We start from the raw sequence: 115343 nt of genomic DNA, 5'->3' as shown, positions 1-115343 counted from the left end.
GGACGGCGGGCGCGCGAGTTGTTCAGGTCCACTTTTCGGGAATCCAATGATCTTGTAGTCCAGATCGGGTGGGCGGCTGTGCGGGTGACTGCGGACGGTCCCGGCTATCGCGCGGCAGGTCGCTGTGCAGTTGCGCTACAACGGCGGGCTGCTGCTCAACGAGATCTGGATGGCGGTGCGGATCTTGCACGGACCCGGGCTACCCGGGCGGTAGCGGCTCCAGCCCGTTGGGCGCGCGAAGCACATCCGCGGCGACGAATGCCCGGGGTTCGTGCGGCCAAGCCTGCTCACAGGCTGCCCGCACGGCGACTCGGAGCCAAGCGTAACGGCCGGGCTAGGGGGAACACGCCGACATGCGTGAGGAGCGTCGGCACCGGGTCGCCACGCCCACCCGCCCCGAGCCGGAACTCGAGGAGGCCTTCGGCCGGATCGTCGAGGAAGGCACCGTCCGCCTGGCCCGGCCATGGCCGTCCCTGATAGTCACGGCCCTGCTCGGCGGCGTCGACGTCGGCACCGGGGTGCTGGCGTACCTGCTCGTTGACCAGGTCACCGGTGAGCCGCTGCTGGCCGGTGCGGCCTTCGGCATTGGCTTCGCCGCGCTGCTGCTGGCCCGCAGCGAACTGTTCACCGAGAATTTCCTGGTACCGGTGACCGCAGTGGCCGCCCGGCACGGCCGTTTCCGGGCCCTGGTCCGGCTCTGGTCCGTCGCGCTCGCCGGCAACCTGCTCGGCGGCTGGCTGGTCGCCTGGCTGATCACCAGCGGCTACCCGGAACTGCGGGACACCGCGATCAGCACCGGCGCCCACTACGCGCAGCTCGGGGTCAATCTGCGCTCATTCGCCCTGGCCGTACTCGCCGGCATGGTGATCACTCTGATGACCCGGATGCAGCACGCCACGGAGAACCTCGGCATCCGGCTGGTCGCCGCGCTGCTGTTCGGTGCCCTGCTCGCCGGGGGACAGCTCTTCCACAGCGTGCTGGATTCGACCTTCATGTTCGCCGCGCTCACCGCCGGTGACGCGCCCTTCGGCTACCGGGACTGGCTCGGCGCGCTGGTCTGGTCGGCGTTCGGCAACATCCTGGGCGGGGTGGGTCTCGTCGCGTTCCTGCGGATGCCACGGGTATGGCACCCGTTGGCACAGGAACGGGCCCGCCACCGGTGAACCCCGGCCGGGCGGTGCGCGCGGATACGGCTGCCTGGCTTGGCGGTCTGCGGCCCCCCGGCGGTGAGCTTCACCCTGATCGGACACCTTCCCCCGCCCGCGATCGGCGCTCAATCGAGCGACGAAACGCGTCTGCCTTTGAGATGCGAAGACAGGACCACCGCGGAGGAGACCGCCAGCTCACGGTCGAATACCTCACCTCGGGGTACGAACACCATGGCTTGTCCCTCGCCAAGGACCACGTCCTGCTGCCGCGCCCTCGTGGTGCCACCGAACGCGTGCACCGTCACCGTGTGCGGGAAGCCGGGCTCATACGGACGCAGACCACTCCACAGCGGCTCCAGCTCATCCGCCGTCAAGCCCGTCTCTTCCAGCAGTTCGCGACGGGCTGCGTCCTCAGGCGACTCGCCGGGCTCGATGTGGCCGCCTGGCAGGCTCCACTGGTTCGGCGAGGCGGCGGCGTCCTCATCGCGATGCTGCAGAAGCACCGCGCCTGAGGAATCGACCAGCAGCACGAGCGCGACGTCGTAGGTGGCCATTGCGAGATCGTGCCACGCCCGTACTTGCGAGAGCGCCCGCACCATCAGCGCGGACTCGTTCACCAGACCAGCTGAAGGATCAGGTGACGTTGAGTTTCTAACCCAGGCTCAGGCTGTGCTGCTTGAGCGCACTCTGGATGATGTCGAGCGCTTTCGGCCCCATGCCGTGCAGCTTGGCCAGCTCGTCGCGTGGCACCCCTACAAGGTCACGCAGGGCCGGGTAACCAGCGTTGTTCAAGGCTCGCGTCGCTGGTGCACCGATCTTCGGCAGGGTGTCGAGGGAGGAAGTCACGCCGCTCATCATGTCGCGTCCGGCCCATGGCTGCACTGTTGTCGCGTAGCGCGCCGCGATCATCCGGACAAGTTTCGGGAGGCAGAGGGCGTGTCCGACGTACGGTGGCCGTCCTCGTGCCCGCGCCGTCCAGCGCCCGTACAGGCGCTTCGGGTGCGTCGTGTCCGGTTACGACCGCTCTACGACGTGAGTGACGAATGCCCGCCACGCCGTCGAGCCGAAGGCCAGGGTGCCGCCGTCGCGGTTCTTCGTGTCCCGGACCAGGACGACACCGGGCAGATTGTCCGCGACTTCTACACAGTCGCCGCCGTTGCTACCGCTCTTGGTGCTCTTGCGCCACCGGGCGCCGGTCATGTCCATGAGGCTGCCGCTTCTTTCAGGAGGTCCAGGGACCGCCCGCGGGGAAGGGCCTCGCCCCGGATGCGTTCCCACCGTCGCTCCAGCGTAGCAATTTCCGATGCCTGGTCGACGATCTGCGCTTGCGCCTGGCTGTCCACATGCGCCACTCGTGTCCCGTCCTGCAGTTCGGCAAGCGTGAACGGCCCGTTCAGCCCCGGGTAGGCTGCCGCCTCGCTCGGCACGACGTGGAGCTGAACGCTCGGCAGGTCGGCACAGGCCACGAGGTGGGCGAGCTGGGCAGCCATGAGCGCCCGGCCACCGGCGACCGGACGGCGGATGATTCCCTCGTCGAGCACCGCGACGAACAGGGGCCCGCGCTCACGGGTGAGGATTGCCTGCCGATCGATGCGCGCCGCGACCAACTGGTCTATCTCGGCTGGGATCAGCGCCTCCCAAGCGAGCGTGGCTCGTGCGTACGCCTCGGTCTGGAGCAGGCCCGGCACCCAGGCGAGCTGGAAGGCCCGCAGCGCGACCGCCTCGCGCTCGATGTCGACCCACGGTCGGAACCACACCGGCTCCCGGCGGTTGAGCACGTCCGGCCATAGGTCCATCACGTCCTTTCGGAGGATCTTTGCTACCTCGGCACGGTGGCGGGTCTGCGGGATGCGCCCCGGGTTTGCCCACCGGGCGACGGTCTTCGGGTGCAGACCGATGCGGCCGGCCAGACTCTCGGCCGTCTCGCACGCCTCGGCGAGCGCCGCGACGAATGCATGGTTCATGCCCGCGTCCCTTCGGGAGCAAATGGAACGTACCGAAGAAATCATCTAACGCTGTGTGATTGTCAAGCAACCCTCGGCAGGGTGCTGAGTAGACGGCGCGAGCGGTGGAGGCGACAGGAGCCCGGCGTGCGCGTCCGTAGCGGGGGCCCGGTCGACCCGACGGCGAGCACCGAGGCCGGGCCCCCATTCCATCACCGGATGCGAGGGGAAGCCGTGCCGCACACACCGAAGCCGCCCGATCCGGGGCCCACGAGCCGGGGTGCAACGGTGCCGGCACGGACGATCCAATCCGGTGACATGCTGCGCCTGACCCGGGACGCGAGCCCGCAGTTCGTCCGGGCGGTCACGGTCCGCGTGATCCGCGTGCTGGCCGACCGGCAGACCTATGCGGGTTGGCTGTGGATCGAGTGCTACGAGTTGGCCCCGAACGGCGACGCGGTAGCCCGCCGCGAGCTGTACCTGATGCCCGAGGGCGTGCGCCGGCCCGCGGCTCCGCCCGCCCCGGTCCGTCGGCGCCGGCCGGTCGCACCCCGACGGGTGACGGTGTGACCCGCCGCCCGGATCACCTCCCCTCGCGGCCCACCTGGCGCTGCCAGGCGGACTCATTCACGCGTACCACCCGCCCGAACAGAGTCCTCGCCCTGCTGCACCGCATCGCGTACCTCTTCGTTCGCCCTTGTCGCGTCACAACCGGTGGCGCGAAGGAGGTCGCTGGCGGCGGTACGCACCTGGGTCACCACCGCGTCCCCGAACTCGTCGATCCCCTGGGCGCGCGCCCGGCCGGCCCGGTAGGCGGCGGCGCGTACCGCGTGGAGGGTCCTCTCGGTGGGGCGCCCGGCGCGATGCTCACGGCGCAGCAGCTCGACAGCGTCGGCGAGTTGTCCGACGCTGCCGGCCAGGTCGGGGGGAACCGGTTCGTTGTACTGCAAGGCCAGCGCTGACCGGCGGGCCACTCCCCGACTGTGCTCGATGACCCGTTCCACCTGCTGGCTCGCGCGCGCGAATCGCTCCACATCCTGACGGCGCAGCCAGCGGGCCGGCGCGAGGCTGATCACCTCCTCGGCGCCGCTGAGGGCCTGGTGCATCCGGTCGAGGTCCGGTCCCATGCCACGTAGGGTGTCCAACGCGCGCACCGCCCGCTGCTGATCGCCAGTCGTCAGCGCGGCGGAAACCTCCCGCAGCTGACGGGCGAGGCAGTGGAAGATCGGGGCCGCGTCACGGTCGAGGATCCGCATCGGGTTCAGCGGCACCAGCAACGCGACCACCACGAGGCCCACCACTCCGCCGACCATCGCCTCCACGATTCGCGGCCATTCCAGGTCCTGCTGACCTGGTGCCAGGGTCGCGAGCAGCACCGCCGTACCGCCGGCCTGGCCGACGGCTGCCCCGCTGCGCCCGAACAGCACCAGTGTGGCGACGATGGCGCATCCGACGACGAATCCGGTCTGCCGAAACCCGGTGCCCAGAAACGACAGCAGGAGGTCGGTGGTGGCGATGCCGAGCCCGACTCCGAGCAGCAGTTCGACCGTGCGGTGGGCACGCTGCCCGAGTGAGGCGACGATCGTGCCCACCGCGGCGGAGGGGGCGAAGATCGGCGCGGGGTTGCCCAGCAGATCGTGACCTATCGACCAGGCCAGAGCTGCGGCGAGCCCGGCCTGCACCGAGATCACCAGGGCGACTTCCAACTGACTCAGCCGCAGCCGTCCCGCCCGGCCACCTCGACCCCGAACCCGAGCAGCGGTCGCCTTCGCACGCGCCGCCAGCCGGTCACGCCGTGTCGGGCTGGTGCCCGGCCGGCGGCGACCATCAGGATTCACCGAGCACTCGTACCACGGCGCAGCTCGACAGGTCCGGCCAATCCCCAAGATGGTCCCGTACGCGGCGGGTGCCACCGCGGTGCCGTGCGGCACCGCGGTGGCACCCGCACCCCGTCACACTCCGACCGGCACCCGCTCCTCCTCGCGCTGTACGGCGCGGGCGGCCCGCCGGCGTTCCCGCTCCTGCGCGCCGATCAGGTCGTCGGGCAGCGAGTCCGGCACCTCCAGGTCGAAGCGGCGCAGCAGCCGGATCGAGAAGCCGACCAGGGTGATCAGGATCAGCGCCGCGCCGAAGCAGACGTACGCGAACCCGATGCCCCGGCCCGGACCGGTGCCGATCACCGCGCCGACCGACCCGGCGAGCGTCCCGCCCGGGGCGAGCATCGGCTCGAACAGCGCGGTGGCCCCCGGAGCGAGCAACGCGAAGCCGATCGGCAGCGTCGACCAGGAGATGGTCTGGTTGAGGCTGAACACGCGGCCGTGGAAGCGCTGCGGCACCTTGACCTGGACGATGGTGGCGTAGATGGACTGCGCCGTGGTCATCGACATGGCCAGCCAGAACGCGCCGACGCAGATCATCGCGACGGACGCGTCCAGGCCGATCAGGACGCAGCCGAGCGCGGTGCCGAGGTTGCCGATCAGCACGCCGATCATGCGCCGGCGCCGGGGCCCGCCCCAGAGCGACATGAGTACGCCGCCGGCCACCGCACCGACCGCCTCGGCGAGAGCGACCTGGGCCACCTGCGTGGCGCTGCCGAAGGAAAGCACCAGCGGGGTGGTGAGCACCAGCGCCGGGGCCAGGAAGATGTTGCCCAGCGCGAAGTAGCCCAGCATCAGGCGGAAGCCGCGGTGCCGCCACGAGTAGCGCAACCCGTTGGCGATGGCCACCATCAGTCGCTCCTTCGGCCGCCAGCCGAGCAGGTCGGGGAAGCGGACCACCGACAGGGTCACCACCGCGACCACGTAGCTGACCACGTCCAGCAGCAGGATGCCCTTGAGGTCGATGGCGGCCAGCAGACCCGCGGCGAAGACCGGCATGAGCAGCATGGCGAAGCCGCTGGAGAGCTGGGTGATGCCCATCGCGTGGCCCAGGTAGCGCTTGGGCACCAGCTGCGGCACGGCCGACTGGAACGCGATCCGCTGGAACGACCCGGCCACCTGACTCAGCGCCACCAGGGCGTAGATGTGCCAGAGCGCCAGGTTGCCGCTCCAGAGCAGCGCGGCCAGGATCAGCTGGACCGAGCCGGCGCTGCAACTGGCGATCATCATGATCTTCCGCCGGCTGACCCGGTCGGTGATCGCGCCCGCGACCGGCAGCATCAGTACCCCGCAGACCAGCGCGAGGGCCCAGAGCAGGCCCAGGTTGGCCACCGATCCGGTGCGGGTGAACAGCCAGATCGGCAGCGCGAACGCGGTCAGCGCGGAGCCGGTGGTGGAGACGAGCTGCCCGGCGGTGACCGCCACGAACCGGGCCATGCTCGGCCGGACCACCGGCTGGTCCGGGCCGGCGAGGGCGTCCACGCCCTTGGTGTCGGCCACCGCCCAACCGGCGTCCTCGCCGCGTGCCTGGGCGGTCAGCGCGGAGACGTCACCGGCGACGAACGCCGGGTGCACCCGGGTGACGATCTCGGCCAGCTCCTCGGCCCGGTACTTGAGGAAGAAGTGCCCGGCCTGGTCGAGGACGACCAGCGCCAGCCGGTCGCTGAGGAACTGCCACTCGGCGTACCGCTCGGCGTGGTAGTCGGTGACCGGGTCCTCCGAGCCGACCACCGAGATGATCGGGGCGCGCAGCTTCACCGCGCGCCGGTCGAGCAGGTCGGTGAAGTACTCCTCGGAGGCTCGGGAGTCGGCGCGCATGTTGCTGATGATCCGGTCCGCCTGCTCCGGGTCCAGTTCGTCGGTGTCCACCCCCATCGACTTGAGCCAGCTCGCGTAGTGCTTGTTGCTGCGCAGCTTCTCCAGCCGGGTGCGGACCGCCGCGAAGAGACCCTTCGGGCGGGCGAACGGGAACATCGCGCCGATGTAGAGCGCGGTCAGCTCCCGGCCGGCGGCCTCCACCTTGCGGGCCACCTCGGCGACGATGGCGCTGCCGACGCCGCAGTGCCCGTACAGGGCGAGAGGGCCCTCGACGCGCTCCAGGATCTCCTCGGCGACGCGGGTGGTCAGCTCGTCGAAGGGCAGCGCGTCCTCGGTGAGCCCCACGTCGTGCCCGGGGATGGCCAGCGACCAGAGCGCGTGCCCGGCCGGCAGCGCGTCCGCGAGGGGCTGGTAGACGATCGCGCTGCCGCCGCCGTACGGCACGCAGACGTACGAGATGACCCGCTGCGCCGCCGGGATCGGCTTGGTCAGCTCGTAGAGCAGCCGGCGCGGCCCGTCGCTCTCCCCGCCGCCGGACATGAACGTGGCCAGGTCGCGGATGGTCCGCTGCTGGAACAGGTCCATCACGCCGACCGGCCGTCCACCGTGCTCGGCCTTGCGGATCCGGGCCACCACCTGGGTGGCGAGCATCGAGTGCCCACCCAGGTCGAAGAAGTCGTCGTCGATGCCGAGGGTGTCCACCCCGAGCACGTCGGACCAGATGCCGGCGAGCAGCCGCTCGGTGTCGTCGCGCGGCTCCACCAGCGCCACCGACGCGGCGCGGGTGACCACCGGAGCGGGCAGCGCCTTTCGGTCCAGCTTGCCGTTCGGGGTCAGCGGCAGCGCGTCCAGGGTGACGAACGCCGCCGGCACCATGTACTCCGGCAGGGTCTCCTTCAGCGCCGCCTTGACCATGTCGTGCTCGGCCGCGCCGACCAGGTATCCGGTGAGCCGCTTGTCGCCGGGGGTGTCCTCGCGCACCAGCACCACGGCCTCGGTCACCCCGGGCTGGGCGCGCAACGCGCTCTCGATCTCGCCCAGCTCGATGCGCAGCCCCCGCAGCTTGACCTGGTGGTCGATCCGCCCGAGGAACTCCAGCACACCGCCCGGCGAACCGCCCGGCGCGACGCGCCAGCGGGCCAGGTCGCCCGTGCGGTACAGCCGCGCGCCCGGCTCGGCGGCGAACGGGTCCGGCACGAACCGCTCGGCGGTCAGCGCCGGCCGGCGGTGGTAGCCGCGGGCCAGACCGACGCCGCCGATGTGCAGCTCGCCCGCGACGCCGACCGGGCAGGGGTTGCCCCGGGCGTCCAGCACGTGCAGGCGCAGGTTGCTGATCGGCGCACCGATCGGCACGCTGGTCAGCTCCGCCAGCAGAGCCGGGTCACACGCCCAGGCGCTGACGTCGATCGCCGCCTCCGTCGGGCCGTACAGGTTGTGCAGGCCGCAGCCGGGCAGCCGGGCGGTGAAGTCCCGGGCCGCGGCGAGCGGCAGCTCCTCACCGCTGCAGATCACCCGGCGCAGCGCGGTGGCCGCCTCGACGCCGTCCTCGGCGAGGAAGACCGTGAGCATGGACGGTACGAAGTGGGCGGTGGTGACCCGCTCGGAGATCAGCAGGTCGCGCAGATAGCCGGCGTCCTTGTGGCCGCCCGGCTCGGCCAGCACCAGCCGGGCGCCCTCGCGCAACGGCCAGAAGAACTCCCAGACCGAAACGTCGAAGCTGGCCGGGGTCTTCTGCAACACCGCGTCGTCGGCGCCGAGCCGGTAGGTGCGCTGCATCCAGTCGAGGCGGTTGACGATGCCCCGGTGGGTGTTCGGCACGCCCTTGGGCCGACCGGTCGAGCCGGAGGTGTAGATGACGTACGCCAGGTTGGCCGGGCCGGCCGTCGGCGTCGGGCCGGTCGCCGGCTGGTCGGCCCAGACCGACTCGTCGTCCAGGACGAGGACGCTCGCGTCGGTCGCCGGCAGCACGTCGCGCAGGTGCTCCTGCACCAGAACCACCGGCGCGGCGGCGTCGGTGACCATGAAGGCCAGCCGGTCCGCCGGGTACTCCGGGTCCAGCGGAAGGTAGGCACCGCCGGCCTTGAGCACGCCGAGCAGGCCGGCCACCAGCTCCACCGAACGTTCCGCGCAGACCCCGACCAGGGTCTCCGGGCCCGCCCCGGCAGCGCGCAGGCGGTGCGCCACCCGGTTCGCCGCGGCGTTCAGCTCGGCGTACGTCACGGAGCGGCCGGAAAACCTCAGCGCCACCGCGTCCGGCGTACGGGCGGCGCGCTCCTCGATCGGGGCGTGCAGGGTCTGCTGACGGGGGAAGTCGCCGGCGGTGTCGTTCCATCCGGCCAACAGCTCCCGCTCGGCCGGGGCGAGCAGGTCCAGCGCGGAGACCGGCAGGCCCGGGGCGGCGACCACGGCGTGCAGCAGGGTGGTCAGCCGGTGCGCCATCCGCTCGACGGTGTCCCGGGTGAACAGGTCGGTGTTGAAGACCAGCTTGCCCCAGAGCCCGTCGCCGGTCTCGACGGCGTGCAGCTCGAAGTCGAAGCGGGTGGCGCGCAGCTCCATCGGGTGCCACTCGAAGCCGACCCCGGCGTCGTCCGCGACCCCGGCGAAGCGGCCCATCTCGTAGTTCTGCAACACGAACATCGCCTGGAACACCGGTGAGCGGCTGACGTCCCGCGGCAGCCCCAGCTCGTGCACCACCCGGGCGAACGGCACCTCGGCGTGCTCCAGCCCGTCCAGCACGGCGCGCCGGGTGCGCTCCAGCAGCTCGGTGAAGGTCGGGTCGCCGGCCAGCTCGGCCCGCAGCGGCAGCATGTTCACGAACATGCCGACCAGGTTCTCCAGCTCCGGCGCGGACCGGCCGGCCACCGACGCGCCCACCGCGAAGTCGTCCTGCCCGGCATGCCGGGCCAGGAACACCTGGTACGCGGCGAGCAGGGTCATGAACAGCGTGCCGCCGTACGAGCGGGTCAGCGCGGCCAACCCCTCGGTGGCGGCCGCGTCCAGGGTGAACTCGACGAAGTCACCCCGGTAGGTCTGGGTGGCCGGCCGGGGCAGGTCCAGCGGCAGCTCCAGAGGCGCGATCCCGGCCAGCCGACCCTTCCACCAGTCCAGGTGCCGGCGGGCGCCCGGCCCGGCCAGCTCCCGCGCCTCCCAGACGGCGAAGTCGCCGTACTGCACCGGCAGGGCGGGCAGCTCCCCGTCGCGGTAGCGGGCGATCAGGTCGCGCAGCAGCACGTCCACCGACCAGCCGTCGCCGACGATGTGGTGCTGGCCGAGGAAGAGCACGTGCTCGGTCGGCGCCAGGCGGACCAGCAGAGCGCGCAGCAGCGGCCCGTTTGCCAGATCGAACGGCTCCGCGGCGGCCTCGTCGACCAGCGCCTGCGCGGCGGCCTCGTCGGCGGCGTCGACCACCGTCAGCGGCACCTCGACCGCGTCGTCGAGCACCACGGTGGGCCGACCGTCGGAATCGGCCGGGAACCGGGTGCGCAGCGACTCGTGCCGCCGGGTCAGGTCGGCCAGCGCGCGGCGCAGCGCCGCGACATCGAGCGGGCCGCGCACCCGCAGCGGCACCGCGATGTGGTACGCCGCCTCGCCGGGGGCGAGCTGATCCATGAACCAGACCCGCTCCTGGGCGTACGACAGCGGCACCTCGGCGTCCGGCGGGCGGGGTGTGATCCGTGCGGCGGGGGTACCGCCCGACCGGCGCCGCAGCCGTTGGGCGATCAGCGCCTGTCGGGCGGCGTCGCGGGCCGGGTCCTTCACGTCGGTCATGTCGGGGTGTCCTTCTCCGCCGCCAGCAACGCGGCGACCTCGGTTTCGGAGAGCTCGTCGAACTCGGCGGCGATCCGCTGCTCGATCTGGGCGGCCAGGTCGGCCACCACCGGGCTGCTGAACAGCGCCCGCATCGGCAACGCCACGTCCACCTCGGCGCGGATGCGGGCCATCGCCCGCATGCCGCGCAGCGAGTTGCCGCCGAGGGCGAAGAAGTCGTCGAGCGCGCCGACCTTCTCCAACTGGAGGATCTCGGCGTAGACCTCGGCGACCAGGGCCTCGGCGTCGGTGCGCGGGGCGAGGAAGCCGTCGGAGGTGACGGCGGCCGGGGCCGGTAGCGCAGCGGTGTCCAACTTGCCGTTCGGGGTCAGCGGCAGCGCGTCCAACCGGACGAGCGCGCTGGGCACGAGGTGCGCGGGCAGCTCAAGGGCCAGGTCGGCGGCGAGCGCCGCCTCGTCGGCCCGGCCGACCAGGTAGCCGACCAGCGTCGGCTCGCCGGTGTCGACACGGACCACGACCGCCGCCTCGTCCACGTCCGGGCGGGCGCGCAGCACCGACTCGATCTCGCCCAGTTCGATCCGCATGCCCCGGACCTTGACCTGGTTGTCCCGGCGGCCCAGGTACTCCAGCGTCCCGTCGGCACGCCAGCGGGCCAGGTCACCGGTGCGGTACATCCGCTCCCCCGCCGGCCCGTACGGGCAGGGCAGGAAGCGCTCGGCGGTGAGCGCCGGCCGGCGCAGGTAGCCCCGGGCCAGTTGCGACCCGGCGACGTACAGCTCACCGACCACGCCCGGTGGCACCGGGGTCAGCGCGGCGTCGAGCAGGTGGACCCGGGTCGTCCAGGTGGGCTGGCCGATCGGCACCGGCCCGGCGGGCACCGGCTGCCCGGGGGCGATCCGGGCCGCCACGCAGCCGACGGTCGCCTCGGTCGGGCCGTACTCGTTGATCACGGCCACCTCGGGGTGGGCCGCCCGCCAACCGGTCAGCTGCTCACCGGCCAGCGCCTCGCCACCGATCACCAGGTCGGTGGTGGGTGACAGGGCGTCATCGAGCAGCGGCAGGTGGCTGGGGGTGACCTTGAGGAAGGTGGGCGGGCCACCGGCGCGGGCCGCCGGCGTGTCGATGCCGGCCAGCCGGACCGTGCCGCCGGCGGTGAGCGGGCCGAGCAGCCCGGTCACGGTCAGGTCGAACGAGACCGGCGAGTGCAGCAGGGCGGTGCCGGCCAGCCCCGGGTAGGTGCCCCGGGCCCAGGCCAGGTAGGCGGTGACCGCGCGGTGCTCGACCAGCACCCCCTTGGGTCGGCCGGTGGAGCCGGAGGTGTAGAGCAGGTACGCCGGGTGCTCCGGGCGCAGCGGCGCCCGCCGGTCGTCGTCGGTCAGGTCGGCGTCGTCCAGGTCCACGGCGGTCGTCGGCCCGAGCACCAGCGCGTCCGTCGGAGCCAGCGCCGCCGTCTGCGGGGTGGCCAGCACCAGCGCCGGCTCCGCGTCGGCCAGCAGGTAGCCGATCCGGTTCGCCGGGTAGCCGGTGTCCACCGGCAGGTACGCCGCGCCGGCCTTGAGCACCGCGAGGATGGCCACCACCAGCTCCACCGATCGGGGCAGCAGCAGCGCGACCGGGGTCTCCGGGCCGGCGCCGCGGTCGACCAGCAGCCGGGCCAGCCGGTTGGCCCGGGCGGCCAGCTCGGCGTAGCTCAGGTGCACCCCGTCGCAGACCAGCGCGACCGCGGCCGGGGTGGCGGCGGCCTGCCGCTCCACCTCGGCGACCAGGGTGGCCGGGGCCACCTCACCGCCGGCGCCGGTCCAGGTCAGCAGCACGTCGCGTTCGGCGTCGTCGAGCAGGGGCAGCGCGGACAGCCGCGTCGCCGGGTCGGCGACGGCGGCGGCGAGCAACCGCAGGTAGCGGGCCACGACCGACTCGGCGGTGGCCCGGTCGAACAGGTCGGTGCGGTAGACCAGTCGGCTGGTGCCGCCGGTGATGTCGAAGGCCAGGTCGTCCTTGGTGGTGCCCAGCGGCACCGGGTCCAGGCCGGAGTCCGGGATGAAGTTCAGCGCGGTCTGGAACACCGGCTGCACCGACGGGTCACGGTTCGGGGAGACCGCCTCGACGATCCGCTGGAACGGCGTCTGCCCGTGCTCCATCGCGTCCACCAGGCCGGCACGGACCCGGCCGAGCAGCTCGGTGACACTCGGGTCGCCGGTCAGGTCGCAGCGCAGCGCGACCGGGTTGACGAACATGCCGATCAGCGGGGTCAGCTCGGCCGTGTCCCGGCCGGCGGTGGAGACGCCGACCACCACCTCGGGGTCGCCGGAGATCCGGGACAGCAGCGCGGCGAAGGTCGCCAGCAGCACCATGTACGGGGTGGCCGAGGTGCCGGCGGCGAGCTGCCCGACCCGGTCCAGCAGCCCGTCGGGAAGATCGAAACGCACCTCGTCGCCGGCGAAGCCGAGCTGGGTGGGGCGCGGCCGGTCCAGCGGCAGGCCGGTCACCGCCGGCGCGCCCGCCAGGTGGTCGCGCCAGAAGGCGAGCTGCCGTGCCAGCTCGTCACCGGTGAGCTGGTCACGCTGCCAGACGGCGAAGTCGGCGTACTGGATGGGCAGCTCGGGCACGTCGGCGGGCGCGCCGGTCAGCGCGGCCCGGCTGAACGCGGCCAACTCGGCGCTGAAGAGCACCGCGGAGTGGCTGTCGAAGACCGCGTGGTGCACCACGAACTGCAACCCCAGCTGATCGCCGGAGAAGCGGACCAGCCGGGCCCGCCACGGTGGCGGGGCGTCCAGCGGGATCGGGGTACGGGCCAGCTCGGTCATTGTCTCGGCGTGGCGGCGCACCTGCTCGTCGTCGGGCAGCCTGGCCAGGTCCAGCACGGGCAGCTCCAGCGGCTCGGCGGCGCGAACCACCTGCACCAGCGCGCCGTCCACCATCCGCAGGTGCGTACGCAGCGACTCGTGCCGGGCGACCACCTGACCGAGCACCTCGACGGTCTGGGCCGCGGTGACGCCGGCCGGGAACCGCCACGGGGCCGAGACGTTGTAGACCGGCGAGCCCGGGTCGAGCTGGTTGGCCGTCCACACGCGCTCCTGCGCGAAGGAGGCCGGGAAGGTCCATTCCCTGGTCATCGTTGCTGCCTTCCGTTCGCGACCACGGCGCTCCGCTCGGCCGCACTCCTCGCGCTCACGCCACCGCTTCGCGGCGACGCGAGCGCCCCGCTGCTGTGCCTGCTGATTCGCTCGCTACGCTCGCTCACCTGCTCGCCTCGCGTACCGAACGGGGACGCATGTCGGTCCAGACGGTGTCGATGTGCGCCAGGCACTCCTCGCGGGTGCCGGCGAAGCCGGCGTCGTGCCACCCCGCCGGGAGATCCCGCTCGGCCGACCAGATGGAGTACTGCTCCTCGTCGTTGCGCACGACCAGGAATCGGGGTTCGGCCATCACTGCTCTCCAACGGTGTCGGGGGTGTGCGGTTCGGCCATCGCGACGGCGATCTTGCGGGGGCCGGTGAACGGCTCCCGCCCGTGTGCGGCGGTCATGTTGTCGACCACCAGCACGTCGTCGCGCTGGTAGTCGAATCGGACGCTGGCGGCCCGGTAGGCGGCGCGCAGGTGGTCCATGACGTCGGCGGGGATCTCGCCGCCGTCGCCGTAGTAGGTGTTCGACGGCAACCCGTCGGCGCCGAACATGGCCAGCAGCCCCTCCTGGAGGTCCTTGGCCAGGCTGCTCACGTGGAAGAAGGTGGCGTGGTTGAACCAGCGGGGGGTGTCCGAGCCGGGCCGGTGGTGCACGGCGTCGCGGACCGCCCGGGTACGCAGCCCGTCGCGGCCCGTCCACTCCAGACCGATTCGGTTGGCCTCCGCGTACGCCTCGACCGCGGCCCGGTCGTCGGTGCCGAACACGTGCTGCCAGCTGGCGCCGAAGTCCTCGTGGAAGTTGCGCATCAGCATCCAGCGGCGGCGGACGAACTCCTCGCGTACCGCCGGGTCGATCTCCCGGTAGACCCGGCGGACGTCGGCCAGCGGGGTGGCGCCCAGCGTCTGCGGCGCGGTGATGCAGTAGAAGAACAGCGTCAACGGCCAGCGGGCCTGGTACGAGTTCTCGTTGTGCAGGAAGATCTCCTCGTCCGGCGGGTAGTCGGTCGAGGTGTACACCCGGCCCTTGATGGCGTGCCGTGGTGAGGACCGCTCCGTGTAGGTCAGCGGCTCACCGGACAGCGCCCGAACCACCTGGTCGAAGCCGTCCACCCCGCCCACGTCGAACCCGCGGAACAGCAGCCCGCCCTGCTCGGCGAGGGTGGCGCGCAGCTCGGCGCGGCGCTCGGTGATCAGCTCGGTCAGCGCCCGGCCGTCGGATTCGACGACCACGGGCAGCGTGGCGATCGTGTCGCTCATGGCTCTCTACTCCTGATTTCTCGTCACGCGCGGGGCAGTCGCGGAATGGCGGGGATCGGCGCCGGGCTGGCCGGCTCGTCGGTGGTGGTGGCGCGCAGCTCCTCGATCCGGGCGGCCAGCCCGGCCACGGTGGGGGTCTCGAAGAGGCTGCGCATCGGCAGCTTCACCCCGGTGGCCCTGCGCATCGCCGCGATGAGTTGCACCGCGACCAGGGAGTTGCCGCCCAGGGCGAAGAAGTCGTCGTCGACGCCGACCTCGGCCACCCCGAGCCCGTCCTGCCACACCCGGGCGATGGTCATCTCCAGTTCGGTGCCCGGCACGGCGCTGCCGCCGCCGCCGCCGGCCGGAGCCGGGTCGGCGACCACGTCGTCGCCGGTGAGGCTGTCGGTGGTGACGCGCCCGGCGCGGCGCCGGATGTCGTCCACCGTCCGGGTGGCGATGACCACCTGGGCGCCGAGGCCGGCGGTGAGACTGCGGCGGAACGCCTCCGCACCGTCCACCGGCCGGATGTCCTCGGTCGAGGTCGGCGCGACCGCGTCGGCGTCCGTACCGGACGATCCGGTCAGGCCGCCGGTGACCGCGCCCTGGTCGACCCGGCGCAGCACGAAGTCGCTAATCGCGACCAGTTCCCGGCCGTCCGGGTCGCGCAGCGACAGATCGGCGGTGACCACCTCGTCGGTGTCGCCGGCCCGGTGCCGCAGCTCGCTGGTGAACCGGGCCGGCAAGGGCCCCCGCACCACGATCCGGCCGTACGACAGCGGCAGGTAGGTGCCGCTGCCCTGGCCCCGGCCGAACGCGGTCGCCACGTCCAGCAGCGCGGGATGCAGGCCCCAGGTGGGCAGGTCGCCGATGACCGCGGCGGGTGCCTCGACCACTGCCAGTTCGGCGCCGTCGGCCAGGTGGTGCTCGCCCAGCGCGGCCCAGCGCGGCCCGAAGGTGAGCATGCTGGTCCGGCCCCGTCCGAACGACGCGTCGTCGTCCACCCGGCGACCCGCCGGGACGGCCGGGGTTGCCGGCGGGGCCGGCTCGTCGGTCCAGCCGGCCGCGCCCCGCACGTGGGTGCGCAGTCGGCCACCGGCCAGGCTGCGGACCGCGAAGTCCGTGCCGCCCTCGTCGGCCGGCGTCAGCTCCACCCGGTACTGGGCGACGGTGCCGTCGGGCACCGCGAACGGCTCCAGGAAGACCACGTCGCGCAGCTCCACCGCCGCGCCCGGCCCGGGAGCGGGCAGCGCGGCGGCCACCGCGGCCCGCACCGACTCCAGGTGGGCGGTGCCCGGCACGACCGGCACGCCGCCGATCCGGTGCTCGTCGAGCAGCCAGTGGGTGCTGGCGGAGACCAGACCGTGCAGCACCGTCTCCACCGGCCCGGTGACCTTCGTGGTGAGCACCGGGTGGTCGACCGCGCCGGTCACCGTGTCGCGCCCGGCCGCCCGGAAGCCGCCCGGCGCGGCGGTCTCCACCGCCATGCCGACCTCGGCCCAGCCGCCCCAGTTCTGCGACAGCACCGGGGCCCGCCAGAACGCGCCGGAGCGGGCGTGCGCGTCCAGGAAGGCGTTGGCCGCGCAGTAGTCCACCTGCCCGAAGCCGCCGACCACGGCGGTGACGGACGAGCAGAGCACCACGAAGTCCAGCGGCAGGTCGCCGAAGACCTGGGCGAGGGCGAGGGTGCCGGCGAGCTTCGGGGCGAGCACCCGTTCGGCCTCGGCCCGCTCCTTCACCTCAGCCATCCCGCCGCCGGGCAGGCCGGCCGCGTGGACGATGCCGTCGATGCCGCCGTACGCGGCCGTCGCGACGTCGCGGACCCGGCGCAGGTCGGCCGGGTCGGTGACGTCGGCGGCGAGCACCAGCACCTCGGCGCCGGTGGCCTCCATCCGGCGGATCGCCGCGATGGCCCGTCCGGCCCGATCGTCGCCGTGCACGGCGAGGTGGTCGTCCCACCGCTCGCGCTCCGGCAGCCCGGAGCGGGCCAGCAGCACCAGCTTCGCGCGGGCGCGGGTGGCGAAGTCCTCGGCCAGGGTGATGCCGATGCCGCCGAGCCCACCGGTGATCACGTACCGGCCGCCGTCGCGCAGCGCGCCCGGCTCGCCCTCGGCGTCGATCGTCACCTGCTCGACGTCGGCCACCCAGCGGCGGCCGCCACGCAGGGCCACCTCGGGCTCCCGGGGACGGCGCAGCTCGGCGACCACCGTGCTGGCGTCGTCGTCGGTCGGGTCCGCGTCGATGAGCCGGACGGCCAGCCCGGGCAGCTCGGCGGGGAGCACCCGGGCCAACCCGGCGAGGGTGGCGTGCTCCGGACGGCGCAGGTCGTCGCCGCGCACGTCGCCGGTGCCGGCGGTGACCAGATCCAGGGCTAGGCCGTGCTCCTCGCCGGTCAGGCCGGCGCCGGCGAGCGCCTGCACCAGGTGCAGGGCACTGAAGAAGCCCAGGTCCTGGGCAAGCCAGGCGGCCGCGATGTCGGTGCCGGTCGGCGCGCCGTCCAGGGTGAACGCGTGCACCAGCCGGGTCGGCGGCGCCGCGTCGGCGGTGAGCGCGGCGACCAGCGCGTCATGGTCGGCGCGTACACCGGGGCGCAGCCGGTAGCCACCGTCGGTGGCGGCGAAGGCGTCGCCGGGGCGTACCGGCACCGGCTCGGCGCCGACGGCCCGCAGGCCGGCGACCAGCGCGTCACCGCGCGGACCCGCGGTGAGGACCAGGCAGCGGCCCAGCGACCCGGACGGCGGCAGCGGCGCGGCCTGCCGCCATACCGGCACCGCGAACCACTCGGACAGCGGTCGCGGCCCGGTCTCCACCGGCGCGGCGGTGACGGGCTGCTCCGGGTCCGGCTCGATCCAGTAGCGGCGGCGCTCGAGCGGGTACGTGGGCAGCGGCACCCGGCGGGCCGTCGGGTCGGCCTCGACGCGCACCGGCAGGCCCGCGCACCACAGCACGCCGGCGGTGGCGAGGAGGGCGGCCAGGTCGCCGGTGTTCTCCCCGGCGCCGGGCAGGCTGCCCAGCGGGGTGAGCGTGCGCTGCTCCGGCGCGGCCTTGGCGACCTGCATCCGGGCCAGGTTGGCCAACTGCCGGCCGGGGCCGCACTCGATGAGCTGCCAGGTGCCCGCGGCCAGCAGGGTGGCCACGCAGTCGCCGAAGCGGACCGGCTGGCGCAGGTGCGTCGCCCAGTACGCCGGGTCAGTGGCCTGCTCGGCGGTGATCCAGGTGCCGGTGACGTTGGACAGGAACGGCACCGTCGGCGGCCGCAGCGGCACCGTGCCCATCAGGGCGGTGAACTCGGCGAGGATCGGCTCCATCATCGGCGAGTGGAACGCGTGCGAGGTGCGCAGCGCCTTCGACTTGCCCTTCAGCGTCGCGGCGAACGCCTCGACGGCGCCGGTCTCGCCGGCCACCACGCAGGTGCCCGGGCCGTTGACCGTGGCCACGGAGAGCCCGTCGGGCAGCAGGTCGGCGACGACCGACTCGTCCAGCGCGACGGCGAGCATCGACCCGGCGGGCATCGACTGCATCAGCCGACCCCGGGCGGCGACCACCCGCAGCGCGTCCGGCAGGCTCAACACCCCGGCCACGGTGGCCGCCACGTACTCGCCGATGGAGTGACCGATCATCGCGGCCGGCCGGACCCCGACGGCCTGCCAGAGCACGGCCAGGGCGTACTCGACGGTGAACAGCGCCGGCTGGGTGTAGCGGGTCTCGGTGAGCCTCTCCCCCGCCGCCGGGTCCCGGCCGAGGATCAGGTCGCGCAGGTCCAGGCCCAGGTCGGCGCGGAGCAGGTCGGCGCACTGGTCGACGACCGCGGCGAAGCGGGGCTGCTCGGCGTAGAGCTGCGCGCCCATCCCCGCGTACTGGGCGCCCTGACCGGAGAACAACAGAGCCACTGTCGGGGCCGGACTGTTGGTCAATGGTTGCGGTCCGCGCTTCGGGGAGCGGAGGGCAGTCACCGCCGTGGGGATGTCGGTGGCGACCACTGATCGGCGGTACGGGTACTGGCGGCGGCCGACGAGCAGGGTGTGCGCGACGTCGGCGAGGTACGCCGGCCCGGCGTCGGTGGCGCCGTCCAGGTGCGCGGCGAGGCGCTGCACCGCCGCGTCCAGGGCGCTCGGGGTGGCCGCGCTGACCTCGAGCAGGTGCGCCGGACGCACCCGACGGTCGGTGCGGTACGCCGCCGGCGCCTCCTCCAGCACCACGTGGGCGTTGGTGCCGCCGATGCCGAACGAGCTGACCCCGGCCCGGCGGGGCCCGCCGTCGGTGTCCCACTTGGTGAGGGTGTTCGCCACATAGAACGGGGTGTCGGCGAACTCCACGGCCGGGTTCGGCGTCTCGAAGTTGATCGTCGGCGGGATCAGTCCATGCTCCATGGCGAGCACCGCCTTGATCACGCTGACGATGCCGGAGGGCTGGCTGAGGTGCCCGATGTTCGACTTCACCGAGCCGATGCCGCACCAGCCCCGCTCGTCGGTGTCGCGGGTGTACACGGCGGAGAGCGCCGCCACCTCGATCGGGTCGCCCATGGCGGTGCCGGTGCCGTGCGCCTCGACGTAGCTGATGGTGCGGGGGTCGATGTCGGCCATCGCCACGGCCTGCGCGATGGCCGCCGCCTGCCCGTCGACGCTGGGCGCGGTGAAGCCGACCTTGCCGGCGCCGTCGTTGTTGATCGCGTTGCCGAGCACGACCGCGCGGATGGCGTCCCCGTCGGCGATCGCGTCGGAGAGCCGCTTGAGGAGGGTCACCCCGGCACCGCTGCCCCACACCGTGCCGTTGGCGGCCGCGTCGAACGGGCGGCAGCGGCCGTCTGGTGAGGTGAAGCCCTCCATACCGAGGTAGCCGACGTGCGGCAGCTCGATGTTCACACCACCGGCGAGCGCCATGTCGCACTCGCCGTTGCGCAGCGCCTCACACGCCAGGTGGAACGCGACCAGCGACGTGGAGCAGGCGGTGTGCACGGTCAGGCTCGGCCCGCGCAGGTCCAGCCGGTACGACACGTTGGTGGCCACGTAGTTCGGCGAGTTGCCGGTGGCGATGGAGACCACGCCGTGCGGGTTGCCACCGATCCGCCGGTTACGCAGCACGTTCCGGTTCAGGTACGTGTTCCCGCCGGTGCCGGCGTACACGCCGATCGCGCCGTCGTAGCGGGCCGGGTCGTAACCGGCGTCCTCCAGCGCCGTGTGGCAGGACTCCAGGAACAGGCGGTGCTGCGGGTCGGTCAGCTCCGCCTCCCGGGCGGTCATCCCGAACAGCGTGGCGTCGAACTCGTCATAGCCGTCGACCAGCGGAGCACGACTGACCCAGCCCGGGTCGTCGACCTCCTCGACGGTCGCGCCCCGGGCGAGCTGTTCCTCCCGGGTCAGCTCGGTGACCGACTCCACCCCGTCGACCAGGTTGCGCCAGAACTCGTGCACGTCGGCCGCGCCGGGCAGGCGCGCGGCCAGGCCGACGATCGCGATCGGTTCGATGCCCGCGTCGGGCAGGTCGGTGACGTCGTCGGGCAGGTCGGCTGCGGTCGGGTTGCTCATCAGGCTGTCCTTCGTCACGCGGTGCCGCCGGGGCGGCGGGGAGGGATACGGCGGGTACGGCTGCGGCGGGCGGCGGCGCGCAGAGCGGCCCGCGCCAGCTCCGGGCGGTCGGCGGCCCCGTCGAGGCTGGCGGCGAGCGCACGGACGGTGGGGTGGCGGAACAGATCGAGCATCTTGATGGACCGGCCCGTGGCGGCGGTCAGCCGGGCGTGCACGGCGGCGAGCGCGAGGGAGTGCCCACCGATGTCGAAGAAGTTGTCGGTCACCCCGACCCGGTCACGCTCCAGCACCTCCCGCCAGATTCCCGCGATCAGCTCCTCGGTCTCCGTGAGCCCGTCCGGTCCGGCGGGAAGCAGCGCCGGCGGGTGGCCGGTCGGGTCGCCGCCGGCGACCGTCATCGCGCCGAGCTGCGGCACCCGCACGGTGGGCCGGGGCAGCGCGGCGGCCACCTCGCGGGCCGGCGTGTCCGGTGCGGCGGCCAACGCCCCCACCAGCTCGGCCAGGTCGGCGAGCAGGTCGTCGATGCGCGCGGCGTCGAACAGGTCCGGGTTGTAGACCACCTCGACGCCGGTGCGACCGTCGGACTGGACCACGTAGACGGTGACGTCGAAGGGTGAGCCCGGTTTGGGCACCGGCACCGGCTCGGCGGTCAGCCCGGTCAGCGTCAGCCGGGGCGGCGCGAAGTTGAGCACGTTGAACAGCACCTGCACCAGCGGCGCGCGGGCGGTGTCCCGGCCGTCGCCGAGCGCCTCGACGATGCGTTCCAGTGGCGCCCCAGGGTGGGCGGTGGCGTCGTGCAGCTCCCCGGCACACCGGTCGACCAGCTCGGCGAAGCTCGCCCCGCCGGTGCGGACCCGCACCGGCACCGTGTCGATGAAGAAGCCGATCACGTCGTCGAAGGCGGCCAGCCGCCGGTCGGCGACGATCGCGCCGAGCACGTGGTCGTCACCGCCGGTGAGCCGCGCGATCACCTCACCGAAGGCGGCCAGCAGCACCGCCGCCACGGTGGTGCCGCGCCGCTCGGCCAGCTCGCGGACCGCGCGGTCGGTGTCGGCGGGCAGCCGGGCGGCGGCCTCCGCACCGGCGTAGGTCTGCACCGCGGGCCGAGGTCGGTCCCGGGGCAGGTCCAGCACCGTCGGCACGCCGTCCAGGTGCGCCGTCCACCAGGCCAGATCGGCGGCGCCGCGCAGCCGGTCCCGTTCGGCCCGCCAGACCGCGTAGTCGGCGTAGCGGGCGGGCAGCTCCGGCAATCGTGGCGGCTCGCCGGCCACCGCCTGGGCGTACCCGGCCGCCAGGTCGTCGTAGCAGACCCGCTCGGACCAACCGTCGAAGACGGCGTGGTGCCAGGTGGCGGCCAGCACGTGCTCGGCCGGGCCGAGCCGGTAGACGGTCACCTGCCAGGGCGGCCCGGTGGCCAGGTCGAAGGGGTGCGCGGCGCCGGCGGCGAGCATCCGGGTCAGCTCCGCCTCCGGCTCGGCGCTGCCGGTCAGGTCGACCACCGGCACGGCCACGTCGGTCGGCTCGGCGCAGACCGCGTACGGCACGCCGGCGGTCTGCGGAATCCGCCAGCGCAGCACGTCGTGCCGCTCGGCGACGGCCCGCAGCGCCGCCCCGAGCGCGGCGGTGTCCAGCGGGCCACGCAACCGGTGCGCCACCGCGATGTTGTACGGCGCGCTGGACGGCGCGAGCTGGTCGACGAACCAGAGGCGACGCTGCGGCGGGGAGAGGGTGGGCGGGTTGCCGGTGCGCAGCCCGTCGCCGCCGCTCGGCGCGGCGGCCACCCGCTCGGCCAACCGGCCGAAGGTGCGCTGGGTGAACACCTCGCGGGTGTCGAGCTGCCGGCCCAGCTCGGCGCGGAGCGCGGCGACCAGGCGCATCGCCGCGATGGAGTTGCCGCCGGCGGCGAGGAAGTCCGTCGCCGGCTCGGGTGCCGCGCCGAGCAGCCGGGTCCAGATGCCGGCAACCGCCGCCGCCACGGACCCGTCCGGCGTGGCCGGCCCGTCTTCGGCGGCAGTGCCGGCGGGGGCGGTATCGGTGGGGGTGGTGGTGACGAGCGCGGCGGTGGCCAGCGCGCGCAGCGTCGGCCGGTCCAGCTTCCCGCTGACCGCGCTGACCGGCAGGGAGGCGCGGCGCAGCACCCGGGCCGGCAGCATCGCCGCGGTCAGCCGGCTGCCGGCGTACGCCCGCAGCCGGGTGTCGTCGGGCGCGTCCGCCGGGGTGAGGAACGCGACCAGCTCGACGCCGGCCGGGCCGGGAACCGCCTCGACCGCGACGCCGGTGACCCCGGGCAGGTCGGCGAGTACCGCCTCCACCTCGCCCAGCTCGATGCGCTGCCCACGGATCTTGACCTGTCGATCCGTGCGGCCCAGGTAGACGATCCGCCCGTCCGGGCCGTGCCGGACCAGGTCGCCGGTGCGGTACAACCGCTCGCCGGGCAGGCCGGAGAACGGGTCCGGGACGAACCGCTCGGCGGTCAACCCGGGCCGGCTCAGATAGCCGTCGGCCAGTCCGGGCCCTCCGATCAGCAGCTCACCGGTCTCCCCCGGCGGCACCGGGTCCAGCGCCGTGTCCACCACGTACGCCCGGTGGTTGGGCAGTGGTCGGCCGATCGGCACCGGGTCGGTCTCGGTGGCGCTCAACGGGCCGCTGACCGCCAGCACCGTCGTCTCGGTGGGGCCGTAGCCGTTGAGGAAGCGGCGGCCGGGCGCCCAGCGGGCGGCCAGCGCGGCCGGCACCGCCTCACCGCCGCACAGCACGGTGCGCCAGCCGGGCAGCTCGGCCGGGTCCAGCATGGCCAGCATGGTGGGCGTGATGAAGCCCCAGTTGACCTCGTGCACGGCGATGAACCGGGCCAGCCGGACCGGGTCGGCGCGATCCTCGGCGCCGAGCAGCTGCACCGTGCCGCCGAGCAGCAGCGGCACGAACAGGTCCATGGTCGCCGCGTCGAAGCCGAGCGAGGCGATGCCGAGGCTGCGTACGCCGGCGTCGGCGCCGGTGAGAGCGACGACGCCGCTGACGAACTCGACCACGTTGCGATGGCTGGTGAGCACGCCCTTGGGCCGACCGGTGGAGCCCGAGGTGAACAGCACGTACGCCGGATCGCCGGGGCGGGCCGGGCAGGGCGCGGGCGGAGCCGGGTCGGGCGGCCCGAGCGTCTCGATGCCTGGCGCGTCGCCGAACTCCGCCTCGGCGGCGTCGCCCACCACCAGGGACACGCCCGCGTCGGCGGCGATCCCGCGCAGCCGCCGACGCGGGCCGCCCGGCTCCAGCGGCACGTAGCAGCCGCCGGCCAGCAACACCCCCAGCACGGTGGCGACCAGATCCGGCCGGCGGCTGCCGCACACCCCGACCCGGCTCTGCCGGTCGACGCCCCGGACGCGCAGCGCGGCGGCCACCCCGGCGGCCCGGGCCACCAGCTCGGCGTAGCTGAGCCGGCTGTCCCACTGGCGCACCGCCACCGCGTCCGGGGTGCGGGTGGCCTGCGCGACCACCAGCTCGGCGAGCGTCGCGTCCGGCCAGGGCAGCGGTTCTCCCCGTACGGCGCTGATGGACAGGATGTCGGTCACCCGTTCCCCCCGGGGTAGCTGCTCGGATCGGTGACTTGCAGGCGCAGCTCACTGACGTGGCCGCGGCCTCGCGCATCCGTCACCCAGCTCTCGCTCGGTGCCGGCAACAGCTCGGTGACGATGACCCCGACGTCCGGCCCGGTACGGGCGGCGGCGTCCACCATCGCGCACAGCGACTGGGCGTACAGCGGGCCGGTCAGGTCGACGTAGCAGGGCTTGACCTCGGTGCCGACCTTCACGAACACCCGCTCGGGCAGGCCGAGCCGCGCCCGCCACATGCGCACCGCGAGGAACCGCTCGGCCTCTCCGGTCACCCCGACCAGGCCGCTGTCCGCGACGGTGGTCCGCCACGTCCGCCGGGCCACGACCAGCCGGTCGATGGTGATCCTGGGCGTGTGCGGCGCCGGGTCCAGCAGCTTGAAGGCGTCCACCAGCAGCGAGCCGAGCAGGTTGGCGAAGACCTCCACCAGCGGCCACCGGCTGCCGTCGGGCAGCACCGCCACCAGCCGGTCGCCGGCCGGCACCACCCGCACCTCGGTCGCCGGGACCAGCCGGTCCACCTCGCCGCCCCGGGCGGTGTCGATGCCGAGCTGTCGGTCAGCGGGGCCGGTCAGCCCGTACGTGGTGCGGGTGGTGACCCGCGGGAAGCCCTCCGGGTAGAGCACCCGTAGTCGGGCCGGGCCCAGGTCGGCGTCCAGTCCGGCGCGCAGCGCCGCCGGGTCGGGGTGGAACGGCACGAACACCGCGCTGTCGAAGGTGGCGTTGGCCGGGTGCAGCTCGCCGAGCACGAGGAGGAACTCGCCCCGGTTCAGCGCGGCCAGGTCGACGGCGCTGATCTGCACGTCCGGGCTGTGGATCCGGGCCGACGGCCAGCCCGGCGCTTCCGCCGGGAACACCCGCCGGGCCCGCTCGGCCAGTTCCGTGCCGCGCAGCCGCAGCTCGGGCTGCCCGGGCGGCAGCGCGGCCAGGTCGAACAGCTCGGCCCAGCGGGCGGTGAAACCGGCCCCGGCGGCGGCCAGCGGCCCGTCCGGGGCGACCAGCAGCCCCTGGGCCAGCGACCAGACGTCGGCCAGCCGCACCGGCCCGTCGGCGCGCAGCTCCTCGAACAACTCGGCGAGGAGCCGCTCGCAGGCGGCGCCGATCTCGGCGGTCAGCCATCGCGCGGCCTGGAGCAGCACGGCCAGCGGCGCGGCGAGGGAGTCGAGCACCGCCGCGCCGAGGGTGACCGTGAGGTCGCGAGCGGTCTCCTCGTAGACGATGGTGCGGCCGACGTACATCTCACCGGCCTGCCGGGTGGCGGGCCGGCCGGTGACCGCGGTGAACTCCGCGTTCAGCGCGGCCAGCGCGGCACCCAGCCGGACCGGGTCGCCGGCCGCCGCGGCGACCTCGTCGCGGGCCGCGCAGAGCCGGTCGAAGCCGGCGGTCACCTCAGCGCGCAGCGCCGGGTCGTCGATCGCGGCCAGCCGATCGCGCAGCACCTGCTCGGCCCGGGGGCTGATCGGCAGGCCGGCGTCCCAGGTCAGCAGGCGACGCTCGACCAGCCGGTCGAGCAGCAGCAACCCATCGTCGGCGGTACGCAGGCCGGCGTCGCCGTCGGCGTGCACCCGCTCGACCAGCCGCAGGGCCGGCGTGCGCCCGTCGCAGCGGGCCAGCAACCGCGCCTCCGGCACGGACAGCTCCACCGGCGGGTGCAGCGGCCGGTGCAGCAGCCGACCCACCACGCTCAGGTGCGGCGGCAACATCGGCGCCCACCAGCGGCGTACGGCCGGGTCGTCGGCGAGCCGGTCGGCGTACGCGATCAGCGCCCACGCCTCGAAGTGCACCTCCCGCCTCGACAGCGGCGTCAGCCCCGGCCCCGGCCGCAGCCGGGTGGACGGGTCGGCGGGGTCGAGGGCGCCCCAGCAGACCGGGCCGAAGAAGCCGATCGTCTCGGCCTTGCCGCAGTAGCGCTGCCAGTAGCGCAGCAGGCTCAGCTCACGCTTGCGCCGACGGACGTTGCGGACCGCGGCGTCGGTACGCAGCAGCCCGTCCAGGGCGATCAGCATCTCCGGGTTCTGCCAGGTGACCGCCTCGCGCAGCAGCGGGTCGGCGGCGATCCGGCCGGCGGTGGCCGACGCGTCGGCGAGGGTCTCGGCGAACGCCTTGTCGAACAGCTCGGCTGCCCCACCGTCGGCGGCCGGCCCCGCGTCGACGGCGGCCAGCAGCGCGTCCGCGGCCTCGGCGGCGTCCGGGGCGGCGAAGTCGGCCAGGCCGTCGGCCGGGAAACCGGCGGTGCGCAGCACCACGTCGCGCCACACCGACCAGCCGGTCGCGCCCAGTGGCAGCAGGTGGGTCATCGGACCGGCTCCGACTCGTCGGTGTCCACGATGTGCAGCCGCAGTTCGCTGAAGTAGCGCCGGCCGGCCGCGTCGGGCACCCAGGCGTCCTGCGCGGTGGGCAGCATCTCGCTGACCACCAACGTCGTGTCGTCGCCGCCGTCCCGCTGTGCCGCCCGGACCATCGCGCAGAACATGTTGGCGAAGGCCGGGCTGCTCAGGTCCACGAAGCACGGCTTGGTCTCGGTGCCGAGTTTGACGTACACCTGTTCCGGCAGGCCCAGCCGGCGCCGCCAGTCCCGCACGCCCAGGAAGCGCGCCCGCTCCCCCGTCACCCCGCCGAGGCCGCTCGCGCCGACGGTGGTGCGCCACGTCCTGCGGGCCACCACCAGCCGGTCAAGCGTGATCCGCGGGGTGTACGGCGCGGCCGCGACCAGCTTGAACCCGTCCACGGCGTGCGCGCTGAGCAGGCCGGCGAAGACCTCGGTCAGCGGCCAACGCCGCCCGTCGGCGGCGACGACCACCAGCCGGCCGTCCTCGTCCCGCACGGTCAGCGCCACGGTGGGCAGCACCCGGTCCGGTTCGGCGGTGGGCGCGGGCGCGAACGCCAACTGCCGGTCGGTCGAGCCGATCAGCGCCTCGGCGACCCGGCTGGTACGTCGCGGCCAGTCGGTGGGGAAGAGCAGCCGGATCCGGTCCGGGCCGAGATCGGCCTCCAGCGCGGCGCGCAGCCGCTCGACGTCCGGATGCGACGGGGTGAACGCCTGGCAGTCGAACGACGACCAGGCGGCGTGCAGCTCGCCGAGCACGACGGTGTAGTCACCGCGCGCCAGCGCGTCCGTGTCGGCGGCGCAGATCTGCAGGTCGGGACTGTGCAGCCGGGCGTTGGACCAGCCCGGGCGGACGGCCGGGAAGACCTCGTCGACCCGGGCGGCCAGGTCCGCCACGTCGAGGCGCACGTCCGCGCTGCCCGCCGGCAGGTCGTTCAGCCCGAACAGCCCGGCCCAGCGGGCGGCGAACTCGGTGGCCACCGCGTCGACCGGTCGCGGCCCGCTGCCCCAGAAGAGTCCCTGCGCCAGGAACCACAGGTCGGACAGGGCCACCGGGGCGTCGCCGGCCTCGGCGCGCAGCTCGTCGTACAGATCCCGGAACGCCACCCCGTACGCCTCGTCCAGCGCACCGGTCAGCCAGCGGGCGGCGCGCAGCAACACGGCCAGCGGCGCGGCGACATCGTCCAGCAGCGGCGCGCCGAAGACCACGTCCAGGTCCCGGCTGGTGTCCTCGTAGCAGAGCGTCCGACCGGCGTACATCTCGCCGGCCCGGCGCCGCGCCGGCTGCCCGGTGAGGTCGGTGAACGTCTCGTCGAGCGCGTCCAGCGCGGCACGCAGCCGGTCCGGGTCGCCGGCCGCGGCGGCGACCGCGTTCCGGGCGGCGCACAGCCGGTCGAAGCCGGCCTGCGCGGCGGTCCGGGCTGGGTCGTCGCCGATCTCCGTGATCCGTTGCCGCAGCACGTCCTCGGCGGCGGGGCTCACCGGCAGCGCGGCGTCCCAGGTGGCCAGCTCCCGCTCCACCAGCCGGTCGAGCAGCGCGTACCCGTCCTTCGGGCGGCGCAGCCCGATGCCCGGGTCGGTGACCAGGTCACACGCCGGGCGACGACCGTCGGCCGCGGCGAGCAGCGCCGCCTCGACCGGCGACAGTGCCACCGGCGGCCGGCCCGGTCGGCGCACCTCCCGGCCGGCGAGGCTCAGCTGTGGTGCGAGCCGGGGCGGCCACCACCGGCGCACCGCCACGTCCGCACCGATCCGCCGCGCGTACGCGGTCAACGGCCACGACTCGAACCACACCCAGCGGCGGCGGGTCAGCGCCGCACCCGGGCGCACCTCGGCGGCGACCGGCAGCTCCGGGTCGAGAGTGACCCAGCAGCTCGGGCCGAAGAAGCCAACGGTCTCGTTCTTGCCGCAGTAGCGCTGCCAGTACTTGAGCACGGCGCGTTCCCGGTCGCGGCGGCGAACGTTGCGGGGGGCGTCCGGGCCGCCGCGGACCAGACCGTCGAGGGCGACCAGCGCGCCACGGTTCTGCCAGGTGACCGCCTCGCGCAGCAGCGGGTCGGCGGCCAGCTCGACGAGCCGCCCGCCACCGGCGGACACCGCCTCGGCGAACTCCTTGTCGAACAGCTCGGCGCCGGCGCCGGTGACCAGCAGTTCGTCGGCCGCCGCGGCGGCCTGCGGGGCGGACAGCAGCATCAGCCCGTCGGCCGGAAAGCCGGTGCCGCGCAGGATCGCGTCCCGCCACACCGACCAGCCGCTGTCGCCCAGTGGCACCCGGTGCCCGAAGGCCGGCCCCGCCGCGCCGCTGGCGGAAACGGCCCGGTCCCGAGCGTCGGTGAGCGCGGAGGTCAGGTCGGTGCGGATCGCGGCGGCCAGCTCGGGCAGCGCGTCGTGCAGGAAGAAGTGCCCGCCGTCCAGCTCGTGCAGGGTGAAACCGGCGGTGGTGTGCTCGCGCCACGCGGCGCTCTGCTCGCGGGTCACCGCCCGGTCGGCACGGCCGCTGAACGCCACGATCGGCACCGGCAGGGGCTCCTCGGGCCGGTACCGGTAGCCGTCCACCCGCTCGAAGTCGGCGCGCAGCAGCGGCAGCAGCAGCTCGACCAGCTCGGGGTGCTCCAGCACGCCGGTGGGCAGACCGCCGCCGGCCCGCAGCCGGCGCAGCAGCTCCTCGTCGTCCACGCGGGACAACCCGTCGAAGGCGCTGGGCGCGGTGACATGTGGCGCGCGGGCACCGCCGACGTAGAGCCGCAGGGGCAGCGGGAGACCGGCGCGGCGCAGCTCGCGGGCCACCTCGAAGCCGAGACGCCCGCCCATCGAGTGGCCGTAGAGGGCGTACGGGCGGTCGGCCCGCTCCGCGATGGCGGTGGCCACGTCGGTCACCCGGAACCGCGGGTCCTCGCTGATCCGGTTCTCCCGGCCGGGTAGCTGCACCGGCAGCACCTCGACGTCCGGGCCAAACCGGGCCGGGAAGTGGCGGAACGCGCTCGCGCCGGCGCCAGCGTAGGGCAGGCAGAACAACTGCACCGGTGCCGGATCACGGCTGCCGGCGGAGAGGAACCAGGTCACCGCACGCCTTTCTGAGGGGGGTCGATCCAGTACCGCTGCCGCTGGAAGGGGTAGGTGGGCAGCGAGGTGCGTCGGACGGTGCCGGCCGGGTGCAGGGCCGTCCAGTCCAGGGCCTGACCGGCCACCCAGCCGGCGGCCAGCTCGCGCAGCGCACCGGCCGGGCCGGCCACCCGGGCGTCGGTGGCCAGCAGCTCGTCCAGCGCGGCGACCGCGCCAGCCAGTTCGGTGGCGGTGACGGCGGCCCGGCAGCCGAACTCGCGCCGGCCCAACGCCAGCGTCGCGGCGACCTCGGCGAGCGCCGGGGCGCTGCCGGCCAGGTGCCGACGCAGCCGGGTCAGCGCCGCCCGCAGCGCCACCGGGGTACGCGCCGAGACCGGCAGCACCTGCGCCGCGGCCGGGTCCCCGTCGACCGGCTCGGCCGGGGGCGGCTGCTCCACCACGACGTGCGCGTTGGTGCCGCCCAGCCCGAACGAGCTGACCCCGGCGACCCGGCGCGGCGCGTCCGGCCAGTCCCGCACCTTGGTAGGTACGTAGAACGGGCCGGCGGACAGGTCGATCTCCGGGTGCGGGCGGGTGAAGTGCAGGTTCGGCGGGATGATGCCGTGCTGCACGGCGAGCACCGCCTTGATCAGCCCGGCGATGCCGGCCGCGGCGTCGAGGTGACCGATGGTGGTCTTCACCGAGCCGAGCGCGCAGGTCTCGGCCGGGGCGGCGCCCTCGTACACCTCGTGCAGCGCGGCCACCTCGATGGCGTCGCCGAGCGGTGTGCCGCTTCCGTGTGTCTCGATGAAGCGGACCTCACCGGGGTCGACCTCGGCGGCGGCGAGCGCACCGGCCACCGCGGCGGCCTGCCCTGCCGGGCCGGGGACGGCGTAGCCGGCCCGCTGGGCGCCGTCGTTGGTCACCGCCCAGCCGGGCAGGATCGCGAGGACCCGGTCTCCGTCGGCCTGCGCGTCGGCGAGCCGGCGCAGGGCCACCACCCCGACGCCGGAACCGAACCCGGCGCCCTGGGCGGCCTCGTCGAAGGCGCGGCAGCGGCCGTCCGGGGAGGCCAGGCCGCCGGGGGTGTGCCGGTGCCGGGGCCAGGTCACGCTCACCCCGCCGGCCAGCGCGAGGTCGCACTGGTAGTCGGCGAGGCTCTGCGCGGCGAGGCAGACCGCCACCAGCGAGCTGGAGCAGGCGCTCTGCACCGCCACCGCCGGGCCGGTCAGCCCCAGCCGGTACGCGACCTGGCCGGGCAGGTGGTCGGTGAGCTGCCGGCCGACCAGCCGGGCCTCCCAGTCGTCCGGGTCGACGTCGCCGACCACGGTCGGGTTGTCCATCAGGTGGAACAGGAAGTAGCGGTTGACGGAAGTGGCGCCGTACACGCCGACCAGACCGGGGAACCGGGCCGGGTCGTGACCCGCGTCCTCCAGCGCCTCCCACGCGGTCTCCAGGAACAGCCGGTGCTGCGGGTCGGTGCGGGCGGCCTCCCGGTCGCCGAAGGCGAAGAACTCCGCGTCGAAGTCGGCGACCCCGTCGAGCCGGCCGGTGGCCTTGACGTGCCGCGGGTCGGCGCGCAGCCCCGGGCCGACGCCCAGGGCGGCCAGCTCCTCGTCGCTGTGGTCGTGGATGGCGTCCACCCCGGCGCACAGGTTCCACCAGAAGGTGGCGACGTCCGGCGCGCCGGGAAACCGGCCGGCGAGGCCGACCACGGCGATCTCGTCGCCGGTGTGGTCGCGCACGCCGACCGGCGCGGCGGACGGGCCGGCGGCGGCTGGCGGCACGGTGGGCATGGTCGGCGCCGCGGCAACCAGCGACGGGGCCGGCGGGCTCGCCGGTGCCGGCGGGTCGACCAACCGGGCCTGGGCGGCGACGGTCGGGTGATCGAAGAGCCGTAGCAGCGGCACCGCCACACCGAACCGTTCGGCCAGCCGCTGCTGCACCTGGCCGAGCAGCAGGGACTGCCCGCCGACGTCGAAGAAGCTGTCGGTGCGACCGACCTCGTCCCGGCCGAGCACGGCGCACCAGATGTCGTGCACGACCCGCTCGGTCGGGGTGGCGGGCCCGTCCCCGAGCGGCACCGCCCGCGCCGGGTCCGGCAGCGCCCGCTCGTCGACCTTGCCGCTGGCGGTCAGCGGGAACTCGGCGACCGGCACGACGGCGCGGGGCAACACGTACTCGGGCAGTTGCCGGGCCAGGGCGGCCCGCAGCGCCGCCGGGTCCACCGGCGGCCCGGCCGGCCGGACGTACGCCAGCAGCTCGCCGTCGCGGGCGATGGCACGCACCTCGGCGATGCCGGGCTCGGCGGCGAGCACGGACTCGATCTCGGTCAGCTCGACCCGGAACCCGCGCACCTTGACCTGCCGGTCCAGCCGGCCGAGGCAGCGCAGCTCGCCGGTGGGCAGCAGCTCGCCCAGGTCACCGGTGCGGTACGCCGGCACGCCGTCGGGGTCGTGGCCGAACCGGTCGCTGGTCTGGTCGAGGTATCCGGGGGCGAGGTGCCGGCTGCGCACGACGATCTCGCCGTCCGGCGCCAGCCGCAGCGCGTACCCGGGCAGGGCGGTGCCGATCGGCAGCGGGCCGGTGGCCGCCGGGTCGATGTCGGCCAGCGGCAGCGCGTACCCGGCGGCGAAGGTCATCTCGGTGGCCCCGTAGCCGTTGACCAGGACGCAGCCGGGGGCGAAGCGGCCTCGGGCGCGGGCTGCGTCGGCGTAGCTGGCCTGTTCGCCGCCGAGCAGCACCACCCGGACCCGGTCCAGCCGCTCGACGCCCGCGGTGTCCAGCAGGTACCGGTAGACCGTCGGGGTGGAGTGGTAGACGGTGACGCCGTGGCGGTCCAACTGCTCGACGGCGTACGCCAGCCCGTGCCGGCGCAGGTCGACCGGGACGACGGTGGCGCCGGTGAGCAGCGCCGGGTACAGGTCGGGGATGGCCGCGTCGAAGCTGAACGAGGCGAGCAGGCTCAGCCGGTCGTCCGGCCGCAGGTCGAGAAGGGCGATCTGGTTGTCCACCACGTGCGTCAGGTTGCGGTGGCTCTGCCCGACCGCCTTGGGCCGCCCGGTGGAGCCGGAGGTGAACAGCACGTACGCGAGCGCGTCGGAGGCGACCGGCGCCGGCCGCAGCGGCGCGGGCCGCACGTCGACGGCCGGAACGACCCGCAGGCCGGGCCGGTCGGCGGCGAGCCGACGGGCCAGCTCGGTGTGCTCGCCACCGCAGAGCAGGACGGTGACGTCGGCGGCGTCGAGCAGGTGGCGCAGTCGCTGCTCCGGGAAACCGGGGTCGAGCGGCACGTAGGTGGCGCCCGCGGCGAGTGTGCCGAGGATGGCGGCGATGGTGCCGGCGCCGTGGGCGGTCAGCAGGCCGACCCGGTCACCGGGTCGGACGCCGGCCGCGCCCAGCAGGTCGGCGTGCCCTCCGGCCAGGCCGGCGAGGGTGGCGTAGTCGAGCGGGCCGGTGTCGCCGAGTACGGCGAGATGGTTGGGACGAGCGGCGGCGGCATCGCCGAAGCGATGGATCAGCGTCGAGGTTTCCATTTCAGGACGCGTACACCGATCCACAACAGACAGGCGCGCGGCAAACGACAATCGCGATCATGATCCCCCCCAGGACTTCACAATGGAAGGAGCATAGGGTTCTATGACTGTCGAGAAAGATCATCGATTAGAGTCGAGCCAAAGGGTCGACTCGGGGCTCGGACGAGGGACGGAGAATATCGTCCGATCATCCCCCTGGCGCAACGGCGAATTTTCGCCTAACACGATTACCGACGGCCAATTTTGCGGCACGTTGTTCCTTGCGCGGTGGAATTTCCCGATCGGCGACAATGGAGTCGCGTGCTCGACAGACCACTCGTCGGATGATCGACACCAGTTCCGGGGGCTTGGCGGCATTCGAATGTCAGGGATACCGCAATTTCTGCGACCTGGAGTGGATCTCACCGAAACGCACGTGTGCGGCGGATTAGTGCCCGTACGGATCGGGTGCGGCCGGCGCGACCTCGCCGTCGTCGTCGCGCGGCAACCGCGCCACCATCTCCCGGAACTCCCGCACGGTCACCGCCTCGCGCAGGGTCGCGAAGACCGCGCCGGTGCCGGTCCGGGCGGTGGCCTGGTCCACCCCGGCGCGCTCACCCACCCGGCGAAGGAACTCCACCGGCCCGCCGTCCGGCGCCGGCGGGGCCGCAGCCGTGCCGCCGATGTCCAGGCCCACGCCGGTGTCCAGCCCGCCCACGGCGCTGTCCGGCCCGGCCACGCCGGCATCCAGCCCGGCCACGCCGCTCTCCGGGCCGCCCACGCCGCTGTCCAGCCCACCCACGGCGCTGTCCGGGCCGGCGGCCGCGGCCGGCGGGGCCGGGTCGGTCAGGTAGCCGTCGAGGTCGTCCGGGAGGTGCCCTGCGAGGGGGTCCGGCGGGCTGCCGGTCACCCGTTCGGCCATCGTCTGGAGCACCGCGCGGGCGACGGCGGCGGCCTGCTCGGTCGGCAGGCCGGACCGGCGGGACACCGCGTCGATGAAGTGTGGGAACTGCCCGCCGCCCGCCCTGTCGGTCACGCCCGGGCGCTTACCCCGGGCGGGTGCCGGCAAACTGCGCCGTCAGCGCAGCAGCTCGGCCGCCAACAGATGGTCGAAGATGACCTGGTCGACCGGGGAGGTGCGGTGCCGGTCGGCGTACCCCAGCCAGGCCAGCTCGGCAATCTCGTTGGCCGGCCTCAGCTCGCCGTCGTGCTCGGCGCGGTAGCAGGTCATGCGTACCGTCGTGCCGGTGGCGTGGCCATGCGCCTGGGCGGTGAAAGTGCCGACGTGCACGGCGCCGGCGACGTCCACCGCGACGCTCAACTCCTCGGCGACCTCCCGGCGCAGCGTGTCCAGGTCGGTCTCCCCCGGCTCACGCTTGCCGCCCGGCAGATACCAGACGTCCTTGCCTCGGGAGCGGGTGCTCAGCACCCGCCCGTCCTCGATGAGGATCCAGGCCACCTTGTCGATCTCGGGCACGATGCTCCTTGCCGTCCGTGGGAAGAGGACACGGTACGCCGACGCACCGGGCGTGCTCAGCCCGGCGCGGTCCCAACGTCCTCGGCCAACAGGTCGAGCAGCAGCGCGGCGGTCCAACTGAACGCCGGCGAGCCCAACCCTGCGCCGGTGTCCGGATGGAAATACTCGTGGCATCCGGCCCCGGCGACCAGGCCGATCATGGACCGGCGCAGCCCGGCCGCCAGCTCCGGGTGCCCGTGCGCGAGCAGCCCGCGCCGCACCAGCCAGCCGACGTTCAGCCAGCTCGGCCCGCGCCAGTACCGCAACGGCTCGAAGTCCGGAGCGGTCCGGTCGTGGCTGGGCAGCGGGCGCTCCATTCGCGGCGCCACCCCGAAGCGCGCCGACCGGGCCTCCACGACCAGCGCGTCGGCCTGCCGGGCCGGCAGGCCGGGCAGGATCAGCGGCGCCAGCCCGAGCACGGTGCGCGCCGGAACCAGCCGGTCGGTGCGCAGGTCACGGGGGGCGAACGTGCCGGTGGCCGGGTCGAACAACCGGCGCACCAGGGCCTCGGTAATCCGGGTCGCGCGGGCCCGGTGCGGCCCCGGGTCGACGCCGACCAGCGCGGCGATCTCGGCCAGCGCGTGTTCGGCCGCCCCGAACGCCGCGTTGAACAGCGGGCACTCCACCAGGAACGGGTGGCCCTCGGCGAGGCCATGGTCGGAGTAGCCGCGGTCCCGGTAGGCGGCGACGATCGCCAGGTAACGCGCGTAGTCCAGGTCCGTGGGGCGGTGCGCGGCGTCGGCGTGCGCGGTGTCGTGCCGGCGGTACGCGCGCATCACCGTTGCCTCGGCCGGCACCGCGGCCATCGGCTCGTCCCAGGCCGGGCTGTTGTCCAGGCCGGACTCCCAGGGGTGCACGATGCAGGCCAACCCGTCCCCGGTCAGGTCCCGCCGCTGGGCCAGGTAGCGCTGCTGGGCCACCAGCGCGGGATAGAGACGGCGCAGCGCGGCCAGGCCGGCCGGATCGGGCGCCCGCCGGTACGCGAGCCACGCGGCGAGGGCGTGTACCGGCGGCTGGACCAGGCCGGAGGTGTCGACGGCCGGCGTCCCCTCGGCAGTCGCCGACCGCCACAGCTCCGGCCCCGGGAAGTACGCGCCGACCCGTAGCGCCGGGTTGAACACGATGTGCGGCACCCGCCCGTCGGCCCACTGCGCCCGGAACAGGCTCGCCAGTTCCCGCCAGGCCCGCTCGGGACGGACCCGGGCCAGCCCGATGGCGATGAACGCGGAGTCCCAGCTCCACTGGTGCGGGTAGAGCGTGCGCGAGGGCACGGTGTGGTCGTGCTCCCAGTTGGCGTCGAGGGTGGCGACCGCGAGCCGGCGCAGCCCGGCGAGGTCGGACGGCCCGCCGGTGCGGGCCGGGGCGCCAGCGGTCATGCCGCGGCCCGCCGGGGCAGCGCGTGCCGCAGCACCGTGGCGGCCTGCTGGAGGGCGCGGACGGGGTCCCCGCGTAGCCGGCACTCCAGCGCCAGCCAGCCCCGGTAGTCCAGCTCCAGCAGGGTCCGCACCAGCGCCGGCCAGTTCAGGTGCCCGGCGCCGGGTTGGTACCGGTTGGAGTCGCTGACCTGCACGTGACCGAGGTACGGCGCGGCGGCGCGCAGCGCCCGGTGCACGTCGTCCTCCTCGATGTTCATGTGGAAGGTGTCGGCGACCACCCGCACGGAGGGGAGCCCGACCGCCGCGCAGAGCGCGACCGCCTCGTCGAGCCGGTTGACCATGTGGTCCTCGTACCGGTTGAGGGGTTCCAGGAACAGGGTGACCCCCTCGGCCCGGGCGTGCCCGCCCAGCTCGCCGAGGGCGTCGAGGAGCACCTGCCGGTCGCCGGTCGGCGGGCGCGGCGGCACGAACGGCGGCAGCCGCCGGGAGAACATCCCCCAGGACGCCGGTGTCATCGCCCCGACGCCGCCCAGCTCGGCGATGACCGAGAGCTGGGAGCGCAGGTTGCGCACCGCGTCGGCGGACCGGGCCGGGTCGAAGTCGCCGATGAAGTGGTCCATCTCGACGCAGACGGTGGGCATCACCACCCCGGCGGCGCGGGCCCGGTGCAGCTCGGGCAGCCGGCGGGCGAGAGCGAGGTCGCCGCGTCCGCGCAGCTCGATGCCCTGGTAGCCGAGGGCCGTGGCGAGGGCGTACTTCTGGATCAGGTCGGTGCCCGGCAGGAGCTGTTCCTGACAGGCCAGCGCGATGGTGGTCATGAGAACCTCAACACCACTTGGAGGACGTCACCGGCGCCGCGGTCGAGCAGCGCGAGGGCGTCGGCGACGGCGCTGGCGTCGACGATGTGGCTGACCAGCGGCAACGGGTCGACGCTGTGCTCAGCCACCAGCTCCATGAAGGTCTGTGTCACCCGGTCGCCGGTCCACCGGCCGGCCATGCTCGGCGCGGGGGTGGGGCCGGAGACCTGGGCGGCCACCAACTGGATGCGGTTGTGGTGGAACTCCTCGCCGAGGCCGAGCCCGTCGGCCTGGCCCTGGTAGAAGCCGGCGGCCACGACCCGGCCGGCGTGTGCGGTGGACCGGATCGCCTCGTGCAGCGCCGGGTACGCCCCGGACAACTCCAGGCAGACGTCCGCGCCCCGGCCGCCGGTGGCATGGCGCAGCACGGCGGCGGCGGACTCGGCGCCGGCGTCCACTGTCGAACGGGCACCGTAGCGGGCGGCGTGCTCCAGACGGTCGGGCACCCGGTCGATCGCCACCACCCGGGCGCCGGAGAGCACCGCGAGCCGGGTGGCGAGCAGCCCGATGACGCCCTGCCCGAAGACACCGACCCAGTCGCCGAGGTGCAGGTCGCCGGCGAGCACGGCGGTCAGCGCGATGGCGCCCGGCCGGGCGAAGACCGCGGCGAGCGGGTCCAGGCCGGCGGGCAGAGGGCGGACCGCCCCGGCGGGCAGCACCGCCTCGGCGCGGTGCCCCCAGATGCCCCAGACCAGCTGCCCCGGGTGCCGGTCGGTGACCTCCGGGGCCACCTCGACGACCTCGCCAACCTCCTCGTACCCGAAGCCGATCAGCGGGTAGGGCACCGGGGTCTGCCGAGGCACGAACATCCGGGCGGCGTCGTCCCAGTCCTTGCTGAGTCGTGGATTGCTGCCCCGGTAGAGGGTGAGCTCAGTGCCGGCCGAGATGCCGGAGTAGCAGGTGCGGACCCGGACCTGGCCGGGACCGAGCGGATCCGGTGGGCAGGGCTCGAGGCTGATCCGTCGGGGCCCGGCGAGTGAGACAACCCAGTTGACCATGAGTCACATCCCGGTAGCACTGGGCCCCAGGATAGCAAAAAATCGCTATATGTCTTGTCATTGATCAATCGAGGGCGTTGAATCCGTCATGTACCCTTCGAGAGGAGTGCCACCGATGTCAGCACCTCCGATGCGGATCCTCGCTACCACCCTGATCATGGCACTGGCCGGGTCCACCCTGCTGGCCTGCGGCGACGATAAGCCAGAAAGCGACAGCAAGAAGATCACCGTGTGGAGCCTGGAGGACGTGGCCGACCGGGTCACCGCCACCAAGGCCATCATCGCCGACTTCACCGCGAAGAGCGGGATCCAGGTCGAGCTGGTCACCGTCAACGAGGACCAGTTCCCCTCCCTGATCGCCGCCAACGCCGCCGCGGGCGACCTGCCCGACGTGGTCGGCTCGGTCTCCCTGGCCGGCATCCGTACGCTCGCCGGCAACGAGCTGCTGCACGCCTCGGCCAACACCGAGATCGTCGACACGCTCGGCAAGCAGACCTTCTCCCCCCGCGCGCTGGAGCTCACCTCCGACGACGGCAAGCAGCTCTCCGTGCCCAGCGACGGCTGGGGGCAACTGCTCGTCTACCGCAAGGACCTCTTCGACGCCGCCGGCCTGCCCGCCCCCGACACGTACGAGCGGATCACCGCGGCCGCGGCGAGACTGAACACCGGCGGCGTCGCCGGGATCACCGCGGCGACCGCCCCCAGCGACGTGTTCACCCAGCAGACGTTCGAGCACCTGGCGCTGGCCAACGGCTGCCAGCTCACCGACGACGCCGGCGGGATCACCCTGGACTCGCCGCAGTGCATCGAGGCGTTCCGCTTCTACGGCGACCTGATCCGGAACAGCTCGGTCAAGGGCGCACAGGACGTGGACACCACCCGGGCCACCTACTTCGCCGGAAAGGCGGCCATGGTGGTCTGGTCGCCGTTCATCCTCGACGAGCTGGCCGGGCTGCGCAACGACGCCAAGCCGACCTGCCCGCAGTGCCAGGCCGACCCGGCGTTCCTGGCGAAGAACAGCGGGTTCGTCACCGCGATCAAGGGCCCGAACGGCGCCGAACCGGCCCAGTACGGCGAGATCAGCTCGTGGGCGGTGCTCGACGGTGCCGCAGCCGGCTCGGCGAAGTCCTTCGTGGAGTACATGCTCGGCGACGGCTACCCCCGCTGGTTCGGCATGTCGCCCGAGGGCCGCTTCCCGGTGCGCAAGGGCACCCAGGCCGAGCCCGAGGCGTACCTCACCGCCTGGAACACCAGCCAGGCCGGCGTGGACGCGAAGAAGCCGCTGGCCGACGTGTACGGCGACGAGGTGCTGGCCACCCTGCGCCGCAGCCCGGACACCTTCCAACGCTGGGGCCTCGGCCAGGGGCAGGGCAAGCTGGTCGGCGCCATGCTCGGCGAGCTGCCGGTGCCCAAGGTGATGAACGACCTCGTCTCCGGCAAGTCCGACGCGGCGGCCACCGCCGCGCGAGCCAAGAAGGACGTCGAGGCCATCAAGGCGGGCGTCAATTGACCACCACCGCGCCCGGCCCGGGCCGCTCCCCCACCCGGGAGCGGCCCGCGCCGGCCCGCCGCCGACCGCTGACCCTGCGGCGTCGCGAGTCCCGCGCCGGGCTCGCGCTCGTCGCCCCCACCCTGCTCGTCACCATCGCGGTCATCGGCATCCCGATCGTCTGGACCGTGGTGCTCGCCTTCCAGCGGGTCCGGCTCGCCACGCTGCGCAGGACCGGGCTGTTCGGCGAGTTCACCATGGACAACGTCGACCGGGTGCTGCACACCCCCGGCTTCGCCAGCACCCTGTGGACCACGCTGGTCTACAGCCTCGGCGGCACCGTCGGGTCGATCCTGCTGGGCCTGGTCGCCGCCCTGGTGGTCCGCCGGCCGTTCCGCGGTCGCACCCTGGTCCGGGCGTCCATGCTGCTGCCGTACGTGGCACCGGTGGTCGCGGTGACCTTCGTGTGGCAGGTGATGCTCGACCCGCAGCTCGGCATCGTCAACGACTGGGGCCAGCGGCTCCTCGGCTGGGACGCCCCGGTGCCGTTCCTGTCCCAGGAGTCGACCGCGCTGGCCACGGTGATCGTGTTCGAGGCGTGGCGGTACTTCCCGTTCGCGTTCCTGTTCCTGCTGGCCCGGCTCCAGGCGGTGCCCGGCGAACTGGAGGAGGCCGCCCGGGTCGACGGCGCCACCCCCACGCAACGGTTCCGCCACATCCTGCTGCCGCAACTGCTGCCGGTGATCGCGCTGCTGGGCGTGCTGCGCTTCATCATGACGTTCAACAAGTTCGACGACGTCTACCTGCTCACCGGCGGGGCGGCCGGCACCGAGGTGGTCAGCGTGCGGGTGTACGAGTTCCTCACCGCGCGGACCGACATCGGCGCCGCCGCCGCGCAGGCGGTCGTGCTGGCCGTGGTGCTGATCGTGTTCGTGCTGATCTACCTGCGCTTCTTCGGACGGAGGGTCGGCTGATGGACCGGGACGCCGTCGAGACGGTGAGCCTGCGCTGGCTGCGCCGCCTGGTGATCGCCGCATTCCTGGTGGTCACCGTCTTTCCCTTCTACTACATGCTGATGCTGTCGGTGCGCCCCATCGAGCGGCTGCTGCTCGACCCCGGCTCACTGGTGGTCGGCTTCGGCGAGCTGACCGTCGCCACGTACGCCGAGGTGCTCAAGGCCGCCGACGACGGCGGCCAGGGATTCCTCACCTTCATCCGCAACAGCGGGCTGGTCGCGGTCGCGGCGACCCTGCTCACCCTCCTGGTGGCGATCCCCGGCGCGTACGCGGTGGCCCGGCTGCGGTTCTTCGGCCGGCGGCAGGTCGACTTCCTGTTCCTGGCGGTCTACCTGTTCCCGTCGATCGTCATCGCGATCCCGCTGTTCGTGGTCTTCACCCGGGCCGGGCTGCGCGGCTCACTGTTCGGCCTGGTGCTCGTCTACATCTCGCAGACGCTGCCGGTCTCGGTCTACATGCTGAAGAACTACTTCGAGACCATCCCGGTCAGTCTGGAGGAGTCCGCCGCGATCGACGGCGCCGGTCGGCTCGGGATCATCCGCCGGGTCAGCCTGCCCCTGGCCATGCCGTCGATCATGGCGGTCGCGCTCTACGACTTCATGATCGCCTGGAACGAGTTCCTCTTCGCGCTGCTGTTCCTGGTCGACAAGCCCGACCGGTGGACGGTGTCGCTCGGCCTGTCCCTGCTCGCCGACGGGGTGGAGGTGCCCAAGACGGTGCTGATGGCCGGGTCGGTCGTCCTCACCCTGCCCATCGTGATCCTCTTCTTCGCCAGCGAACGTCTGCTCACCGAAGGCCTGACCAGCGGCGCCGAAAAGGGCTGACCCCCCGCGCCCCCGCCCCGTCCTCGTCCCGTCCCCGTCCCCCGCCCCCGTCGATCTAGGGCATATCAGCGCTAGTTGATCTCCACGGACGACGATATGCCTTAGATCGACGCGGGTGGCCGGCGCGGGGGTGGCAGCGCGGGGGTGGGGGCGGCGGCGCGGGGGCAGGGGCGGGGTCGCCCGTCACGTCCCCGCCGGCCCGGTTACGGTGGCGACATGGCCAACCCGACCCGCTGGGCGACCGACACCGGACCCGAGCACTCGCAGTGGTACATCGACCGGTTCCGGAAGCTCGCGGCCGAGGGAGCGGACCTGGCCGGCGAAGCCCGGCTGGTGGACGCTCTCGTCCCGCCCGGCTCCCGGATCCTCGACGCCGGCAGCGGCACCGGCCGGGTGGGCGCGGCGCTGGCCGAGCGCGGGCACACCGTGGTGGGGGTGGACGCCGACCCCGCGCTGGTGGCCGCCGCCAGCACGGACTACCCGGGCCCGCGCTGGCTGGTCGCCGACCTGGCCGAACTGGACCTGCCGGCGCTCGGTGAGGCCGAGCCGTTCGACGCCGCGGTGCTGGCCGGCAACGTGCTCGCCTTCGTCGCCGCCGGCACCGAGCCGGAGGTGCTGCGCCGGCTCGCCGGGCACCTGCGCCCGGACGGTGTGCTGGCGGTGGGCTTCGGCACCGATCGCGGTTACGCGCTGACCGCGTTCGACGCCGACGCGGTCGCCGCCGGGCTGCGCCTGGAGCACCGCTTCGCCACCTGGGACCTGCGCCCGTGGCGCGACGACGCGCCCTTCGCGGTCACCATCCTGCGCCGCCCGGCCGCCTGACACCCGTGCATCCACGGGCCGTCAGGTGGGGGCGGCGACGGCCCGCGCGGCGGCCGGGTCCAGGGTCGCGCCGGCCGGCACCAGGCTGACCAGGCCCGCCGGCAACCGCAGGGGGCGCACATTGCGATAGCCGAGCATCGCGAGCACGTCCGGGTCGGCCAGCACGTACCGCCGGCCCAGGTCGGTGACCACGGAGACCGCGCCGCCGGACGCGCCGGGCGCCGCCGCGGCCTCGACCACCGCGCCGCGGCCCGGCTCCACCACCACGTGGTCGGCCCGCACGGCGCCATCGGCCGGCGCGGTGCGCGGCACGGCGGCCAGGTCCGGCAGCGGTACGCCCCACCGCACCTCCCCCGTCCCGCCGTCGTCGCCGACCCGGGTGCAGAGCGCCCCGTCGCCGCGGGCCGCGAGCCGGGGCGGGGCCGGCGGCGGGGCGGTCGGACCGTTCGGGGCGAGGTCGGGCGCCGTCGGCAGCGCGGCGAACCGGCCCAGTGTCATCGCCTCCGGCTCGCCCTGCCCGGTGCGGGCCAGCAACAGCCCGGCCTGCAACTCGGTGATCCCGGCCAGTCCCGCGTCGAGCGCCACCGCGTACTGCCGGCCGCCGCCGGAGTTGCGCACCAGGTACACCTGGCCGATCGTGGCGCCCGGCACCCCGGAGGCGCGCCGACCCAGATCGGGCAGGGCGAGCGGGGCCAGATCGGCGCCGGCGGGCAGCGAGTTGAGCAGGGCGGGAGCCACGGGCACCGCCCGGGCCCGGGTGGTGGCCAGCGCCGCCAGCACCCGGCTGGGGTCGCGGATCAGGTAGCGCCGCTGGTGCCAGACCAGGTGCAGCCCGCCGTCCGGGTGGCGCGTCAGCAGGGCTTCGTCACCGAGCGGCCGGCCGCCGCCGGGCTCGGTGCCGATCAGCAGCGCGGAGCGGGGCGGCTCGCCGCCGGCGCCGGGCGGGATCGTCGAACAGACCGTCCACGCCGCCGTGGCCAACCGGCTCGGTGCGGGCAGCGAATCCGGCGCGTCGGCGATGCCCAGCGGCAGCCCGCGCGGCACGCCGTCGATGGAACGTCGGGAGACCAGCACGGTCTTCGAGCGGTCCGCGCCGACGATCAGCAGCGCCGACGCGTAGTTGAGCACCGGGTGCAGCTTCTGTTCGCGGTAGACGAACCGGGCGCCGGACTCCTTCTCGACGATCACCGCGCCCGGGTCGCGCCAGCCGCTCCCGCCACCGGCGAACAGGCCGTAGAGCGCCGAGCCGCCGAGCCCGATCGCCGCGACCAGGACGCTGGCCAGGGCGGCGCCGGCCAGCCGCCGGAACGGCGACTGGGCCGGATCGGTCTCGCGCATCACCAGGGCGGCGACCGCCCGCTGGACGCTGAACTGGTGGGAGTGCAGCTGGTCCTGCCGCGACGGCATGAGGTCCCTTCCCGCTGGATCGGCCGGGGCACAGGATATGCGCTGCGTCGATGTCCCGCGGACCCTGCGTGGCCGCCGCCGGTCGGACCGGTACCATCCGGGGACGAATCCGGCGGCGAGAGGGCACCCGTGGGCACGCGTTTCGAGGAGCTGGCCTGGCGGGAGACCCCGATCGGCGCGATCAGCCTGCGCCGGCGCCGCGACCCGGCGCTCCAGGTCGAGGTGTACGAGGTCAAGCTCGACGACGAGTTCCTGATGTCCAGCCTCTTCCCGGTCGCGGAGATCGAGCTGGCCCGGCTGGGCCTGGCCGAGCTGGCCGGTGACACGCTCGACGTGGTGGTCGGCGGTCTCGGGCTGGGCTACACCGCCTGCGCCGCGCTGGACGACCCGCGGGTGCGGTCGCTGCTGGTGGTGGAGGCGATCGAGGACGTGATCGACTGGCACCGGCGCGGGTTGCTGCCGTTCGCGGCGGGGCTCGCCGAGGACCCGCGGACCCGGTTCGCGCGGGCCGACTTCTTCGCCGCGGTGGCCGGCGACACCGGGTTCGACGCCGAGGCGCCGGGGCGCCGGTTCGACGCCGTGCTGCTCGACGTCGACCATTCTCCGCGCAACGTCCTGCACCCCAGCCACGCCGCCTTCTACGCACCGGCCGGGCTGCGGCGCCTGGCCGCCCTGCTACGCCCGGAGGGGGTCTTCGCGCTCTGGTCGGACGACCCGCCGGACGCCGAGTTCACGGCCGCGCTCACCGCGGTGTTCACGACCGCGCGGGCGCACGTCGTGCCGTTCGCCAACCCGCTGACCGGCGGCCAGTCCGCCAACACCGTCTACGTCGCCCGCACGGCCGGCTGACCCAGCCCAGCCCGCACGGCCGGTCCAGCCCGCGCCGCCGCTTGATCGACACGGTATCGGTGATATCGCGGTATCCCGTCGTCGCTCACAGCCCGATGTCGGCGATCCCGAGTCGATCAAGCGCCGAGCGGGGTGCAGCCGCGCGGCGGTGCCGGGGTCGCCACCTACCCCGCCGCCCGCCGCCACGCTCGGGCATGGTCTCGGTCGGAGCGGGAAGGTGACGACCCCGAGGTCGCCACCGCGGGCGCGACCGGTTACCGGAGGTGGACATGCGCGCACTGCTCTGGGTCGTCGGCGTGGTCGCCGGTGTGCTGATCCTGCTCGGGCTGATCCTCGAGGCGGTCCGCTGGCTGATCATCATCGGTCTGATCGCGCTGGTGATCGTGATCATCCTGGGCGTGGTCAAGGGCCGGCAGGCCATGCAGCACCAGACCAGGCGACGGTGAGGGGCGGCCCGTTCAGAACCAGTCGGCGCGCATGTCCAGCGTGGTCCGGTCCCGGCTGTCCAGCAGGTCGAACTGCGGACCGGTGCGGGGCAACTCGACCGTGAAGAAGTAACGGGCGGCCTGCCACTTGCCGGCGTGGAACGCGTCGCCGGACTCCTCCGGTGGCAGCGCCAGCACCTGCTCCAGCCACATCCACGCGATCACGACGTGCCCGACCGCCTCCAGGTAGACGCTCGCGTTGGCCAGCGCGAGCACCGGGTCACCGTCGGCCCAGAGTCGCCGAGTGACCGCGACGACCCGGTCCACCGCGCCGGCCAGCCGGTCGGCCAGTACGGCGGCCTCGCCCCCGGCCTGTCCGGCCCGGGCGACGGTCTCGCGGATCGTCGACGTCAGCAGGGTCAGGCCGGCGCCGTTGTGCATCGTCATCTTGCGCCCCAGCAGGTCCAGCGCCTGGATGCCGTGGGTGCCCTCGTGGATCGGGTTGAGCCGGTTGTCCCGGTAGTGCTGCTCCACATCGTGGTCGCGGGTGTAGCCGGCCCCTCCGAGCACCTGGATCGCCAGGTCGTTGGCGGTGAGGCACCACTGTGACGGCCAGCTCTTGGTGATCGGGGTGAGCACGTCCAGCAGCAGGTGCGCACGCTCGCGGTCGGCCTCGGCCGGGGCGGTCTTCTCCTCGTCGAGCAGCCGTGCGCAGTAGAGCACCAGGGCCAGCGCCCCCTCCACGTAGCTCTTCTGCGCCAGCAGCATCCGTCGTACGTCGGGGTGGTCGATGATCGGCACCTGCGGCGTGCCCGGGTCCTTGGCGCCGACCGGCCGGCCCTGCGGGCGCTCGCGGGCGTACGCCAGGCTCTTGAGGTAGCCGGTGTAGCCGAGCGCCGTGGCGCCGGCGCCCACCCCGATGCGCGCCTCGTTCATCATGTGGAACATCTGGGCCAGCCCCTGGTGCGGCGGGCCGACCAGGTGACCGACGGCACCGGGGCTGCCGGCGGGCGTGTGCCCGCCGTCGCCAAAGCTGAGCAGGGTGTTGGTGGTGCCCCGGAAGCCCATCTTGTGGTTGAGCCCGACCAGCACCACGTCGTTGCGGTCGCCGAGCGAGCCATCCGGCCCGACCAGCACCTTGGGCACGACGAACAGCGAGATGCCCTTCACCCCGGGCGGGCTGCCGGGGATCCGTGCCAGAACCAGGTGGACGATGTTCTCGGCCAGCTCGTGATCGCCGCCGGAGATCCACATCTTGGTGCCGAAGAGCCGGTACGTGCCGTCCGGCTGGGGTTCGGCACGGGTGGTGATGTCGGCCAGCGAGCTGCCGGCGTGCGGCTCGGACAGGCACATGGTGCCGAAGAACCGGCCCTCCAGCATGGGTCGCACGTAGGTGTCGACCTGCTCCGCGCTGCCGTGCGCCAGCAGGAGGTTGGTGTTGCCCAGGGTGAGGAACGGGTACGCCGAGGTGGAGACGTTGGCGGCCTGGAACCAGGTGAAGCAGGCCGCCGCGACCGCGTGCGGCAGTTGCAGACCGCCGACGGAGGCGTCCAGCCCGGCGCTGAGCAGACCGGTCTCGGCGAAGCTCTCCAGCGCCGCGCGGACCTGCGGGATCAGCCGTACCCGCTGCCCGTCGAAGGTGGGCTCGGCGAGGTCGGCGGCCCGGTTGTGCGGTGCGAACTGCTCGCTGGCCACCCGCTCGGCGAGGTCCAGGGCGTCGTCGAAGGCCTCCCGGGAGTGCTCGGCGTAGCGGGGGCGCTCGACCAGCTGGGACACCCGCAGCCAGTCGTGCAGCAGGAAGTCCAGGTCGCGGCGGGAGAGCAGGGTGGACGGCACGGCGCTCCTAAGCAGGCACGGGGGTGGCTCGGTCCGGGGCGCCAGCCCGGCGTCGCCCCGGCACATCCTGACGGATCGGCCGGGCGTGCACCACCGGCGGCCATCCGCAGTGGCGCCCGGCACTTGGCCGGCGGCCGCCTGACCGGCCCCGGGCAGCTCAGCAGGGCGCTCTCCAGCTCAGCTCGCCGCGCTGACCACGGATCTTGGCCTGGCCATCGACGCGGCCCGACAAAGTGCAGCTCACCGGCCGCGTCGCGGCGGCAGACGTCCCCGGTCCGGTAGTGCCGAGTGACCCCGTCGGGGCCGGTCACGAACGTCTCGGCGGTCCCGGTGCCCGCCGCCCGGTACCCGCGGGCCAGCACCGGGCCGCCGATCACCAGCTCTCCCTCGCCGTCGCCGTCGCCGTCGCCGTCGAGTGTCAGCAGGGCGCCCGCGACCGCTCGACCGATCGGGGGCGGCCCGCCCGCTCGGTGTAGCGGCGCAGGTCACCGGTGGCGGTGACCAGGATGCTCGCCTCGGTGGGGCCGTACCGGTTGTGCACCGCGGCGCCGAAGCCGGTGGGTGGCCAGAGCCGCAGCCGGTCGCCTCCGGTGGCCAGGGTCCACAGCCGAGGTGTCCTCTTCGGAGCGCAGCAGCTGCTCGGCAAGCGGGGTGCTGAGGAAGCAGTGGTCCACCCCGCGCAGGTCTCGGCGATCCGTGCCGGGTCCCGGGCCACCTCCTCGTCGGCCGGCCGGTCGGGCCCGAGGTGGAGATCAGGTACGCCAGGTCGTCCGGCTCCGGGAGCCGCAGGTGCTCCTCCCTGCCGGCGCGGACGACGGTGACCCCGGCCGGCAGCCGCTCGACGAGATCCTCGGCGGCGACCACGACCCGGCACCGCGCGTCGGCCAGGATCTGGGCGATCCGGGCCGGCGGCAACGCCGGATCCAGCGGCAGGAAGGCGGCGCCGCAGAACATGGCGGCGAGCGGGCCGACCACCGCGGCGGCGGTGCGCGGTTGCAGCACCGCCACGACCGGCTCCGGATCCGGGTGCCCGGCGGCCGGCGGCCGGCGGGAGCAGCCGGTCCTGAACGAGATCGACGGACGTACGCCACCCCGGGCGGCCGAGCCGGGTGGCCTGTCGTACCGGCCGGCTAGCGTCGCGGACCGTGAGCGAACCCGGAGACGTCCCACCCGAGGTCCTCGACCGGCTCCGGCCGATCTGCCTCGGGCTGCCGGAGACCTACGAGGAGCCGGCCTGGGTGGGCACACGCTGGCGGATCCGCAAGCGGACCTTCGCCCACGTGCTCACCGTCGATCCCGACCACCAGGCCGCCCATGCCCGTGCGGCGGACGTGGACCGGCCGGCCTGCCTGCTGATCTTCCGGTCGCCACCCGACGAGATCGCCGGGCTGGTGGCCAGCGGGCACCCCTTCTACAAGCCGGAGTGGGGCCCGACCGTGCTGGGCATGGTCGTCGACAACGACACCGGCTGGGAGGAGGTTGCCGAGCTGCTGAGCGAGGGCTACTGCCTGCTCGCCCCGAAGCGACTCGCCGCCCTGGTGGACCGGCCGCCCGCGCCACCCTGCTGAGCGTCCCGCCAGGCGTCACGACCGGCTCCGCGGCTGGCGGTCGGCGGCGACCCACGGGCCGCCGGTTTCGGGTGGCACGGCCCGGGGATACCGCGCGCCGGGTGGTCGGGTCCCTCGGCCACCGGTTGGAGCCGAGGACGCCGTCGGACGAGTCAGGAGCGGTGCCGTGCCCACGCTGCCCAGCGAGGAGGATCCCCGACTGACGCCGGTGCTCGTCGAGGACCGGGTGTGCACGGGCGTGACGACCCTGCGCGGGCGGATCTTTCTGAGCTACCCGTCTGCGGACCGGCCGGGCGTCCAGGTCGTCGAGGCACTGCCGGACGGCCGGCGCGACCCGTACCCGGATGCCGCGTGGAATCGGGTGGACCAGCCACCGGACGACGCCTTCGTCAACGTCAACGGGTTGCGTGCCGGCCCGGACGGCCGGCTGTGGATCATCGACGCGGGTGCGCCGGGGATCGGCACCCGGCAGGCGCCGGGCGGGGCCCGGCTGATCGTGGTCGACCCGGACGACGACCGGGTCGACCGGGTCTACCACCTGGACCCGGCGGTGCATCCCACCAGCTACGTCGACGACGTCCGGTTCCACGACGGCGTCGGCTACCTCACCGACGCCGGTTCGCCCGGCCTGATCGTGCTCGACCTCGACTCGGGGCAGGTCCGGCGGGTGCTCGACGGGCATCCGAGCACCGTGGGCACGCCACTGGTGGCGGACGGCCGGCCGCTGCGTGACCCGGACGGCGGTGCGGTCCACGTGCACGCCGACCAGCTGGAGGTGTCGCCCGACGGCCGGTGGTTGTACTACCAACCGGCCTCAGGCGGGATGTCGCGGATCGGCACCCGATGGCTGGACGACCCGTCGGTGTCCGCGGACGAGCTGGCCCGGCGGGTCGAACCGTGGTGGGACAGCCCCAGCACCGGCGGTACGGCGATCGACGCCGCCGGCACCATCTACCTCAGCGACGTGGACCGACGGCGCATCCTCACCCTGGCGCCGGACCGCAGCGTACACACGCTCGTCGCCGACCTCCGGCTGGCCTGGGTGGACGCGATGTGGATCGACGCCGACGCGCGGCTCTGGCTGCCGGCCGCCCAGCTGCACCTGACCGCCGGGCTCAACGGCGGCCACGCGGCCGTCGAGTACCCGGCCCGGATCTACCGGATGCCGGTCGAGGCCGGCCCGCCGCCACTGGACCACGGCTGAGCCAAAGGCCGGTCGGCGGGTGCGCTCGTGGTCGGTCCGGCGTACAGATTCGTCGATATGCTGGGCCTCGTGCACCGAAGCCGCGTCTACGCCCTGCTGATCGACGCCCCCGAGGCGGAGGCCGCCCGGGCTGCGGCGTTCTGGTCGGCGGCGCTGGGCGTCAGCACCCGGTCCGATCCCGCGGAGCCGCAGTTCGTTGCCCTGCACGAGGCGCTGCCCGGGCTGGTCACCGCGGTCCAGGCGGTCGATGACGCGCCCCGCTTCCACCTCGACATCGAGAGCGACGATGTGGCAGCCGAGACGGCGCGGCTGATCGCCCTCGGTGCCACCGAGGTGTCGCGATGGCTGGAGTGCCGGGTCCTGCGCGTGCCCGGCGGGCATCTGGTCTGCGTCCTGCCGGTGGCGAGCCCGCCGGAGATCTTCGCTGCCCAGGCCCGAACCTGGCCGTGACCCTGGCGCCCCGGCTCCGGTCGGGGCCGGCAGCGGTGTCGGAGGGCCCCGCTAGGGTCCGGGCCATGACAGAGTTCGTACTGGTGGCGGGGGCGTGGCTGGGGTCGTGGGCGTGGGACGAGGTGCTGCCGCCGCTGCGCGCGGCCGGCCACGGCACCCACCCGCTGACCCTCTCCGGCCTCGCCGAGAAGCAGGGTGTGCCGGCCGGGCAGCAGACCCACGTGCAGGACATCGTCGGTGAGATCGAGCGGCGAGACCTGCGCGACGTGGTGCTGGTCGGGCACAGCTACTCGGGCATCCCGGTGGGTCAGGCCGCCGAGCGGATCGGCGACCGGCTGACCCGGGTGGTCTTCGTCGACTCGGAGGTGCCGGTCGACGGCCGGTCGTTCGCGTCCGGCTGGTGGCAGGGCCCGGCGGCGCTGGAGTCGTTGCTCGCCGACAACGGCGGCTACTGGCCGCCGCTGAGCGGGGACGATCTCGACGGCCAGGGGCTCACCGACGAGCAGGTCGCCCGGCTGACCAAGGGCTTCACCCCGCACCCCGGCGCCACGCTGACCGAGCCGGCCGTGCTGACCCGCCCGCTCGGCGAGCTGCCGACCACGTACGTCAAGTGCCTGCTCGACGGGCCCGAGCCCAACGACACCGTGGCCGGGTTGCTGTCCAGTGAGCACTGGCGACTGGTCACGATGGACACCGGCCACTGGCCGATGACGTCCCAGCCCGCCGAGCTGGCCCGGCTGCTGCTGGCCGCAGCGGGCTGAGCTGCCCGGGGGCCGCTCAGGCGTTGGCAGCCCTTCGCGTCGGGCGCTCCCGCCGGCGGTGCGGCGCCCGCCGCGCCGCCCGGCCGTCTGCCGGAGCGGTCAGGTCACCGGGTCGTCGAGGCTGGTGATGTGGCGCACCGGCGACGCGAGCAACCAGAGCACGGCGAGCGTGCCGCCCAGGCCGGCGACGACCAGTGTCGGCCGAAGCCCGATGGTGGTGCCCAGCGCGCCGCCGACCAGCGCGCCGAGCGGCCGGATCCCGTAGTTGACGGCGCTGTACGCGCCGGCCCGGCGGCCCCGCGCGTCGTCGGGCGTGACCGCGGTGAGGAGGGCGTTCAGGTTGACGTCCATCAGCATGACCCCGACGCTGGAGACCACCTCGATGGCCGCCAGCATGGCCACCTTCGTCCAGGTCGGGCCGCTCACCAGCGCGGTGAGCGCCAGCGGCGCGGGAAAGAGCACGACGCCGATCATCGCGGTGCGGCCGAGCCCGATGGCGCGGGAGACCCGGGGCGCCAGCGCCGCGCCGGCGAGCCCGCCGAGCGCGCCGGCGCCGAACGCGATGCCGATGGCACCGGCGGACAGGTCGAGTTCGCGGCTGGCGTACAGCACCAGCAACGCGGTGGCGATGAAGGTGAAGAAGTTGACGGTGCTGGTGCAGCCGAGCGCGGCGCGCAGCACCGGGTGCCGCAGCACCAGCACCAGCCCGTCGCGGACCAGGCCGAGGGTGGACGACCGCTGCGGCGGCGGAGGCTTCTCGGTGACCGGGATGCGGCCGATCAGCAGCGCGGAGATGACGAACGACACGGCGTCGACGACGATCGCGATCGGCGCGGTCAGCGCCTGGACCAGTCCCCCGCCGACGGCCGGGCCGGCCACGAACGAGACCGCACGGCTCATGCTCAGCTTGCTGGTCGCGTCGATGTAGGCCGACGGCGGCACCAGGGCGACGAAGAACGCCTGGCGCGCCATGGCGAACAGCACCGCACCGGCGCCGGTGAGCAGCGCCACCAGGTAGAGCTGGGTGAGGGTGACCGCGTCGAAGAGGTAGGCCACCGGCAGGCTGAGCAGCACCGCCGCCCGGATCAGGTCGGCGATGATCAGGAGCCGGCGCTTGCGGGTGCGCTGGTCGACCCACGCGCCGAGGAACAGGCCCAGCAGGTTGGGCAGCCAGATCAGCGCCGTGAGGACGCTGACCTGCGCGGGCGTCGCGGCGAGCAGGGAGACGGCGATCAGTGGCAGGGCCAGCTCGCTGATCCGGTCGCCGAACTGGGAGACCGTCTCGCCGATCCAGAAGGTGCGGAACCGCCGGTCGCGGTGCAGTGCCGGCGGTGGTGCGGTGCCGACGGTGGTCACGGCGTCGCCGGGTCGTCGTCGCCGGGCTCGGGCAGCAGGTAGCGCAGCATCCGGACGGCGCGCGCGCCGGCCGGCGACGCCGGCTCGTCCTTGCGCCGCACGTACGGGGCGAGCAGCTCCTCGATGGCGTCCTCCAGCTGCCGCAGCTCGTCGGCGGTGGCCACGAACCGGGTGTCTGCCACCCCGGCCAACCCGCGCCACTCGGCGTCCAACCGGGGCTCGTCGTGCAGCAGCCACTGCTGCGGCACGTCGGCGGACCGGGCGAACATCTCGCCGCGCAGTTGACGGGCGGCGGCCTGTCCCTCGGCGTCGTCGGGCAGCGTGAAGCGGAAGCCCCGGGCGGCCGCCTGCCACCAGCGTTCCCGCTTGCTGGTGGCCCCTTCCCAGTCGGTGACGAGGCCGAACGTCGCGAGGTGCCGCAGGTGCCAGCTGACCACCGAGGGCGTGGCGCCCACGTGCGGCGAGAGCCCGGTGGCGGTGGCGGGGCCGTGCCGCTGGAGACGGTCGAGGATGGCCAGCCGGACCGGGTGGGCCAGCGCCCGCAGCGCCTGCGGCTCGGTGATCTCGAAGTCCCCGTACGGATTCTTGAGAGACATGTCTCGAAAGTAGTCTCTCAGATCGTTCGGGGCAACCCGGGGTCGCGAAGGATCGCCGCCGTCAGCTCACTCCCAGCCGGGCCAGCGGCTCGACCAGCTCGCGCTCCTCGTAGCTGAGGTGGGACAGCAGGGTGTCGGTGAGCAGGTCCACCACGGCGCGCAGCTCGGCCAACCCGTCCGGCGCCCCGACGTACGCGACCAGGGCCCGGTCGACGCCCTCCAGGACGTCGTGGATGACGAGGTGTTCCTGCTCCAGCCGATCGATGACCGGGCGGAGCCGGGGGTCGGCCTGGCGCAGCCGCGGAAAGAGCGCCTCGTCCTCGATGGTGTGGTGGGTGGTGACGATGCGGCAGTAGGACTCGCAGTAGGCGCCGAGCGTCCACCTGTTCTGCCGCATCGTCATCGTGTTGATCTGCGACCGGGCCGCGCCGGCGTCGATCTCACCGGCCGCTACCTGCTCGATCAGGTCGTGGATCTGGGCCAGTTCGCCACGCAGGCCGTCGTGCACCTGCACCAGGTGCTGGCCATTGGCCTGTTCCTGGGGGGTGTAGGTGCGGGCCGGGTCGGGCGCGGGCCCGCTCGGGCGGGCCGACTCGTCCCAGACCCGCTGCTCGCTGCGCCGCCGGCCGTCGTCGGGGGTCGGCACCACGGCGAAGGCGCCGCCGGTCACGCGCGCGCGGGCCGGCCGCGACGGGGGCGCGACGACCGCCGACGGCTCGGTGACCGGCGTACGGTCCGGCGCCGTGCCGCAGTCGCGCTCGGCGGCAACCAGCTCACGGACGGCGGGCGCCACCTCGCCGGCGAACCGGCGCAGGTCATCGGGGTCGTCGCTGCCGAGAATGAAGGCGCTGATGCCATCGCCCAGCGCGAGCTCGACCAGCTCCCGCACCCACTGCTCGGCGGGCCCGTGCAGCGGCCCGCCCCCTGCGGACGCGAACTGACCGGAGATGTTGAGCAACCGGCGGACGTCCCCGGGTGAACGGCCGGCCTGCCGCGCGGCGTCGTCGATGATCTCGTTGCCCTTCGCCAGGTCACCGGGCTGGAGGTAGCCCAGCGAAGGCACCCATCCGTCGGCCCGGCGACCGGTGAGCTCGAGCATGCGCGGCTTGTACGCGCCCAGCCAGATCGGCACCGCGTGGGCGGGGGCCGGGCCGCGCTTGGCGCCGACGACCCGGTGGAACTCGCCGTCGACCCGCACTCCTCCCCGCGCCTCGGCGTCCCAGAGCTGGCGGATGACGTCGATGGCCTCCTCCAGCGCCCGCACTCCCTGCCCGGGCGTCAGCCGTCGGCCGCCCATCGCCTCGATGGCCTCCCAGAACGCCCCCGCCCCGAGGCCGAGCTCAACCCGGCCGCCGCTGAGCAGGTCCAGGCTGGCGACGCTGCGGGCGAGCACGGCCGGCGGGCGTAACGGCAGGTTCGTGACGTTCGCCGACAGGTGCACCCGATTGGTCCGCGCGGCGACGTAGCTCAGCAGCGTCCAGGTGTCGAGGAACCTCGGCTGGTACGGATGGTCCTGGAAGGTGACCAGGTCCAGCCCGACCTGCTCGGCCAGGACGGCGAGGTCGACGGTGCGGTCCGGATCGTCGCTGCCAGGGGTGATGAACGATCCGAAGAGCAGGTCGTGGCCGTAGTCACCCATCTGCGGAGCCTCCCGTTTCGCGCGACGCCCTGGTACGACGCGTCATGACCTCAACCTTATGTCATACAGAACATCTGTCGCCAACAAGGTCTGTCGCGCTGCGCTACTGTCGACGCATGACGGGTGCCTCTGACGTGCGGGACCGGCCCTATCCGCTCGATGACGACCTGGGCTGGATGCTCGGGATCGTCTTCCGTGGCTACGTCCGGGCGGCCGAGCACGCGCTCACTGACTTCCCCGGCGGCCCGCGCGGGTATCAGGTGCTCACCGCCGCGATCAACGGACCGGCCCGGAACCAGGGGACCATCGCCGAGGAGCTCGGTATCGACCGCACCGTGCTCACCTACCTGATCGACGACCTGGAACGCCCCGGGTTCGTGGCCCGCCGGGCGGACCCGGCCGACCGGCGCAGCCGGCTGGTCGACGTCACCGACGCCGGCCGCGGGGCGTGGGAGCAGCGGCGGCGGGCGCTACGGCAGGTCGAGTCGCATCTGCTGGGGGCGCTCGCGCCGGCCGAGTCGGCGACGCTGCGGGCCCTGCTCCAGCGGGTCGCCTGCTCGGCCCAGGCGGTCGACCCGTTGCGCGACCTGTGCGAGGTGGTCGCGCAGGTGCCGCCCGACCCGGCGACCCCTGTCCCGAGCCGCTCGGCGACAGCGCCCCAGCCGGGCCGGCAGGCACCCGCCGACCGAGCCCGCCGCCGCGGCACCGACTGATCCCGGGCGACCCGCCGTGCCGTACCGGGTCAGCGCACCTGCACGAACACCGGGTTCGAGTAGAACCACAGGTCGTCCCACGGGCTCTCCAGCCCGTCGGCGAGCGGCTCGGCCTCGTCGGTGCTGGTGCCCCGGACCCGCGCGTAGGTGTCGGCCTCGACGTTGCGCAGGGTGTGCCGGATGACGAGGTCCGCACCCTGCCGGCGCCAGTCGCGCGGGCCGAAACGGGCCACCACCTTGGTGGTGGGGTTGGTGTCGGCGTCCGGGTTGGTGCTCGGACCGGTGATCTGGCCGACGATCAGGTCGACCCGGCGGACCTCGGGCCGGTCACCGTTGGCGTTCTCACCGTTCAGCGGACGGAACCTGATCTCGATCTCGACGTCGGTGCGGCTGCGGCGGCTGACCGTGATGGTCTCGCCCACCTCGGCGGTCCGGCCCTGGGAGCTGGCGGTGACGTCGAGGCTGCGGATCAGATCGCCGGTGGTGACCCAGATCCGGCCGTTGCGCAGGCCGTCCATGATGTCGCCGTAGTCCTGGCGGGCGTGCACGTAGGTCTTGCTGTACTCGCCCGGCCAGAAGTCCGAGCCACCACGCGTCCAGTGCACGTGCGAGTCCGAGGTCGCGGTGATCCACCAGCGACGGCCCTCGCCGAGCAGCGAGTCCCACAGCCCCCCGACCCGCGCGGTCATCTGGTCGAAGCCGCCGTAGGTGGGGTGGTTGCCGTACCCACCCCGCTTGCCGCCGTTGAGCGGACCGGCCTGGTGGCCGGGCGCGCCCTCGAACCCGATGTAGACGTCCGGCGCGGCGTTGTTGCCGTTACGGAACTCGCGCGGAGTGTCCTGGCCGTAGACGCCGAGCCCGGGCGCGGAGCGGGACGCGTGGTGCGCGATCACCAGCGGCTTGTGCGGCATGCCCCGCGCGACCTTGAGGAACTCCACCATCTTGGCCTCGGTGTCCCTGCCCGGGTCGGTGGGGAACGCGTCGTACTTGGCGAACCGGCTCTCCAGCTCGAAGAGCTGCTTCGCCTCGTCGTCGTGACGCGGGATCATCAGCGTGTGGTGGTCCAGCGAGGGTGCGTCGAACTCCATGCCCCAGAACTGGAGCACCTCGGGGACCAGCTTGCGCGAGCGCAGCAGGTCGGGGTACGCCTGCTCGATGTTCACCTTCGAGTGGGTGGGTCCACCGTGGTCGGTGCACATTGCCCAGCTCAGGCCGAAGTTCTTGGCCATGATGGCGTTGGTGACGATCGGGTAGACCGCGTCCGCGCCCTTGTGGAAGACCACTGGCGACTTCGTGGTGTCGAAATCGCCGCTGTACTCCGAATGGACGTGGTGGTCACCGGCACGCCACGCCCGGGTCTTCGAGTCACCCCGGTCGTCGCCGGGCCGGCGCTCCTCATCGGCCCAGGCCGGGCCGCCGCCCACCAGCGGGCTGGCCGCCGCCAGCGTCGCGCCGACGCCCGCGTACTTGACCAGCTTGCGCCGCGACAACTGCGCGCGCTCGACCTCTTCGGGTTGCTTGTCCCTCACGTGAGAGCCTCTCCTCGATCAAGCGAAAGCTATTTCGATCAAGAAGCCTCGAAGAAGGTCGTGAACGGCGGCTGTACGCGATGCGGGTCCACGATGAACACCCTGCCTGGACCCACCGAAGGCTCGGCCGCCAACGACGGGACGCTGCGGTCGGTCACCCCGTGACAACGCGGGCGGCGAGCCGGGACGCCCGCCCGGTCAGGGCACCTGCCGGGCGTCCCGCGTGGTCCGGGCGGCCGACGGGTCGGCCGGCGCGGTGACCACCCGCGGCGCGACATCGACCGCGGGCAGCCCGGCCCGACCGGCGAGCGGGAGGATCAGCTCGCTGCGACCCAGGTCGACCCGGACGGTGGCGTCCCGGTCGTCGGTCTCGGTGAACTCCGGGTCGCTCTGGCCGAGCACCAACCCGAGCACATGGCCGGCGGGCAGCACCGCGTCGTACGCGTTCAGCGGCACGGTCACCGTGTACCAGCGGTCCGGTCGCAGCGGGGTGCTTAACCGCAGTGAGCGGTGGTGGGCGGCGTCGAGCCAGCCCCGGGTCAGCACCGCGTGGTCGGAGACCTCGGTGATCTCCTCGGTGTCCCGGTAGCAGGCATCGTCGACCGGCGTGGTTGCTCCCCAGCAGGACTCGGTGCTCAGCGTCCGCACGCCCTCCGAACTGTCGTAACGGATCCGCTCGGCGGTGCCGTAGTCGACCAGCCGCGCGGTCAGCTCGGTGGTCGGCCGGTCCACCCGGACCCGCAGTCGCACCGACGGGCTGCCGGAGATCCGCACCGGCGCGGCGAGCGCACCGGAGAGGAAGACCAATCGTCCGGCGGTCGCGGTGCTCGGCTCGGCGACCAGCTCCGCCTCGGTCAGCGACTCGTCGACGTACGCCTGCTCGCGGCCCGGGCGCGCGCCGCGCCCGCCGAGGGTACCGGTCACGCCGTTCCCGGCACCGAGGGCGACCCGGACCGACCGCGTGCCTGGCGCCGGCCAGTCCCGCTGCGTCGTCGACGTCCCGGCTGTGGTCTCCAGGTCGACCCGCGGCTCGTCCATGACCCCGTTGCGCAGCCCCTGCAACCAGTAGTCGAACCAACGGTGCAGAGAGTCCACCCACCATGCGCGCCGGACGTCGAACGGGTCCTCGTGGCCGGCCCGCAGCGGGCCGGTAGTCGCGCTGCGCCCAGAAGCCGTTGTAGTCACCGGTCTCCTCGGCGCTGTCGGCGCGCAGCCGGGCCAGCACCTCCGCGCAGGCTCCGTCGGTGCGGCCGTTGACGTACGAGTGCAGGTACCCGGGATAGTCGGCGGACCGCAGCACCCCCTGGTAGCGCATGTAGTCGTACCAGCTGGAGATCGCCGAGATCGGCACGATGGTCGCCAGCCCCGGCACACCGGTGGCGGCGACCCCGTTGGCGACCGAGCCGTCCCACGACTTGCCGATCATGCCGACCCGCCCGCTGCTCCAGGCCGCGCTGACCGGTCGGCCGTCGGCGGTGAAGGCGCGGGCCCGCCCGTTGAGCCAGTCCACGACCGCCTTGGCGCTGCCCACCTCGGCCGGGCCGCCGACGTCCTCGCAGCCGGTCGAGCGGGCGGTGCCGGCCAGGTCCACCGCGGCGAACGCGTAGCCACGCGGAACGAAGTAGTTGTCGTAGAACAGCGGCGCCTTGGCGATCACACCGGCCGCGTCGTACGTCTTGCGCTCGCTCTCGTTGCCCCGACCACAGCAGAGGTAGTCCACAAACGTGTCGACGCCGGGCCGTTCGCCGTTGCGACCACCGGGCAGACGGCCCACCTCGACGTCGAGGTGGGCGCCATCGACGGACTGGTGATCTGCCGCGCCCACACCGCGCGGGTCGACCGCACCTGTGATGGCACGGCCCACCGGTTCGCTCCCGGCGACGTCTTTCTCGCGACCCGGCCCGACCTGCCGTTCAGCGTGCGTTGGCACCCCGGCGAGGTGGAGATCTGTGTGCTGGACCTCGCGGTGCTCTCGCAGGTCGCCACCGCCGCGCCGGGCCGGCGACCCGGTCAGATCCGGTTCACCGACATCGGCCCGGCCTCGGCGACCCTCGCCCGACAGTGGCGCAACACCACCAGCTACGTCAGCGACGTCGTCCTGAACAACCCGATCGCCAGCGCGCAGCCGCTGGTGATCGGCAACGCCGCGCGAATGCTCGCCGCGTCGGCGCTCACCGTCTTTCCCAACACGGCGGTCACCGATCCGACCGTTCAGGACCGACGCGACGCCAACACCGCCACGTTGCGCCGCGCCATCGCCTTCATGGACGAGCACGCCGACCGGGACATCACGGCGGCCGACATCGCGGACGCCGCCGCGGTCTCGCTACGGGCGGTACAACTCGCCTTCCGCCGTCATCTCGACACCACTCCGATGGCGTACCTGCGTCGGGTCCGGCTCGATCGGGCCCACCACGACCTGCTCCTGGCCGACCCTCGCTGGGACACCGTGTCGGCGATCGCGAGTCGGTGGGGATTCGCCAACCACAGCAGGTTCACCGCCCGGTACCACGCCAGTTACGGAGTACCGCCCCGCGAGACGCTCAACGCCTGACGGCCAGGCGGGCACCGTCACGGACGGCTCACGAGGCGCGCGGCAGCGTGAGCCACTCCTGCCAGCTGATGTCGCGGCCCAGATAGCGGGGCTGGCGGAAGGGCCAGTCGGCGGCGATCCACCGCGGCACGAGCGCGTCGAGCGCGCGCTCGTCCTCGCCGCCGACAAGGTCGTCCACCACCCACCAGGAGACCTCGCCGTCGGAGCCGGTGCGCTCGGGCGGGTCGATGTAGACGCAGCCCAGGATCGCCGTCTCCTCCTCGTTCAGCAGCGCGTAGTTGAACGACTGGTGCGCGGCTATCTCCTTCTCGTGCCGCAGCAGGTCGATGCGGTCCTCTTCATAGGTCATCGTCGCCGGGGGCCAGGCCCAGGCCGGGCCGAAGATCTCCCACAGGCGCTCCCGGGAGCCCATCACGGCGGGGTAGTCGAGCGCGGTGTCCGCCTCCCGGATCGGCCGCAGGTGCAGCGACGTGCCGGGCACGGGCACGTGGACGGGGTGGACGAATTCGTCGGGCAGCCAACTCATGAGGGCTGAGGCTACAACCCGGTCGACGCGGGATGATCAAGGCGGCGTGGGTGCCCCTGGCCGCGGTCGCGCTCGTGGGCGTCGCGGGCGGTCTGCAACTCGGGCACCGAGGCCTCCAGCAGGTCGGCGAGGCCGCGAAGCTGCTCGGCGACCCGGGCGCCGAGGGGCGTGAGCGAGTATTCGACACGCGGCGGGATCGCCGTGAGGACCTCGCGGGTGAGCATGCCGTCGCGCTCGAGGGTCTGCAGGGTCTGGGAGAGCATCCGCTCGCTCACGCCGTCGATGCGGCGACGGAGCGCGTTGAACCGGTACCGACCCTCGCCGAGCGCCAGCAGGGCCAGCGAGGCCCATTTCGAGGTGACGTCCTCGAAGGCCGCGCGGGAGGTGCAGCCGCGCGCGAAGACATCGCTGACAAATTCCTGGGTAGGCCCCGCCGGGTCCTGGGCCGGCATGTCGCTCACCTCAGCAGCCTACCCCACAGTTACGTAACGGCATGTGCTGTAGTTTCGTAAGTGCCTACAGGTTTGCGTCACCGCATCGGAGGTTGCCATGCCCACCTATGCCCTCACCGGCGCCACCGGCCGACTGGGCCGGCTGGTGATCGAGCAGCTGCTCGACACCGGCGTACCCGCCGCCGAGATCGCCGCCATCGTCCGCACCCCGGAGAAGGCCGCCGACCTCGCCGCGCGTGGCGTCGAGATCCGTCGAGCCAACTACGACGACCCGTCGACGCTGCCCGGCGCCGTGGCCGGCGTACGCCGCCTGCTGCTCATCTCCGGTGACACGCCCGGCCAGCGGGTGCGCCAGCACACCGCGGTCATCGACGCGGCCAGGCTCGCCGGGGTCGAGCGCCTGATCTACACGAGCATCCTGCGCGCCGACACCACCACCAACCCGCTGGCGCCCGAGCACAAGGCCACCGAGGAGATCCTCACCGCCTCTGGCCTCCCCCACACCGTGCTGCGGAACAGCTGGTACACCGAGAACTACACCGACCAGCTGCCGCAGTACCTGCAGAGCGGCACGATCCTCGGCGCCACCGGTGGCAGCAAGGTCTCCGCCGCGACCCGGGCCGACTACGCGGCCGCCGCAGCCGCGGCGCTGACCCGCGAGGAGAACGACAACACCGTCTACGAACTGGGCGGCACCGCCTTCACCTTCGACGAGCTGGCCGCGGCCGTGACCGAGGTCACCGGCACCACGGTCGTACACCAGGACCTGTCGGCCGCCGAGCTGGCCTCGGCCCTGGAGAACGTCGGGCTCGACGCCGGCACCGCCGGGTTCGTCGCCGCGCTCGACCACTCCATCGCGATCGGTGAGCTGGTCACCGACAGCGACGACCTCAGCCGGCTGATCGGCCGGCCGAGCACCCCGCTGCACGACGCGATCCGGGCCGCGCGGGCCTGACCGTCGGCCGCGCCGATCGGCAGCCCGGGCGGGCGACGGGTGGCCACACCCGCAGCCCGCCCGGCGCGCTCCGCCCACCACCGCCGGCAGGACCGGGTGGACTACCGTCGCCGCGCTCACCGGCGAGTTCGACGAGCGGGTCGACCGCGTCCCGGTCCCCGTTCGCGGCCCCCCGGGGACGGGCGGACGCCCCACCGAGGTCGGTGCCATACACCTTCGAGCAGGACATCGACGATCTTGCCGTGGTGCTGGAGCACACCGGGTCCGGCAACGTCGTCGGCCACAGCTCCGGCGGCTTCATCGCGCTCCAGGCCGCGCTCCGGCTGCCGATCAACCGGCTCGCCCTCTACGACGCCGCCGTCTCCATCGACGGCGGCTTCCCCGCCGCATGGCTCGACGCCGCACAGGAGGCGCTGCGGGCCGGCGACACCGCCCGGGCCCCTGCGTACGCCGATCGGCCGGATGATGGGCGACCTGCTGCCGATGACCCTGGACGGGTCACGACGCCATCAACCGGGCCCACCCCCGGCTCGTCGACCCGATCGCCACGTTCTTCACGGCCCCGGTGACACCGGAACGGACCGTCCATCTCTGACGCGCCAGGCGGTCGCCGCCCGTGGCCGCGAACGAGACGGACCACTGCGCGTCGGGCGCTTGGTTAGGGTGAGGGCATGCCCGCACGCCGCCCGCACCGCCACGACGACGGCCGGAGCTGGGCCCGCCCGGCCGCCTCGGCACGCACCACCGAGCCGGGCAACTGGTGAGTGGCGCACGCGTGCCCGCCCAGCGAGGCGAGCCGACCGCACCCGCACGCCTCCGGTCCAGAGTGGTCGACGCCTGCGGCCGGCTCGCCCGGTCGCGCCCCTTCGAGATCGGCATCGTCGTCGTCATCCTCGCCAACGGGGTGGTCCTCGGCCTGGAGACATACCGGGGCCTGACCGTGGCGAGCGCCGCGCTGCACGGGCTGGAGCTGTTCTTCCGTGCCGTCTTCGTCGTCGAGATCTGCATCCGGCTGGCCGCCTACGGCCGCCGCCCGCAGGATTTCTTCCGGCACGGCTGGAACGTCTTCGACTTCGCGGTGATCGCGGCGATCTTCATTCCGGGCCTGCACGGCGACCCGGCGCTGCTACGTGTGGTGCGGGTCGCCCGGATGGTCAGGTTGGTGCGTTTCTCTCCGGGCCTTCGTACCATCGTCTCCGCCCTGTGGCGCAGCCTGCCGGGCGTCGGTGGTTTCCTCGCCCTGGCCGTGGTGACGCTCTACGTGTACGGCATGGCCGGTTGGCTGATCTTCGGCAGCAGATTTCCGGATCAGTACGGCGACATCGGCCGGTCCCTGCTGACGTTGTTCGTGCTGTTGTCGCTGGAGACGTTGCCGGACCTCATCGAGCAGGGCATGACGATCTCGCCGTGGACGCTGCTCTACTACGTCAGCTACGTGGTCATCACCGTCAACCTGCTGCTCAACATCCTCATCGCGGTGATCGTCAACTCGATGGAGGAAGCACGCCGGCTGGAGATGACCGAACGCCTGGCCCCGGGGTACGACGAGGACGGTGACGGCGCACCGGACGAGGTGGATCGCATCGCGATCAGCCAACGGCTGGACGACCTGCGCGCGGTGATCGCCGAGCTGGAGCGGGAGCTGCGGATCGACCGGGACGACGGGCACGGCCGGTCGCACCGCGAGGACGCCCGCGCCGGACGCTGAGCCGACCGCCGGTGCTGGCCCGCACACCCGCAACTTCAGGTAGACCCGCGTCAGGACCAGGTCGTTGTCGACGGCCGTCCGCGGTACCGTCGAGCGGTCATGACCAGGGACTCCAGCGCGATGCGGACGGAGCTGCTCCGGCTACGCGACCAGGCCCAGGCCCAGGTAGCCGCGTTGGACAGCGATCTGCGGAGCCTCTTCGAGGCCTCCCGGTCGTCCAACGCCGATGACGAACACGACCCCGAGGGCAGCACGATCGCGTTCGAACGGGCGCAGCTCACCGCGGTCCTCGACGCGACGCGCCGGCGCCTCGCCGAGCTCGACGTGGCGTTGCAACGGGTCGAGGCGGGCACCTACGGCAGGTGCGAACGGTGCCTGCGTCCGATCCCCGCCGAGCGACTCGCCGCCCGCCCCTCAGCACGCACATGTGTCGGCTGCGCAGGCGGTTGAACCGCGGCCGAAGAAGGTGTGGACCGCCGGCCCTCCCCCTGAGACGATGCTTGCGCTGCTAGTGCAAATAGTTCGTCTACCGAGGTGGAGGATCGATGAACACGTCCCGACGGAGACTGCTCTCCCTTGTCGCCGGAGTGGCACTCGCCGCCGGCCCGGCCGTCGCCGCCGTTCCGGGCGCCGCCGAGGCCGCCACCACCCCGTCGTACCGTCCAGTGATCTTCGTGCACGGCAGCGCCGGGTCGGCGTCGCAGTTTCAGACCCAGGCCAAGCGCCTGGCCAGCAACGGCTACCCGATCGAGATCATCGAGGCGCACGAATACGACTCGCCGAACATCGCCACGATCCTGCCCCAGGTGTACGCGGGGCTGGACGCCCGGATCTCCCGGCTGCTGACGGCGACCGGAGCGGACCGGGTGGATCTGCTCGCGCACTCCCTGGGCACCTTCGTCATGCAGGGATACCTCGCCAGTTCCCCCGACCGGGCCGCCCGGGTCGCGCACTACGTCAACCTGGACGGCCGCACCGCGGCGGCACCGCCGGGCGGCGTACCCACGCTCGCGATCTGGGGCGAGGGCGACCCGGCGCGGGCCGTCGCGGGCGCGAGCAACGTCTACTTCCCGGACCAGTCCCATACCCAGACGGTGTCGTCGCGGGAGTCGTTCGGCGAGATCTTCCGGTTCTTCCAGGGCCGCGCGCCACGCACCACGAGCATCGTGCCCCAACTCTTCGGCACCGCCCGGGTCTCCGGCCGCGCGGTGCTCTTCCCGAGCAACGCCGGCGTCGCCGACGCGACGCTCGAGGTCTACCCGGTCAGCTCACTCACCGGCGGTCGGCTGTCGAACCGGCCCGCGCATCGGGTGCCACTCAGCGGCGACGGTTCGTTCGGCCCGTTCCCGGTGCTCGCCACAGCCCGGTACGAGTTCGCGATCGTGCGCGCCGGAGCGGCGACACACCACTTCTACTTCCAGCCGTTCCTCCGCTCGGACTCGTTCCTGCGCCTGGCGACGAGCCGGCCGGGCGAGGGACTCGGCGCGCTGGTCGACACCAGCGACCGGCACACGGCGCTGACGATCCAGCGCCAGAAGGAGTGGTGGGGCGACCAGGGAGACGCCGGCGACAACCTCTGGATCAACGGTCGGGACGTCCTGAACCCGGCGAACACGCCGCGCGTCAAGAGGACGATCGCCGTTTTCGCGTTCGACGACGGCAGTGACGGCGTCACCGACCTGACCGCTCCGCTGCCGGAGTTCTTCAGCCAGGCCTTCATCACCGGCATGGACGTGTTCATCCCGGCCGCGCCGGCGCACCTCGGCCTCGTTCGGATCACGGTGGGTCAGCGCGGCGGCGGGTACGACCTGGTCAACGTGCCCAACTGGAAGTCCAGCGCGCATCGCGTGACGGTGAACGTCGACGACTTCTGAGGGAGAGGGAGGCGACGACGGATCCGCCGTCGGCTCCCCCTCACGCCCTAGAAGTCGTCGTCGAAGGCGACCGTTCCGCTGACCCCGACCTGGTACGCCGACACCCGCCGCTCGAAGAAGTTGGACAGCTCCTGCACGTCCTGCAACTCCATGAAGGCGAACGGGTTGGCCGACCCGTAGTGCGGCGCGATCCCGAGCTGGGCGAGACGCCGGTCGGCGACGTGCTGGAGGTACTCACGCATGTCGTCCAGCGTCAGGCCGGGCACGCCGTGGCCGAGCAGGTCCTCGGCGAACTGGACCTCGCACTCGACGGCCTCGGTGAGCATCTGGCGGACCTGGCCGGCGAGGTCCTCGTCGAACAGGTCGGGTTCCTCGCCGCGCACGGTGTCGACGACGTCGAACGCGAAGGCCATGTGCATGGACTCGTCGCGGAACACCCAGTTGGTACCGGAGGCGAGGCCGTGGAGCAGGCCGCGCGAACGCAGGAAGTAGACGTACGCGAACGCGCCGTAGAAGAACAGCCCTTCGATGCAGGCGGCGAAGCAGATCAGGTTGAGCAGGAACATCCGCCGGTCCTCGCGGGACCGCAGCTCGCGCAGGTTGCTGAGGGAGTCGATCCAACGGAAGCAGAAGTCGGCCTTACGGCGGATCGAGGGGATGTTCTCGATGGCGGCGAAGGCGGCGAACCGCTCGGTCTCGTCGGGCACGTACGTGTCGAGCAGGTTGAGATAGAACTGGACGTGCACCGCCTCCTCGAACAGCTGCCGGGACAGGTAGAGACGGCCCTCGGGGCTGTTGACGTGCTGGTAGAGGTTGAGCACGAGGTTGTTGGCGACGATGGTGTCGCCGGTGGCGAAGAACGCGACCAGCCGGCTGACCAGGTGCCGCTCGGCCGGGGAGAGCTTGTCGAGGTCGGCGAGGTCGGCGTGCAGGTCGACCTCCTCGACGGTCCAGGTGTTGCGGATGGCGTCGCGGAACCGGTCGAAGAAGTGCGGGTAGCGCATCGGGCGGAGGGTGAGGTCCATCCCGGGGTCGAGCAGCATGTTCGTGGTCCTCGTGTCGGTGGTGGTGTCGGCGGCGGTCACTGGCAGGCCTCGCACGACTCGGGGTTCTCCAGCGAGCAGGCCAGCGCCTCCGGGTCGGCCGCCACCGGCGCGACGAGGGCGACGGCGGTGGGCGCGACGGTGGCCTGCTGGATCCGGGTGGCGGGGCGGGACCGCAGGTAGTAGGTCGTCTTCAGGCCGGCCTTCCAGGCGTACAGGTACATCGAGGAGAGCTTGCCGATGGTGGGCGCGGCCAGGAACAGGTTCAGCGACTGGGACTGGTCGATGAACGGCGCGCGAGCGGCGGCCAGGTCGATCAGCGCCCGTTGCGGCAGCTCCCACGCGGTGCGGAACAGCTCGCGGACGGCGGCCGGTAGCTCGGTGATGTCCTGCACCGAGCCCTCAGCCCGCTTGATCGCCGACCGGACCGGCCCGGTCCACAGGCCGCGGGTCTTCAGCTCGCGTACCAGAGCGGTGTTGACCTGGAGGAACTCGCCCGACAGGGTCTCGCGCTTGAACAGGTTGGACACCTGCGGCTCGACGCACTCGTAACAACCGGCGATCGAGGCGATGGTGGCGGTCGGGGCGATTGCCACCAGCAGCGAGTTGCGCAACCCGTACGTGTCCACCCGCTCCCGCAACGCGGTCCACCGGGCGGTCTGCGTTCCCTCGACGCCCCACAGGTCGGGCTGCAACCGCCCCCGCGCCGCCCGCGTCCGCCCGTACGCCGGGTGCGCGCCGAAGCGCCGCGCCAGGTCCGCGGAGGTCTCCAGGGCGGTCAGGTACAACTCCTCGCTGACCCGGGTGGACAACTCCCGCGCGGCCGGGGAGTCGAACGGCAGCCGCAGCGCGAAGAACACGTCCTGCAGGCCCATCAGCCCGAGCCCGACCGGCCGCCAGCGGGGGTTGCTCGCCGCCGCCTGGGCGGTCGGGTAGTAGTTGATGTCGATGACCCGGTCGAGGAACGTGACCGCGGTACGGACCGTGGCGCGCAGCCGCCGCCAGTCGAGGGCGCCGTCGGTGAGGTGGGCGGCGAGGTTCACCGAGCCGAGGTTGCACACCGCGGTCTCGGCGTCGCTGGACACCTCGATGATCTCGGTGCAGAGGTTGGACAGGTGCACCACGTTGCCCGGTTCGGCGGTCTGGTTGCACAGCCGGTTCGCGGCGTCCTTGAAGGTCATCCACCCGTTGCCGGTCTGGGCCAGGGTGCGCATCATCTTCCCGTACAGCTCCCGCGCCGGGACCTGCCGCACGTAGCGGCCCTGCGCCTCGGCCGCCCGGTACGCGGCGTCGAACCGCTCGCCCCACAGGTCGGGCAGTTCCGGCACCTCGTGCGGGTCGAACAGCGACCACACCTCGTCGGCCTCGACGCGGCGCATGAACTCGTCGGGGATCCAGTTGGCCAGGTTCAGGTTGTGGGTGCGCCGGGCGTCCTCGCCGGTGTTGTCCCGCAGTTGCAGGAACTCCTCGACGTCCGGGTGCCACGGCTCCAGGTAGACACAGGCCGCGCCCTTGCGCCGGCCGCCCTGGTTGACCGCGGCGACGCTCGCGTCCAGCGTGCGCAGCCACGGCACGATCCCGTTGGACTGCCCGTTCGTGCCGCGGATCAGCGCGCCCCGGGACCGGACCCGGGAGTACGCGATGCCGATGCCACCGGCGAACTTGGACAGGTTGGCGATCTGCGCGTACCGCTGGTAGATCGAGTCCAGTTCGTCGCGCGGGGAGTCGACCAGGTAGCAGGAGGACATCTGGGTGTGCCGGGTGCCGGAGTTGAACAGCGTCGGCGAGCTGGGCAGGTAGGCCAGGCTGGACATCAGCCGGTAGAAGTCGACCGCCTCGTCCGGCGTACGCGACAGGCCGCAGGCCACCCGCAGCAGCCAGTACTGCGGGGTCTCCAGCACCAGCCGGCTGGTCGGGTGGCGCAGCAGGTACCGGTCGTACACCGTGCGCAGGCCGAAGTACTCGAACCGCCGGTCGCCGTCCGGGTCGACGGCGTCGTCGAGCGTCCGGGCGTGTGCGGCGACGAAGGTGGCGGTCTCGTCACCGATCAGTCCCTCGACGTGGCCGAGCCGGATCGCCGCGCTGAACGAGGTGATGCCCTGCCGGCGCACCTCCTTGTCCACGTAGCCGGCCAGCAGCCGAGCGGCCAGGCGCGAGTACTGCGGTTCCTCACCGATCATCTCGGCCGCGGTCTGGATGGACAGTCGATCCAGCTCCGCGGTGGTCGCGCCGTCGTAGAGGCCGCTGATCGTCCGGGTCGCCACCCGCAGCGGGTCGACGTCCGTCAGGTCGTCGGTCCACCGCTCGACCGCACGGACGATCTTGTTCACGTCCACCGGTTCGCTGGCGCCGTCGCGCTTGCGGACGTGCATCTGCGTCCGCCGCCGGCCCGGCAGGGCGGTGTCGCCGCCGGTCGGGACCACCTGGGTGACTGTCACCACTCACTCCTCGCGAGTTCGAGACCTGATGGCCCTCGGACGCGAGGAGACAGACACCGGCGGACGCCACGCCGGGCGTGGGTCAGGGGGCGTCGGCCGTCCCACGCGGCGTCGGACCGCCGCCCACCCGGGTGCGGGTGCACGGCGCGCTGGCAGGTCTTCGGACTTGTGGGCACGACCGGGCTCGCCGGTCTCCTACTGGCCGTCGCTTCCCAGGCCGCTTGGCGGCCCAGTGCTGATGACGGCGGTCGTTCCCACTCACCGCTGCGGGGCAGTCCCGGATTTCCACCGGGTTCCCTCTTGCCTCGACCGCTACCGATGAGCGGCCGAACCAGCTGCGCTCGACACCATATATAGGGACGACGCCATTGTCACACCCCACATCTCGGGCATGGGCGTGTCGGCGGTCCAGTGGGTGACGACGGTCACCGGTCAGCCGGCGCGGGTGTGGACCAGGGTGACGGCACGGTCCAGCGCGGCCTTCTCGACGGCGGAGAGCGTGGGATTGCCCCGTCGAACGTCCAGCGCACGCCGCAGTTGGCTGACCCGGGGCGGTTCCGCGTACCGCTGGAACGCAGCGAGGCCCGCCCGGCTGCGCTCCGCGAGGTCGGCATCCGGACCGACCGCCACCTCCGCCATGATCAGCGCGGTCATGGCCAGATCGAAGTCGGCCGGTCCCTCGGCCGCGTTGTGCCAATCGATGACTACCGGACCGCGCGAGGTCAGCATGATGTTGAGCGGGTGCAGATCGAGGTGCAGGACGCGCTCCGCTGGCTCGGCGCCGAGTCTGGCCGGCAGGCTGTGGAGGCGATCGTGCAGGTCCACGAGCAGCTCGGCGGCGGAGTCGATGCCGATCCAGCCGACGAGCAGTGCCTCCAGCAGGGTCTGGCCGTCGAGCCGTTCGAGCACCAGGTCGGGGCCGTCGGCGGCGTACACCACCGGCACCGGGTAGCCGGCTGCGGCGACGTACGCCATCACCGCCACCTCCGGCGCGGTGTCCCCGCCGTCACGGTAGCGGCGCAGCACGCGCGCCCCGTCGAGCGCGAAGACGTCCGCCTCCCGTCCGGACGCCAGCAGCACGTGATCGTCCACGATGGCCGACGCTAGCAGCGCGTGGGGCGGGCCGTGATCCGGCCCGCCCCACGCGCCACCGCTACCGCCGACTCACTTCGTGACGGTGAAGGGCAGCGCGACCCGCGTCACCGACCTGGCACCTACCAGCGTGACGACGGTCGAGCCGACCTTCGCCGCCCCGGGGACGCTGACCGTCGCGCCCGCGATGACGCCGTCACCATTCGCGCGCACGGTGCTGACCGCGAGGCCGTCACCGAAGCTGACCGTGACCGCCTCGTTCGGAGCGAATCCGGCACCGTCGACCGTGATCGACGTACCGCGCGGTCCCGCCGCGGTGGTGAGCGCCGCCTGCGGTTCGTAGGTCGGCTTCTCCGGCTGCCCGGTCACCTGGACGGTGGCCGTCGCCGGCGTCCGCGAGGACGCGCCGGTGGCGGTGACGGAGTACCGGCCGGGCTCGGCGTCACCGGACGTCGCGACGGACGCTCGTACCGCTCCCGATGCGGACGCCGAGACCCTGATGGTCCGCGCCGGACTGGTTCCGAGCGTCACGGTCACCTGCTCACCGCCCGCGAAACCGCTGCCGTTGATGGTGACCGCGTCACCGCTGGTCACAGTGGCGGACGCCGACACCGCGATCGCCGGTTGAGACGCGCCACGAGCCACGGTCACCGTGAAGGTCCCGGTGCTGCTCGACAACGTGTCCCACGCGGTGACGTGCACCGTGTAGGTGCCCTCCTGCGCGTAGGTGTGCCGTCCACTCAGCGCACCGTCCGGGCCGACCGTGACGTCGTCCGGAACCGTGCCGTCGCCCCACTGCACCCGGGCGCGGTAGCCCGTCGTGCCGGGAACGCCGCCGCTCACCGAGCCGAGGGTGGTCGAGAGGACCTGACCGGCGATCGCCGTCTGGTTCTTCGGGGCGGTGGTCACCAGCGCGGCGGCCGGCGTGCCGTCGTTCGCGATGGCGAACACGTGGATCCGGCCCGCCGAGCCGGGGTCGCCGGTCTGCGTCGGCAGGGTCACCGAGACGAGCGTCTTGCCCGCCGGGATCTGGTACGGCGCGGTGGCGAACAGGAACGGCTGCGCGCCGTCCCGGCTCGTGCCGCTCAACCGGTACGCGGCCTTGGCGACGACGATGTTGCCGTACGACGGGGTGCCGTTGGCGTTGCCGCCCAGCGTCCAGTCACTCATCTGGATCGGGATGCTGGCCGTGCTGCCGTCGCTGAACGTCGCCGTGCCGGTGGTGTTCTGGTTGCCCTGCGTGCCGGCGCCGATGAACGAGATGCTCCTGGCGTCGGTCGGCAGGTTGAGAACGACCGTCCTGCCGTTGCCGGTGGTGTTGTCCGGTTGCCCTGCCGGGACGGTCGGCAGCGTGAACTGCAGCGCCGTTCCGGGCACCTGGTGCCGCTGGCCCTGGGTCACGCCGGCCGCCGTCAGGGCGGCCCGCGAGTACGCCCACGACTTGGCATCGCAGTTCGCCGCGAGGGCGCCCTCGTCACCGATGCAGACGGTGTCGAAAACCGCGGTGAGGCCGGAGCTCGGCGCGTAGGCCACGTCGACGCCGACCGTGACCGAGCCCTGGCCGGTGCCGTCGGTCACCGTGACGCTCGCCTGGTGATGACCCGGCGTGGCGTAGGTGTGCGAGCCGCTGACGCTGTAGACGGCCCGCGAGCTCAACGTCAGGGTGCCCTCGGTGACCGGTGAGCCGTCACCCCAGTCGATGGTGGCCTGGTAGCCGCTGGCGGTGCCCCCGGTGACGGAGGCCAGTGGCACCGAGACAGGTACGCCGGACGTCGCGTGCACGCTGCCCGCGGCGGTCACGGTGATGTCGCCGCCACCGACCTCGATGTCGCCCCCGGCGAGCAACTCGATCTCGGCGAGGTTCGCCTGCGCGGCGTCGACGGTCCTGGTGACGACGAGGCGGAACTGCGCGAACCGTCCCGGCTTGTCGATGGTGAACGGACGGCTCTGGCTGCGCCACCGGAACACCTCGCCCTTGCGGGAGTCGACGGTGCTCCAGGTGATGCCGTCGTTGGAGCCCTGCAACCGCCAGTCCGCCGGATCGCCCACGTTCGCCCCGGAGGTGAGGGTGTAGTAGGTCGGCTTCTGCCTGGCGCCACGGGAGGCCCAGCTGACCTGCGGTGTCGCGGTGGTGAACGTCAGCTGCGTGGTCGACGAGTCGTCGAACAGCTTCGACGCGTCCCGGCCGCCAGTCGCGGTCGCGGTGCCGAGACCCGGGCCGGTGACATCCCGCAGTGGCGTGGGCGCCTTGTCGCCCCTGGTCAGTGACGGCGGCGCGTCGTTCCTGCCGGTGCCCCAGGACGACGGCTTGGGGCCCATCTGGAAGTCGATCGTGCCGCCCCTGGCGAGCGCGGACACGTCGACGGACAGCTCGCGCTGATTCTTTCCGTTGACCTTGACGCCCTGCACGTACACGTTCTTGGTGCTGTTGTTCGGCGCGTTGACGACGATGTCGCCGCTCGTGCGGTGGACGGTCATCCTCGTGAACTGCGGCGAGCCGATGGCCCAGTGGGACGACCCGGCCTGGAGCGGGTAGATGCCCAGCGAGCTGAGGATGTACCACGACGACATCTCGCCGTTGTCCTCGTCGCCCAGGTAGCCCTGGCCGATCTCGCTGCCGACGTAGAGGCGCTGGAGGATCTCCCGCACGATCGCCTGCGTCCTGGCCGGCGCGCCGGCGTAGTCGTACATGTACGGGATGTGGTGCGAGGGCTGGTTGCTCATGCCGAGCTGGCCCATCCGCACCGCGCGCGCCTCGAGCATCTCGTGGATCGTGCCGCCGTACCCGCCGGGACGGTCGGCGTTCTCCGGGGTGGCGAAAAACTGGTCGAGCTTGTCGCGCAGCGCCTTCTGCCCGCCGTACAGGTTGGCCAGTCCCTGGCCGTCCTGCTGCGCGGTGAACGCGAAGTTCCACCCGTTGGTCTCGGTGTAGACGCCGCCCCAGTCCAGCGGGTCACCGGCGAGGAAGGTGCCGGATGCGTCGCGACCCTGGAAGAGCTTCGTCTCCGGGTCGAAGAGGTGGACGTAGTTGCGGGCGCGCTCCAGGAAGTACCGCGACTCGTCCTTGAGCCGCTCGCGCTCCGACTTCGGCGTGGCCGGGTCCTTGGCCAGGGCCACGCCCATGTTGCCGATGCCGTAGTCGTTGATGAAGCCTTCCAGAGCCCACGACACCGACTCTCCGGTGGAGGTCGGCGTGTAGCCGAGGAACAGCGAGGTCTCGATGCCCTTGCGGCCCACCGCGCTGCGGCCGGACGCGACGGTCGCGTCCTTGACCGCCGCGTCGTACGCCCCGAGCGGGTCGGGCAGCTTGACGCCGGTGAGGTACGCCTGGGCCAGTGCCACGTTCGCGCTGGTGCCGGTCATCAGGTCGGCGTAGCCCGGGGACGACCAGCGGGCGATCCAGCCGCCGTCGCGGTAGTGCTGGACGAACCCGTCGGAGATCCTGGCCGCGACGTCCGGGTACAGCAGCGCGTAGGCGGGCCACACGGTGCGGTAGGTGTCCCAGAAGCCGTTGTTGACGTAGATCTGGCCGTCGACGATCTTCGCGCCGGTGTGGGTGGCGGTCGACGTGCCGGTCGGCGCCGACACCGGGCTCGCGTACTGCCAGCGCGGCGCGGCGGCGGTGCCCGTGTTCTCCGACTGGGAGTTCGGGTACAGGTTCAGCCGGTACAGGTTCGAGTACATCGTCACCAGCTGCGTCTCGGTCGCGTCCCGTACCTCGACCCGGCCGAGCCGGTCCTGCCAGGCCGCGGTGGCGGCGGCGTGGACCTGGTCGAAGCTCTTCCCGGTGACCTCCAGGTCGAGGTTCCGGTGCGCCTGGTCGACCGAGAGGAACGAGGTCGCGATGCGCATCGTCACCTGGTGGTTGGCGGAGACGTCGAAGGTGGCGGCCGTCGCGGAGGAGGCCGTGGGCGCCCGGTCGAAGGCGCCGGACACGAACATCCGGCTACGACCGGCCGAGAGGCCACTCCCGTTGTCGACCCAGCCGGTGAACGTGCCGTCGGCGCCGATGGTGAACGTGCCGTTGTAGAAGACGAGGCTTCCGGTGGCCTGCCCGGACGGGAAGGTGAAGCGCATGATCCCGGCGTGGTCGGTGGGCGACATCTCGGCGGTCATGCCGTTCTGCAACGCGACCCGGTAGAGGTCCGGCTGCGCCGTCTCGTCCTCGTGCCGGAAGGCGAGCGCCCGGCTGGAGGGCGGCCCGGTGAGGGGTCCGCCGCCGGCGACCGGCATGACCGACATCTGGTTGCGGTCACCCATCCACGGGCTCGGCTCGTGCGAGATCGCGAGGCCCTGCAGGGTGGGCAGGTTGGCCGCGTTGTTGACCCGGTGGTACTGGTACTCCCACGAGTCGGACGTCGCGTCGGTCACCGGAGTGAAGAAGTTGAAGCCGTTCGGCACCGAGGTGATCGGCAGGTTGTTGCCGCGCGAGAACCCGCCCGTCGAGTTGGTCCCGCGTCGGGTGTCGACGTAGTTGGTCAGCCGCGAACCGTCGATCGACGCCGGGGAGGCCGTCACCGCGACGTCGTCGAGCCAGCCCTGGAACCGGGTCTCCCTCGTCGCCTGCGGGTTGTCGTAGGCGAGCAGGATGCGGTCGATCGTCTTGCCGCGTGCAATCGCGCCGATGTCGGCCTGCACGGCGTTCCACTGGTCGGCGTAGAGCACCTTCGACGCACCCTGCCCGGCCGCGGTGAGCACGTAGCCGTGCTGGTCGACGGGCGCGAGGCGGCTCAGGTAGCTACCGTCGGTGAAGTGCAGGTCGACTGCGGCGTGGGTGGACGGGTACCGGGCGTCCTGACCGGTGAACTCGGGGAAGATCTTGTAGGAGAGCCGGGTCTTCGGCCCGACCGGGATGTCGACGTCGAAGAGCCTGTTGGTCGCGTACGAGCGGCCGGCTGCTTCGGCGCCGCCCGCGTACCGGAGCGAAGCCAGGCCGGTGAATCCCACCCCCGGCTTGGTGGTGTAGCCGCCGGCCGGACCGGCGCCGGTGACGCTGACCATCGGAGTGGCCGGCGGCTCGACGTCCGAGCCGTCGCTGATGTCCCAGCCGGCGAGCTGAACGAGGGAGTCACCGGAGTTGGCGGTGACGTTCAGCCGGTAGTAGCCGTAGGCGGTCGTGTTGGTGAAGCTGTAGGTCTTCGTGGCGAACCGGCCACCGAAGGTCTGCCCGGTCTGCCGGTTCAGGTCGGTCCACGTGCTGCCGTCGGTGGAGCCCTGCAGGGTGAAGTCCCTGGGGTCGCGGGTCGGGGCGTCGTCCGCCGAGGTCAGCGCGTACCGCACCACGGGCGCCGGCCTGGTCAGCTGGTACGTCACCCAGCCGGTCGGGTTGAACGCCAGCCACTTGGTCGAGGGGTCGCCGTCCGTGAGCTTCGCGGCGGTCTCGTTCGGCGCGTTCTCGGCGCTCGCGGTCACCGCACCGACCTGATCGAGCAGGCTGCCGGGCAGTCCCGTGCGGCTCGATCCGTTCAGGTTCGCCTGGATCGGCTTCCCACTCCGGTCGACCTCGACGGTGCTCGCGGAGGGTTGCGGGTCGGCCGACTCGAACGAGGAGCTGAAGTTGCCGGGCGGCGCGGTGGTGGGCGCGGCACTGGCCAGGGGCGCGCCGACGAGGAGTCCCACCGGCAGCAGGACCGCGGTTGTCGCGGCGATCAGTCGGGGGGACAGGAGGCGCGCAATGGGGGGATGCGACATAAGGGGCAGGGCCTTTCGCCTCGAACCGGGTCGAGTACGTCAAACGTCTGGGCGGAGTGGACCGTGGCTGGAGCGGTCGGTGGTGCTGGAGGGTGGTGGTGCTACCGGGCGCTCAGGCCGGGTGGACCGTGAGCCCGCCGGTCTCGGCCATGCACTCTCCTTTGGAGTCGCGGCCTGACATCGTTGTCATGAGAACTCGTGACGACGAGGCAGGAGCAGTGGACTGTCGCTGATGGTTCCGGGTGGATCACGGCCGTGTCAATGGGTTCACCGGAGCGAAACACGCTGCCGTCGAGCAGGCCGGCAATGCCTGGGGCTTCGCGGTGACATGCACGGAATCGCCTCCGAAAACCCTTTCGGTACGTTCCCGAAGGCGTGGGAAACCAGCGCCCTCGGCAGCTCCGCCACCTTCCCCGGAGCCAGCGTGCGCACTACGCTTGCGAAAAGGACGGGGGCAGCAGGCACCGCCACTTACCCTGAAATGTTTGCGAAAGGCTTTCGGTGGGCCGACGACGATCCCAGTCAGTGACGTTGAGCGACGTGGCGAGCCGCGCAGGCACCTCCGTGGCCACCGCGTCCAAGGCACTCAACAGCCGCGCCGAGGTCGCCCCGGAAACCCGGGAACGGGTGCTGCGGGCTGCCGCCGAGTTGTCGTTCCAGCCCAACGTGCTGGCCCGCGGACTGATCTCCGGACGCACCCGCACGGTCGGGCTGCTCACCGACGAACTCGGCGGCCGGTTCGCCATACCCATTCTGCTCGGCGCCGAGAACGCCCTCGGCAACGGGCAGATGTCCGTGCTGCTCTGCGACGCCCGTGGCGACGCGATCCGCCGACAGCACTACATCCGCACCCTGCTCGCCCGCCAGGTCGACGGGTTCATCGTGGTCGGCGACAGCAACGACCTGCGCTCGTCGTTGACACAGGACATCCCGGTCCCGGTGGTCTACGCCTACGCCGAGTCGACCGATCCGAACGACCTGTCGGTCGTCGCCGACGACGAGGGCGGCGCCCGGCTCGCCGCCGAACACCTGGTGTCGCACGGCCGCCGCCGAATCGGGCACATCACCGGCCCGGACACCTACCGCGCGGCACGTGATCGAGCCGCCGGCCTACGAACGGTGCTCGCCGAGGCGGGGCTCACCCCAGCCGGCGACCCGCTCTACGGCGAGTGGTCGCAACGATGGGGCCGGCACGCCGCCCGGCTGCTGCTCGCCGCCCGGCCGGACGTGGACGCGATCTTCTGCGGCAACGACCAGGTCGCCGCCGGCGCCGCCGACACCCTGCGAGACCTCGGTCGGCGGATCCCCGACGACGTGGCGCTCGTCGGATACGACAACTGGGAGTTCTTCGCGGCCGACTGCCGACCGCCGCTGACCACCGTGGACCTCAACCTCGAACAACTCGGGGCCGCCGCGGTCAACCATCTCTTCGCCGCGATGGACGGCAATCCCGGCAGCGGGGTCGTCCGGCAACCCGGCCGCCTCGTCGTACGGGAGTCGACCGGCCCGGTCCTCCATCGCTGAGGCCGTGGCCGCGGGTGCGGTGGTACGGCCGACGGCGCTCAGCCGACGGGCAGGGTCGACTCGCGCATCACGACGCGACCGGGGAACTCCTCCGAGCTGGGCGCGGCACCGTCGATCGCCGCGAAGAGCCGTTGGCCGGCCACCTCGCCGAGGTGCTTCAGGTTCATGTCGATGCTGGTCAGCCGTGGGCGGGAGTCCGCCGCGATGGCCTCCCAGTTGTCGAAGCCGATGACCGAGATGCTGCGGGGCACCTCTCGTCCGAAGTCACGCAGCGTCTCCAGGACACCGCGTGCGATCTGGTCGCTGCCGCAGAAGATCGCGTCGACCTCGGGATGCTGCTCGACGACCATGTGCGCGGCGGCTCTCCCCCAGGACTCGTCCCACGACCCGAAGTAGGGCCGGTCGCCGACCATCCGCAGCCCGGCGGCGGCGAGGGCGGCCGCCGCGCCCTCCGCACGGTCCCTCGCCGCCTGGAACCCGGCTTCCCCGGTGATGTGGGCGATGGTGCGCCGGCCGCACGCCAGCAGATGCTCGATGGCGAGCCGGCCACCTCCCACGTTGTCGACCGTGATCGAGATGTCCGCCGGGTCGGCGGAGGGGGCGTAGACGTAGACGACCGGCACGGGGATGTTGCCGGCCAGCGGCGGGCGGGGGTCTGTGCGGGAGCCCACGACGATCAGGCCGTCCACCCGCCGGGACAGCAGCGCCTGCACGTGATGCTTCTCCCGGATCGCGTCGCCGCGCGCGTCGCAGAGGAAGACCGAGACCTGGCCGGCCCCCGACGCGTCCTCGGCGCCCATCAGGATCGGGATCGAAAAGCGCCCCTCCAGGTCGCTCGTCAGCAGGCCGACGGTCCCGGTCCGCCCGCTGAGCAACCCGCGGGCCAGGGCGTTCGGCGCGAAGGACAGCAGCTCCGCGGCCTCCAGCACCCGGACTCTCGTGGTCGACCGCACCTCGCCGCGACCGTTGATGGCCTTGGACGCGGTGGCGACCGACACCCCGGCGAGCTTGGCGACATCGGTGAGCGTGGGCGGGCGGTAGGCGGGGACCTCGGGCTCGGTGGTCATGCGATGCTCCCTCTCAGCGACCGACACAGGTGCGCCGCGCGTCGGCGAGGCCGTCGCCGGGTATCTTGTCGATCAGCCAGCGGAAGCACATCCTAAAACCTTTTCGGGGGTGTTGCGGCGTCGGGTGCGGTCCGCCAGGGCTCCCGGACCCGCTAGCTGGGCCGAAGAGTACACGGGGAGCTTGTGACCCGGTCACCGGCAGAGATGCCATCCCGAAAACCTCTCGAAAGCTCGACAGGGTGACCGTCGATCGCAATGGCAGGACCGCCACCGGAACGGCCGTGGCCCGGTCGGGTCGACCGGGCCACGGCCATCCAGCACGTGGACGGACAGCAGTGGGCGACGCCTACGGAGCGAGTTCCTTGTTGGATCGAGCCGCGCTCGTCACGACGATCGACCGCTCCTTCCCGCTGAGGATTCCGGCCTCGACGAACGCCTGCGCCACGTGGTTGACGGTCGACACGAACTGGCCGTGGTTCCTGAAGGGCGCCTGATCCCAGACCAGGTCGAGGAAGGTCGGGCCGTCACTGCCGGGCGACGGGATGCCCGCCACGGGTACGTCGTAGTTCGGCAGCCCGTCGTTCCGCTTCCGGTTGGGCACACCGGTGTCGACCGACCCGAACACGATCGTCGGCTCGACCCGACGGAAGTACGTCGAGGCGGCCTGCGCGTCGCCGATGTGGTACGGCCGCAGGGTGAAGCCGTGCGTGGTGAAGAGCGCGTCACCCGCGTCCGTAGTGCTCGCGGGTGTGATCGCCGCACGGGAGTAGTCGCCGTCCCGCTTCAGGTGGCGGTACAGGGACAGTTCCCGGTAGTTGCCGACACCCGGGTTGCCGAGGATCTGCATGAGGAGAGGCCCCCAGAAGATCGACTGCGTGTCGGGACGGTCCAGCGCCCGCTCGATCCGGATGCTGAACGGCATCCGGATCTCGATGGTGTCGCCCGGCTTCCAGGTCCGGCTCAGGGTCAGGTAGCTGGCGGGCTTGGCGGTGACCTTCTGCACGACGCCGTTGACCGTGACGATGAAGCCCTTCTCCACCCAGCCCGGCACCCGCAGGTTGATGTCCAGCCGGCCACGGCCGTTGACGGTCAGCCTGGTGCGATCCTCCCGCGGGTAGCTCGTCTCCTGGGTGACGACGAAGCCCTTCTCGGCCCAGGTGAGCGTCGACGGTACGTACAGGTTGACCCACAGCGTCGTGCCGTCGGCCGACTTGAAGTAGACCGTCTCCTGGTACTTGGTGTGGTTCTCCAGGCCCGTCCCGCCGCAGCAGGTCCCGGTGTTGCCGTAGCTACGGCTGATGCCCGGGGTCAACGGCTGGAAGTAGGTGACCTGTGGGTTGCTGACGCTCGTCGTGTCGGCCCGCGAGCCGGCGATCTGGTTGAACAGCCCCCGCTCGTAGTGGTCCATGTACGCCGGGTCGTGCTCGTGGAGGAACAGATTGCGGGCCAGCTTGAGCAGGTTGTACGCGCTGCAGGTTTCCGCACCGCCCTGGGCGATCGAGTTCGCGATGTTGTCCCGGTTCTGGAACAACTCGGTGTTGTTGTTGGAGCCGGGGTAGTTGCCGCCCAAACCACCGTGTGCGTACCTGCGGTGCGGGACGAGCATGCCGAAGAAGTTCTTGGCGGCCTGGAAGTACTCGGGGTCCCCGCTGTGCTCGTAGACACGCATGTATCCGACGAACTGCGGTATGTGCATGTTGACGTGCAGCCGATCCGGGCGGCGCCGACCGGGCCTGGTGGCCGGCGTCGTGACGAGGATGTCGCGGTTCTCGACGCAGGCGTCGAAGAGCGACTCCCGGTTGTCGAAGCGCTTGGCGGTGTCCAGGTGCTTCGCGTCGCCGGTGAGCGCGTAGACCTCGGGGAACACCTCGTTCGCGCCGCCGGACTCGCCGGCGATGTAGAGGTCCCACATGTAGTTCAGGTTGTCCCGGGTGATCGGGCCCGCGTACTGGGGGTGGTTCTTGTCCCCGATGGTCAGCGCGAGGTGCGCCCAGTTGGCCATCTTGACGACGACGTCGAGGGCCTTCTGGTTGTCGGTGTGGTAATACGCGTCGAGCAGACCGCGCATGATCTTGTGCTGCGTGTACCACGGCGCCCACGTGTTGGTGGCCGCGTTGCCGCCGTAGACGGCCCACCGTGGCGGACCGAGCCGCAGCACCGTGTCCTCCGGGAGCGCGCCCAGATAGCCGGGGTGGGTCGGCACCCAGTCGGCGGCCCCGCTGCTCTGGGCCGCGACGATGCCGCCGTCCCGGCCGTTGGGCGAGGCGTCCTTGATCGCGGTACCGCCCTCCTCCTCGAACCGGTACCAGGCGATCGATCCGCCGGCGGTGCTCCCGGTCGGCGAGTCCAGCATCGACCGGACCTCCGCCTGGCTCAGGGCCCGGTCGAAGATGTGGAACTCGTCGATGCTCGCGTCCAGGAACGGATCGCCGTACTGCGACCGCCCGATCCACCGGTTGCCGGGGTTCCCCAGGTTGGCCGGGCTGAGGGTCATGGCCGTGTTCTGGCCGGCCTGCTGACCGTTCACGTACAGCGTGCCGGTCTTTTGGGTGAGCGTGACGGCCAGGTGCACCCACTGGTTGGTCGGCAACGCCGCGTTGCCGTCGATCCGTTGCTCCCCACCGCCACCGCTGACCGTGATCGCGAACCGCGGCACGTTGCCGGTAACCCCAGCACGCGGGGTCAGGAACATGTTGACCGTGGTGTTCTGACCGAAGTCGAACAGCCGGCTCCAGTTCTGGGTGGAGCCGAGGTTCACCCAGGTGGCGATGGTGAAGTCGGCGAGCTGGCTGATCGCCTCCTGCGGCAGGGTCACGTGCTGCGCCCGGCTGGGGCCGTTCAGGCGGAGCGCGCTGCCGAAGCGGCCCGGCACCCGGCCGATCTGCGGCTCCTCCGGTTCCTCATCGCCCGGGCCGCCATCGCCCATGCGCGCGGTGATCGCGGCCTGGCACGCCTCGAGTTCGTCGACCATCCAGTCGAGCTTGCTCTTGAAGATCGGTTCGCCGTGGTCGGCGTAGCCCTGTGCCAGGGCGGTCATGAAGTGGCCGGCCCAGTGGCCGCTGAGCAGCCCGCCGTCCTCCCAGCCTCCGGGGACGGAGACGCCCGGCGGGTTCGGTCGGCCGGACTGGTTGTTGAACAGCACGAGGAAGCGCCGCTCGTCGAGCTGCCGGAGGTAGCTCTTCATGCGGTCGCGCTTCTCCTGGAGCAGGCCGTCGCCCAGCGTCACGTCACGCAGCTGGAACGGCCTGACCGGGGCGGTGCCGCCGGGACCGGCATCGGCCGGGGTCGCGCCCAGGGCGGTCGGGGCGGTCGTCGCCCCGGTGGCCGTCGCTGCCGTGGCAGCGGTCGCCGGTAGCGCGCCCGCGGTGGCCACGGCGGCGGCGCCAATGGCCGATGCCTGAAGTACCTGACGTCGGCTGACGGGCATCTTGTTGGATTCAACCATTGCGGATCGTCCTTTCGGGCGGGGGGAAATTAGGAGGACTGCGGCGCGTTGCCAGCCAGGGCCGACGTCCGGGCTTCCGCCCGGCCCTCGTTCCGGGCGTCGGCGAGCAGCTGCGCGATTCGCCGCCGGCGTCGGCGGACGGTGTTTCGGATGGCGAGGGCGAGGGCTGCGAGCGCGGCGGCGAGGGCCAGTTGCGGCCATGGCAGTGCCCAGATCGTGACGGTGGCGGTGGCGGGCTTGATCTCGGCGCCGGCCGGGTCACCGCTGAGGATGGCCGGGGTGAGGTCGACGCGCGTCTGGAGTCGGCCCAGCGCCCAGACCCCGTCGAGGTGGGCGCCGACCTCCCGGGTGCCCCCAGGAAGCGTCTCCTCGACGGTCGTCGCGGTTCGCCGTACGGCCAGCCCGAGCGGACCGGTGGCGGCCGTCCGGCCGGTGCCGGTCACCGCGACGTTGCCGTCGTTCGTCGTGGTGTATCTGAGGTGGACGGTGCCGGCCGAGAAGGGGTTCCACGAGCGCTCGTACCTGGCGGTCAGCCCGCTGATCGCCAGGGACCCGGTGACCGTACCGCTGGCCCGCAGCATGACCCGGAACCCGACCCGGCTCTCGACGGCGACCGTGCCTCCCGCGCTCGTGACCGCCGCCGCGATGCCGGCCGGGTGGTCTCCCGGCGTGGCGTCGTTGGGCGCGGTGATGGTGAACGGCACCACCTTCGTCTGGTTGGGCCCGACGCTGACCGTCTCCTGCACCCTGATCCAGGTGCCACCGTCCGTCGACTCACGGTTGGAGGGGAGCATGTTGAAGCGCCCCTTGTCGGTGAGGTAGCCGTCGGCCGCCTTCAGCGCGAAGACCACCGCGCCGTCGCTGAGGTTCCGCACGGCCAGGTGCTCGGTCACCACCTGGCCCGGGTCGAGCGTGCGCTCGACCCATCGGCGGCCGTCCGGCCCCTGCTGGTTGGCCGGTTGGACCGCCCAGGTCAGCGTCGGGCTGGTTGGCTCCGCCACGGCGGTGGCGGGTGCGATCGACACGGTGACGAACACTGCGGCCAGCACGGCGAGCAGTCGCGGCGGCGTCCGCGGCAAGGTCCGGATCATCGCGGGTCCTTCGACGGAGGGATGTGACGGTGGGGGCCACGGCGACGCGGCCCCCACCCGTGCGTCACTCGAACAGGGAGAGGGTCAACGTCGAGGTGTACGAGCCGGCGGCGACCTCCGCCGGGGTCCGCAGGTACAGGTCGGCGTCCACGGAGTACGCGTCGCCGGTGACCGCCTCGGAGTCGAACGTCGACACCAGCAGCTCCTGGTCGACCAGGCCCACGTTGTTGCCGGGCTGGGTCGGCTCGTCCAGGACGGTCACCACCTCCTCGCCCTCGGTGACCAGTCCGGTGTCACCGCCGTCGAGAAGGCGCGGCTTCCAGCCGAGATGGCCGGCGCTGATCGGCGCCTGGGTAGCGCCGCCGACGAAGTCGGTGGCGCTACCCAGCACGGCCCATGCGGCGTTGTCGGGCACCTCCTCGGCCGTACGGGTGTCGGTGACCGTCACCGTCGGCAAACTACCGACGAACTGACGGACCAGCAGGGTCGAGCCGTCCTCGGACAGCGCGACGGAGTTGCCGGCGATCGACATGGCGAGCACGCCGGGTTCGGCGATCTCCTCGATGTCGACCGTCACCCGCACGTCGGCGCTGTCGCCCGGGTCGGCCTGGACCGGCGCCTGCAACGCCACCGTCCCGACCAGCACCGCACCCGCGGCACCGGCCGCGAGCAACCGTCTACGGTTCCCTGTGTTCATCTGCTGCTCCATCATCACTAGTGGTTACGGGGCCTGACGGGGATCGCCGGCACAATCGGCACCGGCGTGGTCTGCGGTGCGGACGGTCGTCACGTCCGCACCGTTGATGGGCCCGGTGGCCCGGACGGTCGCCGAGCCCGCCGGCACCGAGGACGTCCGGGTGGCGAACGACTGGTAGGCGTTCGCACCGGGTGCCACGTTGGCGATGGAACGCTCGCCGTACGCCGTCTCCAGGACGATGTCCACCGGCGCGTCGTGCTCGTTGCGCGCCTGCACGGCGACATACGCCTTACCGCCGACGCACCGCGCCTGCGCGCTGACCGCGACGGGCAACGCGGGTTGGGCGCCCGGGTCGTCGGCGACGACCCGCCACTCGGTGATCGCGACCGCGGAGTACGTGGTGCCGTTCCCGTTGGCCCGGATCGTCGCCCGCACCCGGGGCGTGGTGACCGGATCGAAGGTGACGGTGTTGAACGCGGTGGTGCTCGTGCCGTAGGCGGATGCGCCGGTCACGTCACGCCAGGCCGAGGTCCCCTCGTCCCAGTACTGCAGCACCCACCCGTCGGGTTCGGCGACGCCGTCGCCGGTGCCGCGGTCGGAGTCCCGCCAGAACTTCAACTCCGTGCCGGTGATGCGCACCGGTCGCGTCCAGTCGTACTGGACCCACTGGGTGGCCGGACGGTTGCCGGACCAGGTGCCCCAGACCTGCGCCTGGCTCGGGTTCGCCGGGTCGGCACCGTCGTGGAGGGCGGCGACGCTGTTCCACCCCGCCGTGTAGGAGGCGGTCGGGGTCGCGATGGGCCCGATGTTGCCGGTCAGTGGCCCCGACAGGTCCGCCGGGACGGTGACCGTCTTCGCGGTCTCCAGGTTCCCGGCCGCGTCGAGGGCACGGAACGACACGGTGTGCCGGTTGGGGTCGGGCACCGCGATGGCCCCGCTGTAGGCGGTCCACGCTCCGACGTCGATGGCGTACTCGACACGGGCGACCCCGGAGGTGGCGTCGTTCGCGGTCACCGTGACCGCCCGGGTGGCGCTGCTCACGGTCGCCGTGCTGACCGGCGCCGTGGCGTCGATGCGGACGGCCAGGCTCGCGGGCTCCGAGGTGTTGCCCGCCCGGTCGGTCGCGGTCGCCGTGACGGTGTGCTGGCCGTCCCCGGAGACGTTGGCGTCCAGTGACCGTACGGCGTTCGCGACGACCGGCTCGCCGTCGTCCACCCGCGACTGGATGCTCATCCGGCCGCCCCGGTCGTCGACGCCGGCGATGCGCACGCGCACCGCGGACCGGAACCAGCCGGCCGTGCCGGCGCTGCCGCTGGGCGTGAGCGTCAGCGTCGGCGGGGTCTCGTCGCCCTCGGTGTCCTCCGGCGAGATGACCCGGACCTGCGCGAAGACGCGACCGGCGGCGTAGCCGAGCACGCTGCCGTGGATCGTGAACGTCCCGGGCGTCGCGACGTCCTGCGGCGTTACCGGGTCCCAGTAGACCGGCACCCGCAGCGTCTCGGCGCCGAACGACACCGGCAGACCGTCGGGCAGCTCGGTCTCCCCCACCTCCACCGTGATAGCCGGCGGGCTGACGGACTCCGGCTGAGCGGCGAGGATCTTCCACTCCTCGACCGCCACGCCCGAGTAGGTGCTGCCGTTGGTCGACGCGTCGAACACCGCGCGAACCTGCGTGGTGGTCACCGGGTCGAACGAGGTGGTCTGGAAGCCCTGTGTGCCGGTCGGGAAGCCGCTCGGACTCGGCACGTCGGCCCACTGACCGCTGCCGAGATTCCAGTACTGGATGCGCCAGCGAGCGGGGGCGGCGACGCCCGCGCCGGTGCCCTGCGGCTGGTCGTTCCAGAAGTCGATCTGCGAACCGGAGATCCGCATCGGCTGGTCCCACGTGTACTGCACCCACTGCTGGGGCGGGTTGTTGCCGGTCCAGGTCCCCCACATGTCCGGTGGCAACGGGTTCGACCGGACGATCTCGTCGTTGAGCGCCTTCACCCAGTACTGCGTCGGCACCGGCTGGTTGGAGACGGTGACCGTCGCCGCCTGGGCGATGTTCGCCCGCGGGGTGCGGTCGGGTCCCCTGACCGGCGTCGGCGTCACGGGCTTCAGCCTCGGCGGGCTCTGCGTGTCGTCCCACTCGACCGGGTCGATCGCCACCGACCGGCGGAAATGGCCGCCGCCCGCGGCGTCGGCCGTGTGGTACGCCATGTACCACCTGCCGTCGAACTCCAGGATGCCCGGGTGGCTCGTCGTCGAGGAGACCGGCCGGAGGATGGTGCCCCGGTAGGTCCACGGCCCCTCCGGCGACGACGCCGTCGCGTACGCGATGCAGGCGTGGTAGTTCGCCGGGGTGCACTGCGAGGTCGGGCCGGCGTTGTTCCCGGCGTACGCCATGTAGTAGGTGCCGTTGCGCTTGAAGGCCCAGGCCGCCTCGAAGAAGCCCGTCAGGCCGGTGACCGAGCGCTGGGTGGTGACCGGGGTCCTCATGTCCTGCTGGAGCTCGATCATCCGCAGCTGGCTGAACGAGCCCCACCAGAGGTACACCCGCTGGTTCGGGGCCGTGCCGTCGACGAGGATCGTCGGGTCGATGTTGTGGATGGTGTTGGGCGTCGGCACCCGCTGGGAGATGATCGGCCCGCCCGCGTGGTCGGTCCACGGGCCGGTCGGGCTGTCCGAGACGGCCACGCCGATCGCGAACTTGTCGGACGCCGGGCTGTCCCGTTCGTTGATCGGTACGTACCAGTAGTAGCGGCCGTCCACGCCCCGGACGACCTGACCGGCGTACGCGCGCCCCGGTGTCGCCCAGGCGAAGACCTGCTCCGGGCGCATCAGCGACGGGTAGTGGGTCCACTCCCCCGCCTCGACGTCCGTGGTCCGGAAGGCGCCCCACTCGTTCATGATGAAGTCGTTGGTGGACGGCCCGGCCTGGTCGTGCCCGGTGTAGATGTGGAGCTGGTCCCTGCCACTGTCGTGGCCGGGAGCGCCGGCGGGCACGACGACCGGCGCCGGATCGGCCGAGTAGTAGCTGCCGTCGCCGAGGATGGGATTGACGGTGTTGGTGAAGGTGTACGAATCGGCGGCGTGCGCCGGCGCGGCGACCCCGACCAGGCCGGCGGCGACGAGCCCGGCGACCGCCGCCGCGGCGACCGCGCTGCGGACCCGGCGCACCGGCCGGCGGGTTGGTGGGGCGGCGCCGCGCACCACGGTGGTGTTCACGGTGGCGATCTCCTCACTGTTGTCCGGAGGTGGTGGCGGCGCCGGTGCGGCGCCCCCACCACGAAGGGTCAGCCGCAGTTGAGCGCGCCGAACGGCGCCTCGAACTCCGCCGTCACCGGCTGGCCGTCGACGCTGCCGGTGGCCTTCACCGTCGCGATTCCGGCCTGCACCGTCTTGGCTCGGGTGGTGAACGCCTGGTACGCGGACTTCCCCGGGGCGACGCCGGACACCGTGCGCGACCCGTACGGCGTGACCAGCTCGATGGTGAGCGGCACGTCCTCGGCGTTGCGCGCGTTGACCGAGACGTAGGCGTTGGTGCCGATGCACTGCGTGCGCGCCTGCACCTCGACGTCCCACGTCGGGGTTTCCGGCGGGTCACCCACGGTGAGAGTCAGCGTGGTCCGCGTCGCGCCGGCCTCGCTGACGTAGTCCGGCAGGATCAGGTTGCCGATGATCGTGTAGCGACCGGGGGTGTCGACGATGTCCTCGTCGAACTCCCAGTTGACACCGATGGCCTGGTTGTCCCGAGAGCCGTCGTTGTAGGAGACCTCCACCTTGCTCGGCAGGTGGGGAAGCTCGCCCACGTCGACGGACCGCTCGAACGTCTCGGCGCCCTGGATCGAGATGCCGCCCGGGGCCGTCTCGGGCCGCACGTAGACGCGCGCCTCGGCGATCAGGCCGTACGCGTCGTTCGTGCCGTAGACCACGAATGGTTCGACGTTGGTCTCGGCGACCATAGCCGGCGTGATCTCCTGCCAGTTGAACGCGACGGTGCCGCGAGCGCCGCTGGCGTAGACCGCGTCGAGCGTGCTCGGCAGGGCGGGCACATCGCCCACGGCGGTCCGGATGAGCACCGGAGAACGCACCGAGTCAACGGTCTCGCCGTTGGCGCGCCAACGCAGCACACCGGTACCCGCGCCGCTGCCCATCAGGCCCCAGATGCGGATGCGCAGATAGCTGGTCGTGACGGGTTGGAAGTCGAAGTGGTTGTAGGCGTTGGTGGCGAGCCCGTCGGCGTACGTCGAATCACCGGTGAGGGTGACCGGCGTCCAGGTGGTGCCGTCCGCGGAGGTCTCGATCGCGTACGTCGTGCCCGTGGGCCGGCGGGTGCCACCGTTGTCGTCGTACCAGTAGATGTCGGTCGACGACAGCCGCACCGGTGCGGTCCACCGGTACTGGATCCACGCCTCCCGCTCCGGGCTGGTGCCGTTCTGCGGCTGGCCCCAGTTGCCCCAGCCGTTTCCGGCCCCCGGGTTCGAGCTGTTCGGGGTGGTGCTCTCCTTGACCCGCTGGTGGTTCTCCCACGACGCGGTGCCGCTGGTGCTGATCGTCGCGGAGGAGCCGAACTCGGCGACCACCTCCCGCTTCGCGAGGGTCACCGCCACGGTCGCCTCCGACCGCTTCTCGCCATCGTTGGCGAAGAGCCGGAACACGTAGTCACCCTCGACCGTGCCGGTCACCCGGGTCGTCAGTGCCTTCGCATCGGAGAAGATGACGCCCGCTCCGGGCGGAGCCGAGACGGTCTCCCAGCCGAAGGTGAGCTCGCTGTCGTAGGGGATGCCGTCGTCGGACACCGTGCCGACCAGCATGGTGGACAGGTTGCCGTCCGCCGAGCCGTCGCGCGCGGCGGTGACCACGGGCGCCTGGTTGGAGACCTCCGGTACGTCACGTCCCGAGTCGAACACCTGGATCTCGGAGATCGCCGTGTAGAAGGTCGGGTTGTTGGTGAAGGCGATGCGCAGCTTGTTCGACGTCACGGTGTCGAACAGCGCCTCGTTGAACTTCGCCGACGGGACGGTCGGGTTCTTGAACTGGCCCGGTACCTCCTTCCAGCCGCCGTCGCCGTCAGGCACCTGCACCCACCACCGAGCGGGTTCGCGGTAGCCACCGGCCTGGCGGTCGCTGACCGCGTACACCTGCACGTTGTCGAAGGATTTGGCCGAGCCGAGGTCCAGCTCGATGTAACCGTTCTTGTCGGTCGTGCCGTAGTTGCCCCAGTACGGCTCGTTGGCGGTGACGCCGTCGGTCACGGCCGCGAGCGACACCGGCCGCTCGGTCTCCTTGATGGCGCCGGGCGTGTGGTTCATTGAGGTGGCGCTCCAGCCGGGCGTGTGGAACTGCCGCCACGGCGTGGGCCGCACGCCCTGCTGGGTGTACGACGAGCTGAGGTTGGCGCCCGCCGCCAGGTTCGGCGCGTCCTCGGTGAGGTCGATGCCGGCCGTCTTCAGGTACTCGACGACGCGGGTGTCCTCGATCGGGGTGTCCACCGCGCTCGGGACGTTGGCCCCGGTCGTCGCGGTGAACGTGACGCTCAGGCCGGCCTCGGCCTGGACCTGGTTGGTGCGCGGGTCGTAGGTGAGCTTGCCGAGCTTGTCGGTGCTGACCTTCTTCTCGCCGTTCAGGAACAGGCTGTAGCCGGCGCCCAGGCCGTAGTTACTGCCGTCCGGGTCCCAGACGATGGTGACGTCCTGCCCGTGGTAGCGCAGGTTGTTGGCCATGAAGTGGTCGTATCCGAACGCGATGGGCGACAGCTCGATCTTGTCGTCGGAGCGTGGCTGGAGCCCGGCCATGTCCTCGACGAAGATGTAGTTCATGTTGCCGAGCATCACGTGGTTCGGGTTGTTGCGGTTGTAGGTCTTCGCGGTCGGGTTCCAGTTGGAGTAGTACTCCGCCTGGTTCGGGGCGCGCAGGTCCGCGTTCGGGTAGATGCTCCAGGCCATCCAGTCCAACAGCCGCTTCGCGTACGCCGGGGTTATGTACTTCTGCTCCGGGTCGTAGTGGCGCAGGGCCGAGCGGACACCGCGGTACTGCACGGTGAAGTTGATGTTGGAGAAGTTGTTGGAGCCACCGATCCCGTACGCGGTGCGGTCGTACTGGTTCGCGGTGTAGAACGGGAAGATCGGGAAGTTGTCGCCGTAGGTCAGGAAGCGGTAGCCGTCGACGTAGTTCTGCCACTGGTCGAACGGGATGAGGTTCTCGGCGTAGACGTCGTAGAGGTTCGACTCCCGGGCCGGGATCAGGTCGCGGGCCGACTCGGGCAGCGGGTTGGGCCGGCCGTTGGCGCTGGCCGCGCTGGTGGCGCCGTGCGACGTGCCGGCGAGGAACATCCGCATGTCGGGGCTCCACAGCCGATCGAGGATCGCCGCGCGGATGGCGTCGGCGCCGCCGGCCATCTCATCGACCTTGCCCTGATCGGCGCCGGCGAGCTGGTAGAGCTGGCGGGCGGCGTCGAACGCGCCCCACACGTACGCCGACTCGGGGCGCTCGATGGTGCGCGCGCCGGGTGCGCCGGCGTTGGTCTTCGGGTAGCCGAAGGTGATCGCGTCGGCGTCGTTGCCCGGCATGTAGTTGGTGTCGTAGGCGATGAGCTTGTCGTCGTTGCCGTCGTAGTGCTCGAGCTGACCGACGCCGTCGCCCTCGAAGTAGCGGGCGAACTTCCGGGCGATCTCCTTGCCGCCGCCGTGCACGTTGTAGGCCTCGAGCCCGGCGGTGCCGAGGTACTGCGAGTAGTGGTTGTTCCAGCTCGTGTGCCCCGGGCTGTCCAGGAAGGCCGAGGAACCCGACAGCTCCCCGATGTTGAGCACCTGGCCGTACGGCAGGTAGGGCGTGCGCAGCCACTTCGTGTCCTGCAGGTGCATCGGCTGGGTCAGCGCGACGGCGTTCTGGTAGAGGTTCACCCCCTCGATCGTCGTGGGGTACTGGTAGACGTGGCCGGGCGCGTTGGCGTCGAGGGTGTTGTACCGCTCGCCCCACCAGCGGTAGACGATGGCCTTCTCCAGCGCCGGGTCGGGCACGTCGATGTAGGGCACGTCCTGCGCCCAGCGACGGTTGAAGGCGGTGATGCCGGTACGCACGGCCGTGGCCGGCGACATCTCGGCGTACTCCTGGTAGCTCTTGACCGTGTTGGTCAGCGTGGCCGAGGAGACGGCGCCGACCACCGACAACGACACCGAGCCGCCGGCCGGCACGGTGATCTCGCGGTCCAGGTTGGCTCCGGTACGACTGAAGCCGGCACCGGTCACGTCGACCTTGATCGAGTCCCACGCGGTGTCGATGAGCCCGTTGTTGGCGCCGCTGGTGATGGTGCGCGTGCCGGTCAGCGTGGCGGTGCCCGGCCCTGCCTGGGTGGCCAGCGGTGAGGCGGCGCGGACGGTGAAGGTGGCCGGTGCGTCGCCGGGGTTGTCGAAGTCGAGGGCGGTGACGGCGACGTTGTCCTCGGTGATGAACTTGGTCTGGTTCGCGGTGACGCCGGTGGTCCCGATCGTGTACCGGCTCTTCGCGTGGCTGGGCGCGTTGAACCGGTTGGCGTTGACCTCGGTGACGGTCTGCCCGGGCACCGTGACGGTGTACAGGTTGCCGAGGTTGTTGGGGCCGCCGACGTAGGCGCTGCCGGCGAAGCCCATGGTGGTGAAGTTGTTGTTGCTCGCGCCGCGCATGTAGAGGGAGCGGCCGCGGGTCATCAGCACCGCCGACCCAAGCGTTCCGGGGACGCCCAGAACGCGGTCGAGGTAGTAGTCCGTGCCGCCTGCGGCCAGATCCTTCTCGAAGATCGACTGGTGCATGTTCCCCGCGGTGAACGGCACACCGGGCTTGAGCTGGTTGGCGACGTCACCGACGTTGCTGTAGGTCGGGTCGCCGATCTCCATGGCGTGGTTCTGCCCGTTGGTGTAGACACCGACGTCACCCTCGTTGCCCGGCAGGATCGGGCTGTCGGCGTGGGCCGGGGACGGTACGCCGACCGCCCCTCCCACCACCAGCGCGGCCAGGGCGGCCCAGAGGGGCACCCGCCTCATTCGTCTATGGATCATGTCGTTTCCTCCTTGACGTCGGTGCGGCTGAACGGGAGGTGCGTTAGCGCTAACATCAGTGGGCCCCGCAGCCCGTGACATGTGGTCAGCGGGCTGTCGGGAGCCAGACGCGCATGGTCGAGGGCCCTCGGTTGGCCCAGTCGTGGTACTCCACCAGCGCCACCTCGTCGAGGTCCTCGCCGACCACCGGCGCCGGCTCGACCGCGTCGTCCCGGTAGGGCCAGTCGTGGTCGCGCGGACGGACGCGCCGGCAGCGCACGGCGACGCGGCCATCGACGAGGCGGGGCGGTTGGCTGGTGTCGACGCGCAGCTCGTCGACCGTCTCGACGCCGGGCACGTCCACGGACTCCAGGGCGAGCACGAGGGGGCCGTGCTCCACCGCGACGCAGCCACGGACCGTGTCGATGCGGGCGTCCGGGTAGGTGAACCGGGGCGCCATCGGCAGGGACAGAACGACCTCGTCCCCCCGTCGCCACGTCCGGCTCTCGGTGACGAAGCCCGGACCGACCGACCGGGTGTCTCCGTCGATGGTCAGCGTGGCACCCTGTGCCGCCCAACCGGGCACTCGCAACGACAGCGCCCAGGGGCCGTCGTCGTCGCTCTCGATCCGTACCCGGACCTGCTCGCCGTGGGGGTAGTCGGTCGCGATGCTCACGCACCGGTCACGCCCGTCCGCCAAGCGGTGCTCGACGGTGCCGGGCAGGTACTGGTGAAGTTGGAGGCCCTCGTCATCGGACGTCGCGACGTAGGCCGACAGGCTGGCCAGGGTGCGGGCGACGTTGGTCGGGCAGCAGGAGACCTCGAACCAGGGCGCCCTCAGCGAGGCCGCCGCGCGAAGGCTGGGCCGGTCGGCGTCGGGGAGAGTGCCGAGTTCGCGGCGGTGCAGGGTGTTGGTGTAGAAGAAGCTCCGCCCGTCGGCCGACGGCGAGGTCGACACCACATTGAACAAGGTGCGCTCGATGAGGTCGGCGTACCGGGGGTCGCCGTCGGCGAGCAGCAGCCGCCACGCGAGCATCACCGAACCGACACCGGCGCAGGTCTCGGAGTAGGCACGGTCGGGAGGCAGCACCCAGTCCTCGCCGAACGCCTCGTCCTGGTGCCGGGAGCCCTGCCCGCCGGTGACGTACGTGCGGCGGGCCACCCCGTTGCTCCACTGGGTGCGTACCGCGTCCAGCAGGCTGGCGTCCTTCAGTTCGACGGCCACGTCGGCCGCGCCGGCGGCGAGGTAGTTCGCCCGTACCGCGTGCCCCCGCAGGACCGTCGCCTCCCGGACGGGACGTTCGTCCTGGAAGTACTCCCTACCGAATTCCACATCACCGAGCCGCCCGTGACCCCGCCGGTCGACGAAGAGGGCGGCCTGGGTCAGGTAGCGGTCATCACCGGTGACCCGGGCGAACTCCACCAGCGCAGTCTCGATCTCCGGATGCCCGCAGAGGCCGTCGATGCCGTCCGGCCCGAACGTCTCGCACACGTTGTCGGCGGCACGGCGGGCGACCTCGAACAACCCGTCGTCCGCACCCGGACGCGTTCGGGCGCGGGCGACCGCGGCTTGCAGGAGATGACCGACGCAGTAAAGCTCATGACCCCATTCGAGGTCGGACCACCGGGGCGCCTGCCCTGCGCGACCGAACCTGGTGTTGAGGTAGCCGTCGGCCTCCTGCGCCGCGGCCACCCGTCGCACGATGGCGCGAAACCTCGACTCCAGCTCGGCATCGCCGCTCCGGCCGATCTCCCACGCCATCGCCTCGAGGAACTTGTAGATCTCCGAGTCGGAGAACTCGCGTCCACGGCGTTCGCGCGACAGGTCACCCTGGACGGCGAGGTCGAAGTTGCCGATCCAGCCCGCACGCTCGAGCCAGTGCTCGATGTGCGGAAGGGTCGCGGCGGCGTTGATCGATTGACGCTCGGCCCAGAATCCGCCCGTGATCCGGACCTGGTCCAGGCCGAGCGGCCGGAGTCGGCCACGGATCGGCAGGACAGGGGCGGCCGTAGGTACGGTGCCGCTCATGGTCATCCCTTCATCGCGCCGGACATGAAGCCGCGCACGTAGTGTCGTTGGAGCAGCAGGAACAGGACGATGCACGGAAGGGCGAGAACGACGACGCCCGCTTCGGTCGCTCCGTAGTCGACGACACCCTGGACCTGGCCCCGCAGATTGGACACAGCGAGCGGAAGGGTCATGCGCTCGCTGTCGTTGATGAGGATCAGCGGCGCCATGAAGTCGTTCCACGCGGTGAGGAACGCGAACAGCCCAACGGTGATCAGGCCCGGCTTCACCGCGGGCAACAGCACCCGCCACAGAGCGCTGAACGTCGAGCACCCGTCGACCATCGCGGCCTCGTCCAGTTCCCGCGGCACCGCCTCGAAGGAGATGCGCATCAGGAATGTGGAGAACGGCAGCTGGAACATCGTGAGCACGAGGGCCACGCCGACGAGAGAGTTCTCCAGCCCCACCTGGTTGAGCAGCACGTAGAGCGGGATCAGCAACGTCGCGTACGGGACCATCAGGATGGCGAGCGTGACCAGGAACAGGATGTTCTTGCCGGGAAAGCGGAACCGGGCGAACGCGTAACCACCGAGGAGGGAGATCAGCAGCGTCAGGGCGACCGCGAGCAGGGCGACGAAGGCCGTGTTCGCGAAGTAGCGCCAGATGCCGGCCTGATAGTTCGCCAACGTTTCGTAGTTGCCGAAGCCCCAGCCGTCCACCTGGTTGGTGCCGGCCCGCGGGCCCACCGAGGCGACGGCCGTCCAGAGGAGCGGAGCCAGGAAGATCAATCCCACCGAGCCGGAGAGCACCCAGTACGGTGTGCGCAGGGCGATGCCGGCGATGGTGACGCCCTTGGGACCGGTGGGGCGACCTGGCGCCGCGGCGGATGGCGGAGGCCCGCCGCGACCGGTGCGGGAACGGGATACGGCGACCATCGGCGTCAGTTCTCCTCGGACCGGAAGGCGCGCAGTTGCAGCGCGTTGATGAGGACCAGGGCCAGCAGCACGATGACGGAGAGGGCCGCCGCCACACCGAGGTCGTTCTGACCTTGGAACGCCACCATGTAGATGAGCTGGACGACGGTGATCGTGCTGTTGTCCGGACCGCCCTTGGTCAGGATGTAGAACTGCTCGAAGGCGAGCAGGGAACCGGTCACGCAGAGCACGGTCGTCAGTGCCAGGGTCGGGCGCAGCAGCGGCAGGGTGATCTTCCGGAAGGTCTGCCACCGGCTGGCGCCGTCCGCGCGGGCGGCCTCGTAGACGTCCGCCGGTATGCCCTGCAGGCCGACCAGCATGAGCACCATATAGAAGCCGGCGTAGCGCCACACGATGAGGAAGGTCGTCGAGATGAGCGCCGCGGTCGGTGAACCGAGGAAGGTGACGCCGAGACGATCCATCACCGGCGCCAGTGGGCTCGCGTACGGCGAATAGAGGACGTAGAACAACAGGGACGCCGACGCCAGCCCGAGGGCACTGGGAATCAGAAACGACGCGCGGAGCAGGTTGTTCCACCGGCTCGACTCCTGCACGAGCAGGGCCAGCCCCAGGCCGAGGGCCAGGAGCAGCACGGTCGCGAGCGCGGTGTACTTGAGGGTGAACACCACCGAGTCGGTGAAGAACCGGTGGTTGACCGCCTTGACGAAGTTGTCGGGAGCGTTGACTCCCTGGTCGCCGGAGAGCAGTGGCCACCTCGACACCGACATCCTGATGACGAGCAGCAGCGGCACGGCGAACAGCGCCACGACGAACACCGCGGTCGGTGTCGCGTAGAGCCAGCCCAGCAGGGCCTGACGGCCCCGTGTACGGGCACGGTCCCGCATCGCCGCACTGGGCGGGCGAGACGGTGCGGTGACTCTCATGGGAACCTCTCGATCGGTCGGCCGGGGGCGGTCGCTGACGGGTCGTGTCCCGCCGTGGGGCGTGTGCCGGCCCGGGGAGCCATCGGTCGGCACACGCCCGCGTGCGCACCTACTGCTTGAGCACGGCGGTGATCTCGCCGTTGTCCTTCTGCAGGTCGCCGCTGCCGTTCAGCACCCGATTGCGGACGAGGGTCAGCCAGGGGCTGTTCGGCGCGTTGAACGCCTGCTGGAAGTTCAGCGCGACGGGGGTGTCGCCCTTTCCGGCGGCCTCGTTGATGGTGACCAGCCGCGGGTCCTCGGCGGCGTACCTGTTGTTCGCGAGGTCGGCGCGGGACACCACGTCCTTGTTCTTCGCCAGCACCTCGACCTGGGCTTCCTCGGACATCATCCAGCTGAGGAAGTTCCAGGCCTGAGCCGCCTTCTTCGAGTCCTTCGACACGCCGAGGCCGTCCCCGCCGACGAAGGTGGAGCCACCGCCGTTGGGGCCGGGGATCGGGGCCACACCGACGTCGAACGGGGTGGAGGAGAGCAGCGTCGCCGGGTAGAGCATCAGACCGACCTTGCCCTCGGTGAACGGGGCGGTCCAGGTCGGACCCGTCTCACCCTCCGAGGCGGGCAGAACGGCACCGGACTTCCACAGGTCGTTCCAGGTGCTGTAGACCTTCTGGGCGGTGTCGTCGGCGAGCTTGGACTCGGTGCCGTCCTCGCTCAGCACCTCCCCGCCGCCGGCCCAGACCGACGGGAACCAGGTGAAGACCAGGCAGCCGCCGCAGCTCAGACCGGTCGCCGTGCCGTAGACGCCGTTCTTCTTGGTTGCCTGGACCGCCTTGGCGGCGGCGGCGTACTCCTCGAGCGTCGCCGGGGCCTTCTCCGGGTCCAGCCCGGCCTCCTTGAACAGCTGCTTGTTCCAGAACAGCATCGACAGGTCCAGCACGAAGGGCAGGACGTGCTTCTTGCCCTCCACCGTGCCGGCCGAGAGGTGGCCCTTGTTGATGGAGTCCTTGAAGCTGAGGCCGTCGATGTTGGTGCTGAGATCCTGGAAGAGGCCCTGCTTCACCCAGTTCGGCACGTAGACGATGTCCGCGGCGAAGAGGTCGGGAAGCCCGTCCGAGCCGGCCGCCGCACCGACCTTCGCGACATAGTCGTCGTTGGGTACGACGGTCAGCTTGACCTTGTTCTGGTGGCCGGCGTTGTACGCGTCGACGAGGAGCTTCGCCTGCTTCTCCAGCGGCGCGCGGGTCCACATGGTGAGCTCGCTGCCGTCGTCGACGCCGTTCGGCCCGGCCTCGGCCGCGCTCGTGCCGCCGTCGTCACTGCCGCACGCGGCCACGCCCACGGTCAGCGCCGCCACGAGGACTCCTGCCAATGAACGCAGGGCAGTGCGCCTGCCCAAGGTTCTCATCATGGTTCGTCTCCTAGGGTTCATCGTTCGGAGGAGCCGGTACGCGGGTCCTGCGAGCGAGGATCAGTCCGGGTCCGTGGTTCGTTCGTATCGCCGGGGTGGGCTGGAACCGCTATGCCGGAGCGATGCCACCGGCCACCGCGACCGCCCGCGGTGGCCGCCAGGCAGGGCCGGCGGATCGTGTCGGCAGCCGTGCGCATCGGTCCACTGGCGACCGTCCGGCATGTCGCGAGATTGCAACGTCCTCATCGCGCCCCCGCCTCCCGCCGGATCCGGCGCGGCTCGTGCAGCACGTCGTTGCCGCCGCGACCGGGTGGTGGATGTCACTTTCCGCCGCTAGCGTCGCGCACGAAAACGGTTTCGGCAAGATGTCAGGCGGGTAAAACCTGAGCCGCTTTCGCTGGCTCCCTTACCGTCCTACGTAGGCAGACGGGGCACCTGGCCTGCCGGGCGCCTGAGCCCGCAAGCGACTGCCGGCCTTCCTGAAAAGCTTGCGAAAGCGTTTCGGTAGACCGGCAGTGCCGCCGCCGGATCTCACCGACCGCCGGCGGCCAGCTCGGCGAGCATCCCCTCGCAGCTGCGGACGACGACCTGCGCGCCGCGCCGCTGAGCCAGTGGGAGCAGTGGGTCCTCGGCCCGGTCCCGCCATCGCCACTGCGCATCGGCGGCGACCTCCCAGAGCCGCTGCACGGTCGCCTCGTGCTCGACGCCGAGTCGGGCCGCCAACCCGACCCCGTCGCCACCGATCAGACGCTGCGCCTCGGCGACCAGCTCGGCGTCGAACCCGAGCCGGCTGTTGCGCAGCGCCACCAGCAGCCGGAGCTCCCGGAACTCGTGCGCACCAGCGAGGATCTGCTCGACCGCGCCGACCAGCTCGTCGGCACCCCGCACGGGCTCGGCTCGCACCAGGGCCTCCACAGCGGCCAACGCCGACCGGGCCTTCAACGTGTCGCGGCGATCGATGAAGCAGCGGGTCATCGACTCGCGCAGCTCGGTGAGACCGCTACGGCGGATGAGCTCGGCGGACAACTTCACCCGGCTGTCGAAGCCGGTACGGACCAGGGTGGCCGCCAGTCGGATCCCGAAGAGCCCGAACCGGTCCAGCAGTGCCGCGCGCACCTCGGGGTCCAGCCGTACCGGCAGCTCGCCACGGAGGAAGCGGTCGGCGGAGAGCAAATGCGCCTCCAGCTCCGCCCGGGAGACCCGGGCCAGCGTCGCGAACGCGGCGAAGTCCGACTCGCTGAGCATCCGACCCGCCAGACCGATCGCCCCGCTACACGCCACCACGTTCACGCAGAGCGCGCTGACCCGCGGATCCCGATGGTGGCGCCGGGCCAGCTGGCGGGCGGTGAGCAGCCCGTCGATCCGGCCACCACCGGTCTCGTCCGCCCGGGACAACACCATGATCACATTCACCGGAGCGGCCTGCCCGACCGCACTCTCCCGGCCGGACTCCAACACCCGCAGATCGCTGTCGCGACCATCGCGAGTCAGGTACAACACCGCGTCCGCGTCCCGCAGCACCCGGTCCATCACCGGCACGCGACCCTGCTCGCCGGCGCCGGTGACCGCCGGAGTGTCGATCAGGGTCACCTGGCGCAGCGCCCGCGTCGGCCACTGCACCACGATGTCGCGCACCTCCCCCGCCCCCCAGCCGAGATCCACCCGCATCCCGGTCGCCGACTTGACCACCGTCAGCTCCTGCGGAGGCTGGCCGGCCGGGTAGGCGGTGGCGCGCGGCTGGGCGCCGTCCTCGTACCAGGTGAAGACGCCGTCGGCTCCCTCGACCGGCGCGACCTCCTCTCCCATCAGCGCGTTCAGCACCGTCGACTTGCCGGCACGCCAGGGGCCCGCGACCGCGATCCGCAGCGGTTGCTCCAACCGGGCCACCTGATGCCGCAACTGTCCGACGGCCCGGGGGTTGTCCTGGTAGAGGTCGATGGCCTGGTGCAGTAACCCCCACGCGGCCTCGTCCAACCGCAGCCCGACGGTCACGCCCGAGGCTCCAGCAGCACCGGAGCCGCACGGGTACCGCTCAACTGCTGAGCCTGCTCGTAGAGCGCGGCCAACCGGGTCATCTTCAGCCGGATCTCACGCTGCCGCTGGTCACGCAGGGCGGCATCGGTGTCGGCCTCCTGCTTCGCGCTGCGGAACGACTGGACGATGGCCTCCTGGAGCTCCTCGGTCAGCCCCGTGAAGTGGTCCCGCAGCATCCGCTGCACCTGCCGGCCGGCGTCCCGGCAGTCCCTGATCATCCGGACGAAGAAGTCGTCGACATGCCGCTGGATCGCCGTCTTAACGGTCGCCTGTCGGCGGCGCAGCAACTGCTTGCTCTCGTCGCGGATGCTCTTGCCGCCGAAGAGCGCGCCGATGCCGACCGAGACCGGATTGATCATCGGCATCCCGGCCAACGTCGTCGCCAGACCGAACATCAGCATGCCGCCGTACGAGCCCTTCATGCCGGTGAACAGCTTCTGACCGGTGGTGAACTTGTCGATCCTCGGCCGTTCCAGCTCGGGCAGCCGGCCACCGATATCCTCCGGCATCGTCATCGACCAGGGCGGCAACACGTCGTAGCCGTACCGGGCGAAGTTGGCGGCCACCCGGCGGGCGATCCAGTCGCAGCGCTGGATCAGCCACTCGTGGTTCGCCTCCGCCGCCTCCACCAGGCTCCGCTCCAGCCAGTCCTGGAAGGTGTCCCACGCGACCAGCGGATCGGCCGTGTCGAACGCCTCGTCCACCGTGCGCAGGATCTGCCGGGTCCGGTCGCGCAGGTCGTACTCGATGTCCGAGAGCAGGTCGGCCATCTCGTCTGCGAGGGTGTTCTGCCACCGGGTGGAGCAGCGGCGCAGCTCGTCGACCTCACGCTGGGCCGCGTGCAGCCGGGAGATCGGCCCGGACTGCTCCTCGGCCTCCTGGGTCGCCAGCTCGGCGCGCAACGGCGCGGCCAACTGCTCCACCACCGTCCGGGCCACCCCCTGCACCGAGGCCCGGGCCAGCTGATCGGCCTTGCCGGAAAGGTCCCGCTGCAACCGGGCGATCAGCGCGGGGAAGCCCGACTCGGCGTTGAGGCCACGGTCGTTGGCCGCGGCAGCGCGCAGCCGCAGCGCCGCCGAGACCGGGATCACGGGCGCCGGGACGCCGGCGTCGGCCAGGTGCTGTCGGTTGCGCTCGACGACCGCGCGCCAGTCCGCCACGAGATCCGTCTTGCTCTGCACCACGACCACGTTCGGATGCGAGCGCATGACGTGCAGCAACATGTTCAACTCGGTGACCGAGAGTTCCCGAGTGGAGTCGGAGACCAGCAGCACGGTGTCCGCACGGGTGGGAGCGGCGACCGGGGCACTGCCGCCGAGCACGGCGATCTGGTCGGTGCCGGGAGTGTCCACCAGCACCAGTCCGGCACCGAGCAGGGCGCGGGGCAGCCCGATCTCGACGTACGCCGGGCCACCACCCGGCCGGCGCCCCATCGTGCCGGCCACCCCCGCCGCGACCTGGTTGAGCGCCACCGGAGACCGCTCGACGATCGCCGCGGGCGCGGCGCCGGCGGGCCGGGCCGGTGCCGGTGGCGGCGCCTGGACCACGGCGGCGGACGCGACGTCGGCGTGCTGCACCACGGTCGGTAGAACTGTGGTGCGGCCGTCGCCGACCGGGCAGGCCGGCGCGTTGATGATCGCGTTGATCAGCTGGCTCTTGCCCTGGTTCGGCTCCCCGATGACCAGGACGCGAAGCTTCGGGTCCAGCAGTTGGGCACGCTTCTGCCGCACCGTCTGGAGCAGGTCACCTCGGCCGTGTGCGTTGCACGTGCGGGCGATCTCGTCCAGCACGTCCAACCAGATCCCCACCATCACCGCACCAAGTGTGCGGATTTCGGCTCAATTATCAAGAGGGACCGGATGTGGAACCGGAGAGGGCCGGATCGCCCACGGCGATCCGGCCTCCCGCTCCTACCGGGAATCCCCGTCAGAGCAGACCGCCGGTGATGCCCAGCAGTCCGTTGTCGGACGAGGAGTGCCCGCCGTCGAGCAGGTCGCCGGTCACGCCATCGGTGACGCCGCCGGTCACGTCACCGACCGTGCCGGTGACACCGGGGACGAGCCCGTCCACCTGGTGCGTCACGCCGCCCACCACGGACGGCACGTCGAGCGGCGGGACCACGCCGCCGACGACGCCGCCACCGTCGCCCAGGCCCAGTCCGCCCAGGGTGTCGTCGACACCGAGAGAGCCGACGACACCGCCGAGCTGACCCTCGGTGCCGGAGAGGACACCACCGGTCAGGTCGCCGCCGAGCAGGTCGCCACCGAGCAGACCCGGGTCGGCGGTGCCGATCAGGCCGGTCGGGTTGCCCACCGTGCCGGTGACGTCACCGACAACCGGGTCCACGATGCCGTCCACCGGCTCCACCACGTCGGCGTCGAGGGTGTGCGCCACGTCGGACACGCCGGTCAGGTCCGTGTCGAGGCCGTTCGGACCGACACCCAGGCCGATCCCTGGCAGCACGGTGACGCCAGCGGCGACCGTCGCCGGGTCGACCGCGATGGCACCCAGCACACCGGCCTTGACGTCCAGGCCGCTGGGAGCGCTGGTGATGCTGATCTGCTGCGCCACGCTCTGGAGCTGACCGACCACGTCGGTGGCGTCGGTCACCAGCGGGTCGAACCCGAGCTGCCCGACCGGGGCCAGCGGCGCGAGGCCCTGACCCGGGGCGTAGTCGACCACCAGCGGAACCACGTCCTGCACGTCGGCGGCGGTGATGTCGGTGAGCCCCGCGGCGTTCAGCGCACCCTCCGGGTCGAGGTCGAACGCCGACCGCGCATCGGGGTTGGTCAGCAGATCGAGCACGAAGTCGTGGAGGGTCTGGTTCGAGTCCATGTGCCGGTTCTCCTCGGATGTGGCATCAGCGACCGTCGTTCGTCGACAGTGACGTTATTGCGCGGGGGCGATCCCGGACATCGGGGCTCGGCCCGCATCCTGCCCCGCTGCATTAGGGTCTGCGCAACCTCCTACGTTAGGGGGACTGGGGGAAACCGTCCCGGCCAGATTAGGGTCCCGACCAGGGAGCGATCTCTGGTACGAACGTAGGAGCCCGCGGGGTTCGCCGGGGGTGGGCGCCGGGCAGCCCCGACGCGATCGCCACCGGCCGGCCACCTCACGGGGGGAGAAGACACGGATGCCGTACGTCCTGGGGATAGACATCGGAAACACCAACACCGCCGCCGCCGTCGCTCGGCGACACGGCACGACCTGGACGCGTCCCGAGGCGGTCCCCCTGCACGCCGGCTCGACCCTCGTACCGTCGATGCTGCACCTGTCGGAGGACGGCTCGCTGCACGTCGGCGAGCCCATGACCGACGACGGCAGCCGCACCAGCAGAGACTTCGTCCGCCGGATCGGCGACGACGTGCCCCTGCTGCTCGGCGGCGAGGCATGCGCGCCGCAGACGCTCACGGCCGAATTGGCGACGTGGGTGGTGGAGCGGGTGTACGCCTTCGAGGGCGGTCCGGCCGAGGCGATCGTCCTCAGCCACCCGGCGGCCTGGCGCCCGTACCGACGGGATCTGCTGCACCGGGCGTTGTCCGACCTCGGCCTGCGCAACGTGACGCTGCTGCCGCACACGGTCACGGTGGCGGAGAGCCACGCGGCCCGCGGGTTCGCGGGCACCACGGCGGCGGTCTACGCGCTGGGTGGCAACAGCTTCGAGGGGGCCCTGGTGCGGCGCACCCCACGCGGCACGTACGAGAGCTTCGGCGTCCCCCAGGGTCTCGACCCGATCGGCGGCACCGACTTCGACGAGGCGCTGGCCGGGCATGTACGCACCGTGCTGGCCCGGGAGTTGGCCGCCACCGCACGCCGGGGCACCCAGGCCGCCCTGCGCGGGCTCCCTGCGGAGTGCGAGCGGGTCAAGCGGGAGCTGACCGTCGACCTGGCAGCCGACGTGGTGCTGCCCCTGCCGACCGGGCCGGCGCGGATACCGGTGACCCGGGCACAGTTCGAGGACATGATCCGCCCGACGGTGCAGGCCACCGTCGACCTCCTGCTCCGGACCGTGCACGGCGCCGGCCTGGCACCGGCGCAGCTCGACGGCGTCCTGCTCGCCGGCGGTTCCGCCCGCATCCCGCTCGTCACCGAGCTGATCACAGCGGCCCTCCCGGTCCCTGTCGAGGTGGAGCCGGACTCACAACTCACCGCCGCCACCGGGGCGGCGATGGCCGCCTGCCAGGTGGTGTCGCCGCGTCCCCGGCGGCCGGAGCCGGTCCGCGAGCCGGCGCCGGTCTCCGGCGCCGGGGGGGCCGCCGTCCCGGCGACGCGCCGCCCCCACCACGACACCATCGTCCCGGGCGATCCGCCACCCCGCCCCCCGGTCCGGATCCTCCCACTGGAACTACCGAAGGCGTCCCGCCTGGCGCTGGCCCGAAGCCGGGGACGCGAAGGATGACCATAATGATCATGAATGATGTCGCCGAGTCCAGGCTGATCCTGGGCAAGGGGCCGACCGCCCTGCTGGACATGGTCGCGCAGGACCCGACCGGTCCGCTCACCGTCGGCCTGGCCGGACCGGGCGGTCACGGCAAGACCGCGCTGCTCGCGGAGCTGGCCCGGGTGCATCAGCAGGCCGGGATCGCCGTGCGCCTGGGCGCCCCGGAGCCGAGCGAACCGGTCGACCCCGAGGCGCTGGTGCTGGTCGACGACGCACACCTGCTCGACGACGCGCGGCTCGGGGCGCTGCTGCGCCTGGTGGCCGGCCGTCGGCACCGGCTGGTGGTCGCCCACCGCCCGTGGCCCCGGTCGGCGGCCCTCGTGGAGCTGGCCGACGCCCTGCGCCGGGACGGGCGGGCCCTGCTGCTCACCGCGTTCACCCGGGAGCAGACCGCGGCCTACCTCGCCGCCGTGCCCGAGCTGGGCCGGCGGAGCGACCTGGTCGACTTCGTGCACGCACAGACCGCCGGCGTGCCCCGGGACGTCGAGCGGCTGGCCCGCGGACTGCGCGGGCCGGAGACCGTCACCGGCGTCCCGGTCGAGCCGTCGCGGTCCGTCGTCCTGGAGTTCGGGCCGGACCTGGAGGTCCTGCCCGCCGATGTCCGCCGGCTGCTACTCGCCGTCGCCGCGGGTGTGCCGCTGCCGGTGAGCATGCTCGGCGCGCTCCTGGGCCGAGAGCCGGAGGCGGTGGATGAGCTGATCGCGACGACCAGGGCGGCCGGGCTGCTCGGCGCCGACGGCCGGCTCGCGCCGATCGTCCGGCGGGCCGTCACCGCGCTCAGCCCGACCACGGACCGCACCGCCGTCTGGCGCCGGCTCACCGAGTTGCAGCTCGCGCGCGGCGGCGCGGTGCTACCGCTGGTCCGGTCGCTGCTCGCGGTCGGCGTGCTCGGTGACTGCCCGGCCGCCACGTTGGCGGCCGCCGCGGAGGAGGCGCTGGCCGATGAGCCGGCCTTCGCCGCGGAGTTGTTCGCCGCCGCCACGGCCGCCGGGTGGCCGGCCAGCGCCCGGCAGGCGCTGGCCGCCGCGCTCGCCGGCAACCTCGACGGCGCCCTGCGGCTGGCGGACCGGCTCCTGGCCGCGGCCGCTCCCGCCGACCGCACGGAGGCCGCCATCGTGGCCGCGACCGCCCTGGCGCACCGCGGTCACGCCGACCGCAGCGTGGAGCTGTACCGGTGGGCCGGCACCTCCTCGTCGCTGGCGTTCGCCACCGTTGGCGGGCTCGCCACCGGCGACCTGTCCGCCGCCACCGAGCCGCCGGCGGGCGACCCGGCCGGCGGGCCACCCACGCTGCACGCCAGCGCCGCCCGGCTGATGGCCGACGGGGTACGGGAGAGCGTCACGGGCACGCCGACCGCCGCGCTCTCCGCGCTCGTGCAGGCCGCCGCGCTGCTGGAACCGGACGGGCGGGCCGCACTCCTACCGGACGGTCCCGCCGCGCTGGCTGCCCTGACCGCCGTGCACTGCGGTGAGCTGGAGATCGCCGAACGGGTGCTGCACCGGGCCCTGGCGGCCGGTGTCGGCGGCCCGCTGATGGCCCGCCGTCACCGGCTGTTGCAGGCCTGGATCCTGATGGTCCGGGGCCAGACACTCGCCGCGGCCGAACACCTCGCCACGGTGGCGGTCGACGGGCGACCGCTGGAGTCACGCGACCAGCTCTTCGCCGCCGCGCTGCAGATGGGCATCGCCCGGCGCAACAGCGATCTCGGCGCGCTCAAGCGGGGTTGGGGGCAGGCGCTGGAGGCGGTCGTTCGGCACCCCGTCGACCTGTTCGCGCTGCTACCGCTGGGCGAGCTCGCCATCGCGGGCGCCCGGCTGGGCGACCTGGCCCGGCTGGAGCCGTACCTGCGGGAGGGCCGCGCGCTGCTCGGCCGGCTCGGGGAGCCGGCACTGTGGAGCGTCCCGCTGCACTGGAGCGGGCTGCACGCCGCGATCCTGACCGACGAGGCGGTGGCCGCCGACGAACACGTCGCCGCCCTGCTCGCCGCCGCCGGCCACAGCCGGTACGCGGCCGTGGTCGCCGCGGCCGCCGAGAGCTGGGTGGAGGTGCTGCGGGGGGTGGTCGACCCGGTCCGGGTGGAGGCCGCCGCCCGAGGGCTGCACGACACCGGGCTGTGCTGGGACGGCGCTCGCCTTGCCGGGCAGGCCGCGATCCGCACCTCGGACCGGCGGGCGATGACCACCCTGCTGGAGTGCGCCCGAGTCCTCCAGGGCCGGCCGGCCGGCTCCAACGGCGGGCAGCGGCCCGCCACCGGCGAGAGCGCCACCCAGGTCACCGACGCCACCACCGGCCCCACCCAGCAGGGGCTCAGCGACCGCGAGTACGAGGTGGCCGAGCTGGTGCTGGCCGGGCTGACCTATCGCGAGATCGGCGACCGGCTCTTCATCTCGGCCAAGACCGTTGAGCACCACGTGGCCCGGATGCGCAACCGGCTCAACTGCGCCAACCGCACCGAGCTGCTGGCGCTACTGCGCACCATGGTCGCCGACCGTGCCAGCAACGCCGCCGGCCAGCCGTGGCCGCAACGGACGGCCCGATGAGGCGGCAACGCGGTGGACGCGGCCGGACCGCGCGGAGCGGAACGTGACGCGGCCCGAGGACCGGCGGATGCGGACCCGGCTCGTCGCGTTGGCGGCCGTGCTGGTCACGCTCTGGTCGTACGCGGCCTACCTGAGCGTCCAGGACGCGGCCGACCTGCTCCGGGTACGGACCCTGGCGGACACCCTGGGCCAGCCCATCGATCGGCTGATCCTGAGCCTCCAGACCGAACGCCGGCTCACCGCCGAGACGATCGCCGCGGCTGGGCGGCCCGGAACCGCGCTCGCCGGGGCACGTGCGGGCACCGACCGGGCGGCCGCCGAGGTCCGCGCGTTCACCGAGGGCCGCGACCTGCGGCTGCTCACCGCCGGCGCGGTCCGCGACCGGGCCGACGAGCTGGGCCGGCGACTGAACAGCCTGAGCACGGTCCGGTCCAAGGTGGACGCCGAGCAGCTCGACCGCGCTGAGGCGGTCGACGGGTACGACCAGCTCGTCGACGCCGCCTTCGCCGTGTACGGCCCGGAGTGGGGCGCGTACGAGAGTGCGCTCGCCGCCGACACCCGGGCGGTGATCGCGCTGGCCCGCGCCCGCGAGCTGCTGGCGCGGGAGGACACCCTGGTCAGCGCCGCCCTGGCAGGTGACCGGATCTCCTCAGACGAGCGGCGCCGCCTCGCCGACCTGGTCAGCAACCAGCGGTACGCGGGCGCCGAGGCGACCGTCGGGCTGTCGGCGGACGGCCCGGGAGACCATCAGCGGCTCACGGCGGGCCCGCAGTTCGCGGACCTGCTCGCCCTGGAGGACGCGCTGCTGCGGACGAACAGCGCGAAACCCCTGAGCGGAATCACCAGGCCGGCCTGGCGGGCGGCGGCGGACGCCGCACTCGGCGCGCTGCACGAGTTGGTGATGACGACCGCCCGCAGCAGTGTCGAGCGGGCCACGCCGGGCGCCGCCGTGATCGTCGCGCGCACCGGCGCAGTGGTGGGGCTCGGCCTCATCGCGGTGATCGTGGTCCTGCTGAGCTGGGCCGGCACCGTACTCCGGTTGACCGACCAGTTGGCCCGATCGGGCACCGACCGCCGCCGGCAGCAGCCACCGGTCGGCGCGGCGCCGGCCCGACCCGACGTCACAGCGGGCATCGAGACCCCGGTCCAGCCCGGGCAGGCCACGGCGACGGAGCGCGCCACGCGGGACCTGTTCCTGCGGCTCAGCCGCCGCAACCAGGTCCTGTTACGCGACCAGCTCAGTCTGCTGGACGGTATGCAGCGGCGGGAGCGAGCCGCCGAGGAGACCGACGAGCTGTTCCGGCTGGACCACCTCACCACCCGTGTCCGACGCAACGTGGAGAACCTGATCGCCCTGGCCGGCGCGACGCCAGCCCGCCGGTGGCGGCGCCCGGTGCCCCTGCTCGACGTCGCACGCGGTGCGGTCGCCGAGGTGCCGGACTACCACCGGGTCCTGATCGCCCCGCACTGGCCCTGGTCGCTCGCCGGCCCCGCCGTCACGGACGTCATCCACCTGCTGGCCGAGCTGATCGAGAACGCCCTCGCCTTCTCGGCGACGGAGACCACCGTCCGGGTCGCCGGTGAGCACCGGCCGCAGGGCTGCGCCATCCTGGTCGTCGACGACGGCCCGGGGCTGGACACGACCGCGCTGGCCGAGGCGAACCACCTGCTCGGCGACCCGCCCCCGGACGGCCCGCCCGCCGGCCCGGCCGGGCTGTACACCGCTGCCGTGCTCGCCGCCCGCTGTGGCGCACGTGTGTCGTTGCGTCCCAGCCAGCGCGGCGGGACGGCCGCGATCGTGCTCCTTCCGGCCAGGCTGGTCACGGTCACCGGCGTCGGACCGGCCGCGCCGCCCCTCGACGCCGCGCACCGGCCGGCCCGGGCCGCAGCCGGCGAGCCGGGCCCGAGCGGCCACGGCGAGCTGCCGGTGCGGACCCGCCAACCCGGTCCGACCGGGTCCGAACCCGGCACCACCGGCCCCGACACCGTCGAGCTGCCGGTCGCGAGAGCAGCAAGGAGACATCGATGACGCATGCAGTGGTCAGCGGAGACAGCCTGACCGGCGCCCTGGACCGCCTGGTCGACCGGGTGCGCGGTGCGCAGTTCGCCGTGGTGCTCTCTCCGGACGGGCTGCCGCTGGGCGGGTCCCGGCATGTCGAGGCGAAGCTGGCCGAGCAGATCTCCGGCGTGGTCGCCGGCCTGCTGGCGTTGGGGCTGGCCGCCACCCGGACCTGCGACGCGGGCGGGCTGCGCCAGATCGTGGTGCAGATGTCGCGGGCGTTCCTGTTCGTCGCCACCATCCGCAACGGGACCATCCTCACCGTTCGGATCGCCGGCGACGACGTCGAGATCGGGGACATGGCGTACGAGGTGGCGCTGTTCGTGGGGCAGGCCGAGCGGCACCTGCCCGTCACCCTGGAACCGGCCTCCGCGGCGAGGAGCGGGGACACAGGTGTACACCTCCGACACCGCTGACGAGGCGTGGTACGACGACGACGCCGGGCCGGTGGCCCGTCCCTACACGATGACCGGCGGGCGCACCGCGACCGACCGCGGGCGGTTCGACCTGATCTCACTGGTCGTCGCCCGGCGGGGGGTCACGCCTGCTGTGCCGCTCTTCCCCGAACAGGCGCGGATCGTCGAGCTGTGTCACCATCCAGTGTCGGTGGCTGAGGTCGGCGCCGAGTTGGACCTGCCTCTGGGGACCGTCCGGGTTCTCCTCGGTGACCTGCTCACGGCCGGGCTGATCGAGACGCACGAACCGCCGACGCTGTCGGAGCTGCCGACCGCGGACCTGCTTGAGGCGATACTCGTCGGGCTTCGCGCGCTGTGACCGGGACGGGTGGCACCCCCGCCCGGGGGTGCGCAGGCGCGTGTCCGGTGACGAATTGAAGGGGAGACAGGTAGTGCCGGCAACACCGCCCCAGCCACGGCGAACTGTGGTGATCATTCTGCTGGACCGGATCGTGGCCATCGCCGCTGCCGTACGGCGGGTGCTCACCGGCCGGGGCGACGTCTCGCGGGCCACCTGGGTGGCCGTCATCGCGGCGCTCGGGGTGCTGATCGCCACGGCGGTCTCCGTCATCGGCGTGCTGCGCACGCCGGAAGGGCTGGCGCCGGTGGCCCTCGATCCGCCGCCATCCGCCGACCAGGTGGGCACGCCGCCAACCGACACGCCCCGGGCGGGGCAGGCGAAACCGGCGGCCACCAGCCCGACGAGGCCCGCGACCCCGCAGGCCACGGCAACTTCACCGACCCCGACCCCCGTGCCGTCGACCACGCCCACACCGACCCCCGCGACGGCTCCACCCACACCGGCCGCCCTGCGCGCCGACTTCGCCATCGCCGAGAATTCGCTGCTCAGCTACGGCGCCGCGGTGACGATCAGCAATCCCGGCCAGGTGCCGGTAGCGCAGTGGAAGCTGGCCGTCACCCTGCCCCGGGAGTCGCTGCGCGTCAGCTCGGTCGAGGGCGCGCAGGCCAGCCAGGACGGTGCGGTGTGGACGTTCGTACCCGACGGGAGCACCGGGCAGGTGCCCGACAGCACCTCGGTCCGGGTGACGTTCCGGGTCGACGGCTCGTCGATCGGCTCCGCCCCCACGGCGTGCACCATCGACGGGGTCGCCTGCACCGGCCTGCCGGACTGAACCGCCTCCCCGGGCGCTGCGTACATCCAGGGTTCGAGCGCCAGCCACGCTCGATTGATCATGAGTTCGGGTGCGCTTCCTACCGTCCCGACCATGACTGTCCTATCCGCATCATCGCCGCTCGGCCGCGCCGCGACGAGGCTCGTCGCGGCGCGTACCCGGGCCGCCGCCACCATCGCCGCGCTCACCGTCACCGGCGCTGCCGTCGCGGTGGCCGTCGCGACGTCGTCGCCCGCCACCGCCGAGCCGGGCGACGTCGTCGTCTCGGAGAACTTCTCCTCCGGATCGCTGCCCGCCGGTTGGAACGCGGTCGACGGCGCCTGGAAGGTCGAGAACGGCCGCCTGTACGGAACCTCCGCCAGCTCGGGCGAGAACAACATGATCACTTTTGGCCGGCACCTGGCCGACTTCCGGCTTGAGGCGACCATGCGCTTCGAGTCGGTCTCCGCCGCCACCCGATGGGCGTCGCTCGGCATCGACGTCCCGGCCGACGGCGCCACCCCGTGGTGGATCGCCACCATGCGCAGCGGCACCACCGCCGCCAACGGTCTCGAGTTCGCCCAGCGGACAACGGCGAACGCCTGGGTCGTGACGAACACCGCCTCCGCCCCGTACGCCGCCGGCACCGGTCGGGACGTCCGCGTCGCGGTCGAGGTGCACGGCAACCAGGCCCGCTGGATCTTCGACGGGCGCGAGGCGATGCGCACGAACAGCCTCCAGCGCTCCCCCAACGGCGTCCAGGCGCTCTTCGTCAACGGCGGCACCGTCTCGTACGACGACGTCACCGTCACCGAGCTGCCGCCGAACGGCTACATCCGCCCGGAGGACAGCCCGTTCACGGTGATCGCACACCGGGGCGCGTCCGCCGCCGCCCCGGAGAACACCCTGGTGGCGCAGGAGATCGCGCGCAAGGGCGGCGCCGACTGGATCGAGAACGACGTCCAGCCGAGCAAGGACGGTATCCCGTTCATCCTGCACGACGGCACCGTCGACCGGACCACCGACGGGACCGGCAACATCCGCGACCTGACCGCCGCGCAGATCAAGGCGCTCGACGCCGGCTCGTGGTTCGGTCCGCAGTACGTGGGCGAGCGGGTACCGACCCTGGCCGAGCAGCTCGCGGACCTGCGTACGCGGGGTGGCAGCCTGCTGCTGGAGATCAAGGGCAGGCACACCAGGGCCGAGGTCGCGACGATCATCCAGGTGATCCGGGACGAGCAGATGATGGGCCGGGTCTTCGTCCAGAGCTTCGAGGTCGACGCCCTCAGGTACACCTTCGAGCTCGCTCCCGAGCTGCCGCTCGGTCTGCTCCGCAGCAGCCTCGACGCCGATCCGGTGGCGATCTCCAGGGAGCTGCACCTGACCGCGTACAACCCGGACGGCAACGCGCTGCTCGCCAAGCCGGAGGTCGTCGCCCCGCTGCACGCCGCCGGCGTCGCCGTGATGGCCTGGACGATGGACTCCGGCGGTCTGTGGCAGCGGTTGGAGCGGATCGGCACCGATGCGGTCATCACCAACCGCGCGTCCGAGTTGGCCGGCTGGAACTCGGCGTTCATGCAGCAGGCCCCGGCCGACCCGACCGTGCGGATCACGTCGCCCGTCGACGGGGCACGGCTCGACCGGGCCCAGTCCCCGGTGATCGCGGTCGCCGCCACCAACGCGGACAGCGTCACCGTCACGCTCGACGGCAGGACGTCGGCCGCCGGGCGCAGGCTCGACCTGGCCAAGCTGACCGCGGGCCGGCACACCATCCGCACCGAGGTGACCGGCCCGGAGGGCACCGCGACCGCGACCAGCACGTTCACCGTGACGGTGAGCCAGGCCGGGCTCGGCTACCTGATCCTCACCTCCGGCGCCGAGCCGGCCGCGATCAACGCCATGACGGTCAAGCTGGTCCACGCGCAGTACGCCGAGCTGGCCACCTACGTCGACCGGCAGGCCGGCAAGCTGGTGCCGGCCGCGGTCGCCAGTGTCATCGCCGCCGACGCTCGGACCCTCGCATTGAAGTAGTCCGTCGCCACGCGGTGAGTCCCCGCCGTCGGCCGCGGCGGCGGGGACGCTCGTCGCCGTACACGTCTCGCGCCGGACAGCCGGTCCACCGGCGTCCAGGTGGGGTGGGGCCTTCGGTCGGTCCGCCGGCGTGTGAGGATGCGGCGCATGCGTGCCGTGATCTTCGACGAGTTCGGTGCCCGACCCGAGGTCCGCGACATCCCGGACGTGGTGCCGCCTCCCGGGGGCGCGGTCATCCGCGTCGAGGCGACCGGGTTGTGCCGCAGCGACTGGCACGGTTGGCAGGGACACGACCCCGACATCCGCCTGCCGCACGTCCCCGGTCACGAGTTCGCCGGCGTGGTCACGGCGGTCGACGCCGGCGTACGCGGGTGGCGGCCCGGCGATCGGGTCACGTCGCCGTTCGTCTGCGCCTGTGGGCGGTGTCCGACCTGCCTCGCCGGTGATCAGCAGGTCTGCGAGCGGCAGACGCAGCCCGGCTTCACCCACTGGGGCTCGTTCGCGGAGTACGTGGCGGTGCGGGACGCCGACGTCAACCTGGTGCGGCTCCCCGACGAGCTGGACTACCCGGCCGCGGCGGCGCTCGGCTGCCGCTTCGCCACGGCGTTCCGGGCGGTCGTCGGCCAGGGGCGCGTCGCCGCGGGCGAGTGGGTGGCGGTGCACGGTTGCGGCGGCGTGGGACTGTCCGCGGTGATGATCGCGGCGGCCTGCGGCGCGCGGGTGGTGGCGGTCGACGTCGCCCCCGGCGCGCTCGAGCTGGCCAGGAGCTGCGGGGCCGCGGTCTGCCTGGACGGCAGCGCCCTGACCGGTCCCGGCGCGGTGGCCGCCGCCGTTCGGGAGGCGACCGGCGGCGGCGCGCATCTGTCGCTCGACGCGTTGGGCAGTCACGCCACCTGTGCCGCCTCCATCGAGAGCCTGCGCCGGCGAGGCCGGCACGTGCAGGTCGGTCTCCTCCCCGCCGCACAGGGCCGACCGGCCCTGCCGATGGATCTCGTGATCGCGTTCGAGCTGGAGCTGCGGGGCAGTCACGGCATGGCCGCGCACACCTATCCGGAGCTGCTCCGGCTGGTCACCGCCGGCGTACTACGCCCCGCCGAGCTCGTCACCCGCACCATCGGCCTCACCGAGGTGCCCCACGCGCTGGCCACGATGGATCGGCCCGCCCCCGGCGGGGTGTGCCTCATCCAGCCTCGCTGAACGGCCGTATCGCACCTGCCTCCCGGCCCGGACGGTGCCGAGCCGGCCACGGTGACGGAGGCCGTCTACGGCGATACCGGCGCCGCCGCGCTGAGTGGGCCCTCGTTTCCGCTGCGATCCAGCGCGGACACGCAGTAGGTGAGCGGACGGTCGGCCGGGGCGGTGCGGTCGACCCACCCCGTACCGCGGACGGTGCCGACGAGCCGGGCCCCGTCGCCATCGACCCGGTAGACGGCGAAGCTCGCGGCGTCCTCCCCGCGCCAGGTCAACGCCACCCCGCCGGTGTCCGCACGCCGCACGCCGGTGACCTCGGGCGCGGCCGGTGGCGCCGCCGGCAGCTGCGCCATCGTGGGCACCAGCGCCGGGCCGGCGTAGTGCGCCGCGCTGTACCGGCCGACCGCCCCGAGCTTGTCCGCACGCACCTGCCTGGCGCTGAAGTGCACGCTTCCGCTCACCCCGTGCCGGCGGTTGAGGGCGAGCTGGCGGTCCAGCTCGCCCGGGTCGCGCCAGGCGCCGCGCTCGCCCACCCGGTAGTCGGCCTGCCCGATGTAGAGCTGCACCCGGGTGCCCTTCACCGTGGCCGCCCACCACGGCAGGAGCTTGGCGTAGTCGGCCTTGTCGAACCCGATGTGCCAGTAGAGCTGCGGCACGACGTAGTCCAGCCACTGCTTCCGCACCCAGAGTCGGGTGTCGGCGTAGATGTCGTCGTAGCTCTGCAGGCCGGCTGTCGCGGAGCCGGCCGGGTCGGTGCGCTTGTTGCGCCAGATGCCGAACGGGCTGATGCCGAACCTCACCCACGGCTTGATGGCCTTGATCCGCTCGCTCATCTCCCGGACCAGCGTGTTCACGTTGTCGCGGCGCCAGGCGTCCTTGTTGGCGAACCCCCTGCCGTACCGGGCGAACGCCGCGCCGTCCGGGAAGTCCTGTCCGGCCTCGGGATACGGGTAGAAGAAGTCGTCGAAGTGCACCCCGTCGACGTCGTACCGCTGGACCGCCTCCAACATCGAATCCTCGACGAAGGCGCGCGCCTCAGGAATTCCCGGGTTGAAGTAGAGGCGGCTGCCGGGCCGGTCGGCGCTGGGGTAGGTCACCACCCAGTCGCGGTGCCGCCGCAGCGGGTGTGTCGGCGCGAGCTGGTCCAGCCTGGGCCCCGGCCCGCCGACAGTGGCCGGCTGTCCGCCACGGTACGGGTTGAACCAGGCGTGGAACTCGAGGTTGCGGGCGTGCGCCTCGGCGACCATGAACTCCATCGGGTCCCAGCCCGGGTCGCGGCCGTCGCGGCGTCCGGTCAGCCACTCCGACCACGGCGCGTAGCTGGACGGCCAGAGCGCGTCCCCGCTCGGCCGCACGTGCACGAATACCGCGTTGTGGTTACGCCGTACGGCAAGGTCCAGCCAACCCCGGAACTCGGCCCGCACCGTCTCGGCCGGCAGTCCGCGACGGCTCGGCCAGTCGATGTTGTTCACGGTGGTGATCCACATGCCACGCAGCTCGCGGGTCGCCCGGGCCGGTTGGCCGGCGCAGGTGGAGGTGCCGCCCGCCGGGCCGGCATCGGGCGCCGTGCTCAGGGCCGCCGCACCGCCCGGCAGCGGTGCGCCGCCGTCGCCCTCGACCCGGTCCCACAGCGACCAGGCGCCGACCGCGACCACCATGACGAACGCGGCGACCACGGCGACGACCGCCCGGGCACGGCGGCGGTGAGCGGAGGCAGGGGGCGGATCGGCGGCGGGCATTGGCCCAGTCTGCCCAGTGTTGCCGGCGGGTGTAACCACTGGCCCGTTACTTAACGATCAGCTAAGGCTGGCCGCTCACCAGGCCTCGTCGCCGCACAGCGACGAGGCCCGGCCACGGGTCAGCAGTACAGGTTGGCTCCGGCCGGCACGCCCAGGATGCCAACGAACTGCTGGTACCTGGTGACGCGGCTCTGCACCTGGCCGGGATTCCCGCCGTTGCACTCGATCGAGCCGTTGATGCTGCGGATGGTCTCGCCGAACCCGGCGCCGTTGACCATCGCGTTGTGGGCGGTCATGGTGCCCGGCCCGTTCTGGGTCATCCAGTACCAGATGGCGGTCTTCCAGGCCACCGCGGCATCGGTCTGCACCAGCCACGGGTTGGTCAGCAGGGGCAGCCCGAGGGCGTTCCCGGCGGCGTTGTAGTTGAAGTTCCAGCTCAGCTGGATCGGCCCGCGACCGTAGTAGGCGGCCTGCCCCGCCGGGCATCCGTACGGCTGGCCGGGGTCGCAGTAGTGCGGGTAGTTCGCGGTGTTCTGCTCCACGATGTGAACGAGTCCGCCGGTCTCGTGGTGCACGTTCGCCAGGAAGGCCGCGGCCTCCTGGCGCTGGACCGTCGCGCTGCCCGTCCTGGTGAACGCCGAGTAGGCGTTGAGTGCGGCGACGAGCCCGGAGTACGTGTAGAAGGAGTTGCGGCTTGGGAACATCTGGTTGAACTGGGCCTCGCTGACCACGAAGCTTCCCGGGTTGGTGGGAGGGTTGGTGGGCGGTGTGCCGCCGCAGGTGTAGGGCTCCCAGTACCAGGTGCTGATGACGGGGTCGTAGCCGGGGTTGTCGTGCTCGGCGACGTAGTAGAGGCCGTTGGTGTACCGCACGATGCTGCCGGTGGCGTACCAGGTGCCGGCGACCCAGTTCGGGTGGTTGCAGCTGCCCGTGGGCGGCGGCGTGGTGCCGCCTCCGCAGGCGCCGAGGTCCTGCCAGACGCCGGTGGTGCCCGGCGGCGCCTCGTTCTGGGTCCACCATTTCGCCTGGTAGTTGCGGCCGTTGTGGGAGACCTGGGCGCCTCCCGTGTAGACGGCCGACGCCTGCCACGATGCCGAACAGGCGGCCGCCGACGCGGCGGTTGACGGGATGACCGCAACCAGACCGCTGGCGAGGGTCAGTGCCGCAAGCGCGATCAGCGTGCGCAGTCTCGTCATGTGATCACTCCTTCCTGGGATCTTCCTGGCCGGAGGCTCGGCCAGATATCGACAGGAGTGACTGTACCATCTTCTGTTCACCTTCTTTACTATTACGGGGATCCCGCCCCGGTCGCCCCGGGCGGAGGTGTCGTAGGGTGCCGGCATGGCCCACCCCGTCCGAGCCGATGGCGAGGCCGACGGAGGCGTCCATCGAATGACGGCGCCCTGGTGGGCCGCCCCGCCGACGCGACGCGTCAGTCACCTGCCGGACGTCGACCCGGAGCTGCTGCGGGTGGCGCTCGACCCGTTGCCGCCAGCGGCGCCCGCGGTCGTGCATTACCGGCCCACGGTCGTGGGTCCGATCGGTGACCTCGTGGACACCCTCCTCGACCAGTTGGACAGCGCTGCGCTCGCGATGTTCCCGAGCTGGCTGGCGGGCGCCGACCGCTTCGAGCGCGAGGGCACACTCGGGGTGGCGGCGGTGCGCGCCCTGGCGGCCCGCACCGCTGCCCGCTCCCGGCACTTCGGCCCCTTCCTCGCGGACCTCGCCGAGCGTGGCCTGCGCGGACCGCACCGGCCCGCCGGCCGGTCCCGCTTCGCGGCGGAGGTACGCGCCGCCGGGCTCGCCCGCGTGCTCGCCGAGGCGTACGACCGGGAGGACTGCGTACTCCTCATCGCCCTGCCCGACCTGGGCCCGGGCGCCGAGCGGACGCTTGTGGCCGCAGCCGAGTGGCTCGTGCGGCACGGCGGCTTCACGGTGTGGTTGGCCGGTGGGCCCCTGCGCCACGCCGAGCGGATCCGGCCGGTGTCGATGATGCTGCCGGCGCGGTTCGCGGAGCTGGCCAGCACGGCCGATCGGAATCCTGACACGGCCGCCGAGCGGGAGCCGACGGTGTTGGCCTGGACGCCGATCGCGGGCGTGCCACGTGGCGACAGCGCGGCCGAGCAGGCGTTGGAACGCGCCCTCGCACCACACGACTGG

The 115343-nt window shown here is 72.5% G+C and carries 77 protein-coding genes, 2 pseudogenes and 1 riboswitch (1 of these 80 cut by a window edge); of the genes and pseudogenes, 29 read left to right on the top strand and 50 right to left on the bottom strand.

Annotated features, from left to right (window positions below; genetic code table 11):
- Positions 1-353: 353 nt before the first annotated feature.
- Positions 354-1163 (top strand): formate/nitrite transporter family protein, encoded by an 810-nt coding sequence (locus KBX63_RS09530; protein WP_210910602.1) that lies wholly within the window; start codon positions 354-356, stop codon positions 1161-1163.
- 110 nt (positions 1164-1273) lie between these two features.
- Here KBX63_RS09530 and KBX63_RS09525 read toward each other — a convergent pair whose 3' ends face one another.
- The 4 genes from KBX63_RS09525 to KBX63_RS09510 form a co-directional block, all read right to left on the bottom strand.
- A complete protein-coding gene (locus KBX63_RS09525) occupies positions 1274-1765 on the bottom strand; it encodes an NUDIX domain-containing protein (protein WP_307871662.1) in 492 nt (163 codons plus the stop codon).
- Positions 1766-1799: 34 nt separating this feature from the next.
- The gene (locus KBX63_RS09520) at positions 1800-2057 is read right to left on the bottom strand and encodes a helix-hairpin-helix domain-containing protein (protein WP_247661979.1); all 258 of its coding nucleotides are present in this window, start codon (positions 2055-2057) and stop codon (positions 1800-1802) included.
- Positions 2058-2162: 105 nt separating this feature from the next.
- Positions 2163-2354 carry a DUF397 domain-containing protein gene (locus KBX63_RS09515; protein ID WP_210910601.1) on the bottom strand — a complete coding sequence of 64 codons (192 nt, stop codon included), beginning with the start codon at positions 2352-2354 and terminating at the stop codon, positions 2163-2165.
- The gene (locus KBX63_RS09510; RefSeq protein ID WP_210910600.1) at positions 2345-3112 is read right to left on the bottom strand and encodes a DUF5753 domain-containing protein; all 768 of its coding nucleotides are present in this window, start codon (positions 3110-3112) and stop codon (positions 2345-2347) included. The genes KBX63_RS09515 and KBX63_RS09510 overlap by 10 nt, the downstream gene beginning before the upstream one ends.
- Positions 3113-3379: 267 nt before the next feature.
- Here KBX63_RS09510 and KBX63_RS09505 point away from each other — a divergent pair, with 267 nt between their 5' ends.
- A complete protein-coding gene (locus KBX63_RS09505; RefSeq protein WP_307871661.1) occupies positions 3380-3661 on the top strand; it encodes a hypothetical protein in 282 nt (93 codons plus the stop codon).
- 53 nt (positions 3662-3714) lie between these two features.
- On the opposite strand, the gene KBX63_RS09500 is transcribed toward KBX63_RS09505, so the two are convergent.
- From KBX63_RS09500 to KBX63_RS09430, 15 genes are all read right to left on the bottom strand, one after another.
- The gene (locus KBX63_RS09500) at positions 3715-4797 is read right to left on the bottom strand and encodes an aromatic acid exporter family protein (protein WP_247661978.1); all 1083 of its coding nucleotides are present in this window, start codon (positions 4795-4797) and stop codon (positions 3715-3717) included.
- A 246-nt stretch (positions 4798-5043) separates the two neighbouring features.
- Positions 5044-10554 carry a non-ribosomal peptide synthetase/MFS transporter gene (locus KBX63_RS09495; protein WP_210910599.1) on the bottom strand — a complete coding sequence of 1837 codons (5511 nt, stop codon included), beginning with the start codon at positions 10552-10554 and terminating at the stop codon, positions 5044-5046.
- Positions 10551-13667 (bottom strand): non-ribosomal peptide synthetase, encoded by a 3117-nt coding sequence (locus KBX63_RS09490; RefSeq protein WP_210910598.1) that lies wholly within the window; start codon positions 13665-13667, stop codon positions 10551-10553. The genes KBX63_RS09495 and KBX63_RS09490 overlap by 4 nt, the downstream gene beginning before the upstream one ends.
- A gap of 124 nt (positions 13668-13791) precedes the next feature.
- The gene (locus KBX63_RS09485; protein WP_121653275.1) at positions 13792-13980 is read right to left on the bottom strand and encodes an MbtH family protein; all 189 of its coding nucleotides are present in this window, start codon (positions 13978-13980) and stop codon (positions 13792-13794) included.
- Positions 13980-14933: a TauD/TfdA family dioxygenase gene (locus tag KBX63_RS09480; RefSeq protein ID WP_210910597.1), complete on the bottom strand. Its 954-nt coding sequence runs from the start codon at positions 14931-14933 to the stop codon at positions 13980-13982. The genes KBX63_RS09485 and KBX63_RS09480 overlap by 1 nt, the downstream gene beginning before the upstream one ends.
- A gap of 23 nt (positions 14934-14956) precedes the next feature.
- Positions 14957-20437: a type I polyketide synthase gene (locus tag KBX63_RS09475; RefSeq protein WP_210910596.1), complete on the bottom strand. Its 5481-nt coding sequence runs from the start codon at positions 20435-20437 to the stop codon at positions 14957-14959.
- A gap of 14 nt (positions 20438-20451) precedes the next feature.
- Positions 20452-24003: a non-ribosomal peptide synthetase gene (locus KBX63_RS09470; protein ID WP_210910595.1), complete on the bottom strand. Its 3552-nt coding sequence runs from the start codon at positions 24001-24003 to the stop codon at positions 20452-20454.
- Complete coding sequence (locus tag KBX63_RS09465) at positions 24000-26339, bottom strand: lantibiotic dehydratase (RefSeq protein ID WP_210910594.1); 2340 nt, start codon at positions 26337-26339, stop codon at positions 24000-24002. The genes KBX63_RS09470 and KBX63_RS09465 overlap by 4 nt, the downstream gene beginning before the upstream one ends.
- Complete coding sequence (locus KBX63_RS09460) at positions 26336-29431, bottom strand: thioesterase domain-containing protein (protein ID WP_210910593.1); 3096 nt, start codon at positions 29429-29431, stop codon at positions 26336-26338. Before KBX63_RS09460 ends, KBX63_RS09465 begins: the two co-directional genes overlap by 4 nt.
- Positions 29428-32946: an AMP-binding protein gene (locus KBX63_RS09455; protein ID WP_210910592.1), complete on the bottom strand. Its 3519-nt coding sequence runs from the start codon at positions 32944-32946 to the stop codon at positions 29428-29430. Before KBX63_RS09455 ends, KBX63_RS09460 begins: the two co-directional genes overlap by 4 nt.
- A gap of 427 nt (positions 32947-33373) precedes the next feature.
- On the bottom strand, positions 33374-33961 hold the full coding sequence (locus tag KBX63_RS09450) for a DUF2267 domain-containing protein (RefSeq protein WP_307871660.1): 588 nt from the start codon (positions 33959-33961) through the stop codon (positions 33374-33376).
- Positions 33962-34003: 42 nt separating this feature from the next.
- A complete protein-coding gene (locus KBX63_RS09445) occupies positions 34004-34402 on the bottom strand; it encodes an NUDIX domain-containing protein (RefSeq protein WP_210910591.1) in 399 nt (132 codons plus the stop codon).
- A 56-nt stretch (positions 34403-34458) separates the two neighbouring features.
- A complete protein-coding gene (locus tag KBX63_RS09440; protein WP_210910590.1) occupies positions 34459-35817 on the bottom strand; it encodes a hypothetical protein in 1359 nt (452 codons plus the stop codon).
- Complete coding sequence (locus KBX63_RS09435) at positions 35814-36635, bottom strand: sugar phosphate isomerase/epimerase family protein (RefSeq protein ID WP_210910589.1); 822 nt, start codon at positions 36633-36635, stop codon at positions 35814-35816. The genes KBX63_RS09440 and KBX63_RS09435 overlap by 4 nt, the downstream gene beginning before the upstream one ends.
- Positions 36632-37672 carry a zinc-binding alcohol dehydrogenase gene (locus tag KBX63_RS09430; RefSeq protein WP_210910588.1) on the bottom strand — a complete coding sequence of 347 codons (1041 nt, stop codon included), beginning with the start codon at positions 37670-37672 and terminating at the stop codon, positions 36632-36634. Before KBX63_RS09430 ends, KBX63_RS09435 begins: the two co-directional genes overlap by 4 nt.
- Before the next feature lie 115 nt (positions 37673-37787).
- Between KBX63_RS09430 and KBX63_RS09425 the strand changes: the two genes are divergently transcribed.
- The 4 genes from KBX63_RS09425 to KBX63_RS09410 all read left to right on the top strand — a co-directional run bounded on the left by KBX63_RS09425 (position 37788) and on the right by KBX63_RS09410 (position 41823).
- Positions 37788-39182, top strand: coding sequence for an ABC transporter substrate-binding protein (locus KBX63_RS09425; protein ID WP_210910587.1), 1395 nt, complete (start codon positions 37788-37790; stop codon positions 39180-39182).
- Positions 39179-40135, top strand: a complete 957-nt coding sequence (locus KBX63_RS09420; RefSeq protein WP_210910586.1) for a carbohydrate ABC transporter permease — start codon at positions 39179-39181, stop codon at positions 40133-40135. Before KBX63_RS09425 ends, KBX63_RS09420 begins: the two co-directional genes overlap by 4 nt.
- A complete protein-coding gene (locus KBX63_RS09415; protein WP_210910585.1) occupies positions 40135-41001 on the top strand; it encodes a carbohydrate ABC transporter permease in 867 nt (288 codons plus the stop codon). The genes KBX63_RS09420 and KBX63_RS09415 overlap by 1 nt, the downstream gene beginning before the upstream one ends.
- 216 nt (positions 41002-41217) lie before the next feature.
- The gene (locus KBX63_RS09410; RefSeq protein ID WP_210910584.1) at positions 41218-41823 is read left to right on the top strand and encodes a bifunctional 2-polyprenyl-6-hydroxyphenol methylase/3-demethylubiquinol 3-O-methyltransferase UbiG; all 606 of its coding nucleotides are present in this window, start codon (positions 41218-41220) and stop codon (positions 41821-41823) included.
- 21 nt (positions 41824-41844) lie between these two features.
- Here the strand turns inward: KBX63_RS09410 and eccB are convergent, their stop codons facing one another.
- On the bottom strand, positions 41845-43230 hold the full coding sequence (gene eccB, locus KBX63_RS09405; RefSeq protein ID WP_210910583.1) for a type VII secretion protein EccB: 1386 nt from the start codon (positions 43228-43230) through the stop codon (positions 41845-41847).
- Between the two features lie 129 nt (positions 43231-43359).
- Between eccB and KBX63_RS09400 the strand changes: the two genes are divergently transcribed.
- Positions 43360-44079 carry a spermidine synthase gene (locus KBX63_RS09400; protein WP_210910582.1) on the top strand — a complete coding sequence of 240 codons (720 nt, stop codon included), beginning with the start codon at positions 43360-43362 and terminating at the stop codon, positions 44077-44079.
- A gap of 269 nt (positions 44080-44348) precedes the next feature.
- Entirely contained in the window at positions 44349-44525 is a 177-nt protein-coding gene (locus KBX63_RS09395) for a hypothetical protein (RefSeq protein WP_167627024.1), read from the top strand.
- 12 nt (positions 44526-44537) lie between these two features.
- Here KBX63_RS09395 and KBX63_RS09390 read toward each other — a convergent pair whose 3' ends face one another.
- The 3 genes and pseudogenes from KBX63_RS09390 to KBX63_RS36690 form a co-directional block, all read right to left on the bottom strand.
- Positions 44538-46340 carry an acyl-CoA dehydrogenase gene (locus KBX63_RS09390; protein ID WP_210910581.1) on the bottom strand — a complete coding sequence of 601 codons (1803 nt, stop codon included), beginning with the start codon at positions 46338-46340 and terminating at the stop codon, positions 44538-44540.
- A gap of 418 nt (positions 46341-46758) precedes the next feature.
- Entirely contained in the window at positions 46759-46986 is a 228-nt protein-coding gene (locus tag KBX63_RS09380; RefSeq protein WP_210910653.1) for a hypothetical protein, read from the bottom strand.
- 137 nt (positions 46987-47123) lie between these two features.
- Positions 47124-47315: pseudogene (locus KBX63_RS36690) on the bottom strand (AMP-binding protein); the annotation flags it as partial.
- A 170-nt stretch (positions 47316-47485) separates the two neighbouring features.
- Here KBX63_RS36690 and KBX63_RS09370 point away from each other — a divergent pair.
- From KBX63_RS09370 to KBX63_RS09355, 4 genes are all read left to right on the top strand, one after another.
- Positions 47486-47908 (top strand): MmcQ/YjbR family DNA-binding protein, encoded by a 423-nt coding sequence (locus KBX63_RS09370; RefSeq protein ID WP_210910580.1) that lies wholly within the window; start codon positions 47486-47488, stop codon positions 47906-47908.
- A gap of 166 nt (positions 47909-48074) precedes the next feature.
- The gene (locus tag KBX63_RS09365) at positions 48075-49112 is read left to right on the top strand and encodes an L-dopachrome tautomerase-related protein (protein ID WP_210910579.1); all 1038 of its coding nucleotides are present in this window, start codon (positions 48075-48077) and stop codon (positions 49110-49112) included.
- A 69-nt stretch (positions 49113-49181) separates the two neighbouring features.
- Complete coding sequence (locus KBX63_RS09360; protein ID WP_210910578.1) at positions 49182-49562, top strand: VOC family protein; 381 nt, start codon at positions 49182-49184, stop codon at positions 49560-49562.
- A 65-nt stretch (positions 49563-49627) separates the two neighbouring features.
- Entirely contained in the window at positions 49628-50323 is a 696-nt protein-coding gene (locus KBX63_RS09355; RefSeq protein ID WP_210910577.1) for an alpha/beta fold hydrolase, read from the top strand.
- Positions 50324-50422: 99 nt separating this feature from the next.
- On the opposite strand, the gene KBX63_RS09350 is transcribed toward KBX63_RS09355, so the two are convergent.
- The 3 genes from KBX63_RS09350 to KBX63_RS09340 all read right to left on the bottom strand — a co-directional run bounded on the left by KBX63_RS09350 (position 50423) and on the right by KBX63_RS09340 (position 53914).
- On the bottom strand, positions 50423-51679 hold the full coding sequence (locus KBX63_RS09350; RefSeq protein WP_210910576.1) for an MFS transporter: 1257 nt from the start codon (positions 51677-51679) through the stop codon (positions 50423-50425).
- Positions 51676-52275, bottom strand: coding sequence for a helix-turn-helix transcriptional regulator (locus KBX63_RS09345; protein ID WP_210910575.1), 600 nt, complete (start codon positions 52273-52275; stop codon positions 51676-51678). The genes KBX63_RS09350 and KBX63_RS09345 overlap by 4 nt, the downstream gene beginning before the upstream one ends.
- Before the next feature lie 61 nt (positions 52276-52336).
- Positions 52337-53914 (bottom strand): LLM class flavin-dependent oxidoreductase, encoded by a 1578-nt coding sequence (locus KBX63_RS09340; RefSeq protein WP_210910574.1) that lies wholly within the window; start codon positions 53912-53914, stop codon positions 52337-52339.
- A 116-nt stretch (positions 53915-54030) separates the two neighbouring features.
- Between KBX63_RS09340 and KBX63_RS09335 the strand changes: the two genes are divergently transcribed.
- A complete protein-coding gene (locus KBX63_RS09335; RefSeq protein WP_210910573.1) occupies positions 54031-54627 on the top strand; it encodes a MarR family winged helix-turn-helix transcriptional regulator in 597 nt (198 codons plus the stop codon).
- A gap of 29 nt (positions 54628-54656) precedes the next feature.
- Here the strand turns inward: KBX63_RS09335 and KBX63_RS09330 are convergent, their stop codons facing one another.
- The 3 genes and pseudogenes from KBX63_RS09330 to KBX63_RS35115 all read right to left on the bottom strand — a co-directional run.
- A complete protein-coding gene (locus tag KBX63_RS09330) occupies positions 54657-56156 on the bottom strand; it encodes a twin-arginine translocation signal domain-containing protein (RefSeq protein WP_210910572.1) in 1500 nt (499 codons plus the stop codon).
- A gap of 198 nt (positions 56157-56354) precedes the next feature.
- A complete protein-coding gene (locus KBX63_RS35120) occupies positions 56355-57194 on the bottom strand; it encodes a CocE/NonD family hydrolase C-terminal non-catalytic domain-containing protein (RefSeq protein WP_247662027.1) in 840 nt (279 codons plus the stop codon).
- A gap of 109 nt (positions 57195-57303) precedes the next feature.
- Positions 57304-57813 (bottom strand): annotated as a pseudogene (locus KBX63_RS35115) (CocE/NonD family hydrolase); the annotation flags it as partial.
- A 129-nt stretch (positions 57814-57942) separates the two neighbouring features.
- On the opposite strand from KBX63_RS35115, the gene KBX63_RS36375 reads away from it, so the two are divergent.
- Complete coding sequence (locus KBX63_RS36375; protein ID WP_307871659.1) at positions 57943-58710, top strand: helix-turn-helix transcriptional regulator; 768 nt, start codon at positions 57943-57945, stop codon at positions 58708-58710.
- Between the two features lie 28 nt (positions 58711-58738).
- Here KBX63_RS36375 and KBX63_RS09315 read toward each other — a convergent pair whose 3' ends face one another.
- Together KBX63_RS09315 and KBX63_RS09310 are read right to left on the bottom strand one after the other, a co-directional pair.
- Positions 58739-59236, bottom strand: a complete 498-nt coding sequence (locus tag KBX63_RS09315) for an N-acetyltransferase (RefSeq protein ID WP_210910570.1) — start codon at positions 59234-59236, stop codon at positions 58739-58741.
- Positions 59237-59247: 11 nt separating this feature from the next.
- Positions 59248-59688 carry a helix-turn-helix domain-containing protein gene (locus KBX63_RS09310; RefSeq protein WP_210910641.1) on the bottom strand — a complete coding sequence of 147 codons (441 nt, stop codon included), beginning with the start codon at positions 59686-59688 and terminating at the stop codon, positions 59248-59250.
- 97 nt (positions 59689-59785) lie between these two features.
- Here KBX63_RS09310 and KBX63_RS09305 point away from each other — a divergent pair, with 97 nt between their 5' ends.
- The 5 genes from KBX63_RS09305 (at position 59786) to KBX63_RS09285 (ending at position 64225) form a co-directional block, all read left to right on the top strand.
- On the top strand, positions 59786-60643 hold the full coding sequence (locus KBX63_RS09305) for an NAD(P)H-binding protein (protein WP_210910569.1): 858 nt from the start codon (positions 59786-59788) through the stop codon (positions 60641-60643).
- A gap of 203 nt (positions 60644-60846) precedes the next feature.
- Positions 60847-61212, top strand: coding sequence for an alpha/beta fold hydrolase (locus KBX63_RS09300; RefSeq protein ID WP_210910568.1), 366 nt, complete (start codon positions 60847-60849; stop codon positions 61210-61212).
- 206 nt (positions 61213-61418) lie between these two features.
- Positions 61419-62351 carry an ion transporter gene (locus tag KBX63_RS09295; RefSeq protein WP_307871658.1) on the top strand — a complete coding sequence of 311 codons (933 nt, stop codon included), beginning with the start codon at positions 61419-61421 and terminating at the stop codon, positions 62349-62351.
- A 99-nt stretch (positions 62352-62450) separates the two neighbouring features.
- Positions 62451-62801 (top strand): TraR/DksA C4-type zinc finger protein, encoded by a 351-nt coding sequence (locus tag KBX63_RS09290; RefSeq protein ID WP_210910566.1) that lies wholly within the window; start codon positions 62451-62453, stop codon positions 62799-62801.
- Between the two features lie 95 nt (positions 62802-62896).
- Positions 62897-64225: an alpha/beta hydrolase gene (locus KBX63_RS09285; protein WP_210910565.1), complete on the top strand. Its 1329-nt coding sequence runs from the start codon at positions 62897-62899 to the stop codon at positions 64223-64225.
- A 47-nt stretch (positions 64226-64272) separates the two neighbouring features.
- On the opposite strand, the gene KBX63_RS09280 is transcribed toward KBX63_RS09285, so the two are convergent.
- The 4 genes from KBX63_RS09280 to KBX63_RS09265 all read right to left on the bottom strand — a co-directional run bounded on the left by KBX63_RS09280 (position 64273) and on the right by KBX63_RS09265 (position 74417).
- A complete protein-coding gene (locus tag KBX63_RS09280) occupies positions 64273-65268 on the bottom strand; it encodes a ribonucleotide-diphosphate reductase subunit beta (protein WP_210910640.1) in 996 nt (331 codons plus the stop codon).
- Positions 65269-65306: 38 nt separating this feature from the next.
- On the bottom strand, positions 65307-67640 hold the full coding sequence (locus KBX63_RS09275; protein WP_247662024.1) for a ribonucleoside-diphosphate reductase subunit alpha: 2334 nt from the start codon (positions 67638-67640) through the stop codon (positions 65307-65309).
- 199 nt (positions 67641-67839) lie between these two features.
- A riboswitch (cobalamin riboswitch) is annotated at positions 67840-68057 on the bottom strand.
- Positions 68058-68138: 81 nt separating this feature from the next.
- Complete coding sequence (locus KBX63_RS09270; protein WP_307871657.1) at positions 68139-68798, bottom strand: phosphotransferase; 660 nt, start codon at positions 68796-68798, stop codon at positions 68139-68141.
- A gap of 72 nt (positions 68799-68870) precedes the next feature.
- A complete protein-coding gene (locus KBX63_RS09265) occupies positions 68871-74417 on the bottom strand; it encodes a GH92 family glycosyl hydrolase (RefSeq protein ID WP_307871656.1) in 5547 nt (1848 codons plus the stop codon).
- 573 nt (positions 74418-74990) lie between these two features.
- Here KBX63_RS09265 and KBX63_RS09260 point away from each other — a divergent pair.
- The gene (locus KBX63_RS09260; protein ID WP_210910562.1) at positions 74991-76013 is read left to right on the top strand and encodes a LacI family DNA-binding transcriptional regulator; all 1023 of its coding nucleotides are present in this window, start codon (positions 74991-74993) and stop codon (positions 76011-76013) included.
- A gap of 38 nt (positions 76014-76051) precedes the next feature.
- On the opposite strand, the gene KBX63_RS09255 is transcribed toward KBX63_RS09260, so the two are convergent.
- The 13 genes from KBX63_RS09255 to KBX63_RS09195 form a co-directional block, all read right to left on the bottom strand.
- Positions 76052-77080 carry a LacI family DNA-binding transcriptional regulator gene (locus tag KBX63_RS09255; RefSeq protein ID WP_210910561.1) on the bottom strand — a complete coding sequence of 343 codons (1029 nt, stop codon included), beginning with the start codon at positions 77078-77080 and terminating at the stop codon, positions 76052-76054.
- 346 nt (positions 77081-77426) lie between these two features.
- Complete coding sequence (locus tag KBX63_RS09250; protein WP_247661976.1) at positions 77427-80525, bottom strand: beta-L-arabinofuranosidase domain-containing protein; 3099 nt, start codon at positions 80523-80525, stop codon at positions 77427-77429.
- A gap of 29 nt (positions 80526-80554) precedes the next feature.
- The gene (locus KBX63_RS09245; RefSeq protein ID WP_210910560.1) at positions 80555-81616 is read right to left on the bottom strand and encodes a hypothetical protein; all 1062 of its coding nucleotides are present in this window, start codon (positions 81614-81616) and stop codon (positions 80555-80557) included.
- A gap of 64 nt (positions 81617-81680) precedes the next feature.
- Positions 81681-82313: a hypothetical protein gene (locus KBX63_RS09240; RefSeq protein ID WP_210910559.1), complete on the bottom strand. Its 633-nt coding sequence runs from the start codon at positions 82311-82313 to the stop codon at positions 81681-81683.
- Between the two features lie 24 nt (positions 82314-82337).
- On the bottom strand, positions 82338-85523 hold the full coding sequence (locus tag KBX63_RS09235; RefSeq protein WP_374102200.1) for an OmpL47-type beta-barrel domain-containing protein: 3186 nt from the start codon (positions 85521-85523) through the stop codon (positions 82338-82340).
- Positions 85524-85591: 68 nt separating this feature from the next.
- On the bottom strand, positions 85592-90331 hold the full coding sequence (locus KBX63_RS09230; RefSeq protein WP_247661975.1) for an Ig-like domain-containing protein: 4740 nt from the start codon (positions 90329-90331) through the stop codon (positions 85592-85594).
- A gap of 85 nt (positions 90332-90416) precedes the next feature.
- The gene (locus tag KBX63_RS09225; protein WP_210910558.1) at positions 90417-92339 is read right to left on the bottom strand and encodes a glycoside hydrolase family 127 protein; all 1923 of its coding nucleotides are present in this window, start codon (positions 92337-92339) and stop codon (positions 90417-90419) included.
- Positions 92340-92341: 2 nt separating this feature from the next.
- Positions 92342-93253 (bottom strand): carbohydrate ABC transporter permease, encoded by a 912-nt coding sequence (locus KBX63_RS09220; protein ID WP_247661974.1) that lies wholly within the window; start codon positions 93251-93253, stop codon positions 92342-92344.
- A 5-nt stretch (positions 93254-93258) separates the two neighbouring features.
- Positions 93259-94137, bottom strand: coding sequence for a carbohydrate ABC transporter permease (locus KBX63_RS09215; RefSeq protein WP_247661973.1), 879 nt, complete (start codon positions 94135-94137; stop codon positions 93259-93261).
- 148 nt (positions 94138-94285) lie between these two features.
- On the bottom strand, positions 94286-95527 hold the full coding sequence (locus KBX63_RS09210; RefSeq protein ID WP_307871654.1) for a sugar ABC transporter substrate-binding protein: 1242 nt from the start codon (positions 95525-95527) through the stop codon (positions 94286-94288).
- A 585-nt stretch (positions 95528-96112) separates the two neighbouring features.
- Positions 96113-97573, bottom strand: coding sequence for a GTP-binding protein (locus KBX63_RS09205; RefSeq protein WP_210910555.1), 1461 nt, complete (start codon positions 97571-97573; stop codon positions 96113-96115).
- Positions 97570-99426 (bottom strand): dynamin family protein, encoded by a 1857-nt coding sequence (locus tag KBX63_RS09200; RefSeq protein WP_210910635.1) that lies wholly within the window; start codon positions 99424-99426, stop codon positions 97570-97572. Before KBX63_RS09200 ends, KBX63_RS09205 begins: the two co-directional genes overlap by 4 nt.
- Before the next feature lie 115 nt (positions 99427-99541).
- Complete coding sequence (locus KBX63_RS09195) at positions 99542-100450, bottom strand: IniB N-terminal domain-containing protein (protein ID WP_210910554.1); 909 nt, start codon at positions 100448-100450, stop codon at positions 99542-99544.
- Between the two features lie 298 nt (positions 100451-100748).
- On the opposite strand from KBX63_RS09195, the gene KBX63_RS09190 reads away from it, so the two are divergent.
- The 8 genes from KBX63_RS09190 (at position 100749) to KBX63_RS09155 (ending at position 111450) form a co-directional block, all read left to right on the top strand.
- A complete protein-coding gene (locus KBX63_RS09190) occupies positions 100749-102014 on the top strand; it encodes an Hsp70 family protein (RefSeq protein ID WP_210910553.1) in 1266 nt (421 codons plus the stop codon).
- 5 nt (positions 102015-102019) lie between these two features.
- Positions 102020-104596 (top strand): LuxR family transcriptional regulator, encoded by a 2577-nt coding sequence (locus KBX63_RS09185; protein ID WP_210910552.1) that lies wholly within the window; start codon positions 102020-102022, stop codon positions 104594-104596.
- Between the two features lie 43 nt (positions 104597-104639).
- Positions 104640-106625, top strand: a complete 1986-nt coding sequence (locus KBX63_RS09180; protein WP_210910551.1) for a nitrate- and nitrite sensing domain-containing protein — start codon at positions 104640-104642, stop codon at positions 106623-106625.
- A complete protein-coding gene (locus KBX63_RS09175) occupies positions 106622-107071 on the top strand; it encodes a roadblock/LC7 domain-containing protein (RefSeq protein WP_210910550.1) in 450 nt (149 codons plus the stop codon). Before KBX63_RS09180 ends, KBX63_RS09175 begins: the two co-directional genes overlap by 4 nt.
- The gene (locus KBX63_RS09170) at positions 107049-107429 is read left to right on the top strand and encodes a DUF742 domain-containing protein (protein WP_210910549.1); all 381 of its coding nucleotides are present in this window, start codon (positions 107049-107051) and stop codon (positions 107427-107429) included. The genes KBX63_RS09175 and KBX63_RS09170 overlap by 23 nt, the downstream gene beginning before the upstream one ends.
- A gap of 109 nt (positions 107430-107538) precedes the next feature.
- Positions 107539-108243 carry a cellulose binding domain-containing protein gene (locus KBX63_RS09165; protein ID WP_210910548.1) on the top strand — a complete coding sequence of 235 codons (705 nt, stop codon included), beginning with the start codon at positions 107539-107541 and terminating at the stop codon, positions 108241-108243.
- Positions 108244-108336: 93 nt separating this feature from the next.
- On the top strand, positions 108337-110253 hold the full coding sequence (locus KBX63_RS09160) for a glycerophosphodiester phosphodiesterase family protein (protein ID WP_210910547.1): 1917 nt from the start codon (positions 108337-108339) through the stop codon (positions 110251-110253).
- A gap of 147 nt (positions 110254-110400) precedes the next feature.
- Positions 110401-111450: a zinc-dependent alcohol dehydrogenase family protein gene (locus tag KBX63_RS09155; protein WP_210910546.1), complete on the top strand. Its 1050-nt coding sequence runs from the start codon at positions 110401-110403 to the stop codon at positions 111448-111450.
- A 65-nt stretch (positions 111451-111515) separates the two neighbouring features.
- On the opposite strand, the gene KBX63_RS09150 is transcribed toward KBX63_RS09155, so the two are convergent.
- Both KBX63_RS09150 and KBX63_RS09145 read right to left on the bottom strand, forming a co-directional pair.
- Positions 111516-113183 (bottom strand): glycoside hydrolase family 10 protein, encoded by a 1668-nt coding sequence (locus KBX63_RS09150; RefSeq protein WP_210910545.1) that lies wholly within the window; start codon positions 113181-113183, stop codon positions 111516-111518.
- 119 nt (positions 113184-113302) lie between these two features.
- Complete coding sequence (locus tag KBX63_RS09145) at positions 113303-114379, bottom strand: glycoside hydrolase family 19 protein (protein WP_210910544.1); 1077 nt, start codon at positions 114377-114379, stop codon at positions 113303-113305.
- Between the two features lie 196 nt (positions 114380-114575).
- On the opposite strand from KBX63_RS09145, the gene KBX63_RS09140 reads away from it, so the two are divergent.
- Positions 114576-115343: the 5' portion of a DUF559 domain-containing protein gene (locus tag KBX63_RS09140; RefSeq protein ID WP_210910543.1), read on the top strand. It continues 306 nt past the right edge of the window; 768 of the gene's 1074 nt are visible here — the first part of the coding sequence; its start codon is at positions 114576-114578; its stop codon lies beyond the right edge, outside the window.

This window comes from Micromonospora sp. U21, assembly GCF_018070045.1.
Taxonomy (GTDB): domain Bacteria; phylum Actinomycetota; class Actinomycetes; order Mycobacteriales; family Micromonosporaceae; genus Micromonospora.
Note: the sequence above shows the minus strand (reverse complement) of the source record. Positions and strands in the feature narration are given on the sequence as shown.

Excerpts from the sequence above, each read along its gene's own strand:
- KBX63_RS09530 (WP_210910602.1), top strand. The coding sequence starts at position 354 with ATGCGTGAGGAGCGTCGGCACCGGGTCGCCACGCCCACCCGCCCCGAG.
- KBX63_RS09520 (WP_247661979.1), bottom strand. The coding sequence starts at position 2,057 with ATGATCGCGGCGCGCTACGCGACAACAGTGCAGCCATGGGCCGGACGC.
- KBX63_RS09515 (WP_210910601.1), bottom strand. The coding sequence starts at position 2,354 with ATGGACATGACCGGCGCCCGGTGGCGCAAGAGCACCAAGAGCGGTAGC.
- KBX63_RS09510 (WP_210910600.1), bottom strand. The coding sequence starts at position 3,112 with ATGAACCATGCATTCGTCGCGGCGCTCGCCGAGGCGTGCGAGACGGCC.
- KBX63_RS09495 (WP_210910599.1), bottom strand. The coding sequence starts at position 10,554 with ATGACCGACGTGAAGGACCCGGCCCGCGACGCCGCCCGACAGGCGCTG.
- KBX63_RS09490 (WP_210910598.1), bottom strand. The coding sequence starts at position 13,667 with ATGACCAGGGAATGGACCTTCCCGGCCTCCTTCGCGCAGGAGCGCGTG.
- KBX63_RS09485 (WP_121653275.1), bottom strand. The coding sequence starts at position 13,980 with ATGGCCGAACCCCGATTCCTGGTCGTGCGCAACGACGAGGAGCAGTAC.
- KBX63_RS09480 (WP_210910597.1), bottom strand. The coding sequence starts at position 14,933 with ATGAGCGACACGATCGCCACGCTGCCCGTGGTCGTCGAATCCGACGGC.
- KBX63_RS09475 (WP_210910596.1), bottom strand. The coding sequence starts at position 20,437 with ATGAGCAACCCGACCGCAGCCGACCTGCCCGACGACGTCACCGACCTG.
- KBX63_RS09465 (WP_210910594.1), bottom strand. The coding sequence starts at position 26,339 with ATGACCCACCTGCTGCCACTGGGCGCGACCGGCTGGTCGGTGTGGCGC.
- KBX63_RS09455 (WP_210910592.1), bottom strand. The coding sequence starts at position 32,946 with ATGGAAACCTCGACGCTGATCCATCGCTTCGGCGATGCCGCCGCCGCT.
- KBX63_RS09440 (WP_210910590.1), bottom strand. The coding sequence starts at position 35,817 with ATGACCGCTGGCGCCCCGGCCCGCACCGGCGGGCCGTCCGACCTCGCC.
- KBX63_RS09435 (WP_210910589.1), bottom strand. The coding sequence starts at position 36,635 with ATGACCACCATCGCGCTGGCCTGTCAGGAACAGCTCCTGCCGGGCACC.
- KBX63_RS09430 (WP_210910588.1), bottom strand. The coding sequence starts at position 37,672 with ATGGTCAACTGGGTTGTCTCACTCGCCGGGCCCCGACGGATCAGCCTC.
- KBX63_RS09425 (WP_210910587.1), top strand. The coding sequence starts at position 37,788 with ATGTCAGCACCTCCGATGCGGATCCTCGCTACCACCCTGATCATGGCA.
- KBX63_RS09415 (WP_210910585.1), top strand. The coding sequence starts at position 40,135 with ATGGACCGGGACGCCGTCGAGACGGTGAGCCTGCGCTGGCTGCGCCGC.
- KBX63_RS09410 (WP_210910584.1), top strand. The coding sequence starts at position 41,218 with ATGGCCAACCCGACCCGCTGGGCGACCGACACCGGACCCGAGCACTCG.
- eccB (WP_210910583.1), bottom strand. The coding sequence starts at position 43,230 with ATGCCGTCGCGGCAGGACCAGCTGCACTCCCACCAGTTCAGCGTCCAG.
- KBX63_RS09395 (WP_167627024.1), top strand. The coding sequence starts at position 44,349 with ATGCGCGCACTGCTCTGGGTCGTCGGCGTGGTCGCCGGTGTGCTGATC.
- KBX63_RS09355 (WP_210910577.1), top strand. The coding sequence starts at position 49,628 with ATGACAGAGTTCGTACTGGTGGCGGGGGCGTGGCTGGGGTCGTGGGCG.
- KBX63_RS09345 (WP_210910575.1), bottom strand. The coding sequence starts at position 52,275 with ATGTCTCTCAAGAATCCGTACGGGGACTTCGAGATCACCGAGCCGCAG.
- KBX63_RS09340 (WP_210910574.1), bottom strand. The coding sequence starts at position 53,914 with ATGGGTGACTACGGCCACGACCTGCTCTTCGGATCGTTCATCACCCCT.
- KBX63_RS09335 (WP_210910573.1), top strand. The coding sequence starts at position 54,031 with ATGACGGGTGCCTCTGACGTGCGGGACCGGCCCTATCCGCTCGATGAC.
- KBX63_RS35120 (WP_247662027.1), bottom strand. The coding sequence starts at position 57,194 with ATGGACGAGCCGCGGGTCGACCTGGAGACCACAGCCGGGACGTCGACG.
- KBX63_RS09315 (WP_210910570.1), bottom strand. The coding sequence starts at position 59,236 with ATGAGTTGGCTGCCCGACGAATTCGTCCACCCCGTCCACGTGCCCGTG.
- KBX63_RS09310 (WP_210910641.1), bottom strand. The coding sequence starts at position 59,688 with ATGCCGGCCCAGGACCCGGCGGGGCCTACCCAGGAATTTGTCAGCGAT.
- KBX63_RS09305 (WP_210910569.1), top strand. The coding sequence starts at position 59,786 with ATGCCCACCTATGCCCTCACCGGCGCCACCGGCCGACTGGGCCGGCTG.
- KBX63_RS09290 (WP_210910566.1), top strand. The coding sequence starts at position 62,451 with ATGACCAGGGACTCCAGCGCGATGCGGACGGAGCTGCTCCGGCTACGC.
- KBX63_RS09285 (WP_210910565.1), top strand. The coding sequence starts at position 62,897 with ATGAACACGTCCCGACGGAGACTGCTCTCCCTTGTCGCCGGAGTGGCA.
- KBX63_RS09280 (WP_210910640.1), bottom strand. The coding sequence starts at position 65,268 with ATGCTGCTCGACCCCGGGATGGACCTCACCCTCCGCCCGATGCGCTAC.
- KBX63_RS09275 (WP_247662024.1), bottom strand. The coding sequence starts at position 67,640 with ATGCACGTCCGCAAGCGCGACGGCGCCAGCGAACCGGTGGACGTGAAC.
- KBX63_RS09255 (WP_210910561.1), bottom strand. The coding sequence starts at position 77,080 with ATGACCACCGAGCCCGAGGTCCCCGCCTACCGCCCGCCCACGCTCACC.
- KBX63_RS09250 (WP_247661976.1), bottom strand. The coding sequence starts at position 80,525 with ATGGTTGAATCCAACAAGATGCCCGTCAGCCGACGTCAGGTACTTCAG.
- KBX63_RS09245 (WP_210910560.1), bottom strand. The coding sequence starts at position 81,616 with ATGATCCGGACCTTGCCGCGGACGCCGCCGCGACTGCTCGCCGTGCTG.
- KBX63_RS09240 (WP_210910559.1), bottom strand. The coding sequence starts at position 82,313 with ATGAACACAGGGAACCGTAGACGGTTGCTCGCGGCCGGTGCCGCGGGT.
- KBX63_RS09230 (WP_247661975.1), bottom strand. The coding sequence starts at position 90,331 with ATGATCCATAGACGAATGAGGCGGGTGCCCCTCTGGGCCGCCCTGGCC.
- KBX63_RS09225 (WP_210910558.1), bottom strand. The coding sequence starts at position 92,339 with ATGAGCGGCACCGTACCTACGGCCGCCCCTGTCCTGCCGATCCGTGGC.
- KBX63_RS09220 (WP_247661974.1), bottom strand. The coding sequence starts at position 93,253 with ATGGTCGCCGTATCCCGTTCCCGCACCGGTCGCGGCGGGCCTCCGCCA.
- KBX63_RS09215 (WP_247661973.1), bottom strand. The coding sequence starts at position 94,137 with ATGCGGGACCGTGCCCGTACACGGGGCCGTCAGGCCCTGCTGGGCTGG.
- KBX63_RS09200 (WP_210910635.1), bottom strand. The coding sequence starts at position 99,426 with ATGGTGGGGATCTGGTTGGACGTGCTGGACGAGATCGCCCGCACGTGC.
- KBX63_RS09195 (WP_210910554.1), bottom strand. The coding sequence starts at position 100,450 with ATGGACTCGAACCAGACCCTCCACGACTTCGTGCTCGATCTGCTGACC.
- KBX63_RS09190 (WP_210910553.1), top strand. The coding sequence starts at position 100,749 with ATGCCGTACGTCCTGGGGATAGACATCGGAAACACCAACACCGCCGCC.
- KBX63_RS09185 (WP_210910552.1), top strand. The coding sequence starts at position 102,020 with ATGATCATGAATGATGTCGCCGAGTCCAGGCTGATCCTGGGCAAGGGG.
- KBX63_RS09175 (WP_210910550.1), top strand. The coding sequence starts at position 106,622 with ATGACGCATGCAGTGGTCAGCGGAGACAGCCTGACCGGCGCCCTGGAC.
- KBX63_RS09160 (WP_210910547.1), top strand. The coding sequence starts at position 108,337 with ATGACTGTCCTATCCGCATCATCGCCGCTCGGCCGCGCCGCGACGAGG.
- KBX63_RS09155 (WP_210910546.1), top strand. The coding sequence starts at position 110,401 with ATGCGTGCCGTGATCTTCGACGAGTTCGGTGCCCGACCCGAGGTCCGC.
- KBX63_RS09150 (WP_210910545.1), bottom strand. The coding sequence starts at position 113,183 with ATGCCCGCCGCCGATCCGCCCCCTGCCTCCGCTCACCGCCGCCGTGCC.
- KBX63_RS09145 (WP_210910544.1), bottom strand. The coding sequence starts at position 114,379 with ATGACGAGACTGCGCACGCTGATCGCGCTTGCGGCACTGACCCTCGCC.